The sequence below is a fragment of the Cupriavidus sp. FW305-F7 genome (genome assembly GCF_058782875.1).
Genome location: NZ_JBYSYC010000016.1, coordinates 56410 through 159945 on the forward strand (window position 1 = coordinate 56410; position 103536 = coordinate 159945).

The window sequence follows — 103536 nt, forward strand, 5'->3', positions numbered from 1 at the left end:
ACCTGCAGGGTCACGCCCGCGGCCACGTGGCGCCCGCGCAGCACGCGCGCGGCCATGCGCAGGTCTTCCAGTTTGGCGCCGGTGCAGGCACCCAGGTAGGCGATCTGCACGGGCTCGCCGGCGGCCTGGCCTACCGGCGCGCTGTTGGCCGGGGAGTGCGGCGCCGCCACCTGCGGCACCAGTGCCGCGGCGTCGAAGCGGTGGGTGGCCAGCACCGGCGCGTCGGGGTCGGTGCGCCAGTGGGCCAGGTCGATCGCGGCCAGCGTCTGCGCCGGCACGCCGGCCTCGGCCAGCCAGCCGAGCGTGACCGCATCGGGCGCCACCAGGCCGGTCTGCGCGCCGAGCTCGGCGCTCATATTGGCCAGCGTCATGCGCTCCTGCATCGGCAGCGCGGCGACGGCGCTGCCGGTGTACTCCAGCGCCTCGTAGCGGCCGCCGCCCATGCCGAGCGTGGCGCACAGGAACAGCATCATGTCCTTGGCGCAGACGCCCGGTGCAAGCTGGCCGTCCCATTGCAGCCGGATGGTATGGGGCACGCGCAGCCAGATCTCGCCGGTGGCCAGCACGCCGGCCATCTCGGTCGCGCCCACGCCGAACATATAGGCGCCGAAGGCGCCGCCGGTGGGGCTGTGGCTGTCGCCGCCAACAATCAGGCGGCCCGGCAGCACATGGCCGCGCTCGGGCAGCACCACATGGCAGATGCCTTCGGCGTCGATGAAGTGGGCGCCGGACTGGCGCGTCCAGTCGCGCGTGAAGCGCAGGATCGACTCGGCCTGGGCATCGCCGCCCGGCACGAAATGGTCGGTCACCACCACGTAGCGCGACGGGTCCCACACGCCGGTGCCAAGCTCCTGCAATAGCGGCGCCACGCGGCGCGGGCCGCTGGAGTCGTGCGACATCGCCAGGTCGACCCGGCAGATCACCACCGTGCCGATCTCTGCATGCGCCAGCCCGGCGGCGCGCGCCACCAGCTTCTGCGCCAGCGTGGCGGGGGTGTGGCTCATTCCGGCGAGGCTCCCGAGTACTTGACCACGGCGGCCCAGCGCTTGACGTCCTGCTTCACGAATGCGGCGAAGGCTTCGGGCGTCGTGCCCATCGGCTGCGCGCCGTCGTTCTCCAGGCGCTTGCGCACCGCAGGTGTTTCCAGCCCCTTGCGCGCGGCCTGGTACAGCGCCTGGGTGACGTCGTGTGGCATGCCGGCCGGACCGAACAGGCCGAACCATGCGCTCGACTCGAATCCCTTCACGGTGGCGCCGATCGGCGCCGCGCCCGGGAACTGCGGCAGCGGCGCGGGGCTGGTCACCCCCAGCACCTTGAGCTTGCCCGCGCGCACGTGCGGCAGCACGTTGATGGTGCTGGCGAACATCAGGTCGCACTGGCCCGCCAGCACGTCGGTGAGCGCGGGCGCGGTGCCCTTGTACGGAATATTGACGATGTAGGTGCCGGTCATCATCTTGAACATGTCGCCAGCCATGTGCAGCGACGAGCCCACCGAGCCGATGGCAAAGTTCAGCTTGCCCGGTTCGGAACGCGCCAGGCGGATCAGCTCGGGCACGTTGCTGGCCGCCAGCTTCGGCGTGGCCACCAGCACGCTCGGCACGGTGGCCACCAGCGTGATCGGGGTGAAGTCCTGCACCGGGTCGAACGGCAGCTTCTTGTACAGCGTGGCGTTGATGGTGTGGCTGGTGAAGCTCATCAGCAGTGTGCTGCCGTCCGGCGCGCTCTTGGCGACCAGGTCGGCGGCGATATTGCCGCCGGCGCCGGGGCGGTTCTCGACCACCACCGGCTGGCCCAGCTCCTGGGACATTTCCTGGGCGATGGTGCGCGCCAGCGTGTCGGTGGTGCCGCCGGCGGGCGCGCCCACCAGGATCCGGATCGGCTTGCCGCCTGCCACCTGAGGATGCCCCTGGGCGGCGGCGGACAGCGGCAGGGCCAGCGCGCACGCGGCCAGGCTGGCCATGGCCAGGCGCTGCACCGCGGCGCGGCGGGGGATCGAAGGCGAACGGGTCGGGCTGGACGGGACCAGGCGGAACACTGGCATGGCGACGGCTCCTCGCTTGATGTGATCAGAGATGCGCAGTATCGCCCGGAACGTTACGTGGCGCATCCCTGGCAGCGCCGCCCGCGGGAAATCGGCGGCGGTCCGCGGGGTCAGTCGCGCAGGCCCGGGCGGGTTTCGCTTTCCACCCAGACGTTGGCGCTGTCCACGCCGGCCGGCGACAACTCCATCCGGTATTCATAGCGGTCCGGGCGGTACTGGCCGAGCAGCAGCTGCACCGGGCGCCCGGCCGCGTCCTTGACCACGCGGCGCACCGCCAGCAGCGCGCCGCCTACCGGCACGTCCAGCAGCGGCGCCACCACCACGTCGGCCAGGCGCGCGGACAGCACCTGGGTGGCACGGCCCAGCTTCACGCCGCCGGCCTCCAGCAGGCGCAGCACCGGCCGCTCTTCCAGGGACTGGCGCGTGATCGGCCGGCCCAGGTCGGCGGGCAGGTAGACCGTGATGTGCGACAGCGGCCGGTTGCGGTAGTGGCGCACGCGCACGATCTTCACCACCGGATCGCCCGGCTCGATCTGCAGCGATTCGGCCACGTCGGGCGTGGCATGGACTTCGTCGATCGAGATCACCTTCACCGACGTCTTCTGGCCCATGTCGATGATGTTGTCGAGCAGGCTGGTGCCGCGTTCCTCGCCGGCCGCCGCCGCCGGGCGTACCGGATGCGGATTGACGAAGGTGCCAAGCCCGCGGTGGCGGCGCACCAGTCCCTCCTGCACCAGGCGGTCGAACACGCGCCGCATGGTCACGCGCGAGGCGTGGAACTGCTTGGCCAGGTCGATCTCGCCCGGCAAGGGGCCCTGGCCGAAGCGGCCTTCCACGATCTGCTGGCGCAATACGACGTAAATCTGGTGATACAGGGGAACGACGGCTTCACTCATGGTTTCCCTTGCGGAGAGATGACAAGTCTGTAATGCCTCTAATGTACTTTAAATCAGACATAGAGCCTAGCATGGATAGCCGCAGTGGCGCTTGCGGAACAACGTCGCCGGCGCAGTGTTGCGGTGACGCATCCCGTCTCCGCCAAGGCCCCTTGGCTGATTGCGCCAGTGCGGGTGAAGTCGGTTCGGCGCTGCTGCATGCGTTGCTGGGCGGACCAGGCCGGCGCGGCGGACCGGGCTTGTGCCGGGCGGCGAGGACATGACATCGGGGCTGCTGCTGCAATGTGGGATGCCTGACACGGGCGGCGGTGACGGCACCCTCGGCGTCGTGTTTCAGTCCCGATACGTACGGTCGCGCCTCGGGCAAATCCTGACTGCCTGCATAAGGCACTGAAAAATAAGGCGTTTTCTGACCACTCCGGCCCCCCCTCAGGTGGGCTGGGAGTGGCCGTGTCACAGCAGTGTGACATGTCGTCTGCCGTGCACAGCGACGAGGGCGCTAGCGATCGCGCAAGTCAGCGGAAAGTTCCCGTTAGAGTGCCGGGCAGGCCTTGTAATACAAGGAGTTGGCGCCGCAGGCGGCGCGGCTGGCACCGATTATGCGCAGGGGGAGTCTGGTTTGGCTGGGTGCCGGACCTGAACCTCCAGCCGTTGTTCCTCGCAAGAGCGCCGGCCGGAGGCTGAGCCGCTGTGACACTGTGCAATTCTCCTGGGAGCTTCGTATGAAAAAGACCTTACTGGCGTCGGCTATCGCCATGGCATTTGCGGGACAGGCCTGGGCAAATCCGACCAATAACAACGACGTGGTAAGAGGTGGCGGCGACAACACGCAAACCGCCACAGCGAACTCGACGCAGAGTGGCAGCGGTGCGGCGGCGAACGAAAATTCGACCGCGGTGCAGGCCAATGACAGCAGCACCAACACCAAGACCACCACGGTTGGCGTTAGCAAGACCAAGACCACGACCAACTCAAACAACAAGAGCAAGATCGACTTTGACCATGGCGTAGGCAACGCCGGCGCCAACGGCGGCAGCGCAACCTCCAGCGTCAGCAACGCCTTCAACACCAGCAAGGCACTGGCCATCAGCAAGCTGAATGGCACGGTTTCCGGCAACACGATCGGCCCGATTGGCAACTACGCCACCAACTCGGGTAACGCCAATGGTGCAGCCGGCGGTCGCGGCGGCTACGGCTATGGCGGTACCGGCGAAGGCGGGCACGGCGGCAATGGCGGCAACGGCGGTGCCGGCGGCAGCGGCGGCTCCGGTGGCAGCGCTGTCAACGGCAGCGCCACCAATGGCAACGCCACCAACGGTAGCGCCACGGCTGGTGATGGCGGCGCCGGCGGCAAGGCGATTGGCTGGGCCGGCGGTGGCGGTGACGGCAAGGCATATGGCGGCAGCGCGCTCTCCGCAGCGGGCAGCAAGGGCGGCGGCGGTGGCGATGCCTATGGCAAGGGCGGCGGCGCTCTGAGCGCATCGCTCGGCGCCGGCGGCCGCGGCGGCAGTGCCGGCGCGATCGGCGGTGGTGGCCTGGGTGCCAGCGGTGCCCTGGGCGGCTTGGCAGGTTCGGCCGGCGGCTCGGGTGGCAGCAGTGGCAATGCCAACGGTGCGGGTACTGACACCACGACTGGCGGCGCAGGCGGCGCAGGCGGTGCCGCGACCGGTACCAACACGGCTGGTGCGGGCTCCGGTTCGGGCGGCGCAGGTACCGCGACTGGCGGTACGGGCGGTGCCGGAACGGCGAGCGCAGGCGCAGCCGGCGGCAATGGCACCGGCACCGGCGGTGGCGGTGGCGCAGGCGGCGCGGCGACTTCGACGGCAACGGCGGGCGCGGCATCCGGCACTGGCGGAGCAGGCGGCACGCAAGCCAGCGTTGGCGGCGCGGGTGGCGCTGGCGGTTCGGCCACCAACGGCAGCGCATCGAGCTCGGCATCCAATGGCAGCTCCACGGCCGGCAACGGTGCTGTGGGTGCTACAGGCGGCGCCGGCGGCGCCGGCGGCGTCGGCAATGGCGGCACTGGCGGCACCGGCAACGGCGCAGTCGGCGGCGCGGGTGGTGCTGGCGGCTACAACTATGTCGACGCGGGCACCTTCAATATGTCCAACACCATGACCAGCGTTGGTCAGACGGCGGCGGGCATCATGATGGCCAACCAGAACAGCGGCGCTGCCTCGCTCGTGCAGCAAAGCGTGAACGTTCAGGCCAACCTGCAGGTCGGCGGCAACCGGTAAGGGCGCAGCCACGGTCCGGCCCGGGCCTTGTGCCCGGGCCGGACCGGCAGCTCGCACTCATGCCGGCAGGACCGGCGCCCGCATCCTGTGTGCGGGCGCGCGGGTCCTGTCATGCCCATGCAAGCCTGATTGCCTGGCGGCCGCCCGGATGGGGGCGGCCAGCAGGCAAGGGGAGACGACACCATGCAATCGGTCCGCTTCGCCGTCGGGGCATTCGCGACGGTCTTACTCGCCTGGCCAGTGCTGCAGGCGCACGCTGAGCCGCCAGGGCTGGACGCCACCATGGCAGCAGCGCGCGCTGCCTCTGGCACAGCGCCAGACACGGCGGCAACCACCACAGCGCAGCCGGCGGCCGCAACCTCTTTGTTCGGAGGGGTGGCGAAAGCTGTTCCCGTGTCTAAACTGGATGACATCCGTGGCGGCGCCGAAGTCACAGTCAACGATATGCGCCTGCACGGCACCGTGGCCGACAACGCCGCGGTCAATATTTTGTCCGGCACGAACAACATCACGGACGGAGCCTTCTCGAATGCGACGGGGATTCCCACCGCGATCCAGAACTCGGGCTCCAACGTACTGATCCAGAACGCCACGATCGTCAACGTTCAGTTCAAGCAATGAAGCCGCTGCGAAACCTGCTGGCATCGTTACCGTTCGTGCTGGCCGCGGGGGGCGTTCCGTGTGCCCAGGCTGCCGACACCGTGATTTACGGGCCGGTCGGCGAGCCCTACAACGTCCGGGTCACGAGCGTGCGCGAGGCGCGCTTCAAGTCCACGATCCGGCAGCAGTACGACTTCAGCTGCGGCTCGGCCGCGGTGGCCACGCTGCTGAGCTACCAGTACGGCCATCCGGTGAACGAGGCCACGGTCTTCCAGAACATGTACCTCAACGGCGACCAGCAGAAGATCCGCGCCGAGGGGTTCTCGCTGCTCGACATGAAGCGCTTCCTGGCTGCGCTCGGCTACGAGGCCGACGGCTATGAGCTGCCGCTGTCCAAGCTGGAAGAGACGCAGGTGCCAGCCATCGTGCTGATCGTGGAGAACGGCTACCACCATTTCGTGGTGGTCAAGGGCGTGAAGGGCGACCGCGTGCTGATCGGCGATCCCGCACGCGGCACGCGTGCGTTGTCACGCGAGCATTTCGAGCAGATCTGGGACAGCCAGCTGCTTTTCGTGATCCATAACCGCACCGAACGGGCGCGGTTCAACCTTGCAGCCGACTGGCGCGTGGCGCCCAGCGGCCCTTACTGGATGGGAGTCAACCGGGATAGCCTGTTCTTCACCGTCATGCCCAAGCATGGCGCGGGCGATTTTTGAGGAACGCATCATGTTGCAGACTTCCTTCCCGACCCCAGCAGCCCCTCGCAGCGCCGGTCATGCGGCCGCGGCGATGCTGCTCGGCGCCGGGTTGGCCTGTGCCGGCACGGCGCAGGCCACCATGCTGCCACAGCCCGACGCCCTCGACGCGTCGGCGCTTCCATCGCAGGAGATCATGCCTGCGAGCGACGGGCAGGACCAAAACCCTCTGGCTGCCGCACGCGGCAGCATGGCCGGCTGGAAACCGGTGGCACACGAAAAACTCGACGACATGCGGGGCGGCTTCGAAGTGCCGGGCTTGCAGGTTTCGTTCGGTATCGAACGCGCGGTGTACATCAACGGGGCCCTGGTGGTTGCCACCAGCATTAACATCCCCGATGTCAGCCGCATCACCGCCGACCAGGCTGCGCGGCTTGCCTCGACGCTGGGTCCGGCCATCGTTGCCAGCACCAATGCTGCGGTCGCCAACGCGCTGGCGGCCAATCCGGTGACGGCAGGCGCGGATGGCGCCAGCGGCAGCGCCACCTCGGCGGCGAATGGCGCATCGGCCAGCAGTACCGGCGCGTCCGGGGCCAGTTCGGGCGCCAGCGGTGCGGCCGGCTTGCCCGTGACGGTGGTGAATACGGCCACCGGCCAGGTCGTGAGCAACGGGCTGCTGAACGTGATCCAGAACGGCCCGGGCAATGCGGCCGCGGTCGGATCACTGGCGGGTACGCCCGCGACGGTGATCCAGAACACATTGAACAACCAGAGCATCCGGAGCCTGATGACAATCGACGCAAGCGTGAATACGCTGCAGGCATTCCGGTCTCAATTGGCCAACACCGCGCTTAACGGCGCGCTGATGCGGGCCGCAAGCATGAGGTAGTCGTAGCGAGGCATCGGGCAGTACAGGTCGCAGGCTCCTGCAAGAACAGTCTGCCGTCCCGGGGGAGGAAGACGTCATGAAGAAGCGGTCGATGCAGGGCATTCGCAATGCGGGATGCTCGACGTTACTGTTACTCGGCGGCCTGGCGCAGGCCCAGACGCCGCCGGACGCGGGACCACCCGCAGCCGGACTGGAAGCACTGCAGAAGGAGCTCGCCGAACAGGCCACCCAGCTCGACGCCATGAAGCGGGCGCTGGCCGAACAGGAGGCGGTGATCCGCGAACTGCGCAACGTGATCGGCACCGAGGTGCTGGCCAACAAGCGCGGCGGCCAGCGCGCGGGGCCCGGCGTGTCGCCGTCCGACAACGCCACCAACGCCGCCACCGCGGCGGCCGCTGCCAGCGCCACCCAGTCAGCGCCCAACGCGGTCAACAACCCGCAGCAGATCATTCTCCAGCCGCCGCAGGAGATGGCCCAGGGTCCGCAGGCGGGCGAGTCCGCCGACGGGAAGACCGTGGCCCTGGAAGAACCCGTGGGCCGCCCGCCGGAGGAAGACCGCCGTCCGCCCGAGATCGCGCCGATCATCGACCAGCCCGGCGTGCTGACCGCCCAGGGCAAGCTGGTGATCGAGCCCGGCTTCCAGTACGGCTATTCGTCCAATAACCGCGTCGCGCTGGTCGGCTACACGGTCATCCCGGCCATCCTGATCGGCCTGGTCGATGTGCGCGAGGTCAAGACCTCGACCTACATCCCGTCGGTCGCGTTCCGCTACGGCTTGACCAAGCGGCTGGAAATCGAAGCCAAGGTGCCTTACGTGCATTCATCGGGCCAGACCGTCAGCCGCGAGGTCTTCACCGGCACGGCCGTCGACAGGGTGTTCAATGCGAGCGGCAGCGGCATCGGCGACGTCGAGGCGACGGTGCGCTACCAGCTCAACTACGGCAACGAGAAGATACCGTACTTCGTCGGCTGGCTACGCTACAAGTCCAATACCGGCACGGACCCGTTCGAGGTCGTGACCGACTGCGTGACGCGCTGCGTGGGCAATGCCACCGGCACCGGCCTGCCGCTCGGGCTGCCCACCGGCACCGGCTTCCAGGCGATCCAGCCCGGCGTCACCTGGCTGCTGCCGACCGACCCGGCGGTGTTCTTCGGCACCTTCAGCTACCTGCACAACTTTGCGCGCGACAACGTGAGCCGCACCGTGCTGAACGGCGAGAAGGAGAATCTCGGCAAGATCGCCCCGGGCGACATCTTCGAGTTCAGCTTTGGCATGGGCCTGTCGCTCAATGAGAAGGCGTCGTTCAGCATCGGCTATGACCAGGCCATCATCTGGCCGACCAAGCAGAACGGCCAGACCGTGCCGGGCTCGGTGCGCGTGACCCAGGGCACCTTGCTGGTGGGCTATTCGTACCGCTTCAACAACCGCTACACGCTGAACCTTTCAGTGGGGGCGGGGCTGACGCGCGACACCCCCGACCTGCAGGTGAATCTGCGCCTGCCGATCACTTTCTGACGCGCCTTTCTGCGCATTTTCGTCTGACGTGACGCGTGCCCCGCATGTGCGGGGCTACGCGTGCGCATCACATCCGCGGCCAGGGTGCGCAGGTACGGAATCGCGCCTTGCGCTGGCCCCTTGAACGGCGTACAAAGAAATATCCCCGCGCCGCCAGCGGTACTTTCTTACCAGGTTCAAACTCACCGGTGGTGCGGCCTGAAAAAGGAGAGAGACATGCGCAAACGCATCTTCTGGTTGTTGCCCGACCTGGCGAGTGCCCGTCGCACCATGGACGACCTGCTACTTGCCCGCCTCGAGAACAGCCACATCCACTTCGTGGCGCGCGACGGCTCCGACATGACGGGCCTGCATGAAGCCAACCTGTTCCAGACCTCCGACATCGTGCATGCCGCCGAGATGGGCCTGATGGTGGGCGGCGGCGTGGGCGTCGTGGCCGGCGTGGTGGTGGCGATGTTCCCGATTGTCAGCGACACCCCGCAGTGGGGCCTCGTCGGCGTGCTGGCGGTGCTAGGCGCGGTATTTGGCGCATGGGCCTCGAGCATGATTGGCAGCTCGGCACCCAACAGCCGGCTGCGTGCATTCGAGAAGGACATCGAGGCCGGCAAGATCCTGCTGATGGTCGACGTTCCGCGCAGCCGTGTCGAGGAAATCGAAACCCTGCTCGCGAACGCGCATCCGGAAGCCAGCTTTGCGGGGTTGGACCCGGCTGTACCGGCTTTCCCCTGAGCCATCGGCTTATCGCCGCTGGTTGTTGTTCAGCGCTGTCGCATCTCTTTACGCGCGCCCTTGTGGCGCGCCCTGACGCGCATCCTTTCGCGCGCCCCGGCTCACACCGGAACTGCCTGCGCGGTTCCGGTGTGATGCTGCTGCAACACTCCGATCTTTCCCGGTTTGCCCCCATGAGACGCATGCGGTAACTTGCGTGACGGCACACGGCCGTGCATGCCGTGCCGCAATAAAACGATGAAGTCAGCCGGACAGGCGCAGGGGGTCGAGACAATGAAAGCGAAATGGATCGCGTGCGGCATGCTGGCCGCCACGCTGGGATGGGCCGCGCAGACGGCCCTGGCGGAAACGGGCGTGACCCGCAATACCATCCGCATCGGCCAGTCGGCCGGCATCACCGGTCCGGTGGCCGGTTCGGTCAAGGAGCAGATCGCCGGCGCGCAGGTGTACCTGCGCACCATCAACGCCAGCGGCGGCGTGGCCGGGCGGCGCATCGAGCTGGTGACCCACGATGACGGCTTCGATGCCAAGCGCACGCCCGACAATGTGCGCAAGCTGATCGACGAGGACAAGGTGTTCGCGCTCTTCATGGTGCGCGGCACGCCGCAGAACGAAAGCATCCTGCCCATCATCGCCGCGCAGAAGGTGCCGCTGGTGGCGCCGCTGACCGGCGCCATCACGCTGCACCGGCCGGTGAACCGCTACGTGTTCAACGTGCGCGCCAAGTACCAGGACGAGGTGGCGCGTGCGATCAACCACCTGGCCACATCGGGCATGAGCCGCATCGGCATCTTCTACGCCAACGACGGCTTTGGCCGGGACGTGCTGGAAGGCTACAGTGCCGCGCTGCAGGCGCGCGGCGTGCAGCCGGCGGCGACGGCAAGCTTTGCCCGGCCCATGGGCGATATCACCCAGAGCGTGGCCGCCATGAACAAGGCCAACCCGCAGGCGGTATTGGTGATCGGCTCGGGCTCGGAGGCGGCGCGCATCATCCGCGAGCTGCGCCGCGCCGGCAGCGAGGCACAGTTCGTCACGCTGTCCAACAACGCGGCCGATTCCTTTATCCGTGAACTGGGCGCCGATGCGCGCGGGCTGATCATCACGCAGGTGGTGCCGGGCACCAACTCCAGCCAGATGACGCTGGCCAGCGAATACCGCAGCCTGGCCAAGCAGCAGGGCGTGGAGCCGTCGAACGCCGGCATGGAGGGTTTCATGTCGGCCAAGGTGCTGGTCGAAGGGCTGCGCCGCGCCGGCCCCGACCTGACGCGCGAGCGCCTGGTCACGGCGCTGGAAGGCATGCGCGACTACGACCTTGGCGGCATCCTGATCAGCTACAGCGCCGAGCGCCATACCGGCTCGTCGTTCGTGGAAATGTCGATCGTCTCGTCCACCGGCAAGCTGATCCGCTGAATCCCGCGGGCAGGGGGCTGCGGTATAGTCCCCGCATGGCTACTCCTACCCCCTCCCCCGATTCTCGTACCCCGTTCTCGCTGCACGGCCGCGTGGCGCTGGTGACCGGCGGCGCGCAGGGCCTGGGCCTGGCGATTGCCGCCGGGCTGGCCGATGCCGGTGCCCATGTGCTGGTGGTGGCGCGCAATGCGCAGCGCGTGCAAGCGGCCGTCGCGGCGCTGGCCGCGCGCGGCGGCAGCGCCGAGGCGCTGGTGCTCGATATCACCGATGAAGCCGCCGTGGCGGCCGCGTTCGACCGCATCGACGCCGCCTATGGCCGGCTCGACATCCTCGTCAACAACGCCGGCGCGCGCAACCGCAGCACCATGGCGCAGCTCGATGCCGGCGACCTGCGCGCCATGCTCGAGACCAACCTGGTGGCGCCCTACGCGCTGTGCCGGCTCGCCGCGCAGCGCATGCGCCGTGGCGACTACGGGCGCATCGTCAATGTGAGCTCGATCGCGGGCCAGGTCGCGCGCGCCGGCGACGTGCTCTACCCTGCCACCAAGGGCGCCCTGGACGCGCTCACGCGCGCCATGGCGGCCGACCTGGGGCGGCACGGCGTCACCGTCAACGCGATCGCCCCGGGCTACTTCGCCACCGAGCCCAACCAGGCCATGGTCGAGGACGAGGGCGTGGCCGAGTGGCTGCGCCAGCGCACCTCGCTGGGCCGCTGGGGCCAGCCAGAGGAAGTGGCGGGGGCGGTGGTATTCCTGGCGTCGCCGGCCGCATCCTATGTCACCGGGCAGGTGCTGGCCGTCGACGGCGGCTATCTCGGGCACTTCTGAGGGCGCCGCCGGCAGCAAAGCGTACCCAATTCTGCGTGCCGCTTTTGCCGGGTTTTCAGCGCCGCGCGGGCGGCTTGCCGCCGCGGTAGAACGCCTGCAGGCAGTCGATCATCGCGGCTGCCGCGGCCGAGTCGCCGCGGTCCTTGAGCCGCACCAGGCAAATATCGCGCACCAGCGACGGCAGCTGCAGCGGCCGGATCGCCAGCCCCTCGCGCCGGAACTGAAACAGCGCCAGCGACGGCACCGCGCTCACGCCCAGCCCCGCCTGCACCAGCGCCGCCACCGTCGCCAGGTGCTCCACCTCCATCACGCTGGTCAGGCGCAACGGATGCAGCGCGGCGTCCAGGTGCTGGCGCACGCTGGTCGTGCGCGACAGCTGGATAAACGGCAGGCCCGCCAGCATCTCCGGCGTGATGCGGCGCTTGCGTGCCAGTGGGTGGTCCGCCGGGCACACCAGGTGGAAGGTGTCGCGCACCAGCGGCTCCACGCGCAGGTCGTCGTCCTGGGCCGGCGCCGGGGCCAGCGCAAAGTCGGCGCGGCCCTGGCGGACCAGTTCGATGCAGCCGTCGGCGAGCTGGTCGAACAGCTCCAGCAGGATGCCCGGATAAAGCGCGCGGAACTGCGCCAGCAACGGCGGCAAGTCGCCGGCGGCCAGCGACGGCAGCGCCGCGATCGACACGCGCCCCTTGCGCCGCTCGGCGTGCGCGCGCAGGTCCTCGAACGCGGTTTCGAAATCGGCCAGCAGCCGGCGCGCGGTCTGCTCGAAGCGCACGCCGTCGCTGCTCAGTTCCACGTGCCGCGTGGTGCGTTCGAACAGCCGGCTGCCGGCCTGTTCCTCCAGCGTCTGCACCAGCGCGCTGAAGGCCGACTGCGACAGGTGGCAGGCACGCGCCGCGCGCGTGAAATTGCGGTAGGTGGCCAGCGCCACGAAGGCGCGCAGGTGCTTGACCGAGAGGTTCATGGGGCCCTGGCGGATTTATCCAGCAAGTCGATAGATTAATCCAAATAATCCGTTTTTTGGCTGGACGTCCCCGCTCTAGAATGGGATCGAGTCCACCAACAACCTGCCCCCACCATGACTGCTCCCTTGCTGATCGGCTCCGGCGCCGGCTTCTCCGGCGACCGCACCGATGCCGCGCTGCCGGTGGTGCGCACGCTGATTGCCTGCGGCCAGCCGGCCGCGCTGATCTTCGAGACCCTGGCTGAACGCACGCTGGCGCTGGCGCAGCTGGCGCGGCGCAACGATCCCGCGCAGGGCTACGAGCCGCTGCTCGATGCGCTGCTGGTGCCGGTGCTGGGCCTGTGCCTGCAACACCGCATTCCCATCGTCGGCAATTTCGGAGCCGCCAACCCGCGCGCTGCGGCGCGGCGCGTGCTGCAGCTGGCGCAGGAACTGGGCCTGCCCGCGCCGCGCGTTGCAGTCGTTGAGGGCGATGACCTGTCCGACGATGCGGGGCGCGCGCGCTTGCACGGCATTCTTGGCGATGCCTTTGAGGCCGATCGCTTCGTCTGCGCCAATGCCTATATCGGCGCGCAAGGCATCGCCGAGGCGATCGCTGCCGATGCCCAGGTGGTGGTGTGCGGGCGGGTGGCCGATCCGGCGCTGGCCGTGGGGCCGGCGATGGCGCACTTCGGCTGGTCATGGGATGACTGGGACCGCCTGGCCGCCGCCACCATGGCCGGCCACCTGCTGGAATGCGGGGCGCAGGTCACCGGCGGCTACTTTGCCGATCCCGGCATGAAGGACGTACCCGATGTGCATGCACTGGGCTTCCCGATCGCGCAGCTCGATGCCGACGGCGGCATCGAGATCTTCAAGGCCGCCAATACCGGCGGCTGCGTGGACCTGCGCACGGTCAAGGAGCAGCTGCTGTATGAGGTCCACGACCCGGCCGCCTACCTGACGCCGGACGTGGTGGCCGACATAGGCGCCGTCACCGTGGCGCAGCTGGGTCCGGACCGGGTGGCGGTGCGCAATGTGCGCGGCCATCCCCGTCCGGCGCAGCTCAAGGCCAATGTGTTCAGCCACGGCGGCTGGCTGGCCGAGGGCGAGATCTCGTACGCCGGCCCCAATGCCGCCGCCCGCGCGCGGCTGGCCGCCGACATCCTGTGCCGGCGCATGCAGCTGCTGGGCCATGACGCGCCCATCCGCTTCGACCTGATCGGCGTGCTCAGCGTGCTGGCCGACGATGGCGGCGCGATGTTCGCCCAGCGCCAGCCGCATGAGCAAGCGGCGCAGGACGTGCGCCTGCGCGCTGCGCTGGCGCACGACGACCTGGCGGTGGCGCAGGCCCTGCAGCGCGAGGTCAATGCGCTCTATACCTGCGGCCCGGCCGGCGGCGGCGGCGTGCGCACCGCGCAGCGCGCGCGCCTGAATGCCGTGTCGTGCCTGGTGCCGCGCGAGGCCGTGACGGCCACGCATAGTTTCATCGCCTGAGGAGGTCCGACCATGACTGACACTGCTGCGCTCTACCAGTTCGCCCACGGCCGCACCGGCGACAAGGGCAACCGTTCCAACATCAGCGTGATCGCCTACGACGCGCGCAACTACGACCACCTGGTCACGCACGTGACCGAAGACGCCGTGCGCGCGCTGTTCCGCGAGCGCCGGCCCACGTCCGTCACGCGCTACCTGGTGCCATCGCTGCAGGCGATGAACTTCGTCCTCGACGGCGTGCTCGATGGCGGCGTCAACGACGCGCTCAACCTCGACACGCACGGCAAGGCACTGTCGTTCCGACTGCTGCAGCTTGAGATCCCTGTGCCGCCGCGGCTCGCGTCCGGCGCCGCGGATAGCCACTGATCCATCGCTTCACACCGACAACAAGTTCTACAGGAGACCACGATGTACCCATTTCTCAAGCCACTGGCCGTTGCCGCGCTGGCGCTGATCCTGCCCGCGGGGCTGGCCTGGGCCGAGTTCCCGGACAAGCCGATCCGCTTCGTGGTGCCGTTCGCGGCCGGCAGCGCCACCGACCAGCTGGCGCGCGCCATCGGCCAGGCCATCACCGTGGACAGCAAGGCCACCGTGGTGGTCGACAACAAGCCGGGCGCCAACGGCTTCATCGCCGCATCGGACGTGGCCAAGGCCGCGCCGGACGGCTACACCGTGCTGATCAGCACCAACACCACGCATGCGGCCAACGAGCACCTGTTCAAGAAGCTGCCCTACGACCCGGTCAAGGACTACGCGCCGATCACCACGCTGGGCCGCGGCGGCCAGATCATGGTGGTCAACCCGCAGGTGCCGGCCAAGACCGTGGGCGAGTTCATCGCGCTGGCAAAACAGCAGCCGGGCAAGCTCAGCTTCGGCAGCGGCAGCTCGTCGTCGCGCATTGCCGGCGAGCTGTTCCAGCAGATGGCGCATGTGGAGTTGCTGCACGTGCCGTACAAGAGCAACCCGCTGGCCATCACCGACCTGCTCGGCAACCAGATCCAGATGATGATCACCGACACGGCCACCGGCCTGCCGCAGGTCAAGAGCGGCAAGCTGCGCGCGCTGGGGGTGTCGGGCAAGACGCGCTCGCCGCTGGCGCCGGACGTGCCGACCATCGACGAAGCCGGCGTCAAGGGCTATGAGATGAGCTACTGGTTCGCGGCCTATGCGCCCGCCGGCACGCCGCAGCCGGTGGTGGCGAAGCTCAATGCGATGATGGTCAAGGCCGCGCGCGGCGATACCGCGGCCGGTTTCTACAAGTCGACCGGCACGGAGGTGTTCACCAGCACGCCCGCGGAGCTGGCGAAGTTCCAGTTGCAGGAGTCCGGCAAGTGGGGGCGCATCATCAAGGCGGCGAATATCCAGCCAGAGTGAACGCAGGGCAGCGCAAGCTCCCATGCATGGAAAACGGGGCCAAACGGCCCCGTTTTTTACGCAGAAGTAGGTACGCTTTGGTGCTTGCGGCCTTGATGGACAAGGGCCGGCTAAGATATGCCTGGCAGCGCGGCCTTGCCGCTCCGGCCTACTCCTCGACAACACCAACCAGAACAGGAACAGGATATGAAGCAGCAGTCCGTGGTGTGCCATGCAACCTTACGTCCGGGCCGTCGCCCGGTGCTGCGCCAGGCCGTATTGCGTGCCGCCATCGCCGTCACCATCGGGGCCGCCGTGCTTCCCGCCATTGCCACTGCGCAGACCACCACGCCGCCGGCCCAGCAGAAGACCCAGGTGCCGGGCTACTACCGCATGATGGTCGGCCAGCTCGAGGTCACGGCGCTCTATGACGGCTACATCGACCTGGACCCGAAGATCCTCAAGTACACCAGCGCGCGCGAGGTGCAGAGCCTGCTGGCGCGGATGTTCGTCGAATCGACGCCGGGCATGCAGACCGCGGTCAACGCCTACCTGATCCATACCGGCAGCCACCTGGTGCTGGTCGATACGGGCGCGGCAGCCTGCTTCGGGCCCACCCTCGGGCGCATCGGCGAAAACCTGCGCGCGGCGGGCTACGCGCCGGAACAGATCGACACCGTGCTGCTGACCCACCTGCACGGCGACCACGCCTGCGGCCTGGCCACGGACGGCAAGGCGGCGTTCCCGAACGCAACCGTCTATGTCGACAAGGCCGATGCCGACTACTGGCTCAGCGAAGCCAATGCCGCCGCCGCGCCGAAGGAGGCGCAGGGCCTGTTCGCCATGGCGCGCGCCGCGGTCGCGCCGTACCAGGCGGCGCAGCGCTTCCGCCCCTTCAGCGGCGGCGCCGGTGTCGAGCCCGTTCCCGGTGTGCGCGCGGTGCCGGCCAATGGCCATACTCCGGGCCACAGTGGCTACCTGTTCACCTCGGGCAAGGACAGCCTGCTGCTGTGGGGCGACATCGTGCACAGCCATGCGGTGCAGTTCCGCCGCCCGCAGGTGGCGATCGAGTTTGACGTGGACAGCCACCAGGCCGTGATCACGCGCCAGCGCATCCTGGCCGATGCCGCCAAGGGCCGGCTGTGGGTGGGGGGCGCGCATATGCCCTTCCCGGGCCTTGGTCATGTGCGCCGCGATGTGGCCGGATATGCGTGGGTGCCGGCGGAATTCGGGCCGATCCGCAACGACCGCTAGCCGACCACGCCGGGCCGTCGCTTTTTCGCCTAGAGTCATCCCAGCGGCCCGTATGACGTACGGGACGGATGGTCGTGTCCACTGCGGAGGATTTGCGATGAACGCCAGGGCATCCCGCTTCGATCCTGCCCGCCGCCGCTGGCTTGGCGCCGGCGCCGCGGCCCTGGTGCTGGCCGCGCCCCTGCCACGCGCCGCGTGCGCCCAGCCTGGCCCGGCGGCCGGCCGCGAGGCTGCCGCGCAGCGCATCGGCGTGATCGGCTCGGGCCGCATCGGCGGCACCGTGGGCGGGCTGTGGGTCAAGGCCGGACACCCGGTCCTGTTCTCGTCGCGGCACCCGGAGGCACTCAAGCCGCTGGTCGAAGAATTGGGTACGCTGGCGCGCGCCGGCACCGTGGCCGAAGCCATTGCGTTCTCTAACGTGCTGTTCCTGGCCACGCCCTACGGCGCGCTGCCGCAGCTCAGCCGCGACCATGCCGAGGCCTGGCGGGGCAAGATCGTGCTTGATGCCACCAACGCCTACGAGCACCGCGACGGCCCGATCACCGAGGAGGCCAGGCGTGACGGCATCGGCATCACCACCGCGCGCTACCTGCGCGGCGCGCGCGTGGTGCGGGCCTTCAACTTCATGGGGGCGGCGCAGTTTGCCAGCGAGCATCACCGGGCGGGCGGCCTGGTGGCGGTGCCCATCGCCGGCGACGACAAGGCCGCGCTCGACGTGGCCGCGCAACTGGTGCGCGATGCGGGATTTGAACCGGTGGTGGTGGGGCCGCTGGCCAGCGCGGATCGCTTCGCACCGGGCGGGCCGCTGTTCCGGCAGGTGGGTACGGCCGAGGAGTTCCGGCGCAAGATGGGCGCACGCTGACGCTGCGCCCGGGGGTGCTGGCGGATCAGGGCCGGCGCCGCTCCATTGCCACCATCGACGGCGTGAAGCCGAGCTGGCCGAAGAATGCGGCTTCGGAGGAACGCGCCGCGCGCAGCATCCAGGTGATGTCGGGGTCGTTGCCCACGATGTGCCGCACCAGGGCGCGGCCGATGCCGCGCCGGCGGTGGCTGGGCGCGACGGCAACCATCGACAGGAAGCCGTCGCAGACGTCGTCGCACAGCGCGCGGGCAAAACCGACGATCTCGCCGTGCTCCACCGCCACGACCACGCGTTGGGAGTTGGCCACCAGCCGTGCGAATTTCTCCGGGCCGCCCACCCGGTGGGCCCAGCCGTTGGCGATCAGTAGTTGTCTGGCTGCCTCGATGTCGTCGGGCAACAGGTTACGGATTTCCATCGGCGGCTCTCCCAGTAAAGCGTGTACGGCCCCTCGCCGCCCCTTGCCACGAGGGGCGCCGCGAGTCGAGAACAGCACGGGAACCCGTGCCGCGCAATTGGCGGAGTGTAGCGAGCGGGCGCGGGCGCGTCAATTTGGCTTCCGGCGGGGTCGGGTGCTGCTCACGCCAGCGCGCCGGCGCGGTATCATGGCCTCCATGAACGCCCCCGTCTTTTCCTCCGCACATCCGGCCGACCAGCTTGCCGAGTTCACCGACGCGGATGCGGCGATCGCGCGCATCCGCGACATCTACGAAGCTTCGGTGGGCGCCGTGCGCGCGCGCTTCGACGCCTTCGCCAGCGGCAAGCCGCTGCCCTCGGCCGCGCATGCGTGCTATCCGTACCTGGGCATCTCGGTCAACATCGAGACCATGGTCACCGACAGCCGGCCGTCATGGGGCACCGTGGCCTACCCGGGGGTGTATGGCACCACCGTGACCCGCCCCGACCTGCTGGCGGACTACTACCGCGACCAGATCGAGCGGCTGATGCGCTATCACCGCGTGCCGGTGGTGGTAGGGCTGAGCCGGCGCCCGATCCCGCTGCCGTTCGTGATCGAGGCTTCGACCACCGACATCAGCTACACCCAGGCGCGCGAGCTGGAGGCATCGTTCGTGCTGCCCGAGCTGAGCCGCATCGACGACGGCATCGCCAACGGCACCTATGAGCCGATCCCGGGCGAGGCCTGGCCGCTGTCGCTGTTCCCGGCCGAGCGCGTGGACCTGGCCCTGCAGCGGCTGTACCACTACACCGGCACGGCACCGCAGCATTTCCAGCGCTTCGTGCTGTTCACCAACTACCAGCGCTATGTCGACGAGTTTGTCGAGCTGGGCCGGGGCCTGATGGCCAGCAGCGACGGCGGCGGCTACACCCGCTTTGTCGAGCCCGGCGACGTGATGCAGGAACTGGGCGGCGCGGAACCCGACGACGCCTCACGCCCGCGCGCGCTGCCGCAGATGCCGGCCTATCACCTGGTGCGCGAAGACAAGCTGGGGGTGACGCTGGTCAATATCGGCGTGGGCCCGTCCAACGCCAAGACCATGACCGACCACCTAGCCGTGCTGCGCCCGCATTGCTGGCTGATGGTGGGCCACTGCGGCGGCCTGCGCCGCTCGCAGCAGCTGGGCGACTACGTGTTGGCGCACGCCTATGTGCGCGACGACCACGTGCTCGACCACGACCTGCCGCCGTGGGTGCCGGTGCCGCCGATCGCCGAGATCCAGGTGGCCCTGCAGGAGGCCGTGGCGCGCGTGACCGGGCTGTCCGGCAACGAGATGAAGACCCGCATGCGTACCGGCACGGTGGTCTCGACCGATGACCGCAACTGGGAACTGAAGTCCAAGTCGCTGTATGCGCGCTTCAACCAGTCGCGCGCGATTGCCATCGATATGGAAAGCGCGGCGGTGGCGGCCAATGGCTTCCGGCTGCGCGTGCCCTATGGCACGTTGCTATGCGTGTCGGACAAGCCGCTGCATGGCGAGCTCAAGCTGCGCGGCATGGCCAACGCCTTCTATCGCCAGCGCGTCAGCCAGCATATGACCATCGGGCTGGAGGCGATCCGCATCCTGCGTGAGAACGGGGTGGAGCAGCTGCATTCGCGCAAGCTGCGCAGCTTTGATGAGCCGGCGTTCCGGTAGGTCCGCATCCTCGCTCATCCGGAAAAGCAAAAGGCCGGCGCCTGATTGGCGCCGGCCTTTTGCATGGCACTGCAGGATCAGAAGCGATACCCCACACCCATGCTGAACAGCCACGGATCCAGGTTCACCTTGGACACCTTGACATCGCCGGCCTTCACATCGCTCGACAGCCAGATCTTCTTGATGTCGGCGTTCAGGAACCAGTTCTTGGTCAGCTTGTAGTCCATGCCGATCTGCAGCGCGGGACCGACGCTCCAGCTATCGAGCTGCAGCGCGTTGTTGGCAATGTTCTCGCCCCAGATGCGGGTGAAGTTCAGGCCCGCGCCGATATACGGGCGGAAGGTGCCGTTGGGAATGAAGTGGTACTGCACCAGCAGCGTCGGCGGCAGATGCTTGAAGGTGCCGACCTTGTTGCCGTCCAGGTAGACGTTCTGCTTCTGCGGCACGGTCAGCACCAGTTCGGCGGCGATGTTCGGCGTGAAGAAGTAGGTGACGTCGAACTCGGGAATCCACTTGTTGTTGACCGTAATGCGGTCCGACGGGCCGATGCCGCCGACGGGGTCGGAGCTCTTGGCCATGTCGAGATAGGTGCCGCGCAGGCGCACCATCCAGTTGCCCTGGGCATCGTCCGCGGCGGCGGCAGGGGTGGCAAAGGCGCCCAGCATGGCGCAGGCGGCGATGGCGGAACAGGTGACCCGGGTGCGAAGAGAGAGTGTTTTCATGAGGTTCTGCTTGGTCTGGTATCAAATCCGGATCCAGTTTGGCCGAGCAGGCCGGGCTGGGCTTTGACCCAAAACAAGTAGCGGGGAACGGGGCTGGCTGGGTCGCGCAGGCGCTACAGCGAGGAAGGCGCCACGGTGCCCAGTTGCGCCGACGCTTCTAAACACATGCGGAATTATTCGTGGCGCGGTGCGATGCTGCCCCTTACGCTGTGCGAAAGATCCGAGCACGCCAGCAGCGTGTGCGGATCGGCACCGAGCATGTCGTGGGCGTCCGCAAGGGCGTCTTTCCGGGTGTGCCCCGTGGGGGCGGGGCACACCGGTTTTCTTGCGGCGGCTTGCGGTGTTAGGCCTCGGCGGCCTCTGCTGACTGCGAGGCTTGCGCCACGCCAAAGCCGGCCTGCAGGTGCCGGTTCACGCCCGAGATCACCGCGCGCAGCGAGGCCGTGACCAGATTGGCGTCGATGCCGGCGCCGAACCCTGTCGGCGAATCGCCCACGCGCACTTCCACATAGCAGGCCGCGCGCGCATCGGCGCCGGCGGTCATTGCATGCTCGTGGTAGTCCATCACGCGTACCGGCAAGTCCAGCGCATTGACGAAGGCATCGATGGGCCCGTTGCCGGTGCCGCGCACGCTGCGCTGCTTGCCGTCGCGCACCATCTGCACTTCGATCTCCGTGGCGCCGCCGCTGTCAGACACCAGCTGGTGCGATACATAGCGCAGCGGTGTCTGCTGCGCGAGGTACTCGCGTTGGAACAAACCATAAAGATCATCGGCACTTGCCTCAAGCCCGGTGTCGTCGGTCATGGCCTGCACTGCGCGGCTGAATTCGATCTGCAGGCGGCGCGGCATGTAGATGCCATGCACCTGCTCCAGCAGGTAGGCCATGCCGCCCTTGCCGGACTGGCTGTTGACGCGGATCACTGCGTCATAGCTGCGGCCGAGATCGGCCGGGTCGATCGGCAGGTAGGGCACTTCCCAGATGCTGTCCGGCTGCTGCTGCGCAAAGCCCTTGCGGATCGCATCCTGGTGCGAGCCCGAGAACGCGGTGAACACCAGGTCGCCCACATACGGGTGGCGCGGATGCACCGGCAGCTGGTTGCAGTGCTCCACGCACTGGCGCACCGCGTCGATATCGGAGAAGTCCAGTCCGGGCGCCACGCCCTGCGTATAGAGGTTGAGCGCCAGCGTCACCAGGTCGACATTGCCGGTGCGCTCGCCGTTGCCGAACAGGCAGCCTTCGACGCGGTCCGCGCCTGCCATCAGCGCCAGTTCCGCGGCGGCCACCGCGGTGCCACGGTCGTTGTGCGGGTGCACTGACAGCGCGATGTGTTCGCGCCGTGCCAGGCGGCGGTGCATCCATTCGATCTGGTCGGCGAACACGTTGGGCGTGCTGCATTCGACTGTGGTCGGCAGGTTCAGGATCATCGGCCGGCCCGGGCCGGCCTGCCAGGCGGCAGAGACGGCGTCGCTGACTTCCAGCGAGAAGTCGAGCTCGGCCAGGCTGAAAGTCTCGGGTGAATACTCATAGGTCCATGCCGTCCCGGGCATGGCATCGGTCAGCGCCTTGATCAGGCGCGTGCCCGAGACCGCGACTTCCTTGATCTCTTCACGCGAGGCATTGAAGACAATGCGCCGCCAGGCCGGTGCGATCGGGTTGTACAGGTGCACCGTGGCCCGCGCTGCGCCGCGCACGGACTGGACGGTGCGGCGGATCAGGTCTTCGCGCGATTGCGTCAGCACCACGATGTTGACGTCGTCGGGGATGCGCTGCTCTTCGATCAGCATGCGCACGAAGTCGAAATCGGTCTGCGAGGCGGCGGGGAATGCGACTTCGATTTCCTTCAGGCCGATCTTCACCAGTTGCTCGAAGAAGCGCAGCTTGCGCGCCGGGTTCATCGGCTCGATCAGGGCCTGGTTGCCGTCGCGCAGGTCGGTGCTCATCCAGCGCGGTGCGCGCGTGATGGTGCGGCCGGGCCAGGTGCGGTCAGGGATGTCGACGGTAGCGGCGGGCTGGTACTTGGTGGCGGGATTGCTGAGCATACGGGGTCTCCTTCCTCGCTAAGGGAAGCAAAAAAAAGAAAAACGGGAAAAGGGTGGCGAAAGGCTGCCGAACTGCCACGGGGCACTAGGCCCGGCAACCGATCGATAGGCTTAGCAGTAGCGAGGAAGCGCGCAGGGCGCGGCCCGATGCCTGGGCAGCCAGCACGCGAGCGCGGGCAGCGATGCGGGACGCATCGGCAGCCTGGCTGAGTGTGCTGGTGTAACGGTTCATCGTGCCTGGAGGAGGAGGGCGGGGAGCCGCTCGTGGTTGGTGCGCATCCGGCAGGCGCCGGATGGCCTGCAAAGGTTAGTCGACAAGGCCGGCCCCGGTCAAGCGTGGGAGCGCGCCGGGTGCGGGCGTGGCCCGATCGGGGGACTGCCATGCGCGGGTTGCGCCAAACGGCTGGGTCCGGCTTGCGGGCGGAACCCTGCCGGTCTTATTTGCCTCGCCCGAATGGCGGTGCCGCTGCGCTGAAAGGATGAACCACGCGCATGCTCTGTGCGCCGCACCTCAGTCCTCTGGCCGGTATTGCGCTGGCACCTTTGTGCCTAGGCTGGTAGCGCGGGAAAAAACACACGACTGGGGGGAACATCATGAGACTGAGAACGTGGGCATCCTGGCTGGCAGGCGCTGCCATGACCTTGCTGCTGGCAGCGTGCGGCGGTGGCGGCGGCGGTTCGGGCACGCCCACCACGCCAAACGCAGGCGGCACCACGCCGCTGACCTATACGGTGAAGATGAGCGTGACCTCCGGCGAGGTCGGCGTCGGCCGCACGATCACCATCAGCGCGCTGGCGGTGGACAGCAACGGCATCGACGTGTCCGGCAACACCACCTTCAACTGGACCAGTACCGACAGCGGCATTGCCACCGTGGAGCCGAGTGCCACCACGCCGGGCAGCGCCGTGGTCAAGGGCATTGCAACCGGGACGACCACCGTCCAGGTGGTGGCGAGCGTCAAGGGCGCCGACAACACCACGGTGCAGCTGCCCGCGCAATCCGCCACCATCACCGTGGTGCCGGCCTCGGCGCTGAGCTACAGCCTGTCGATCCCGAACAGCAGCCTGTCGATGAGCGACGGGCAGACGCTGCCGGTCAAGGTATCGCTGGTCGACAGCAATGGCGCCGATGTGTCCGCCAGCGTCAACAGCTGGGCATGGTCCAGCAGCGGCACCGCGGTCCAGGTCACGGCCAGCCAGAACAGCGCCACGCTGAAGGCGAGCAACAGCTCACCCACCGCCGTGGCCACGGCCAGTGTCTCGGTGTCGGTGACCGCGCCGGACGGGCATGCCATTGCCGGGGTGATCGCGGTGACGGTGCAGAAGAACGGCGCTGCCGCCTATCGCGTGGTGACGACCAAGGGCGGCCGCGAGGTGAATGCGCTGCAGGTCTTCAGCAACCGTCCGGAAACCTTCACCTCGCGTGTGCTGCGCCACGATGGCCAGGACGTGACCGCGGACTTCGACGGCGCCTGGACCTACAATGCGACCTCGGCCACGCTGTCCGCATCGGAAGCGGCGGGTACGCATGACGCCACGGTGAGCACCAGCCTGGCCAGCGACAAGGGCCCGGTCCAGAGCAGCCTGACGGTGACCGCAGTCAGCACCAGGCTGGGCGAGCGCCGCAGCGCCACGCTGACGGTGACCGAGAACCCGGTCTGGGCGCTGGTTGGCGACAACCAGGATCCAATGACGCTGCTGCTGATGCCGCCGACGACGGTCGAGGTGACCGCACGCATGAAGCACCTGGGTGATGACGCGCAGTACACCGCGTGCAACAACTGGGCTTGGGACAAGACCGGTCCGGTGACACTGAGCCCAAGCATGGTCATGCTGCCGAACCAGGTGCGCGCCGCCGGCACCGCGGCTGGCGACTTCACCATTACCGCGACCTGCACTGCGGCCGCCGACAATACGCCGCTGAAGCTGGTCTTCTACGGTACGGTCAAGTAAGCAGCAGGTTCCCGCGCCTGACGAAACGCCCTCCATCCGGAGGGCGTTTCGTTTTGGGGCACACCAGCGGCCGTCGGGAGGGAAGCCGTCAAAGCGTACCCGTTTCTGCGTGACTGGCGCCGAGCGTTCCAGGCGCTGCCGGGGCCTGCCGACAAAGGCGTCCGGACAAGGCTGGGCCTGCCTTTGCGGGACGTGCCCGAGATGCGTGCCAGGCCAGCCAGTGCGCAAAGCGTACCCGTTTCTGCGTGCCCACGGCGCAAGCCTTTCCAGGCGGGTTCTCTCTCCGCCAGGCCGTCAACAGGCGAGCGCAAACCGCTGCTTCCGCGCCGGGCGGAAGCAGCGGGCGTACCCGTTTCTGCGTGGATATATAGAGGGGGAAAGCGCGCCGCTCAGCGCTTGCGCACGAAGCGAACCACCTGTTCGGCAGTCTGGCCCTGCGCGCCGGAGGTGGTGTTGGCGGTGTTGGATCCGCAGGTATTGCAGCCGCCGTCGTCGCAGCCGCTGGCACAGCCCGCGGCGGCCTGCGGGGCCAGCCAGCGCGCCAGCCGGGCGCGCCAGCCGGCGGCGGCGCTGCCGCCCAGGCGCGCGGCGAGTGCCGCCTTGACGCGCTCGCGCGTGCGCGGCGCGTAGCGCGCGATCACCTGCACCGCGCACGCCAGCACGATCAGCGGGACCAGCAGCGTTTCGATGGCGTGGTAGAGGGACATGGCGGCGTGGTGCCTCAGCTGAACATCAGCGCGACGCGGTAGGTCACGAAGGCCGCCAGGTAAGCCAGCCCGGTCAGGTAGGCCGCCGACAGCGCCATTACCTTCCACGAGTCGGTCTCGCGCCGGATCACTGCCAGCGTGGAGATGCACTGCGGTGCGAACACGTACCAGGCCAGCAGCGACAGCGCGGTGGCCAGCGACCATTGCGCGGAGATCATCGGCGCCAGCTGCGTGGCCACGGCCTCTTCGCTGCCCGACAGCGCATAGACGGTTGCCAGCGCACCCACGGCCACCTCGCGCGCGGCCAGGCCCGGCACGAGCGCGATGCAGATCTGCCAGTTGAAGCCCACCGGTGCGAACACCTTCTGCAGCGCATGGCCGATCATGCCGGCAAAGCTGTAGTCGATGGCCGGCGCGGTCGCGCCCACGGGCGCGGACGGGAAGGTCGACAGGAACCACAGCAGCACCGTCAGCGCCAGGATCACCTTGCCCACCCGCGACAGGAAGATGCGGGCACGCTCCCACAGGCCGATGGCCACGTCGCGCGGATTGGGGATGCGGTACGACGGCAGCTCCATCAGCAGCGGATGGTCGGTGCGGTCGCGGCGGAAGAACTTGAGCGCGTAGGCCACCACCAGCGCGCTGACGATGCCCGCCACGTACAGCGCGAACAGCACCAGCCCCTGCAGGTTGAACAGGCCCATCACGGTGCGTTCGGGGATGAAGGCGCCGATCAGCAGCGCATACACCGGCAGCCGTGCCGAGCAGGTCATCAGCGGCGCCACCAGGATGGTGGTGAGCCGGTCGCGCGGGTCCTGGATGGTGCGGGTGGCCATGATGCCGGGGATGGCGCAGGCAAAGCTGGACAGCAGCGGGATGAACGAGCGCCCCGACAGCCCCGCGCCCATCATCAGGCGGTCCAGCAGGAAGGCCGCGCGCGGCAGGTAGCCGGATTCCTCCAGCGTCAGGATGAACAGAAACAGGATCAGGATCTGCGGCAGGAACACCACTACGCTGCCCAGGCCAGCGATCAGGCCGTCGACCAGCAGGCTCTTGAGCATGCCGTCGGGCAGGTGGGCACCCAGCATCTCGCCGGCCCAGTGCACGCCGCCCTCGATGCCGTCCATCAATGGCTGGGCCCAGGAGAACACGGCCTGGAACATCAGGAACAGCAGCACCGCCAGCAGCAGCAGGCCGATCACCGGATGCAGCACGATGCGGTCGAGGCGGTCATCCAGCGCGGCGGTGCGCGCCGGCATGCTCACCGCGGCCGCCAGCAGGCGGTTGACCTCGGCATGCACGTCAATGTCGTTGGCGGGTTCCGGCGTGGCCGGCGGGGCCGGCGGCAGGGTGTCGTCGAGCAGGCTGACCAGCGCCGCGGCACCGTCGTGCTTCACCGCCACGGTGCTGACCACCGGTACGCCGAGCGCGGCCGACAGCTTGTCGCGGTCGATCCGGATGCCGCGCCGCGCGGCGGCGTCGCTCATATTGAGCACCACCACCATGGGCAGGCCCAGGCGGCGCAGTTCCAGCACGAAGCGCAGGTGCAGGCGCAGGTTGGTCGCATCGACCACCGACACCAGCAGGTCCGGGCGCTGCTCGCCGGCGCGCATGCCCAGGCAGACATCGCGCGTTATGGCTTCATCGAGGCTGGCCGCGTGCAGGCTGTAGGCGCCCGGCAGATCCAGGATGCGCACCTGGCGCCCGGCCGGCGACACGAAGTAGCCTTCCTTGCGCTCGACGGTCACGCCCGCATAGTTGGCCACCTTCTGGCGGCTGCCGGTCAGGCGGTTGAACAGTGCGGTCTTGCCGCAATTGGGATTGCCGACCAGCGCAATGCGCAGGGCAGAAGTGGAAGGAGCTGCAGACATAATCCGGGGGAAGGCTCAGGCAGTCCGTTTTGCGGACGGTTTGGCGGTCTGGTCGCCGCCCTGCGTGGCGGGGGCGATGCTGGTGACCGAGGCGCTGGCGACCTCTACGCCGATGCGCGACGCTTCCGAGCGGCGCAGCGCAAAGCGGGTGAAGCCTACCTGCGCCACCAGCGGGTCCATGCCGAAGGGGCCGTAGGCGATGATCTGCACGGCTTCACCGGGGACGAAGCCCAGTTCGCGCAGGCGGCGCGCGACCGGGTCTCCCGGGGTGGCGTCGTCCACCGATTGCACAACGGCGGGCGTGCGCCGTGGAAGTTCAGACAACCGCATCATGCTTCCAGTCCGTGGCGCGGTCTGCCGCCAAGCGGCCAGCGCGACCACGCCGGGGTGTGTAAATGAAAATCGTTTTCATTGTATCGCAAATTAGGCATGACGTTGCCCCCTCAAAGGGCGGGGCACGCCGGCCTGCTGCCGCGTCATTGCGCCGCAGGAGGCAAATGATAACCGCTCGGGATGGGGGTGACGGGGGGTGCGCGGGCGGGTAATGCTGCCCAGGTAACGTTTCTTTCGCCTACCGTCATCCCCGCGCGAGCGGGGCCGCGGGCGGCCCGGCTGAAGTGTAGAACGCCGCGCATGAATTCAACCCGATGCAGCGCAGTTCGGCTTTGCGAAGCCGAATGCAACCAGCTTCATGTAGCGCCGATCAATTACTACATTTGCGTTATTGGATGCCGTAAGCGGGCAGGGTTAAGCTCCAAGCACGCTGAACACCCCGTTCCACGCGTACTTCACAAGCCATCGGTCTATCGGCCGGTGGCTTTTTCTTTGTGGCTGCCCTGCGCGGCGGCTGTCATCTCCCGCACCATGCCGACAAAGTGATCGCGCGCAGGATGGTCCGGCGCCGTCTTCCACGCGCAGTAGACCTCCGAGCGCACCGCCGCGTCTGCCAGCGGCCGGAACGCGGCTCCGGCCATGCCGGAGCGCGCCAGCGCCGCGGGCACCACCGCCACGCCCATCCCCTGCGACACCAGCGACACCACCGACAGCCAGTGCCGGACTTCATGCCGGATCTGCGGATAGAAGCCCTGCGCCGCGCACATGTCGAAGATGCGGCTGTAGTAGTCCGGCGAGGCCTTGCGCGAGAACAGCACGAACGGCTCGCCGCGCAATGCCGCCAGCGGCAACTCCGGGAGCGCGGCCAGCGCATGGTCGGCCGGCAGGCAGCAGACAAACGGTTCGCTGTGCACCAGCGTCGCCTGCAGCGTGTCCGGCACGCGGCCGGTGTGGATAAAGGCGGCGTCGAGCTCGTCGTGCAGCAGCGCGTCGATCTGCTCCTGTGAGTTGAGCTCGGTCAGCGCCACCTGAATGCCGGGATAGGCCGCCTGGAACCCGCGCAGCGTCTGCGGCAGCCCGCGATACAGCATCGAGCCGACAAAGCCCACCCGCAGCCGCCCGACTGCGCCCGCTTCGATCTCGCGTGCCAGCACCCGCGCCGCCTCGGCCTGCGCCAGCAGCGCCATGGCCGATTCGCGGAAGGCCCGCCCGGCCGCGGTCAGTCGCACCCCGCGGCTGTCGCGGTCGAACAGCCGGGCCCCGACCGAGGCCTCCAGCTGCTGGATATTGAGCGACAGCGGCGGCTGGGAAATGGCAAGCCGGCGCGCGGCCCGGCCGAAGTGCAGTTCCTCGGCCAGCACGAGGAAGTAACGCAGGTGGCGGAATTCCATGGCGATACAGAAATTATATGGATCAAGCCAATTTTAGAATTAGACGCGAATCTTTGGGGTTCCAATAATGGAGGCCAAAGGGGCCGCAAGCCGGCACCAGCCAATTCCAGGAGACCAGCCATGCCGTCCAGCGCCGTGCGCGACACCACACTTCAAGCCCACTCCACCGCACCGGCCGCTGCCCACCCGGTACCCGACCGCCAGGGCGGCAGCCTGTTTGCCGCCGACCCGGACCTGCGCGCGCTGCTGCCGCTCTACCTGCCGCCCGACCTGTTCAACCACCTGCTGCCGCACCTGGAGCGCATGGGTGCGCTGGCCGGCGGCGTGCTCGACGAACTGGCCGGCGTGGCCGACCGCCATCCCCCCGAACTGACCTACCGCACCCGCGCGGGCGTCGATGCGCAGCGCATCGACAAGCATCCGGCCTATGTGGAGATGGAGCGCGTGGCCTTTGCCGAATTTGGCCTCGCGGCGGCGTCGCACCGCGGCGGCGTGCTGGGCTGGGACAAGCCCATGCCGCCAGCAGCTAAGTACGCACTCACATATCTGTTTGTGCAAGCCGAGTTCGGCCTGTGCTGCCCGCTGTCGATGACCGATTCGCTGACGCGCACGCTGCGCAAGTTCGGCGACCCGGCGCTGGTCGAGCGCTTCCTGCCCAACCTGACCACCCAGGTCTTTGACGATCTCTACCAGGGCGCGATGTTCATGACCGAGCAGGGTGCCGGCTCCGACGTCGCCGCCACCGCCACCCGCGCGGTGCGCGACGCTTCGGCCGAGGGCGGCTGGCGCCTGCAGGGCGACAAGTGGTTCTGCTCCAACCCCGATGCCACGCTGGCGATGGTGCTGGCCCGCGTGGAGGATGAGGCCGGCAACGCCGTGCCGGGCCACAAGGGCGTGTCGCTGTTCCTGCTGCCGCGCAAGCTGGCCGATGGCAGCGACAACCACTACCGCATCATCCGCCTGAAGGACAAGCTGGGCACGCGCTCGATGGCCAGCGGCGAGATCCGGCTGGAAGGCGCGCATGCCTGGCTGGTCGGCGAACCCGGCCGCGGCTTCGTGCAGATGGCTGACATGATCAATAACTCGCGCCTGTCCAACGGCGTGCGCGCCGCCGGCCTGATGCGCCGCGCGCTGACCGAGGGCCTGTTCATCGCGCGCGAGCGCCAGGCCTTCGGCAAGCGCCTGCAGGACATGCCGCTGATGCGCCGCCAGCTGCTCAAGCTGACCCTGCCCACCGAGCAGGCGCGCACCATGGTGTTCCAGACCGCCGAAGCACTGCGCCGCGCCGATGCCGGCGAGGCCGACGCCTACCCGCTGATGCGCATCCTGACGCCGCTGATCAAGTTCCGCGCCTGCCGCGACGCGCGCAAGGTCACCGGCGACGCCATGGAGATCCGCGGCGGCTGCGGCTATATCGAGGAATGGAGCGATCCGCGCCTGGTGCGCGATGCCCATCTCGGCTCGATCTGGGAAGGCACCAGCAATATCGTCGCGCTTGACGTGCTGCGCGCGGTCCGCCGTGAAGGCGCGCTGCCGGTGCTGCAGGCACACCTGGCCGGCCTGCTGGCCGATACGCCGATGCATGCGGCGGCGCGTGCCGTGTTCGAAGGCGCCATCGCCGCAGCGGCGAAGCTGGCCGCGCAAGCCGCTGAGGCCGGCGCCGACGGCGAACTGCTGGCGCGCCAGGCGGCTTCGGCGCTGTACCACGTCACCAGCGCGGTGGCGATGGCCTGGGAGGCCGGGCGTATCGGCTCGGTGCGCCGCATGCGGCTGGCGCAGCTGGTGCTGCGCCATCGCGTGCTGCCGCAGGATCCGCTTGCAGCGCAGGCCGAGCCCGAGTGGCTGGCCGAGACCGTCGCGCCGGCTGACGGCACCGTGCATGCCGCTGGCGCGGTCGACCAGGTCAACGTGTTCTGACCGGATCCACGTCCGGCAACCATTCCCCGCAACACCATCCCGCCACCAGCGGGAGACGTCCTATACCCAGGAGACAACGCCATGAAACTCTGGCACCGCGTAGCGGCCATCGCCGCCTGCTCGCTCTGTATCGCCCCCGCCTTCGCGCAGAAGGACTTTCCGTCCAAGCCGATCATGATGGTCGTCACCTACCCGCCGGGCGGCCCTACCGATGCCATGGCGCGCACGCTTGCCGCCGCGCTCAAGACCAGCCTGGGCCAGCCGGTGGTGGTGGAGAACCGCGCCGGCGCCGGCGGCAATATCGGCGCCGAGGTGGTGGCGCGCGCCGAGCCCGACGGCTACACGCTGATGTTCGGCACCTCCGCGCCGCTGGCGATCAATGTGAGCCTGTACCGCAAGATCAACTACGACCCGGTCAAGAGCTTCGCGCCGGTGATCCAGATCGGCCAGCTGCCCAATGTGCTGGTGGTCAACCCGTCCGTGCCGGCGAAGAACGTCACGGAGCTGATCGCCTATGGCAAGGCGCACCCGGGCAAGCTGACCTATGCCTCGTCCGGCAACGGCGCGTCGTCGCACTTGGCCGGGGTGCTGTTCAACAACGTCACCGGCACCGACTTCCAGCACGTCCCGTACAAGGGCACCGGCCCCGCACTGAACGACCTGCTGGGCGGGCAGGTCAGCATGACCTTCACCGACGTGCTCACCGCGATGCCCTTCATCAAGAGCGGCAAGGTGCGCGCGCTGGGCGTCACCACCAAGGCGCGCTCGCAGGCGCTGCCGGATGTGCCGACCGTGGCCGAGCAGGGCGTGCCAGGCTTCGATGTATCGGTGTTCTTCGGCGTGGTCGCACCCGCCGGCACGCCGCCCGAAGTGATCGGCAAGCTCAACCGTGCCTTTGCCGATGCGCTCAAGCAGCCCGAGGTGCGCAAGACCCTGCAGGCGCAGGGCCTGGAGTTCGCGCCGTCGACCACGCCCGAGCAGCTTGGCGGCTTCGTCAAGGCCGAGGTCGGCAAGTGGCGCGCCGTGGTGCAGAAGTCCGGCGCCCAGCTTGACTGAACCGCACAGGAAAACCAGCCATGACCCAAACCAGCCCCGGCGCGCTCGCCGGCATCCGCGTGGTCGACCTGTCGCGCATCCTGGGCGGCCCATACTGCGGCCAGATCCTGGGCGACCACGGCGCCGACGTGCTCAAGATCGAACCGCCGCAAGGCGACGACACCCGCACCTGGGGGCCGCCGTTCAAGGACGGCGTGGCGTCTTACTACTTCGGCCTGAACCGCAACAAGCGCGTGATGCGGCTGGACCTGACCGCCGAAGCGGATCGTGAGGTCCTGCTTGTGCTGCTGGCCGAGGCTGACGTGCTGGTCGAGAACTTCAAGACCGGCACCATGGAGAAGTGGGGGCTGGGCTACGACACGTTGTCCGCGCGCTTCCCTCGGCTGGTCCATTGCCGCGTATCCGGCTTCGGCGCCGATGGCCCGCTGGGCGGCCTGCCCGGCTACGACGCCGCCATCCAGGCCATGTCCGGCATCATGAGCATCAACGGCGAGGCCGATGGCGATCCGCTGCGCGTGGGTTTGCCGGTGGTGGACATGGTGACCGGCCTGAACGCCGTGATCGGCGTGCTGCTGGCACTGCAGGAGCGCGCGCACAGCGGGCGCGGCCAGTTCGTCGAGGCCGCGCTCTATGACTCCGGCCTGTCGCTGCTGCATCCGCATGCGGCCAACTGGTTCATGAGCGGCAAGACGCCGCAGCGCACCGGCAATGCGCATCCCAACATCTACCCGTACGACACGGTGGCGACCGCCACGGACCCGATCTTCCTGGCGGTGGGCAACGACCGGCAGTTCCGCATCCTGTGCGAGCACCTGCGGCTGCCTGCGCTGGCCGATGACGAGCGCTATGGCACGGCGGGCGCGCGCTCGGTGAACCGCGTGGCGCTGAAGGCGGAGCTGGAAGCCAGGCTGCGCGAGTTCGATGGCAAGGTGCTGGCCGACGAACTGGTGGCAGCAGGCGTGCCCTGCGCGCCGGTGCTGTCCGTGGCCGATGCCTTGCAGCATCCGCATACGCAGCACCGCGAGATGGTGGTGGAGATGGAAGGTGGCTACCAGGGGCTGGGTGCGCCGGTCAAGCTGAGCCGGACGCCGGCGACATACAGGTATGCGCCGCTCACCGAAGGGGACGAGTTCCTGGATTAGACGCGACGTTGCCGCGCGGCAAACGAGAAAGGCGGCCATATGGCCGCCTTTCTTCATGGATTCCGGCCCATCACCCCGGAATCATCCCCGGCAACAGGTAAGCCTGCACCACCGTCATGATGCCGATGATCACGGCAAACAGCAGGCTGTGCCTGACCGTGAAGCGGAACAGCTCCGACTCCTTGCCCACCAGCCCGGTCGCCGCGCAGGCCACGGCGATCGATTGCGGCGAGATCATCTTGGCCGTGACGCCGCCGGTGGTGTTGGCGGCGACCAGCAGCGTGTCCGACACGCCGATCTGATGCGCCGTGGTGTTCTGCAGCGCGCAGAACAGCGCGTTGGACGAAGTGTCAGAACCAGTCAGGAACACCCCCAGCCAGCCCAGGAACGGCGAGAAGAACGGGAACGCCGCGCCGGTGCCGGCCAGCAGCAGCGCCAGTGTCGACGACATGCCGGAGTAGTTGGCGACAAAGGCGAACGCCAGCACCAGGCCGATTGACAGCACCGGGCGCGCCAGTTCCACCAGGGTCTCGGCAAAGGTAGCCAGCAGCATGCGCGGCTTCATGCGCAGCAGCACCGCCGAGATCAGCGCGGTCAGCAGGATGGCGGTGCCGACGGCGGAGAGCAGGTCGAGCTTCAGCACCGCGTCATAGGCCTTGGGCGTGGCCACGATCGGCGCGGCCTTGATTACCATCTGGTCCAGCCCCGGGATCTTGAACTTCAGCACCGTGCCCGCCAGCGCGCCGTTGGCTGCGAACAGCGCCTTGAACGGCTGCAGGCTCCACACGGTGACGATGGCGGTCAGGATGCCGAACGGCGCCCACGCGCGCAGCGTCTGCGCCAGGGTGTAGGGCGACGCCTTGCGCCCGGACATCGCGCCGCCGAAGCCGCCGCCGAAGCCGGCCAGCGCGACGGTGCCGCCGCTGACATTGCCACCGGCGCGCTGCGACGCGCCGCGCGGCTGCCATACCTTCAGGAACGCGGCCAGCGACACCAGGCTGACCAGCGCCGAAGTGATGTCCGGCAGTTCGGGCCCGATATGGTTGGACGTGAAGTACTGCGTCACGGCAAAGCTGCCGCCGCACACCAGCGCCGCCGGCCACGTTTCGCGCACGCCTTTGGCGCCGTCCATCATGAACACCAGCCAGAACGGCACCAGCAGCGACAACAGCGGCAGCTGGCGGCCGGCCATCGCGCCGATATGGAAGGGATCGATGCCCGTCACCTGCCCGGCCACGATGATGGGGATCCCCATCGCGCCAAACGCCACCGGCGCGGTATTGGCGATCAGGCACAGGCCCGCCGCATACAGCGGGTTGAAGCCCAGGCCCACCAGCAGCGCCGCGGTGATCGCCACCGGCGCGCCGAAGCCCGCGGCGCCTTCCAGGAAGGCGCCGAAGGCAAAGCCGATCAGCAGCATCTGCAGGCGCTGGTCGTCGGTGATCGACAGCACCGAGGCGCGGATCACGTCGAACTGGCCGGTCTTGACCACGATCTTGTAGAGGAACACCGCGGTCACGATGATCCATGCAATCGGCCACAGCCCATAGGCAAAGCCGAAGCCGGCCGAGGCCAGCGCCTGCTGCGCGGGCATGCCGTAGGCGAAGATCGCCACGGCCAGCGCCAATAGCAGCGTCACGGCCGCGGCGACATGGCCCTTCATGCGCCAGACGGCCAGCGCAATGAAGAAGAACAGGATGGGAATGGCTGCCGCCAGCGACGACAGCCACAGGCTGCCCAGCGGCGTATAGAGTTGGGTCCAGGGTTGCACGGTTAGTCTCCTGCTTTGGTGGTGTTTCGGGAAATCTTTGTTTTGTTTGCAAGCACTGCGTGAAGGCCTACTCCGGCTGTCCCTTCTCCTTCAGCAAATCCGCCAGGCTCTTCGCCGCCGGCTTCAGCGGCGTGCGGTGCTGCGTCCAGCCCATCTGCTTCGACGGCGTCAGCGCGCGCAGCCGCGTGGCGGCCCAGCGGAACAGCCGGTACGTCGCCGGGTGCGAATACGCGCCGCTCCAGAAGCGCCACACCAGGTGCTCGCCGCGGCTGTACTTCGCGCCCTGGCCGCGCAGCGGGTTGGCGACCTGCTCTTCCGGATCGCGGTTGGCCTCGGTGCGCAGGCGCACCAGCAGTTGCGGGATCGGGATGCGTACCGGGCATACCTCGCCGCAGGCGCCGCACAGGCTCGACGCGGTGGCCAGGTCGGCGGTGGCGTCCAGCCCCAGCAGGTGTGGCGAGATGATCTTGCCGATGGGGCCGGGATAGGTCGTGCCGTAGGCGTGGCCGCCGATGCGCGTGTAGACCGGGCAGTGGTTCATGCACGCGCCGCAGCGGATGCATTGCAGCGTGGCGCGCAGCTGCGTGTCGGCATAGGCCTGGGTGCGGCCGTTGTCGAGCAGCACCAGGTGGACCTCGCGCGGGCCATCGCGCTCGCCCGCGCGGCGCGGCCCTGAGATCAGGTTGAAGTAGGTGGTGATGGCCTGCCCGGTGGCCGAGCGCGTCAGCAGCGTGGACAGCGGCACGATGTGCTCCAGCCGGGCCACGACCTTCTCCATGCCCATGATGGCGATATGCACGTCGGGCACGGTGGTGGAAAGCCGGCCATTGCCCTCGTTCTCCACCAGCCACAGCGTGCCGGTGTCGGCGGCGGCGAAGTTCACGCCGGACAGGCCGATATCCGCTTCGACAAAGGCTTGGCGCAGCGCACGGCGGCCGGTCTGGATCAGCGCGTCGACATCCTCGGTATAGGGCGTGTCGGGGATATGCGCCTGGAATAGCTGCGCGATATCGCCCTTGGTCTTGTGGATCGCCGGCATCACGATATGCGAGGGCTTCTCGCCGGCCAGCTGGACGATGTACTCGCCCATGTCCGACTCGATGCAGTCCACGCCGCGCTCGGCCAGGTAATGGTTCAGCTCGATTTCCTCGCTGGCCATCGACTTGCCCTTGATCACGCGCTGCGCCTGCTTCGATGCCGCGATGCGGTGGATGATCGCGTTGGCTTCGTCGGCGTTCTCGGCCCAGTGCACCTGCACGCCGGCGGCGGTGAGCTTTGCCTCCAGCTGCACCAGCAGGTCCGGCAGGTTGGCCAGCGCGTGCTGGCGCACCGCCTCGCCCAGGTCGCGCAGGCGTTCCAGCTCATCCGCGTCGGGGAACTGCGCCAGGCGCTTGCCCTGCAGGAAGTCCATCGCGCCGCGGAAGCTCTGGCGCAGCTTGGGATCGTCCAGCGCCTCGCGGGCGCGTGCCTTGAAGTCCTGCGGCGGAACAAAATTGAGTGTGTGCTGGCTCATTGCCCGGCCTCCGCAGTGTCGGTCTCGATGATGACCCACAGCCGGCGCGGACCATGCGCGCCGTAGGCCAGCGTCTGCTGGATGTCGGAGGTCTTGGACGGGCCGGAGATCAGCACCAGGTTGGTCGGCATACCGTCGGACCAGCGTTCGGTGCGCGCGGCCATATGCAGGTCGGTGTGCAGCGTCGAGGCGCGCACCAGCGCGACATGCAGCGGCGGCACCAGCGACACCGTGCGTGGCGAGCCCGCATCGGGCGCGACCACCAGCGTGCCGGTGGCGGCAATGCCGGAGCGCGCCACGGTGAAGCCGGCATCGATGGTGTCGAACAGCTCCGCCTTCCAGGCTTCGATCGGGCGGTCGTAGCCGATGGCTTCGATATGGGCCGGCAGGGCGGCCGCCAGCGCGGCACCGGCCTGGCTGGCGGGATCAAGCAGCAGGCGCTTCACGCCGGCATTGGCCAGCTCGGTGGCCAGCAATGCCGGCCAGGCCGCCTCGCTGGCGCACCAGACCTCGGCATGCAGGCCTTGCAGTGCCGCCAGCATCGCGCCGGTCAGTTCGCCAATGGCGGGCGCGCCGTGGCGGCGTGCCTCGAAATGGCCGTCGATGCGGCGGTCGAGTTCCGCGGTGCCTGGGGAAGGTGCAGGCGCGGCAGCGCGCAGCCGGCCGAGCATGCGTTCGCGGGCGCCGGGCGTGCTCATGCGGCACCTCCGGTACGGCGCCACAGGAAGGTGGCCAGGTGCTCCACCTGCAGCGGGGCGTGGTCATGCGCCGCGGTATGGCCGATATTGAGCAGGCAGCCGCAGTCGGCCGAGACCAGCCGGTCGCAGCCGGTGGCGCAGGCCGAGGCCACCTTGTCGCGCACCATGGCGCCGGAGATATCGGGATGCTTGAGCGAGAAGGTGCCGCCAAAGCCGCAGCATTCTGATTCGCGTTCATGCTCCACGCGGGTCACGCCCGGCAGCGCGTCGACCAGGGCCACGCCGTGCTGGCGCGTACCCATTTCTCGACGGGCGCCGCACGAGGTATGCAGCACGATGCGCTCCTGCGGCTGGCCCGCCGGTGCGGCATCGCCAAAATCCAGCTTCAGCACATGGAGCAGGAACTCGCCCAGTTCATAGATGCGTCCGGCCAGTTCCAGTGCCTTGGGGCCGGCCACCGGATCGTCGGCAAAGAGCTGCGGCCAGTGGTGGCGCATCATGCCCGCGCACGAGCCCGACGGCACGATCACCGGCCAGGGCTGGCTGAACAGGTCGAGCTGGGCGCGCGCCACCGCACGGGCCGCGTCGGGGTTGCCGCTGCTGTAGGCGGGCTGGCCGCAGCAACTCTGGCCGCGCGGGAAGTGCACGGTGAGCCCTTCGCGTTCAAGCAGCCGCACGGCGTCGAGGCCGGCCTGCGGCACGAACATGTCGACCAGGCAGGTGGCAAACAGGTAGGCCTGCGCGGGGGCAGGGCCGGTGGGGTACTGACGATCCTTCATGTCTCGCTCCGGACGTGCTGGGGTCGCACGTTTCGGCGCATAATTCCCGCTTCTGCGCGGCGGTACAAATTGGTTGGACCAATCTGCCCGGCGACCCGCGCAAGCTCAGGAGCGAGGACATACGGAATGACGGCAGCGGCAGCAAGGCACGGGCGCACCCGCGGACGCGTGGAGTCGGTCATGCGCCGGATCGAGACCGCGCTGCTCGACGGCACCTGGCCGCCCGGCACGCGGCTGCCGGCCGAGCGGGTGCTGGCCGGGCAATACGAGGTGGCGCGCAACACCGTGCGCGAGGCGATCCAGCGCCTGGCCGCGCGCGGCCTGCTGCAGAGCCGGCGCGGTGCCGGGGTCTACGCCACCGACCAGCTGCGCGCCGGCATTGCCTCGCCCTGGGGCCAACTGGTGGCCGACCACCCCGCGCTGCGCGACGACATCCTGGAGTTCCGCCGCGTGCTGGAGGGCGCGACCGCGTATTTTGCGGCGCTGCGCGCGGATGCCGCTGACGTGAAACGGATCCGCGCCCTGATGGCCAAGCTGGAACGCGCGCGTGCCGCCGACGACAAGCAGGCAGAGGCCGATGCCGATGCGCAGTTGCATGACGCCATCGCCCAGGCCTCGCACAACACCATGTTCCTGCACCTGCATACCAGCGTGATCGGCATGCTGCGCGAGCACATCACCATCAACGGCACCGGCCTGCGCGAACAGGACGACGGCGCCTCAGACCTTCTGTTGCTGCAGCACCGCACGCTGTGCGATGCGATTTGCGCGCGCCGCCCGGAAGAGGCGCGCACCGCCATGCAGACCCATATCGACTTCGTGCGCAGCCGGGTGGAGCAGGACGGCGCCTGAATCAGGTATTGGTCCTACCAACGCTGCGGCATGCCGGCCGCGGCACTCAGATCAGCCCGGCGCCGGCAAGCTCCCGCTTCAGGTAGGCGTAGAAGATCGGTCCGGCGATCACGCCCGGGATGCCGAACAGCGTTTCCATCAGCAGCATCACCGTCAGCAGTTCCCACGCCGCGGCCTGGATGCGCGCACCGATGATGCGTGCGTTCAGGAAGTACTCCAGCTTGTGGATCACCACCAGGAACACCAGCGACGCCACCGCGATCGGCAACGACACCGACAGCGAGGCCACCACGATGGCGGTGTTGGAAATCAGGTTGCCCAGCACCGGCAGCAGCCCGGCCACGAAAGTGATCACCAGCAGCGTCTTGGTCAGCGGCAGGTGCACGCCAAAGAGCGGCAGCACCAGCAGCAGGTAGATCGCCGTCAGCACGGTGTTGATGGTCGAGATCTGGATCTGCGCGAAGATGAACTGCGAGAACGCCTGCTGCAGCGTGCGTGCGCGCGCCACCAGCGCCGCGGCCAGCGGCCGGCGGTTGGGCCGCACCACCGCGCGGTACAGCGCCACCATCGCGCCGATCACCAGCCCGATCAGGATATGCACCAGCGTGCGCAGCACCTCGGCACCCAGCTTCTGCGCCATCGCGGCATGCTCGCGCAGCGTCTCGATCAGCGTGTTGGCCAGCTCGTCCACGCCGTTGGGCAGCGCATCGCTGAGCCACGGCGGCATCTGCCCACGCGAGCGGTCGATGATGTCGGCCACATGGTTGAGCAGCCCGTCCAGGGTATTGCCCTCGCCACTGACAAAGCGCACCAGCAGCCAGCCCGCCAGCGTCAGCGCCAGCAGGATCAGCGCCGACAGGATGGCCACGGCCAGGGCGTCGTGGCGCTGGTTCAGGCGCTTCAGGCGCGGCGCCAGCACGTCCACCAGCGAGTACAGCAGCAGCCCGGACAGCAATGCCGCCACCAGGTTGGCGTGGAGCACGGTCCAGAGCGCCAGGGCGGTCAGCAGGTAAGCGACGGTGCCGACGCTGTACCACGCGGCCGGCAGCAGGCGCGGGGTGGTGGTCGGGTCGGGGTCTTTCATCGGGGTCTCCGGCATGCAATTTGCTCAAATTTATTCTGAATTCTCGCCGATCCAGATGTTGTTCCTGAGTCAGGCCGTGTGCGCTGAGGCGATGTTGGCATCACGGCACACGCAAAGGCTGTCTATATTAGGGGGAATCGTGCCCGGCAAGGCGCCTGGCGCACCGCTGTCATCGTTTTCCCCAGAGCCCAGGAACGGAGCGCATGGCCTACACGCACACCATCGGCACCCACCGCCACGTCTTTGCCGACCTGCGCACGCTGCTGGCCCGGGCCAGCCCTGCGCGCTCCGGCGACGCGCTGGCGGGCGTTGCCGCGGCCAGCGAGCAGGAGCGGATGGCCGCGCGGCTGGCGCTGGCAGAGGTGCCGCTCAAGCAGTTCCTGACCGAGGCGCTGGTGCCGTATGAGGACGACGAGGTCACGCGCCTGATCCTGGACCGGCACGATGGCGCGGCCTTTGCCGCCATCGGCGCCACCACCGTGGGCGACCTGCGCAACTGGCTGCTGCTGCATGAGACCGACAGCGCCACGCTGGCGCGGGTGGCGCCGGGGATCACCCCGGAGATGGCCGCCGCGGTCAGCAAGCTGATGCGCAACCAGGACCTGGTGGCGGTGGCGCGCAAGTGCCAGGTGGTGACGCGATTTCGCAGCACGGTGGGGCTGCCGGGCCGGCTCTCGGTGCGGCTGCAGCCCAACCACCCGACTGACGATCCCAAGGGCATTGCCGCGTCGATCATCGACGGGCTGCTCTATGGCTGCGGCGATGCCACCATCGGCGTCAACCCGGCTTCGGACAACCTGGGCGCCATCGTCTCGCTGCTGCGCATGATCGATGAGCTGCGCAGCCGCTTCGACATCCCCACGCAATCCTGCGTGCTGACCCATGTCACCAACACGCTGCGCGCGATCGGGCAGGGCGCGCCGGTGGACCTGGTGTTCCAGTCGGTGGCCGGCAGCGAGCGCGCCAATGCGGCCTTTGGCATCAGCCTGTCGCTGCTGGCCGAGGCGCACGATGCCGCGCAGGCGCTCGCGCGCGGCACCGTTGGCGACAACCTGATGTACTTTGAGACCGGGCAGGGCAGCGCGCTGTCGGCCAATGCGCACCACGGCGTCGACCAGCAGACCATGGAGGCGCGCGCCTACGCGGTGGCGCGCGCGTTCTCGCCGCTGCTGGTCAATACGGTGGTGGGCTTTATCGGTCCCGAATACCTGTACGATGGCAAGCAGATCATCCGCGCCGGGCTGGAAGACCACTTCTGCGGCAAGTTGATGGGGGTGCCGATGGGCTGCGACGTCTGCTACACCAACCATGCCGAGGCCGACCAGGACGACATGGACACGCTGCTGACGCTGTTCGGCGTGGCCGGCATCAATTTCATCATGGGCGTGCCCGGCGCCGACGACATCATGCTGAACTACCAGAGCACCTCGTTCCACGATGCGCTGTACCTGCGCGAGGTGCTGGGGCTGCGCCCCGCGCCGGAGTTCGAGGCCTGGCTGCAGCGCATGGGCATTGCCGATGCCAGCGGCAGGCTGCTCGAGCCCGCCGCGCGCCAGCCGCTGCTGCAGATGGCCCACAGCCTGTAAGGTGCAGCCGATGACGGCCAGACGCCCGCCTCCCGCCGCTCCTGCCAACGCCGATGCCGATGCCGACCCGTGGCAACGCCTGCGCCAGTTCACGCGCGCGCGCGTAGCGCTGGGCCGTACCGGCCACAGCCAGACCACCGATGCGGTGCTGGCCTTCGGGCTGGCCCATGCGCAGGCGCGCGATGCGGTGCACCTGCCGCTGGACGTGGGCGCGGTCACCGCGGCGCTGGATGCGGCGGGGGTACAGAACCTCGCCGTGCACAGCGCGGCGCCGGACCGCGCGCACTACCTGCGGCGCCCCGACCTGGGCCGGCGCCTGGACGATGCCAGCCGCGCGCGGCTGGCCGCGGCACGGCCGGGCGACGCGCCCGATGTGGTGTTCGTGGTTGCCGACGGCCTGTCCGCGCTGGCCACGCAGACGCACGCGCTGCCGTTGCTCGATGCCACCCGCGCGCGCTTGCCGCAGACATGGCGCATCGGCCCGGTGGTGGTGGCCGAGCAGTCGCGCGTGGCGCTGGGCGACGAGATCGGCGAGCTGCTTGGCGCGCGCCAGGTGGTGATGCTGATCGGCGAACGGCCCGGCCTGAGCTCGCCCGACAGCCTTGGCATCTACCTGACCCATGCGCCGCGCACGGGCCGCACCGATGCCGAGCGCAACTGCATCTCCAACGTGCGCCCCGAAGGCCTGCCGTATGCGCAGGCCGCCGACCGGCTCGCCTTCCTGCTGCGCGGCGCGGCGGCATTGGGCCGCTCGGGCGTGGACCTGAAGGACGACAGCGTGCCGGCGTTGCCTGAAGGCTGAAGCGTCTGCATCCCCCACCCGCCAGCATGCAAAACGGCCACCGCGCGGGTTCGCAACCCGCGTGGTGGCCGTTCAGTGGCCAATAAAAAGCGCCGCTTACATCATGCGGCGCGAAAACTGCCCGTGCCCAGCGTCCGACATCAGCCGCGAGAACTGTTCGCCGCTCATGTGCACCAGTTCCTGGTGGTCGCCGCCTTCGAAATACACGTCGGGCTGCGCCATCAGGCTGTCGTCCACATAGGTCTGCATGCCGTAGGCCATCGCGACCGGCGGGATCGCGCCGAGGTCGCAATCCTTGAAGATCTCGCGGATCTCGTCCTCATGCGCCAGTACCAGGTTGCGCCCGGTCTGTTCGCAGATGGCGGCCATGTGCAGATGGTGGCTTGAAGGAATCACGGCGGCGACATAGCCGCGGTCATCCTCCAGCAACAGCGTCTTGGCCAACCGGTCCCCGGGAACATGCGCGGCCTCGGCAGTGGCCATGCTGCTGAGGGTGTAGGGGTGGCGGATGATGTCGTACTGGGTGTTCTTGCTGCTCAGGCAGCTTGCAAGCGTGCTAGCCAGGGCCATGGTAGCTCCTCAGGTGCGGATGCGCCGACGGTTATCCTTGTGCTCCTACTATAGTCCGTGGCGCCGCTGCCGAAGGCGACGCGCCCAGGGTCTGTTCCATATGGGAACAGACCCTTCTATGAGGGCGAGGATGTCAAGCTCCTCCGGGATTGAATTTCCATAGACATGACTGGCACGATGCTTTCTCCTTGCAAGCCTCGAATCTTCGTGGGCTGACACGGCGTGAAACCGAGATCGGGGTTACTTAAGGCCGGGACCCAGCCCCGGTCTACCTTCTATCCGTGCCCGGCGCAAGGCCGGGTCACCACATACCGCATGCGCGAGGCGCTGGAACACCCCTGTTACCTGCGCGCGCCCCATCTAGAAGAACGGCTACCCGCTGGGGGCAGCCCGAGTCTGTTACGGGCGCGCTGACCTGCGATCGTTACCGCTTAGCCTTCCATACTCAGGCGGCATCACGTTGCGACTGGTTTGAAGCTGGCCTCGACTGGAATCTCGCCGTACTCGAGATAGCGCCACAGGCCAATAGCCAATCGCCGTGCCAGTGCCACAATACCGATGCGCCGCATGCGCTTGCCACCTGGCGCAAAGCGCTCATTGAACCATTGGGTGAGCTGACTTGCAGGCTGGTAGCGTAACCAGCTCCACGCCAGTTCAATCATCAGCCAGCGGGCTCGTTTGTTGCCAGCCTTGCTGATGCCTTGCTCGACCTGGCTTTCGCCGCTGCTGTAGGGCGTCGGCGCCAAGCCCAGGGAGCTGGCGACTTCGCGTCGGTTGTGAAAGTTCCGCCAGCCAAACAGTTCCTTGACCAGGATCCAGGCACTGCCGACGCCAATCCCGCGCAGCCGCGCGAGCAGGGCGATCGCCGGCTGCGCGCCGGTCTTTACGGTCGCGTGCTGCTGGGCTTCGATCGTCCTGATCTGCGTAACCGCCAGTGACAGTCGCGCGACACTGCGCTCGATCTCGGCGCGCAGCCCCACAGGCAGTTGCGCGCCATGATCGTTCCACCAGTGCGCCCAGGAACGGCCACCGACGTGGGCGACCCGCAGGTTGTGCAATACCAGCAGCGAGCGAATTCGGTTGCTGAGGGCGGTGCGTTCCTGCCTGAGTCGCCCCAGTTCCCGGTGCAACTGCCGCTCGTCTTCTTGCTCCGGGGTGGGAACCCGCGCGACGCCCCACACGCGTCGCTCCCCCGCGTGATAACGCAGCAGCATCGAGAGCAACTTGTCGCCGTCGAGCCGGTCGGTCTTGGCACGTCGTGCACGCCGGTTGACTTCGATACTGGACGAGTCCACCACCAGGTTATCAATGCCTTGTTCGGTCAGCCAGCGGTGCAGCCAGAAGCCATCGCGGCCAGCCTCGTAACAACTGCGGACCGGCACCTGCGATGTCAGTCCGCAGCGTGCTTTGGCCTTGGCAATCGCTCGCAGGACCGCGTCCTTGTCACCGGCCGCCACCGTATACCGGCTCGGCCCGCGTACGCCGTCGCCAAGCGACAGCTTCCAACTCTTCTCGCCCAGTTCGAAGGCCATATACAGTCGACCAATAACTGCCCTATCCTGTCCTTGAAGGGCTGTGTCAGGCGCATTCATTTGCAGGCTCCTTTCGTAAAACGGGTTCGTGAAGCTTCGTTTTACTCCAGGGGGCTTATCTGTCCAGCCCTTCCATAGAATCTAGCGGTGCAGGCGCGGCCACACTGCCTGCAGCTCGGTCTTCAGGAAGTTCAGCAGATAGCGCGTGGCCAGCGTCTGGTAGCGGTTGGGCATGGTCAGCATATAGAGCTTGCTGCCGAACACGCTGATGCGGTAGTCACAGAGCAGCGGCACCAGCGCGCCGCTGTCCAGTTCGGCGCCGATCGCATAGATCGGGAGAATGCCGATCCCCAGGCCTGCCAGCACCGACTCCTTCAGGAAAGCAAAGTTTTCCGAGGTCAGCGTCGGTTCGAGCACCACCTGCTCGCGGGTTTCGTTCGCGTCATGGCCTTCATCGGCATCCAGCCGCGTGCCCGATGCCTTGAGTTTCTGGCCCACCGGCGACGCGCACACCATCGCATGTCCTTGCAGCCCGGTGAGTGTTTTCGGCGCAGGATGCGCGGCGAGATACCCCGGCGACGCGCACACGATCCAGTCGACTTCGCCAATCTCCGTGGCGACCACCGAATCGGGCGGGGTGGAGATAATGCGCAGCGCCACGTCCACGTCCTCGGACACCAGGTTGTGCACGCGGTTGTCGAACATGACGTCAAGCGTGATGTCGGGATAGCGCTGCTTGAACAGCACCAGCAGCGGCGACAGTAGCGTATGCCCCAGCCCTGTGGGCACCGAGAGCCGCACATGGCCCTGCAGGCTCTTGCCCATATTGCTGATCAGCGCATTGGCGGCCGCTACTTCGCCCAGGATGTTGCGGCCGTGCTCGTACAGGCCGGCGCCGACCGGGGTCGGCTCGACATGGCGCGTGGTCCGGCGCAGCAGCTGCACGCCCAGCTCTTCTTCGAGCGCCTTGAGCCGGTAGCTCACATTGGCGCGCGTCATCTTGAGCTTGCGCGCGGCCGCGCTCAGGTTGCCCGCATCGACGATGTCGACGAACAGGCGCAGGGCGTTCAGGTCCATGGGGTGATCAATGAAAGACGGGGGCAATTGCGGCCCCCGTATATTGCCATGCTCGTGGCGGCGTCCCGCGGCATTGCACCGCGGGGTGCGCATCAATGCTCGTGATGCAGGTATTTGGCCTGGCGCGGCAGGCGCAGGCTGACGAAGAAGGCAATCACCATCATCGCCGTCACATACCAGTAGAACGCGGTCTCGTGGCCGAGCGTCTTCATGCCCAGCGCCACGTATTCGGCGGAGCCGCCGAAGATCGCGTTGGCGATGGCATAGGCCAGGCCCACGCCCAGCGCGCGCACCTCGGGCGGGAACATCTCGGCCTTCACGATGCCGCTGATCGAGGTGTAGAAGCTGACGATGGCCAGCGCCACGGCGATCAGCACAAAGGCAAGCTCGGGGCTGCTGACCGTGCCCAGTGCGGTCAGGATCGGCACCGTGCAGAGCGCACCCAGCGCGCCGAACAGCAGCATGTTGGTGCGCCGGCCGATGCGGTCGGACAGCGCGCCGAACACCGGCTGCATGCACATGTACAGGAACAGGCATCCCGTCATCACATAGCTGGCGGTCTTGATCGACATGCCGGCGGTGTTGACCAGGTACTTCTGCATATACGTGGTGAAGGTGTAGAAGATCAGCGAGCCGCCCGCGGTATAGCCGAGCACCGTGAAGAAGGCGGCCTTGTGGTTGCGGAGCAGCGCGGCCACGCTGCCGGCTTCCTTGCTGCCGCGGGTGGCTGCCGACGAGGTCTCGTGCAGCGTGCGGCGCAGGAACAGCGCCACCACCGCGGTGACCGCGCCGACCACGAACGGGATGCGCCAGCCCCAGGCCTTCAGTTCGGCCTCGTCCAGCAGTTGCTGCAGGATCACCACCACCAGCACCGCCAGCAACTGGCCGCCGATCAGCGTCACATACTGGAACGACGAGAAGAAGCCGCGCCGGCCGCGCAGCGCCACCTCGCTCATATAGGTGGCGGTGGTGCCGTATTCGCCGCCGACCGACAGGCCCTGGATCAGGCGCGCGAGCAGCAGCAGCGCCGGCGCCCAGTTGCCGATGCTGGCATAGGTGGGCAGGCAGGCGATCAGCAGCGAGCCGGCGCACATCATGATCACCGAGATCAGCATCGAGTTCTTGCGGCCGTGGCGGTCGGCGATGGTGCCGAACAGCCAGCCGCCGATGGGCCGCATCAGGAAGCCGGCGGCAAACACGCCGGCGGTGTTCAGCAGTTGCGCGGTGGGATCGGACTTGGGGAAGAATGACGGCGCAAAGTAGATCGCGCAGAAGGCGTAGACGTAGAAGTCGAACCATTCGACCAGGTTGCCCGACGAGGCGGCGACGATGGCGTAGATGCGCTTGCGCACCTCTTCGCGGCTCGGGGCGGCCGTCTGGGCTAGGGTAGCGGGGAGATCGGTCATGTTGTTGTCTTGCAGTCAGGGCGGCGCAGGGCAGCCGCGGGTCAGGTCGCGCTGCGCAGTGCTGGCGGCAGATGCCGGAAACATGGCGGCCGCAGGCCACCGGAACGGTGGGCGGCAAGGGGGAACACGGGGAAGGCCGGGCGGGAGCCCGTCGGTCTGGGGCGTGAACTGGCGCGCACTGCGGCGCATTTGCCATCGAAGCGTAGCCCGATCCGCCGGACCTGCACACCCCTTGGGTGTGCTGCGGTGCAGCATAGGCCTGCCGGTCGACGCAGCCATCAGGGTTTGCGGGCGATTGTCCACGTGGCTGGACACTGAATCCGGCTGCGGCCCGTCTGGCGCCCGGCCGCAACAGGGTGTTGCGTGCGCTGCGGCTTGCACTGTGCGCGGGTCTGGGCAATGATGCGAGCCGGACCCTCAACTGGCCTACTGCGCCCCCCGTTTGCCATGCACCGCTCGTTGCGTCGATGGCTGTGCCTGCCGTTGCTCTTTGCCGCCGCCAGCGCCCCTGCCCAGGACCTGGTCGAATGCAAGCGGATCGAGCACGACCAACTGATCACAGCCTCGCAGGAAACGCTGCTGTTCCTGCGCTGCCGCGCGCGCCGGGTCGCGTATGAAGCGCCGCGCCTGAAGGGCGTTTCGCAGCGCGTAAAGGACGACCTGGTCTTCGCCTGCCTGGACCAGGCCGACGCCGTGGAGCACCAGCTGCGCGTGCGCCACGGCTACTCGCGCGAGGCGCTGGCGCGCCTGCGCTGCGAACTGTGAGGGCCGACGCCGGGGGGCTGAATTCCGGCCGGCGCGGACGGTCTGCTCAGGCAAAGCCGCCATTGACGCGCACCACCTGAGCATTGACCCACGCCCCATCCGGCCCGGCCAGGAACGACACCGCCGCGGCAATGTCCTCGGGCGTGCCCAGCCGCTCCAGTGGCGCCACTTTGGACAGCTGCGCCACCTGCGCTTCCGATTTGCCATCGAGGAACAGTTCGGTCGCGACCGGCCCCGGCGCTACCGCATTGACGGTGATGCCGCGCCCGCGCAGTTCGCTGGCCAGGACCCGCACCAGCCCTTCCACGCCTGCCTTGGCGGCGATATAGGGACCATATCCGGGGAAGGAGCGCGCAATCACGCTGGTCGACAGCGCAATGATGCGTCCGCCTTCGCCCAGCCGCGCGGCGGCTTCGCCCAGCACCAGGAAAGCGCCGCGCAGGTTGGTGGCGATGGTCTGGTCGAAGGCGTCCAGGCTGGCCGGCGCAACCGGCGCCATCTGCATGATGCCGGCGCTGTTGACGACCACGTCGAGCCGGCCGAACGCCTGCTGCGCGGCATCGAACAGCCGTGCCACGTCTGACGCCTGCGCCACATCGCCCTGGATAGCGATGGCATTCACGCCGCTCTCGCGCGCCGCCGCCACCGTCGCTTCGGCCCGGGCGGCGTTGCCGGCGTAGCCAATGGCTACGTCGAAGCCGTCGGCGGCCAGCCGCAACGCGATGGCGCGGCCGATGCCGCGGGAGGCGCCGGTGACGAGCGCGGCGCGGCGGGAGATGGCTGGGGTGGAGGTCATGGCAGTTTCCTTGGGAGCGAATGGAAGATGACCTCATGATGGATGTTGGCTGTCTTTGGATAAATTCGCGAAAAGTAGTTTGATTAGCCAGAATTTCTTAACAATATCGGGCGTGCCGCATGCGCCGCACCGCATTGCACATCCCGGAAATCCCGCGCTGGCGTTGCAGGCTCCGCCTGCGCCGCCCCCAGGCATGCGTTAAGATTCTTCCTTTCCAGCCGTCTTTGGCGCTGCATCCTGCCGCTGTATCCCGCGTTTCGCCATGAGCAACCTGAACCAGCAATCCATCCTCTCCGTCCATCACTGGACCGACACCCTTTTCAGCTTCACCTGCACGCGCGACCCTGGTTTTCGCTTTGAGAATGGCCAGTTCGCCATGGTCGGGCTGGAAGTGAACGGCCGCCCGCTGCTGCGCGCCTACAGCATCGCCAGCGCCAACTATGAGGAAACGCTGGAATTCTTCAGCATCAAGGTGCCCGATGGCCCGCTGACCTCGCGCCTGCAGCACCTGCGCGAGGGCGACCAGATCTTCGTCGGCAAGAAGCCGACCGGCACGCTGCTGGTGGACAACCTGCTGCCCGGCAAGACGCTGTGGCTGCTGGCCACCGGCACCGGCCTGGCGCCGTTCCTGTCGATCATCCGCGATCCGGAGGTCTACGAGCGCTACGACAAGGTCGTGCTGACCCACACCTGCCGCTTCGTTGAAGAGCTGGCCTATCGCGAGCTGATCCAGGAACACCTGCCGCAGCACGAGCACCTGGGCGATCTGGTGCGCGAAAAGCTGGTGTACTTCCCGACCGTGACGCGCGAAGAGTTCGACAACCGCGGCCGCATCACCGACCTGATCGCCTCGGGCGAGCTGTTCGAGCGACTGGGCGTGGAGCCGTTCTCGCTGGAGAACGACCGCATCATGCTGTGCGGCAGCCCGGACATGCTCAAGGACGTCCGCGGCATCCTGGAAGCGCGCGGATTCGCCGAAGGCAATATGAGCCATCCCGGCCATTTCGTGCTGGAAAAGGCCTTCGTCGGCTAAGGCCGGCCTGCCCCGGCGCGGCTCGTTCCGTGCCGGGGCGCACCCTTGCTGTACCCCCCGGCTATACCTCCCGCGTCATCCCCTTCAGGTCGATCCACTCGGCAAACTGCGCCTCGGTGACATGCCCCGACGCGATCGCCGCCTCGCGCAGCGACAGGTTGCGCTTGACCGCCAGCTTGGCGATCTCTGCGGCCTTGTCGTAGCCGATATGCGGATTGAGCGCCGTCACCGGCATCAGCGAACGCTCCAGCAGTTCGGCGATGCGCTCGCGGTCGGCCTCGACGCCTTCGACCATATGCTCGGCAAAGCTCGACGCGGCCCCCGCCAGCAGGCTCACCGACTGCAGCAGGCTGTAGATGATCACCGGCTTGTAGGCGTTCAGCTCCAGCGTGCCCAGCCCGTTGGCCAGCGTCACCGTGGTGTGGTTGCCGATCACGCGGCAGCACACCATCGCCAGCGCCTCGGCCTGGGTCGGGTTGACCTTGCCCGGCATGATCGATGAGCCCGGCTCGTTGGCCGGCAGCACCAGCTCGGCAAAGCCGGCACGCGGGCCTGAGCCCAGCAGCATGAAGTCGCGCGCGATCTTCAGGAACGACGAGGCCGTGGTGCTGAGCGCGCCGGACAGATCGGCCAGCGCATCGTGCGAGGCCTGCAGCGCATAGCGGTTGGGCGCGGGCTCGAACGGCAGGCCGGTGTAGTCGGCCAGCGCCCGCGCGAAGGCCGCGGCGAAGCCGTGCGGGGCGTTCAGGCCGGTGCCCACCGCGGTGCCGCCCTGTGCCACCGGCATCGCGCGCAGCATGGCCTGCTGCAGGCGCGACTGCGCATCGGCCACTTGCGTCATGTAGCCCGAGAACTCCTGCCCCAGCGTCAGCGGCACAGCATCCTGCAGGTGGGTGCGGCCGACCTTGACGATATCGGCAAAGGCTTCCACCTTGCGCGCGAAGGTCTGCTGCAGCTGCTCCAGTGCCGGCAGCAGTTCCTGCTGGATCGCGCGCGTGGCGGCGATATGCATCGCGGTGGGGAAGCTGTCATTGGAAGACTGGCTGGCGTTGACGTGGTCGTTGGGGTGCACCGGCGTCTTGCTGCCGACCTTGCCGCCCAGCAACTGAATCGCGCGGTTCGCGATGACCTCGTTCAGGTTCATGTTGGTCTGCGTACCGGACCCGGTCTGCCAGACCGACAGCGGGAACTCATCGGGCCAGCGGCCTTCGATGACTTCGGTCGCGGCCTGTTCGATCGCGTGCGCCAGTTCGGGCTTGAGCACGCCAAGCTCGCCGTTGGCGCGCGCCGCGCAAAGTTTCAGGATGGCGAAGGCCTCAATCAGTGCCGGCGGCATCTTCTCGTTGCCGATGCGGAAGTTCTGGCGCGAGCGCTCGGTCTGCGCCCCCCACAGGTGATCGGCGGGCACGGGCACGTCGCCCAGGCTGTCTTTCTCGATGCGGGTGGCGGAGGTGGACGGGGCAGACATGGGCAGACTCCTATGCAAGGCAGCGGACGGTTGGGCCGGGTGGCCTGGTGCAGTCCATTAGAATACCGCTTCACCGCGGCCGGCGCCCAAGCGCCCGCCGCCTTGCCTTGCCCTTAGCGACATCCCTCGGCCGCATGCTCATCGCCCAGCTCAAGTCCTTCTTCATGGTGGCCCGCATCGGCAGCGTCACGCAGGCCGCCAAGCGCCTGGGCCTGTCGCAGCCCACCATCACCGCGCAGATCCGCGCGCTGGAAGAAGCCTACGGGGTCGAGCTGTTCCACCGCGGCGGGCGCCGCCTGGCGCTGTCAGACGCGGGGCTGGCATTGCTGCCGCGCGTCGAGGCGCTGGTGCAGCAGGAAACCGAGATCGATTTCTTCCTGCGCCATTCGGGCGACCTGCGCACCGGCAGCCTGCGCGTGGGTGCGACCGCGCCCTACTATGTGCTGGAGCTGATCCGCAGCTTCAGCGAGCGCTTTCCCGCCATCGATGTCAGCGTGGTGACCGGCAATTCGCAGGAAGTGCTGGAAGCGCTGCAGGAATACCGCGTCGATATCGCCACCTCGTCGCAGCGGGTGGACGATGCGCGCCTGTCGCGCGTGCTGCTGGGCGTGGATCCGCTGATGCTGGTGGTGCACCGCACCCATGCGCTGGCCGGGCACACCGAAGTGGCCGTCAGTGCGCTGGCAGGCTGCCGCCTGCTGATGCGCGAACTCGGGTCGACCACGCGCATCGCCACCGAAGACATGCTGGCGCAGGCGCGCGTGAGCCCCGCGGCGCAGATGGAGATCGGCAGCCGGGAGTCGATCCGCGAGGCGGTGATACGCAACCTGGGCGTATCGGTGATTGCCCGGCACGAGGTGCCGAGCCATCCGGACCTGCGCGTGCTGGGCTTCACCGATGCCTCGCCCTGCCTGCACGAGTATCTCTATTGCCTGCGCGAGCGGCGTGGCGCCAGGCTGATCGATGCCTTCGTCGCGCTGGCCGAACCGCCGCAGGGGCAGCAGGAATCGGGCTGGGACCGCTAAGCCGTCATCTTCAGGCACTGCTCCATGCAGGCTGCGCAGGCGCGGGCGCAATCCTGGCAGTGCTCGTTGTCATGGTGCTCGCATTCCTCCTTGCACCACTTGCAGACTTCGGCGCAGTCTTCACACACCAGCGGCGCGAACTCGCTGTTGCGCAGCATGTAGGACGCGGCCAGCTGGGCGATGCCGGCGCAATCCATGTCCAGCGCGATGCAGCGCGCCATCTTGCGCACGTCCTGTTCTTCCAGGCAGGCCGCGGCGCACTTGAGTGCGGCAGCGGCTGCGGCATTGCAGGCGGCAATGCAGTCGGCGTAGCGGGCGGCGTTTTCCTGCACGGTGGGTCGGATCATGGAACGTCCTCCTTCGGGGGTAGGTGGATGGGACCAGCATGCCCACGGTGCCGGAAGCGGCGCATCCGCACGCGCACGGGGCATCGTTATCCACAATAGCAGGCGCTGGCGGTTCCTGTCGGCCCGGTATTTGCTGCGTCGCGCTGGTTACAATGCCATCTGAGCGCAGCAGATCGGCGACGGCGCGCACGCAACGCGGCCGTCACCTGCGACAATGGCCGGGCACCACCAGCACGCATTGCGCATCTAACAGGCACGGTCCCGCCGCACTGGCGGGGCCGATGCAAACACACACCGGCAGCACGGGGAAGGAAGGCACATCATGGGCGAGGCAAAACGGCGGGGTACCCCCGAGGAGCGTGCGGCACAGGCACGCGCAAAGATTGAGGCCTTGCGCCCCGCCCAGCTGGTCTGCGGGCACTGCAAGACCGCGTTCGCGCAATTCGACGCGCTCGACGTGCCGGGCCTGCCCGGCATCGATGCCGTGTTCGGCGGCGAATGCCCCGGCTGCGGCAACGACGTGGTGGTGTTCAAGGGCGCGCCCGATGCGGTGGCCCAGGCCATGATCGCGTGGGAGAAGATGCTGGGCGCCGATGCGCAGCTGGGCTACCAGTCCAGCGACGGCCGCCACGTACCGTTCGAGCCCGAGGGGGCCGGCGGCGCGGCGTCGGACAAGCCCGGCGGCACCATCCACTGAGCCCTCGGCCGGGGCTGCCTACTGCGCGCTGAGCTCGCCCGCCAGTTCCGGCGGGCCGATCTCATAGCGCCCGCGGCCCGCGCCCTTGGCGCGGTATAGCAGCACGTCCGCCAGGCGCATCAGTTCGCGGTCCTGCGCCGGACCGCCGTTGTAGAGCGCCACGCCGATGCTGACGTCCACGTCGGCGGACACGCCCTCGAAGTCGAAGGGCTCGTCCGTTGCCTGCAGGATGGACTGCGCCACGCGGCGTGCCGCGGCGGGCCGGGTCATGTCTTCGAGCACCACCGCGAACTCGTCGCCACCCAGCCGGGCGACGGTGTCGCGCTCGCGCACGCAGCGGCGCACGCGCTGGGCAAAGGTCTGCAGCAGCTGGTCGCCGGCGGCGTGGCCGTGAATATCGTTGACGGCCTTGAAGCGGTCCATGTCCAGGTACAGCAGGGCCATCAGCGTGCCATGCTCGCGGCTGCGCACCATCGCCGCGTGCAGCTGGCCCTCGAAAGCGCTGCGGTTCATCAGCTGCGTCAGGTGGTCGGTGCGCGACATGCGCGCCAGGCGCTGCGTCTCCAGCTTGCGCTGCGTGATGTCCTGCACGTGGATATGCACGCCCACCACCTCGCTGCCGTCGGCGCTCCATTCCGGGCGCAGGCTGCTCTCCATGCAGTGGTATTCGGGGTCGCTGTCTTCGGTTTCGAAGGTCACCGCAGTGCCCGCCAGCGCGCGCTGCATGAATGGCTGCACGCGCGCGTAGCGGGCCTCGCCCAGGATCTCGCGCACGTGCCTGCCGCGCAGTTCCTCCGGCTTCAGGCCGAAGACACGCTCGTAGGCCTGGTTGTTGAACACATAGCGCTCATCGGTGTCGATAAAGGCCAGCAGCGACGGCAGCGTGTCGGTCACCGCGCGCAGGCGCCGTTCGCTGCGGTCCAGCGCCTGGCGGCGCTCGCGCACGTCGCGCATCAGCTTGATGAAGGCGCGCGTCACGTCGCCGATCTCGTCGCGCTGCTGCCGTGTCGGCAGCCGCTCGAACGCGGACAGGTCGTTGGCGCTGGCCTGCACCACCTTGTGCAGGCGCGCCAGCGGCGCCAGCTGGCGCCGCACAGCCAGCCAGATCAGCAGGGCCACCGCCGCCATGGCCACCCCGGCCATGCTCAGGAAGCGCTGCTGCATCTGGTGCAGCGGTGCGTAGGCCTCGCGCGCGGGCAGCAGCGCCACCAGTTCCCAGCCGGTGCTCGACATCAGGTAGCGTGCGATCACCGGCCGCGCCGGCGTGAGGAATTCCAGCGGCGCGGGGCTGTCATCCTCGCCGCAGGTATCGGCCACGGCCTGCGCCGGCTGGCGCGCCTGCGCGGGATCGGGATGGCGGATGTAGACCGGCTCGGGGCCGGCCGACACCAGGCAGTAGTAGCCGGTGGTGCCGAGGCGGTTGTGCAGGATCTCGACCAGGAAGTTGGCGCTGGACAGGTCCAGCCAGCCGCCCACCAGGCCGACGAAGGCCTGGTTCGGCGCCAGCACCGGCACCGCCACCATCACCCCCATCTGGCCGTTGGTGCGCGAGCGGATGGGCGGCGACACCACGGGCGCGAGCGAGCGGGCGGCCTCGCGGAAATAGCTGCGGTCGCCAATGTCCGCCCCGCTGCCGCGGTTACTGACGATGTTGCCCTGCATGTCGGCGACCAGCAGCGCGTTGAACGCGGCCGGCACCGGGATCGCTGCGGACAGCGCATCCAGCGCCCGCTCGCGCACCGCGGCGGCTTGCGCGCCATGCGCCTGCGCCAGCAGGCCGCTGAGTTGCGCAGCCTGGTGCGAGAGCAGCACGATGCGGTCGCTCATGGCGGTGTCGAGCTGGCTGGCGGTCAGCTTGACGACGGAGTCCTGCTGGACTTGCAGCGCATCGTGCAGGTCGCGGTGGGCATCGTACAGGGCGGTCAGTACGATGCCGGTGCCGAACACCGCGGCCAGCACGGTGGTGATGATCGCAATGCGCGCTTTCAGCGTGGGTGTGTAGACGGGCATGTAGGGCGCAGTTGGGGCGTTAGTGTCCTGTTCCGCAGATACCTTGCCATGAAATCGCCCAGTTGCCCGCCATGCGTCGTTGCTCGTCGTTGCCATAGCTACTGCTATGGCGCCTCCTCGCGCCTAGCCTGACAGTCAACTGGACGATTACATTTTGGCAAGTTATCTACGGAACAGGACACTAGTGGCGCGGACTGTCGCGTACTTGGAGGGGGCATCTCCGGTGGAACCCTACCATACCCCGCCGTGGTGGGGCATGCGGTCTTTCCCCCGAACGGGTTCATCCCCGGCGGGGGTGTGCGGGCTGCCTGTGCCACGGTATAGTCCCCCGTTAATGCGAAGGCAAGTCCACGCAGACGGCATGCCCCTGCTGCATGCCGGAACCGATCGACCATGAGACTGACTTCGCTTTCCCCTGCCTTGTTGTCATTGCTGGTCGCGGCCAGCGGCGCGCTGTTGACGGCAGGGGCATGGCTGCAGGCGGAGCGGCTCGAGCGCCGCGAGGCGCAGCAGCATTTCGACGCACTGCTGGGACAGGCCGGCAGCGTGCTGCGCGAGCGCATGCTGGAGAACGAACGCCTGCTGCGCGGCGTGGCCGCCGTGCTGAGCGCCAACTCGGACACCTCGCGCGCGCAGTGGCGCGACTATCTCTATACCGCCCAGCTCGACGACCTGCCCGCCGGCACCCAGTCGATCGGCTACGCGCCGCTCACGCCGTTGCAGCGGGTGCCGCGGCTGGTGCAGGCCGCCCGTGCCGACGGCCTTGCCGACTACGACATTCATCCCGGCGGCACGCGCGACCTGTACGCACCCATCTTCTATATCGAACCGCTGGACGGGCGCAACACGCGCGCCGCCGGCTTTGACATGCTGTCCGAGCCGACGCGCCGGGCGACGCTGGAAGCCGCCCGCGACAGCGGCGAACCGCGGCTCACGCCCGGCCTGGCACTGGTCCGCGAAGCCGAGGCGGCGCAGCGCCAGCACGGCGCGCTGATATTCCTGCCGGTCTACGCCGGGGAGGCGGCGGTCAGCACGGTGGCGCAGCGGCGCCACGCGGTGCTCGGCTATGTCTACGTGTCGCTGCGCCTGGGCGACCTGATGCGCGCGGTCGGAGCCCCGGCCGCGGCGGAACTGGAACTGTCGCTGTATGAGGGCTCCCCGGCCGCTCCCGGGCCGATGCTGTCCGGCGGGCCGACCGAGGGCGAGCGCCGTGAGGACGGCAGTGCCGCGCTGCTGCAGGGCGAGCGCCAGCTCCAGTATGGCGGCGTCACCTGGACGCTGCGCGGCGCCACGCGCCCCGCCTTCGAAGCCGCACATGGCCCGCGGCAGGCGTACCTGGTGCTGGCCGCGGGCACGCTGGCCACGCTGCTGCTGGCGTGGCTCGCCCATGCACTGGCATGCCGGGGCCGCGCCGCGCGCCAGCGCGAAGCGCAGGCCGTCCATGCCTGGGAAGATGACAACGCCATGCTGCAGGCGTGCATGGCACAGTCGGCCGACGGCTTCCTGCTGGCCGATGCCCAGGGCGTGGTGGTGCGCGCGAGCGAGCGGGCGGGGCAACTGTTCGGCGCCGATCCGGCGGCACTGGCCGGGCGCAGCCTGGACACCCTGGTACCCGGCGCCACCGGCGTAGTCCCCAGCGGCGCTGCGGCCGGGGTCGAGGCCCACCGTGAACTGGCGGGCGTGCGCGCAGACGGCAGCCGCTTCGCGCTGCGCGCCGGCGCCGCGCGCCTGCCTGTGGCCGACGGCGGCACCGCGCACTGGCTGTGGGCGGTCACGGACCTGGAGCCGGAACGGCGCGCCCAGCAGGCCGCCGCGGTGCAGGCCGCGCGCTATGCCGGGCTGCTCGACCATGCCGCCTTCTGCGTGATCACCTTCGATGAGGACGGGCTGATCACCGGCATCAACGCGGCTGGCCAGCGCATGCTCTGGTACAACACCGCGGAGCTGGTCGGGCACATGCACATGACCGGCCTGCATATTGCCGACGAACTGGCCGACCATGCTCGCATGCTCAGTGGCGAACTGGGCGAGCCGGTGCCGCCGGGGCTGCCCGCCCTGGTGGCCAAGGCACGGCTTGGCCTGACCGACGAGCGCGAATGGACCTGGGTGCGCAAGGGCGGCTCGCGCATGCCGGTGCAACTGGCGGTGTTCGCCTTGCCGGCGCCCATCGAGGCTGCGGCCGCCGACGCCGCGCCAGCCGGTCCCGCCGATGGTGCCGAGCCCCGGTCCGCGCCGTCGCCTGGCTACCAGGCCATCGGCTACGATCTGACCGAGCGCCTGCGCGTCGACGAGTACATCCGCCACCTGGCGCTGCACGACCCGCTGACCGGCCTGCCCAACCGCGCCGAGCTGAGCGAGCGCGCGCAGGCGTTGCTGCTGCACGCGCGCAGCCACGGCGAGCGCGTGGCCCTGCTGCTGCTCGACCTGGACCATTTCAAGCACATCAACGACTCGCTCGGCCACCCGGTTGGCGACGACGTGCTGCGCACCATGGCCGACCGCCTCAAGGGCACGGTACGACAGGGCGACCTGGTGGCGCGCATGGGCGGCGATGAATTCGGCGTGGTGCTGGGCGGCCTGCGCCACGACAGCGAAGCCGAGCTGATTGCCGCCAAGATCCAGGTGCGCGTCAATGAAGAACTGCAGGCCGGCGGCCAGCGCCTGCGCGTGACGCCGTCAATCGGCATGGCGATCTTCCCGGACGATGGCGATAGCCTGACCGAGCTGCTCAAGGCTGCCGACTCGGCCGTCTACGCGGCCAAGCACGACGGCCGCGCGCAGTTGCGCCGCTTTGCCAGCGCCATGGCCGAGGCCTCGTTGGCGCGCTTCACCATCGAAGGGCTGCTGCGGCGCGCGCTCGCCCGCGATGAGTTCCGGCTGCGCTACCAGCCGATCGTCGATGCCGCGACGCTGGCCATCACCGGCGTCGAGGCGCTGATTACCTGGAACACCCCGGAACGCGGCGCCATGCAGCCGGCCGAGTTCATCCCCATCGCCGAGCAGAGCGGCCTGGTGGCGCCGCTGGGCGAATGGACCCTGGCCACCGCCTGCCGCGAAATCCAGGCGCTGCGCCAGGCGCTGGGCAGCGAGATCGAGGTCGCGGTCAATATCTCGCCGCTGCAGCTGCGCCAGGCCAACTTCCCCGATACCGTGGCGCACTGCCTGCAGCAGGCCGGCCTGCCGCCGCAGGGGCTGGTGATCGAGGTCACCGAAGGCATCCTGGTCGACGGCGGCGAGACCACCATCGAGACCTTCCGCCGGTTGCGCGAGCTGGGTGTGGGGCTGTCGATCGACGACTTCGGCACCGGCTACTCCGGGCTCAATTACCTGACCCGGCTGCCGATCAGCCGCCTCAAGATCGACAAGTCCTTTGTCGACGACGTGGCCACGCCCGGCCACGACCAGGCGGTGGCCGCGGCGATCATCGCACTGGGTCACCAGCTGCACCTCAAGGTGATTGCCGAAGGGGTGGAGACGGCGGCGCAGTTCGAGTTCCTGCGGGCGCAGGGGTGCGACGGGCTGCAGGGGTTCCTGTTCAGCCAGGCGGTACCGCACGAGGTGCTGCGGGAGATCCTGGAAAAGGGGATTCGGGCGCCGACCCCCACGTCTGCGGGCGCCACTGCGCTGCGCGAGTCATAATCGCCCAGGGGCACCATTCCTAACTTGCCGGCGGGCCCCCCGGTGCCGCTGCCCCATCTCAAATCCCCCGATACTTCCATCGAAATACTTTGCCGATCTGCCACACGGCTGGCATCTGCGCTGCCTATGATGGCGACCGATTCCATTGAGATTGCGGAGATTCGGTCATGCAGGCAGGCAAGTCCGGGGAGGGCCGGGCGTTCCTGGCGGTGGAGCAGGTCAGCAAGCGCTTTGGCAGCTTCATGGCGCTGGACGGCGTGTCGCTGTCGGTCGGGCAGGGCGAGCTGCTGTGCCTGCTGGGCCCGTCCGGCTGCGGCAAGACCACGCTGCTGCGCATCATCGCGGGACTTGAGCGCGAGGACGCAGGACGCATCCATGCCGGCGCGCGTGAACTGACCGGGTTGCCGCCGCAGGCACGCGACTACGGCATCCTGTTCCAGTCCTATGCGCTGTTTCCCAACCTGACCGTGGCGCAGAACGTGGCCTATGGCCTGCACGGGCGCGGCATGGGACGCACGCACCGCGACGCGCGCGTGGCCGAGATGCTCGGCCTGGTCGGCCTGGCCGGCAGCGAGCGCAAGTTTCCGGGCCAGCTCTCCGGTGGTCAGCAGCAGCGCGTGGCGATGGCCCGTGCGCTGGCGCCGGCGCCTTCGCTGCTGTTGCTGGATGAGCCGATGTCGGCGCTCGACGCGCGCGTGCGCGAACACCTGCGGCTGGAGCTGCGCCAGCTGCAGCGCCGCCTGAACATCACCACCGTGATGGTCACCCACGACCAGGAAGAGGCCATGACCATGGCCGACCGCATTGCCGTGATGGACGGCGGGCGCATCGTGCAGGCCGGCACCCCCGCCGAGATCTATGAGCAGCCGGCGTCGGCCTTTGTCGCCGGCTTTGTCGGGCAGGCCAACTGGCTGCCGGGGCGCAGCGCGCAGGCCGGGCGCTTCACCGTTGGCGAGGGCAGCCAGGCCGTCGATTTCCTGGTCGACACGCCGCAGCCTGCGGCATCCGCCGGCCGGCTGTGCTGCCGCCCGGAAGCGGTGCGGCTGGACCCGGATCCCGCCGAGTCCAACCGGCTGCTGGCGCGCGTGGTCGACCAGACCTACCTTGGCAACCGCTACCGGCTGGCGCTGGAAGCGGACCGACTGCCAGGGCTGACCCTGTTTGCCGACGTGGCGCGCGAGGCGCGGCACCGGCTGCCCGACGCCGGCGGCCACAAGTTCTGGATTGCGCTGCCCGCGCAGGCGTTGCGGGTGTTTGCATGATGCGCGCCGCAGCCACGGTCGAGTCGCACCCGGGCACGCAGGCCGCCTCCTCGCGCGGCACCGGCCTGGCCTCCCGGCTGGCGCACGGTGCCCCGGCCGCGATGAAGTGGATCTGGCTGGCCGGGCTGGCCGTCGGCTTGCTGCTGCCGTTGCTGGCGCTGTTCCGCCAGGCCTGGTTCGATGCGGCGGGCCAATGGGCGCTGGGCGCGCGCATGGCGGCGCTGGTGACCAGCCCCAACTTCCTGCCGATGCTCGGCCGCAGCGTGGCGGTGTCGCTGGCGGTGGTGGCGCTGGTGGTGCCGCTGGCATTTGGCTTTGCCTATGCGCTGCAGCGTTCCTGCATCGCACTGCGGCCGCTGTGGCGCGGCATTGCGCTGCTGCCGCTGTTTGCGCCGTCGCTGCTGCCGGCGATCGCGCTGGTCTACCTGTTCGGCAACCAGGGCATTTTTCGCGGCGCCTTCGGGCAGGGCGGCATCTATGGCTTCTGGGGCATCGTGCTGGGCGAGGCCTTCTACACCTTCCCGCATGCGCTGATGGTGCTGGTGGCGACGCTGTCGCTGGCCGATGCGCGCCTCTATGAAGCGGCGCGCGCGATGGGCGCCAGCCCGTGGCGCACCTTCTGCACGGTCACGCTACCGGGCGCGCGCCAGGGCCTGTTCGCCGCCGCCTGCCTGGTGCTGACGCTCGTGATCACGGACTTTGGCGTACCCAAGGTGGTGGGCGGCGGTTACCCGGTGCTGGCGCTGGAAGCATACAAGTCCGTGGTCGGGCAGCAGCAGTTTGACCGTGGCGCGCTCATCGGCATGCTGCTGCTGGCGCCCGCGCTGCTGACCTTTGCGGTGGACATGGCAATGCAGCAGCGCCAGCGCACGCAGATGGGCAGCCGCGCGCAGGTGTATGTGCCGGCGCCCGAGCGCGGCCGCGACGGCGCGTGCCTGCTGCTGGTGGCGCTGGTCAGTGCCGCGCTGCTGGCAGTGATCGCCACCGCGGTGGGCGCGTCGCTGGTCAAGCTGTGGCCGTACAACCTGGGCCTGACGCTGGCGCATTACGACTTCGACAACATGGACGGCGGCGGCTGGCTGGCCTACCGCAACAGCCTGAAGCTGTCGGCGCTGACCGCGCTGGCGGGCACGGCGGCGATCTTCCTGGGCGCCTGGCTGACGCTGCGCACGCGCGGCCCGGCCTGGCTGCACGGGGTGCTGCGCGCGAGTTTCCTGTTGCCGATGGCGGTGCCGGGGCTGGTGCTGGGCCTGGGCTATGTGTTCTTCTTCAACGCGCCCGGCAATCCGCTGCACGCGCTGTACGGCACCATGGCGCTGCTGGTGCTGTGCAACGTGGCGCACTGCTACACCACCGGCCACCTGACCGCGGCCGCGGCGCTGCGCCAGCTCGATAACGAGTTCGAGGCCGCGGCGCTGTCGCTCGGGGTGGCGCCGCTGGTGACATGCTGGCGCGTGACCGTGCCGGTGTGCCTGCCGGCACTGCTTGATATCTTCCGCTACCTCTTCGTGTCGTCGATGACCACGGTCTCGGCGGTGATCTTCCTGTACAGCCCCGACACCGTGCTGGCCGCGATCTCGGTGCTGAACATGGACGATGCCGGCGACACCGCGCCCGCTGCCGCGATGTCGACGCTGATCCTGCTGACCTCGGTGCTGGCGGCCTTGCTGCTGCACGCGGTCTCGGCCGGCTGGCTGCGCCGCGCGCAACGCTGGCGCGCCGGCTGACCCTTGCCCGATTCGCCGTACCCCTGCATTCCGGAACACTCACCGAACCCAAGGAGAAACCATGTCCCGCATCACCAACCTTGTCACGGCGCTTGCCGCCGCGGCCGCCCTGCCGATGCTGGCGGGCAACGCCAGCGCCGCCACCGTGCTGACGGTCTATACCGCGCTCGAAGCCGACCAGATCGCCGCCTACAAGGCCGCGTTCGAGAAGGTGCATCCCGATATCGAAATCAAGTGGGTGCGCGACTCCACCGGCATCGTCACCGCCAAGCTGCTCGCGGAAAAAGCCGCGCCGCGCGCCGACGCGGTGTGGGGCCTGGCCGGCTCCAGCCTGGCCATCCTGGACAAGGAAGGCATGCTCGACCCGTATGCGCCGAAGAACCTGGCCGCAATCGATGCCAAGTACCGCAGCCCGGCCAACCCGCCGGCATGGGTCGGCATGGACGTGTGGGGCGCGGCGATCTGCTTCAACACCGTGGAGGCGCAGAAGCAGGGCCTGCCCAAGCCGACCTCGTGGGCCGACCTGACCAAGCCGATCTACGCGGGCAAGGTGGTGATGCCGCACCCGGCCTCGTCGGGCACGGGCTTCCTCGATGTCAGCGCCTGGCTGCAGATGATGGGCGAGCAGAAGGGCTGGCAGTACATGGATGGCCTGCACAAGAACATCGGCCTGTACACGCACTCGGGCTCCAAGCCGTGCAAGATGGCCGCGCAGGGCGAGTTCCCGATCGGCATTGCGTTCGAGTACCGTGCCATGAAGTCGAAGAAGGAAGGCGCGCCGATCGATATCGTGCTGCCGAGCGAAGGCCTGGGCTGGGACATCGAGGCCACCGCCATCGTCAAGGGCAGCAAGAACCTGGACGCCGCGCGCAAGCTGGCTGACTTCTCGGCCTCGCGCGAAGCGATGGCGCTGTATGAGAAAAACTTTGCCGTGCTGGCCGTGCCCGGCATTGCCAAGCCCGACGCGCTGCTGCCCGCCGACTACGAGAAGCGCCTGATCAAGAACGACTTCCGCTGGGCGAGCGACAACCGCGACCGCATCCTGGCTGAATGGAGCAAGCGCTACGAAGGGAAGGCGGAGAAGAAGTAAGGCACAAGGCGCGCCTGGCGGCGAGGGGATGGCCCGCAGAAACGGGTACGCCCCCCGCGCCGCGGCGGCCGCCCTGGCCGGATCAGGCCAGGCGCGGCACTTCGTCGGTGGCCGGCTGGCCGGCGTGCAGGCGGCGGTAGAGATCGTCGATGCGCTTGCGGCTGGCCTGCAGTTCTTCGCGGCCGCGCTCGGTCAGCAGGTAGACCCGGCCGATGCCGTCGCGCAGCACGCTTTCCAGATAGCCTTCCATTTGCAGGGCGCGCAGCAACGGGCGCACTGAGCCGATATCGACCTGGAAGCCGTATTCCAGCAACATGTCGGCAAGCATGGCCACCGTAGCCGGGACTTCGAGCGCAAATTGCAGGACGTAGACGCGGGCCAGCAGGCCCAGGAACTGTCGTTTCATGTGGACTGGCAACGCGGCAGACGCCGCGCCGGTTGACGCAGGCGCCGTCCGGAACCCGGGGTTTGCAGGCGTTGTGACGCCGGCGGCGCGGCAGCCTGCCATTCTGTTGGACTGACAGTGCGCGATGCGCCGGGCAAGGCGCATTTTACCCGTTCGGGCAAAAAAGAAGCCGCCAGGAGCCCTGGCGGCTTGTCGGGAATGCGTCGGAGGGGTCAATTAACTCTGGCGCAGACCAGAGTTTAATTTAATCGAAGGCGGCTTGTCACGCGTCGGTAACAGCGCCCCCTCCAGCGTGGGGTGATGATGAAAGGCTTTGATAAGAAAAGTGACGAGTTCGCGCGACATTGTGCCGAGAACGGCGCTCAAACATGTCGTAGATTCGTCAACATCACTTAAATTCCTAGGCAGAAAGCGGGTCGCCATCGTGGCAACGGCGGGCACAGGTCCGAATCCGGCTTGCGGTATGCGCTGCACAGGCGTCCAATCGCGGCAACCCTCAACCTGCGTCGGCTTGCACGGCGCCTCCTGGTTCCCCCGATGAAACCCGCCGATCTCGCCCGCTTGCTTGCCCTGGCCGCCATCTGGGGCGCCAGTTTCCTGTTTATCCGCATCGGCGCGCCGGTGCTGGGACCGATGCCGACCGCCTTCGCCCGGGTGCTGATCGGCGCGCTCACGCTGGCGGCATGCCTGCCGCTGCTGAAGCTGCGCTGGGATATGCAGGGCAAATGGCCGGCGGTGCTGGCGCTGGGCGTGGTCAATTCCGGTATCCCGTTTGTCATGTACGCCGTCGCCGCGCTGTGGCTGCCGGCCGGCTATTCGGCCGTGTTCAATGCCATGACCCCGCTGATGGGCGTGCTGATCGGCGCGCTGGCGTTTTCCGAACGGCTCACGCGCGCCAAGGCCGCGGGCGTGCTGCTGGGCGTGGCGGGCGTCGCGGTGCTGACCCGCACCGGACCGGTGGCGTTCTCGGCGGACGTGCTGCTGGGCGCGCTGGCCTGCCTGCTGGCCACCGCCTGCTACGGCCTGTCCGGCTTTCTCGCGCGGCGCTGGATCACGCAGCGCGGCGGGCTGGACAGCCGGCTGGTCGCCGCCGGCAGCATGGTCGGCGCCACCGTGTTCCTGCTGCCCTTCTGCCTCGCCGCGCTGTGGCGCCACAATACGCTGCCCGCTGCCGGCACCGGCGTGTGGGCGGCCATGCTGGGGCTGGGCGTGTTGTGCACGGCGCTGGCCTACATCCTGTATTACCGCCTGATTGCCGACCTGGGCCCGGTGCGCTCGCTGAGCGTCACCTTCCTGATCCCGCCGTTCGGCATCATCTGGGGCGCGCTGTTCCTGGGCGAGGCACTATCGTGGGCGCACGCGGCGGGTGGCGCGCTGATCGGGGTGGCGGTGTGGCTGGTGTTGCGGCCGGTGGCGGGGGTGGAGACGCCCGTGCAGGCGCGGCCGGTGGCAGGACGTTGAGGTCGTAACGCTCCGAAACTTGGGCCCGGTAACGGTGCCCGTGGCGTATAGTCATCCTCGTCGGGATATAGTCGGGCCCATGAAGATCCAGACAATCTTCGGCGCGGATGGCCAACCTGCATTCGTCGTGATCCCTTACGCCGACTATCTCTCGCAACATGCGCGCGCAAGCGAGCTGATTCCATATCCGGTCGTGCGCCGCGTGCTGGCCGATGACGTGCCGCCACTGCGCGCCTGGCGCGAGCATCTTGGCCTGACCCAGGCAGACGTCGCAGTGCGCCTCGGCATTTCACAGCCCGCCTATGCGCAGCAGGAGAACAGCACCCGCCTGCGCAAGACCTCGCGTGAGCGCATTGCCGCCGCACTCGGCATCACTGCCGCGCAACTCGATATCTGAGCCAGGACGCCAGGCCGCGGGTTCAGGCCTGTGCCGTCGTGCCCGCCGCCACGTTGTACTGCTCGCGCACCATCACCACCACGCGGCGTGCCTGGCGCAGGTGACGCACGGCGTCGGCTTCGCTGCGTTCGGGGAAGTCGACTTCGGCGCTCCAGTTGCAGCCGGTGTGGTCGGGCCGGTGCACGCAGACCGCGCGCAGCTGGCAGTCGTGGCAGCCGGGCTCCTGCCGCAGGCACAGGTTGATCAGGCGTTTGAGTTCGGACAGGGGCTTCTTCAGGCGCTCCATGGATGGCTCCGTCAGGTGCGCGGCGCGCTTACGCCCGGGCGGGCAGCCCCGGCGTGGGTTCGGCCTCGGTGGCGCCGGCCCGGCATTGCGGGCAGACACCGTACAGCACCAGCATGTGCTCGCGCAAAACAAAGGCGTTGTCGGCGGCTACCTGGCGCTGGCGCTGCTCGATGCTTTCGTCGCGGAATTCCTCCACGCGGCCGCAGGCAACGCAGATCAGGTGGTCATGATGGCCGCCTTCGTTGAGTTCGAACACGGCGTGGTCGGACTCGAAGCTGTGCCGCAGCAGGATGTCGGCCTGCACCAGCTGGTTGAGCACACGATACACCGTGGACAGTCCCGCGTCCTCGTCCTGCGTCAGCAGGATGCGGTAGACGTCTTCGGCGCTCAGGTGGCGCCGGGCGCTGGTGCGGAACACTTCAAGGATCCGCATGCGCGGCGACGTGGCCTTCAGGCCGGCGCGCTTGAGATGGATCGGCTTTCTGCTCTCGAATGACATGGCGGAAGGCATTGGCATGCGGCTGGCGCCCCGCGGGCAGGGCGGCGCCCGGCCCGGCGCCGCGCACGGGCGGCGTCGATGGCTTGGCGGGATTTCAGGCTGAAGCGCCAGGGACGGACCAGCGCTGGTGCTCCCGGCCCTGGCGGCGCGCCGTGCCTGCACGACGCGCGGAATAAAAAGGTGGCCTGGCTTGTCACCGGAAGACGCGATCGGGAAAGCGGGGTCTGGTTGCTTTCCCGATCTTCCGAAGACTGGCTACTGCCAAACGCTCCGCGTGACGGAGCGGTCCCCACAAAAGTCGGTGTCGAATGCCGCCGCAGCGGCATCCGGAAATCCTGTTCCTGCCAGCTTCGGTTGCTGCCGCGTGCCGCGGCGCGCCGGACCTGGCCGGTCTGCCTGTCGGGCGGTGCGCCGTGCGTCAGGCAGTGATCGAATGGTAAATGGGAATCGATCTCATTACAAGAGAAATTTTACCGGGCAGCCTCTTTTTTTGAGGGTGGTCTGGTGGCTGCAGGGGGCGATCCGGCGGCGGTAGCTGGCTTCGACCTGATGACGCTGGCGCTGGCCTGGTCGCTCCATGTTGCTGCCGACGGCGGGCCACTGGGAACGGTGTCGTGGCTTGGCACGCTGACCGCCAGCGCGTTTGCCGTGGCGCTGGGCCGTTCCTATGCGCCACGCGCGGTGCAGCGCCTGCTGCCCGGCGTGGCGGGTATCGGCCTGGCCGCGCTGGTTGCTCGCAACCTGGGTGTAGCCCCTGCGTAGCCTTACAGCGGCGGGGACACCCAGTACGGGTCGCGGCCGTAGTACTCGTGCAGCGACTTGCCCCACTGGGGATCGGCCATGCTCGGCCAGCTGTCCTTGTTGAAGCCCGGTGCGGATTTGAGCCGGTCTGCCGTCACGGCAATCCGGAAGCATTTCTCGTCGGTGTCCATGACCAGTGCATTCCATGGGATGGCGTGCAGTGTGTCGCCGATGCCGAGAAAGCCGCCGGTGGTCAGCACCGCGTAGGCGATGCGGCCGTGCGGTACATCCAGCATGATCTCGGAAATCTTGCCGACGTGTTCGCCGTCGGATGAATAGGCCTTGGTGCCGTCAAGGCTCGATGCCGCCATCACTTCAGGGCCCGGGCCTTCGCCCACGCCTGAACCGATGATGGCCGCGCCTTCACGGGTGGGAGGTTGGTTCGGCATGCTGTGCTCCTTGTCGCAAGACGTTGGAATGCATGGCCTGCGCAATGACCATGCCTGCGCCGTTTGTGGCGCCGTGCGCATGGAGCTGAAGTCGCCAGCTGCCGCCGTGGTAATTCTTTCGTGTGGCATGGAAAAAAGGCGCGTCAGCGTGGCGCTGCGCGCCTTCCTGCAGCGGTTCCCGGCGGAGCCTAGAAGCGATGCCGCATGCCAAGCATGACGCCCACGCGCGTGGTGCTGTCCACGCCCGCGGCGGGCGGCGCGCCCTGCTGGAACATCAGCCCGCCCCCCAGCGTGGTGCCGCGCGCCAGGCTGCCAGGCTGCTCGCCGGCGGTCTTCATGTAGACCACGCTGTTGTTAATCCGGTAGTCCTGGAAGAAGAAGTCACCACCGATATACAGCGGCTCGGACCAGGCGCTGGTTTACCTGCATTGCGCAAACGCCCCCGGAAAGTGCGTCATCGACCGCAGCGAGGTGGCGCGATCAGTTGCCCGCAGCCGTGGCCGGCGCATCGCGCGACAGGCCCAGGATCCAGTTGCGGAAGGCCGCCAGCGCTTCGGATTCGGGCCGGCCCTCCGGATAGGCAAAGTAGTAGCCCTGCTGCTCGTCCAGCATGCCCGCCAGCGGGATCACCAGCTGGCCGGTCTGCAGCTCGCGCTCGATCAGCAGGCGCGGCGCCAGGCCGATGCCGAGCCCGGCCGCGGCGGCGGCCGTCATCATCGTGAACAGTTCATAGCGCGGCCCGCGCGAGGCGGCCAGGTCATAGGCCCAGCCCTGTGCCGCGTACCAGTCGCGCCAGGCGTTGGCGCGCGTGCTCAGGTGCAGGTGTCGGCAGCGCGCCAGGCTGGCGGCGCCGGTCACGGGGTGCCCGGCCAGGAAGGCGGGACTGCACACCGGCACCATGCCCCCTTCGCGGAAGATCACGCCGCCGCGCGTGCCGGGCCAGAACTGGTCGCCGAAGTAGATCGCCGCGTCATAGGCGCATTCCTGGAACGAAAACGGCTGCGAGCGCGCCGACAGGTTGACCGTCACATTGGGATGGCGCCGCGCAAAGTCCGGCAGGCGCGGGATCAGCCATTGGGTGGCAAAGGTGGGCACCACCGCCAGCTCCAGCGTGTAGCCCATGGACCGGCCGGTGGTGATTTCCAGCGTGTCGCGCTGCAGGTGGTCCAGGTGCCGGCGGATGCGCGCGGCGTATTCGCGCCCGGTATTGGTCAGCTCCAGGCGCCGGCGCACGCGCGTGAACAGCGCCACGCCCAGGCGCTGCTCCAGCTGCGCCACCTGCCGCCCCACCGCGCTGTGCGTCAGCGCCAGCTCTGCCGCGGCGCGGGTAAAGCTGCCTAGCCGTGCCGAAGCCTCGAAGGCCTGCAGCGCGCCCAGGTTGGGGATGTCGTTTCTCATGGGACTGCGAGGGAAGGAAGGCTGACAGTATAAACAGCGGCGCCAGGCCGCACCGCTACCGCGGTCGTGCGCCGCACGCACAACGTTGTGCGCAATGCGCGCTTGTGCGCGCCATGGGGGCGCCCCTATCCTGCCTCGCGGATCGTCGCCAGCCCGGCTGCCATCCAGTGCTCACCTGTTTGCGCCCATGACCTCCAAACTCTCCACGCTCCTTACCGCCAACGTCGGCGCCGCCCGCGCCGCGCAACTGCTCGCGCTGGTCACCTTGCCCGCGGATCTGCCGCAGGCCCCGCAGGGCCGTGCCAGCCGCGCGGAAATCGCCCAGGCCCTGAACATGGTGCTGTTCGGCGGCATCCTCGAGCGCGTGCCGAGCGGCCGCGCCTACACCGACGATGTCGCCGCTGCCGGCGGCAAGGTCACCTTCGACCATGGCGCGCTGCGCACGGTCAAGTGGCGCGACAACGGCGCGCTGCCCGAAGGCGAGGCCGCCTTCACCCGCATCCTGCGCCCGCTCGGCTACGTGCTCAACGGCACCTATCCGCTGGACCGCATCGGCATGACCGGCCGCTCATACGCGCATGCCGACGCGCCCGAGGACATCGCCCAGTTCTTCCTCAGCGAATTCCATCCGGAACGCTTCAGCGAAGCCTTCCGCGCCGCCGTCAGCCGCGTCACCGGCACCTCCGCAGACCCGCTCACGCCGCGCGCGCAGACCCTGCTGTGGCAGCTGGAGCGCGACGGCGCGCTGGACCTGGCCGACGGCGCCGAGCTGGTCGGCCTGCTGGTGCCATGCTTCGAGCGCCAGCACGCCACGCCGAGCCTGGCCGACTATGAAACCCTGCTGAGTGAATCGGCGGAGATGGCCTGGGTCGCCACCGAAGGCAACGCCTTCAACCATGCCACCGACCGCGTCGACGACGTGTTCGCGCTGGCCGAGCAGCAGAAGCAGCTGGGCCGGCCGATGAAGGACAAGGTGGAAGTCTCGCGCAGCGGGCGCGTCAAACAGACCGCGTTCCGCGCGGATACGGTGCGCCGCAACTTCGTCGGCGCGCAGGGCGAGACGGTGGAGCGGGACGTGCCGGGGTCGTTCTACGAGTTCATCACGCGAGACCGCTTTGCCGAAGAAGCGGCCGCGCCGCAGCGTTATGACCTGGGGTTTGATGCGGGCAATGCGCAGGGGATCTTCAAGATGACGGCGGCGGCCTGCTGAGGTGATGAGGGGGGAGGGCGCGGGCGCGTGGATGCGCCGGCCCTCTCCCCCGGCCCCTCTCCCGCAAGCGGGCGAGGGGAGCACACCCTTGTTACCCCGCCCGCTTCGTCGAAATCACCGCCTCAGCCACATTGGCCGGCGCCTCGGCATAGTGCTTGAACTCCATCGTGTACGTCGCGCGTCCCTGCGTCAGCGAGCGCAGCGTGGTGGAGTAACCGAACATGGTTGCCAGAGGCACCTCGGCGCGCACGATCTTGCCGCCGCCACCGGCGATGTCTTCCATACCGTGCACCATGCCGCGGCGTGACGACAAATCGCCCATCACGTTGCCAGTGAATTCCTCAGGCGTTTCCACCTCGACGGCCATCATCGGCTCCAGCAGGATGGGCCTGGCCCGGCGCATGCCTTCCTTGAACGCCATCGAGCCGGCCATGCGGAATGCGTTCTCGTTCGAGTCGACGTCGTGGTAGGAGCCGAACACCAGCGTGGCCTTGATGTCGACTACCGGGTAGCCGGCCAGCACGCCTGACTGCAGGGTCTCGCGGATGCCCTTGTCCACCGCGGGGATGAACTCGCGCGGGACCACGCCGCCCTTGATGGCATCGACGAACTCATAGCCGCCGCCGTGCGGCATCGGCTCGAGGTTGAGCACCACGTGGCCGTACTGGCCGCGTCCGCCCGATTGCTTGATGAACTTGCCTTCCACGTCCTTGACCGGCTGGCGGATGGTCTCGCGGTAGGCCACCTGGGGCTTGCCGACCGAGGCCTCCACGCCGAACTCGCGCCGCATGCGGTCGACCAGGATTTCCAGGTGCAACTCGCCCATGCCGGAGATGATGGTCTGGCCAGATTCCTCGTCCGTAGTCACGCGGAAGGACGGGTCTTCCTGCGCAAGGCGGTTCAGCGCAATGCCCATCTTTTCCTGGTCGGCCTTGGTCCTCGGCTCGACGGCCTGCGAGATCACCGGTTCCGGGAAGCTCATGCGCTCCAGGATGATGACCTTGTCGGGGTCGCACAGGGTGTCGCCGGTGGTCGCTTCCTTCAGGCCGACGGCCGCGGCGATGTCGCCGGCGCGCACTTCCTTGATCTCCTGGCGCACGTTGGCGTGCATCTGCAGGATGCGGCCCAGGCGCTCGCGCTTGGCCTTGACCGGGTTGTAGACGGTGTCGCCGGATTTGACCACGCCGGAATAGACGCGGAAGAAGATCAGCTGGCCGACAAAGGGGTCGGTCATGATCTTGAACGCCAGCGCTGCAAACGGCTCGTCGTCGCTGGGATGGCGCTCGGCCTCGCGGTCGTCTTCGGTGTGGCCCAGGATGGCCGGCACGTCGGCGGGCGAGGGCAGGTAGTCGATGACGGCGTCCAGCATGCTCTGCACGCCCTTGTTCTTGAAGGCGCTGCCGCACAGCATCGGCACGATCTCGTTGGCGATGGTGCGCTTGCGCAGGCCGCGCTTGATCTGCTCCTCGGTCAGCGGCTCGCCCGACAGGTACTGGTGGAGCAGCGTCTCGTCGGCCTCGGCGGCGGCTTCGACCATCTTGTCGCGCCATTCCTGCGCGGTGGCCAGCAGGTCCGCCGGAATGTCCTGGTATTCGAAGCGCACGCCCTGGCTGGCATCGTCCCAGACGATGGCCTTCATCTTGACCAGGTCGACCACGCCCTGGAAATGGTCCTCGGCGCCCAGCGGGATCTGGATCGGCACGGCGCGGCCCTTGAGGCGGTCGGCGATCTGCGTCTGCACGCGGAAGAAGTCGGCACCGACGCGGTCCATCTTGTTGACGAAGGCAATGCGCGGCACCGCGTACTTGTTGGCCTGGCGCCAGACCGTCTCGGACTGCGGCTGCACGCCGCCGACAGCGTCATAGACCATGCAGGCGCCGTCGAGCACGCGCATGGAACGCTCGACTTCGATGGTGAAGTCGACGTGTCCCGGCGTATCGATGATGTTGATGCGGTGTTCGGGGTAGTTGCCGGCCATGCCCTTCCAGAAGGCAGTGGTGGCGGCCGACGTGATGGTGATGCCGCGCTCCTGCTCCTGCTCCATCCAGTCCATGGTGGCAGCGCCATCGTGCACTTCGCCCAGCTTGTGGTTGACGCCCGTGTAGAACAGGATCCGTTCGGTCGTCGTGGTCTTGCCGGCGTCGATATGCGCGCTGATGCCGATATTGCGGTAGCGCTCGATGGGGGTCTTGCGAGGCACAGTGTTCTCCATGGATGAAACACGCTGGAATAGAGTAGCACCACTGGCCGTTTGCCGTTGTCCCTGCCGTGCGCAGGGGCACACCGCCGCAGCCCGGTGCTCCGGCATGAGCGTGTGTCTGAGGCGGGCCTAGGATTCGGCTTCATGCGAAACCGATTTCTCCCATCCTGCCAGCGTCCGCGGCTCCCTATACTGGCGCAGCATCGCGCCCCGCGTGTTCATCGCCCTGCCATCCCATGGCCGGTCAGGATGCGCCCGGTTGCCGATGCATTCCCGGACTACGAAGCCACGCATGACAACCATCCTGATCGTTGACGACCATCCGGCGATGCGGCTGGTGCTCAGGCACCACCTGTTGCAGCTGCTTGGCGTAGACGAGGTGATCGAAGCAGACAACGGACAGTGCGCCATCGAGTTGGTGCGCGCGCGCATGCCGGACCTCGTGCTGCTCGACCTGGACATCCCGCGCTCCAGCGGGCTGGATGTGGCGCCACGCCTGCGCGCGATCCATCCGCAGGTGCGCATTCTGGTGGTGACGGCGCTGGACCCGGCGGTGTTCATCAGTCGGTCATGGCAGGCCGGTGCGCAGGGCTTCGTCAGCAAGACCCAGGACATCAAGGAAATCCTGCGTGCGGTCGAGGCGGTGCTGGCGGGCTATACCGTGTTCCCGGTGCTCAACCGCGGCGGCGCGCCGCGCCAGGCCATGTCGGCGGACGAGGAGATCCTGCGGCGCCTCTCCGACAAGGAACTGGTGGTGCTGCAGATGCTGGCGCGCGGCATGTCCTACAAGGCCATCAGCGCCAGCCTCTTCATCAGCAACAAGACCGTCAGCAGCTACAAGGCACGCATCATGGGCAAGCTGCAGGTCTCGTCCCTGGTGGAGCTGGTGGATTTTGCGCGGCGCTGCCGGCTGACGCCCTGAGCCCGGTCATTCTCATTAGACATCGTATGACTTGGCGGGGCGACACCCACCCAGGTGCGTGCGCGCCGGTCAGCCTTGGGCGGCGGCCGTCCCTGAGGCCTTGCGCAGCCGTTCGCGGCTGTTGGTCAGGTGCATGCGCATGGCGGCCTTGGCCCCGTCGGGGTCGCGGCGCTCGATCGCGTCGTAGATGTTCTCGTGCTCGATGCTGACGCGCTCCAGGTACTGCTCGCGCTCGGGCGTGCTGACCTGCAGGCGGCTGCGCGGGATCACCATGGTGCCCAGGTGGCCCATGATGTCCGTGAAGTAGCGGTTGCCGGTGGCGCGCGCGATCGCCAGGTGGAAGGCAAAGTCGCTCTCCACGGCGTCGTTGCCGGCGCCGGCGCTGCGCTTGAGCTCATCCAGCGCCTGGCGCATGGCGGCCAGCTGCGCGTCGGTGCGGCGCGATGCGGCCAGGCCCGCGGCCTCGGCTTCAAGGCTGACGCGGAATTCCAGCATCGCCATCACATCCATGGCCGTGCCCAGCGCGTCCGGCCCGATGCGGAAGGGCGAAGGCGCCTCGGCCGCGCGCGCCAGCACGAAGGTGCCGATGCCGTGGCGGGTCTCCACTAGGCCGCTGGCCTGCAGCCGCGACAGTGCCTCGCGCACCACGGTGCGGCTGACCCCCATCGACGCCATGATCTCCGACTCGGTCGGCAGCTTGTTGCCGGGCTTGAGCTGGCCCTGGCGGATCTCTTCGCCAAGGGCCTGCACCACTTCCTCGGCAAGCGTGCGGCCGCGGCGGCGCAGCGGCGCTTGCGGCGCTTGCGGCGCAGGAACGGGCGGAACGGACTGGGCGGGGGTGGAGTTCGGCATGGTGGATACGGGCGGGGTTTCCCGGACTTGACCGGTTCGAGATGGCCTCATTATACTGGGTTATCAGTCATACGATGACAGATAACATACGCGACACGATGGTCGGGGTGAACGATACTGCGCCCGCCATCAGAAATGCCGGAGACAACCCAGAGATGACCCCAACCGCCGCCCCCATGGCGTCCGCCCACACCCCGGTCGTAACCGAACTGACCGTGGTGCCCGTGGCCGGGCATGACAGCATGCTGATGAACCTGTCCGGCGCCCATGGCCCGTACTTCACGCGCAATATCGTGATCGTGCGCGACAGCGCCGGCCAAACCGGCGTGGGCGAGGTCCCGGGCGGCGAGGGCATCCGCCAGACGCTGGAAGACGCGCGGCCGCTGCTGGTGGGCCAGCCCATCGGCCAGTACCAGGCCATCCTGAACCGCGTGCGCGCGGCATTCGCCAGCCGCGATGCCGGCGGCCGCGGCCTGCAGACCTTTGACCTGCGCATCACCATCCATGCGGTGACGGCACTGGAGGCGGCCCTGCTCGACCTGCTCGGCCAGCACCTGGAGGTGCCCGTGGCCGCGCTGCTCGGCGAAGGCCAGCAGCGCGACGCGGTGGAGATGCTGGGTTACCTCTTCTATATCGGCGACCGCCAGCGCACCACGCTGGACTACCGCACCGAGCCCGATGCCGACAACGCGTGGTTCCGCCTGCGCAATGAAGTGGCGATGACCCCCGCGGGCGTGGTGCGCCTGGCCGAAGCCGCTTATGAGCGCTACGGCTTCAACGACTTCAAGCTCAAGGGCGGCGTGCTGAGCGGCGACGAAGAGATGGAAGCGATCCTGGCGCTGGCCGAACGCTTCCCGAAGGCGCGCATCACGCTGGACCCAAACGGCGCCTGGTCGCTGGCAGAAGCCGTGCGCCTGTGCCGCGACAAGCGCGGCGTGCTGGCCTATGCCGAAGACCCGTGCGGTGCCGAAGACGGCTACTCCGGGCGCGAGATCATGGCCGAGTTCCGCACTGCCACCGGCCTGCCCACCGCCACCAACATGATCGCCACTGACTGGCGCCAGATGGGGCATGCGGTGCGGCTGCAGTCGGTCGACATCCCGCTGGCCGACCCGCACTTCTGGACCATGCAGGGCTCGGTGCGCGTGGCGCAGATGTGCGCGGAGTGGGGCCTGACCTGGGGCTCGCACTCGAACAACCACTTCGATATCTCGCTGGCGATGTTCACCCACGTGGCCGCCGCCGCACCGGGGCGCGTCACCGCCATCGACACGCACTGGATCTGGCAGGACGGCGAGAACCTGACCCGCAACCCGCTGCAGATCGAAGGCGGCCTGGTTCAGGTGCCCAAGACGCCGGGCCTGGGCGTGGAGCTCGACATGGATGCCCTGGCGCGCGCGCACGCGCTGTACCAGCGCAAGGGCCTGGGCGCACGCGACGATGCCGCGGCGATGCAGTTCCTGATCCCGGGCTGGAAGTTCAACAACAAGGCGCCCTGCATGGTGCGCTGACGCGGTACCGGCAATGACGCCAACCGGCCGTTGCCGTTATCGGGACGGCCGGGCTCATCTGATAAAGACACACTGCAGGAGACAACGATGTACACGTTCCAACGCCAGCCCGCCCTGCGCCTGCACCACTGGCTGCGCGCCTTTGCGCTCGGCTCTGTCGTCACGGTGGCGGCCCTGACCGTCAGCGCCGCCGCCTACGCCGCGCCACAGGACTGGCCGCAACGCCCGGTATCGGTCGTGGTGCCGTTCCCGCCGGGCGGCTCCAGCGACGCCATCGCGCGCATGCTGACCGTGCCGCTCAATGAAAAGCTGGGCCAGCCCTTCGTCATCGACAACCGCCCCGGCGCGACCGGCGCCATCGGCGCCACCTTCGTCAAGCGCGCGCCGGCGGACGGCTACACCATGATGGTGGCGTCGATCGGCGTGTATGCGGTGAACCCGTTCCTGCAGAAGAACCTGGCCTATGACCCGGCCAGGGATTTCGACCTGCTGACGGTGGCGGTGCGCGCGCCCAACGTGCTGGTGGCCAATCCGCAGTTCCCGGCCAACACGCTGCAGGAACTGGTGGCCTACATGAAGAAGAACCCGGGCAAGGTCAGCTTTGCCTCGTCCGGCGCGGGCTCGTCCGATCACCTGACCGCGGCGCTGTTCTGGCAGAAGAGCGCCACCGACGGCCTGCACGTGCCCTACAAGGGCGGCGGCCCGGCCATCTCCGACCTGCTTGCCGGCCAGGTCGACGTGTCGTTCCAGAACGTCAACGCCGTGCTGCAGCACATCCGCACCGGCAAGCTCAAGGCCATGGCGGTGACCTCCGACAAGCGCTCGCCGGTGCTGCCCAATGTGCCGACCATGGCCGAGGCCGGCGTGAAGGATGTGGAGGTGTACTCCTGGCAGGGCGTGGCCGCGCCGCGCGGCCTGCCGCCCGAGGTGAAGAGCCGCCTGCACGGCGCGCTGGTGTCGTCGCTGAACGACCCGAAGATGCGCCAGAAGCTGTCCGAGAACGGCTTCGAGGTGGTGGCCAACACGCCTGAGCAGTTCAGCCAGTTCGAGGCGCAGGAGCTGCAGCGCTGGAAGACCGTGATCGAGAAGGGCAAGATCGCGCTGGACTGAAGCCATCCCACTGAACCCGGACACTGCAGCACCGACCGCGCCGGCCATGCACGCATAGCGTGCCGCGCCGGCGCGCGCGTCATCGACAGGAGACAACAGCATGACCCAGGGACGCCGCACCTTCCTCAAGCAATCCTCCGCACTGGCCGCCGGCCTGGCCGCCGGCCCGCTCGCGGGCCTGTCATCGGCGGCGCACGCCGCGCAAGACTGGCCCACCCGCCCGATCCGCCTGGTGGTGCCATACACCGCCGGCGGCTCGTCGGACATCATCGCGCGCCTGATTAGCAAGCAGCTGGGCGAAGCGCTGGGCCAGTCAGTGGTGGTGGACAACCGCCCCGGCGCCAACGGCAACGTCGGCGCGGCACTGGTCGCGCAGGCCACCGACAACCACACGCTGATGCTGTGCGATATCGGCGCGCTGGCGATCAGCCCGTCGGTCTATACCAAGCTGACCTTCAATATCGCCAAGGACCTCAAGCCGGTGTCGATGCTGGCCTACTCGCCGCACCTGCTGGTGGTGCATCCGTCGGTGCAGGCGGCCAGCGTGAAGGAACTGGTGGCGCTGTCGCAGCGCAGCCAGCTCAACTTCGCCGTGACCGCCATCGGCAGCGCGCCGCACCTGGCCGGCGTGGCGGTGGAGCAGGCCACCGGCGCCAAGTGGCAATACGTACCCTACAAAGGCGGCTCGCAGGCCATTGCCGATACCGTGGGCGGCAGCGCCCAGGTGCTGATGAACGGCATGCTGGCCACGCTGCCGCACGTGCAGTCGGGCAAGCTAAAGCTGATCGCCCAGTCCAAGCGCACGCGCATGCCGCTGCTGCAGAACGTGCCGACCATCGCCGAGCAGGGCGTGCCGAATTTCGAATCCGGAACGTGGCAGGGGGTGATGGTCCCGGCCAGCATGTCCGATGCGATGGTGGCGCGCATCAGCGGCGAGTTGATCCGCATCATCCGCGCGCCGGATCTGCGCGCGCAGCTGGTGGCCCAGGGGGCGGAGGTGGTGACGATGACGCCGGGGGAGACTGGGAAGTTCTTTGTTGCCGAGCAGACGCGATGGGCGGGGGTGGTGAAGCAGGCGGGGATCAAGCTGGAGGCTTGAGTGGGAGCTAGCGGACCGCAGCAGGTTCTTCACAGATTTGCGGGTGTGGCTGGTTTTGGCTTGGTGCCATGCGCTCGGGTGTCGCTCTTGACTAGCGTGGGCTGTTTCGCCGGCGTAGCCGGCGAGTCACTTTTTGTCCGAGCGACAAAAAGTAACCAAAAAACGCGTCGCCTATGCGGCTGGCAATCAATTCCACGGCGTTGGTGGTTCGCACGGTGGTGCTTGCCGTTTGGGCGTGGTTGCTCGTTCGACCCTGCTACGCCATGTGAGTCAGGGATAGTGCCTGCGTTAGCCCACTATTGAACGATCCCCATGCGGGGCGTAGGCCGCCTGCTGCAAACGGCATCGCGGGGACGCCTACGGCTGCTGCGCGGGCTCAAAATGCGCTGACGGTCATCGGGCGCTTGCGCGAAGCGCAGCCCACGCCCGCCAAGAACAACACCCGACCGCATGGCGGCCAATCCAAAGCAGCCCCGTTCGCCAAGGGCTCCCCTAATCTAGCGAAGTCCCCAATAAGAAAAGGCCCCGCGTACTGCGGGGCCTGCGGGATTAACCCTTCACCGCTTCCGGCAACAACGCCTGCGGCAAGTTCTGATAACAAACCGGCCGCAAGAACCGGTCAATCGCCGTCGCCCCCACTGAAGTCGAACGCGCATCCGAAGTCGCCGGGAACGGCCCGCCATGCACCATCGCATAGGCAACCTCAACCCCAGTCGGATAGCCATTGCACAGCACCCGCCCGGCTTTGCGTTCCAGCACCGGCAGCAGGCGCCGCGCGGCCGCGTGGTCGGCATCGTCGAGCTGCATCGTCGCCGTCAGCTGGCCCTCAAGCTGCCGCGCCACCGTCAGCATCTCGTCGAGATCGCGGCACACCACCAGCACCGTCGACGGCCCGAACACCTCGGCCTGCATCCGGTGATCCGCCATGAACTGCGCCGCGGTGGTCTCGAACATCACCGGCCGCGCCTGGTTGGCCCCGTTGCCGTCGACGCCGTCGCCAATGCGTTGCAGACCGTCGAGCGACGACAGCTGCGCCACGCCTTGCTCAAAGGCGGCATGGATGCCGGGCGTCAGCATGGTCGCTGCCGGCTTGCCTTGCAGCGCGCCGAGCGCCGCTGCGCGGAACTTGTCGAGCGCGGGGCCTTCAATGCCGATCACCAGCCCGGGGTTGGTACAGAACTGGCCGACGCCCATCACCAGCGAATCCACCAGCTGGCGGCCGATTTCCTCGCCGCGTGCATCGAGTGCCGCCGGCAGCAGGAACACCGGATTGATGCTGCTCATCTCCGCATACACCGGAATCGGCTGCGGGCGGCGCTGGGCAGCCTGCATCAGCGCCAGGCCGCCGGCGCGCGAGCCGGTGAAGCCCACCGCCTGGATTGCCGGATGCGAGACCAGTGCCGTGCCGATGGCATTGCCCGCCCCGACCAGCAGCGAGAACACGCCTTCGGGCAGGCCCGCGTCCTGCACGGCCTTCTGGATCACGCGTCCCACCAGTTCCGACGTGCCCAGGTGCGCCGGGTGTGCCTTGACCACGACCGGGCAGCCCGCGGCCAGTGCCGAGGCGGTGTCGCCGCCGGCCACGGAGAAGGCCAGCGGGAAGTTGCTGGCGCCGAACACCGCCACCGGGCCGATGGCGATGCACTGCATGCGCAGGTCCGGGCGCGGCGGGTTGCGCTCGGGCAGCGCGGCGTCGAAGGTGGCCTGCTGCCAGCGGCCTTCGCGCAGCACGGTGGCGAACAGGCGCAGCTGGCCGGCGGTGCGGCCGCGCTCGCCCTGCAGGCGCGCGATCGGCAGCGCGCTTTCCAGGTGGGCGCGTTCGGTCAGCGTGTCGCCCAGCGCTTCGATGCCGGTGGCGATGGCTTCGAGCAAGGCCGCGCGCTGCTCTGGCGTGGTGTTGCGGTAGGTGTCGAAAGCGGCTTCAGCCAGCGCACAGGCGCGCTCGACCTCGGCCTGGCCGCCGCCATGGAAGTCAGGGCCCAGGGCTTCGCCGGTGGTGGGATTGATGGCCTGCAGCAGGGCTTCGGTGCCGCGCACGGCTTGCGCGCCGATCAGCATGTCGCCGGTGATGTGCATGGAAGGATTCCTTGTCAGCGTTTGAATGGGAAAGCCGGCCGGAGGGCATATGCCCCGCGGCCGGCCTGTCGCTATGCAGTGCGAGGACGGGCTTACGTTGGCGATTACTGCGGGCCGAGCTTGTTGACCAGCGTGCCCAGCATCTCCATCTCCTCGCCGGTCAGGTCGGTCAGCGGCGCGCGTACCGGGCCGCCGTCGCGGCCGACCAGGCGGGCGCCGGCCTTGACGATGCTCACGGCATAGCCGGCCTTGCGGTTGCGGATGGCCAGGTAGGGCAGGAAGAAGTTGTCGAGCAGGCGGCCCACGGTGTCGTGGTCATCCGCGGCGATGGCGCGGTAGAAGTCCATCGCGGTCTTGGGGATGAAGTTGAACACGGCCGACGAATACACCGGCACGCCCAGCGCCTTGTAGGCCGCGGCATAGACCTCGGCCGTGGGCAGACCGCCGAGGTAAGAGAAGCGGTCGCCCAGCTTGCGGCGGATGCTGACCATGGCCTCGATGTCGCCCACGCCGTCCTTGAAGCCGACCAGGTTGGGGCAGCGCTCGGCCAGGCGTGCCAGCTGCGTCGCATCCAGCTTCGAGTTGGCGCGGTTGTAGACGATCACGCCGATGTCCACCGACTTGCAGACCTGCTCCACGTGCGCGGCAATGCCGTCCTGGCTGGCTTCAGTCAGGTAGTGCGGCAGCAGCAGCACGCCGGCCGCGCCCAGGCGCTGGGCTTCCTGCGCGTAGGCGATGGCGGTGCGGGTCGGGCCGCCGGCGCCGGCCAGGATCGGCACCATGCCGGCGCAGGTGCGCACAGCCGTGTCGACCACGGCCGAGTAGTCCTGCGGCGTCAGCGAGAAGAACTCGCCGGTGCCGCCCGCAGCGAACAGCGCGGTGGCGCCGTAAGGGGCCAGCCACTCCAGCCGCGCGGCGTAGGCGTGCGGCGCGAAGTCGCCCTGGGCGTCGAAGTCGGTGATGGGGAAGGACAGCAGGCCTTCAGAGACGATTTTCTTGAGTTCGTTGGGTGCGAGCATCGCGGCAATCCTGAGCGGGCCAGTGGCCCCGGGTGGCAGTGGCGGCTGACTGCGACGGCGCAGGTCATCCGAGTTATCAGTCATCGTACGACAAGGTTTTAGCGAAGGCAATAGAGCAGGCGATCATTCGGGGTTAACCGGGATGGGGCCGGCGTTTCCGCTGGAGAGCCTTGCGGGCGCCAAAAAAACGACAGGAACGCGCAGTCAGGGGCACTTCATGCCTGCGATGGCGGCGGTCGTACTGTGGTGAGGCCCGGTGAGGCTGGAATGTGATGTTGTAGGACAACGTAGGTCAGGCGGCTCCCTGCCGGCGCGCCGTCCACTCAGGAAATTTGAAACACCGATGCAAAGCTGCCGGTGCACGGGTCCCCGGCGACTGGCACACTGGCAACCTGGACTGACGGGGAGAACATGGTGGGAGAGTTACAGGCCTTGCTGGAGAATCACGGGCTGATGCTGGTGTTCCTGAACGTGCTGGTCGAGCAGGCCGGGCTGCCGGTGCCCGCGTACCCGATGCTGTTCGTCGCCGGCGCGCTGGGCGTGCAGGACACCGGGCCGTCGATCGGCGCGGTGCTGGCGGCGGTGATCTTTGCCTGCCTGATTGCCGATACCGGCTGGTACTTCGCCGGACGCCGGCTGGGGCAGCCGATGCTGCGCACGATCTGCCGGGTATCGATTTCGCAGGACTCGTGCATCCGCCAGACCCAATCGCTCTATCTGCGCGTGGGGCCGCGCTCGCTGGTGATTGCCAAGCTGCTGCCCGGTGCCGGGGCCTTGTCCACCGCGATGGCGGGCATGACGGGCACGCCGTTGCCGGTGTTCCTCTTCTATGACGCCATCGGCGCGCTGGTCTGGGCTGGCAGCGCCTTGCTGATCGGCGTGGTGTTCAGTGATTTCATCGATGCCATCCTGGAGGCGTTCAGCGCCTACGGGCATATGGCCGTGGTGGGGCTGTTGGTGGCGTTCGCGCTGTTCCTGGCGTGGCGCTGGTGGCGCCGCCTCCGGCTGCTGCGCCGCACGCGGCGCGTGCCGCGCATGACGGTGGATGAGCTGGAAGCGCGCCGGCTCGCCGGCAGCCTGCCGGTGGTGATCGACGTGCGCGCCCACGGCGACACGCCGATGGAGCGCATCCCCGGCTCGGTGGTGCTCGACATGCAGGGCGCGCTGGACAGCCTGGACGCGCTGGGCGTGCCGCACGCCGGGGCCGACATCGTGGTCTATTGCGCCTGCCCCAATGAACTGTCCGCCGCGCTGCTGGCCGAGCGCCTGCGCGTGGCCGGCTACCCGAAGACCTGGGCCCTGGCCGGCGGCTTCGACGAATGGAAGCGGCGCCACGGCGGCACCGCGCCGACCGAGGCGGCCAACCAGCCAGGGCCGGCCGAAGCCGCCTGAACCTGCCAGGCCGTCGGCGCTGCGCTCAGCGCTTGCCCGCGGTCTGGAAGACCGACAGGTCCGGGTAGACCGCGCGGATCTTCTCCCACTCGGCGGCATTGAAGAACTGGCACTTGCCGGCGCCGAAGCGCTTGGACACCTCCACGCAGAAGCGCACGGCTTCAGCGATGTCGATTTCATGGTTGGCCGAGGTCGCGCTGCCCGACACCACCGACTGCGCCGTCACCGCCACGCCGACCACCGGCGCCTGGGTGGCCACGTGCGGCTGCATGATGCTGTTGAAGTGGTACAGGCCGTTGTGGTACGGCGTGATGTCCTGCTGCGAGATCGGGAAGGTCACCGCCGGGCAGCCGGTGGTGGACTCCATGGTCGCCACCAGGTCTGGCGCCACGCGCAGGATGTAGCCCTGCATCGCCGTCGGCGAAATCGCAAAGCCGCGGTGCTTGATGATGCTGTTGCCCTTGGAGGCATCGATCGACAGGATCGCGTCCATCTCGGGCAGCACCTGGTAGTCGTTCATGGTGTCGGACGAGACCGGCATGCCCATGAACGGCACCGGGTCGTGCGGCTGCATCGAGACATTGGTCGACAGGTGCGTGGTCACGATCACGTCGCCCACCAAGTGGTCGCCGCGCGCCTTCATCTGCGCCAGCTTGAGCGCCACCGCCAGGCAGCCGATCGGACCGTCGGCGTCAGACACCAGCCCCACCAGTTCCGGGCGCGCGCCGATCGCGCCGTTGCGGCCGATCACGCCCAGCGTCGGCGCACTGCCGCCGCTACGCTTGCCCGTGGCGCCGGGGATCACGATGGTGATGAAGTCGGTGGTGTTGGCAGTGTTCTCGGGCGGGGCGTTGTGGACCGTGGTCACTTCCACGCTCACGCCGGCGCCGGCATAGGGCACGAACAGTTCGCTGACGACCGCACCGTTGGCGTGCGGGCTGTCCAGGGCTTCATGAATGACCAGCGTCTGCTGCAGGGCCATGGCTTTCTCCAAATGATGTGCCCTGCCCGCGCGGCGCGGGCAGGGCGTCTACAAAAAGTCAGAACTGGTGGCGCAGGCCGACCATCATCGTGGTCTGGCTGTCGCGCCCGTCCAGCGGCTTGCCGCTGCCGCCGGTCCAGCTGGTGGTGTTGTTGCCGAACAGGCCCGACCAGTCACCGTGCACACGGTCGTAGGCCAGCGCCAGGTAGGCATCGGTGCGCTTGCTGAAGGCGTAGTCGGCGACTGCGTAGGCAGTGGTGCGGTTGCCGCTGAAGCCGTCGGCGCGGGTGCGGTTGTGCATCACGCTGCCGATCAGCGTGACGTTGCCGGTGACCGGGTAGCTCGCGCCCAGCGTGAAGAAGTCGTCGTGGCGGCTGCCGCCGAAGACCGAGCTGATGGCGGCGCGGTTGGTCGGCGTGGCGGCGGTGGACATGCTGGTGATCGTGGCCGTGTCGGTGCCGCCCTTGGAAGAATCGAAGCCCGCGTCGCGGTCGCTGTGGATGTAGTTGGCGAACAGGCTGGCGCGGCCCACCGCGGCCTTCAGGCCGGCCAGGTAGATGCTCGCGGCGCGGCTCTGGCTGTCGCGGGTCTGCTGGAAGTCGCCCACTGCGGCGATGGGGCCGGCGGCGTACCTCACGCCGAACGACATCGACGAGGTCGCGCGGGTGTTGCCCGCGGTTTCGCCCAGCGCGTATTCGGCGATCACCGAAACCGGGCCGAAGTTGCCGGTGTAGCTGACGGCGTTGTCGTAGCGCTGGCCGGTCAGGTAGACCATCCACGCATTGGACGGCGCCGCGCCCACGCCGAGCGGGTCGACGTAGTACAGCATGGTGTTGGCGGTGGTGTACTGCCGGCCCAGCGCCAGCTCGCCCCACTGGTTGCCGATCTTCACATACGCCTGGCGCCCGAACAGCTGCCCCTGCTGGTCCAGCTTGCCGGTGTCGGCCAGCAGGCCGTTTTCCAGCACGAAGCCGGCCTTCAGGCCGCCGCCCAGGTCTTCAATGCCGCGCAGGCCGAAGCGGCTGCCCGACAGGAAACCTTCGCCACCTTGCTGCAGCCCGATCTGGGCATCGCCCGCCGGGTTCGAATGGGACTGGTAGGTCAGCGCGGTGTCAATCACGCCGTACAGCGTCACCCCGGACTGGGCCATCGCGGCGGCCGGTAGGCCCAGCAGCAACGGCAGTGCCAGGCGGCCCGCGTGGCGAGTGGTGTGGCTCATCTTGTTTTCTCCTCCAGAAGGCAAAGGGGGGCCCGCGCGGGCGGCACGGCGCGGCCCGCGAGGCGGCTTTCTCTTTGTTGTGCCCGGGACCGGCCCGGGTCAGTGCGTCAGCGGATCAGGGCAGTGCCGCCGGCTCAGGCAGCAAAGCCCGGCCAGTCCGGCATCCCGGCCGGACCGGTGATCTGCGACAGCGGGAACGTCTCGCCTTCGCGAATCGTTTCGGCCTTGCCTTCGGCCGGGAACCACAGCGCATGGCGCTCGCCCAGCACAGTGCCGCGCGTGCCGTCCGAGAACAGTGCCGAACCCTCCGGCAGCGCAAACACCTGCTCCGGCGCGTTGATGTGCAGGAACTCGGCCAGGCGCTCTTCGCGGCTTTCGCCGTTGTGGCCGGCGGGCTTGCCGCTGATGAAGTGCGGGTTGATCTGGAACGGCACCAGCCCCAGCGCGCGCAGCGACGGCGGCTGCACGATGGGCATGTCGTTGGTGGTGCGGATGGTCGGGCAGGCGGCGTTGCTGCCGGCGCTCCAGCCGACGTACGGCATGCCCGCGCGCACCCTGGCGCGGATCGCGTCGACGATGCCGGCGTCGTACATGCGCTTGAGCAGCGCAAAGGTGTTGCCGCCGCCGACCGCGATGGCCTCGGCCTGCTCTACGGCGCGCAGCGGATCGGCGCTGTGGTGGATCGATTCCAGCGCGTAGCCCAGCGTCTCGAACACCGGCTTGACCATGCCTTCATAGGTGTCGAAGCTGAACGTCACGCCGGCGAACGGAACGAACAGCACCTTGCGCGGCTCGCGCCTGAGCAGCGTGTGGATCTGCTCGCCGGCGTGCTCGAGGTAGCCGTGGTTGTCCTTGCGCGAGCTGCTCATCAGGAGGATGCGTTGGGTCATGTCTTGGTTTCCGTCAGGAGAGTCTGGTGAAGTTCAATGCGGGATCAGGCGATCGCGGCGCGGATCAGCGCGGCCACGCGGTCGATCTCTTCATGCGTGTTGAAGTAATGCAGCGAGACGCGGGCCATGGTGGACACGCCGTAGCGCGCCAGGATGGCGTCGGCCATGAAGTTGCCGGCTTCGATGATGCATTGCTGCGCTTCCAGCGCTGCGACGATGCGTGCCGGGTCCACGCCGCGCACATTGAACGGCACGATGCCGATGCGGTTGGCCAAGTCGGCCGGACCGTACAGCTCGAAGCCCGGGATCGACGCGAACTTTGCCACCGCATACCCGGTCAGGTCGCGCACGCGCGCTTCGATGGCGTCGATGCCGATGGCGGCGGCGTAGTCGATGGCGGTGCCTATGCCGAGGATCGCCGGCACGATCGGGCAGCCAGCCTCGAAGCGCCTGGCACCAGCCACCAGCGACAGCGCGCCGGTGGCGCGGTCATAGGCGCCGTTCCACCAGCCCACCAGGGCGGGCTCGACCTGCTCGATCAGCGCGCGGCGCACATACAGGAAGCCCGAGCCCTCGGTCGCGCGCAGCGCCTTGCGGCCGCAGCCAGCCAGGAAATCGCAGCCCAGCTCGGCCACATCCGAGCGCAGCATGCCCACGCTCTGCGCCGCATTGACCAGCGACAGCACGCCGTGGCGGCGCGCCACCGCGCAGATCTGCTTGGCCGGCTGCACCGCACCCGTCGAATTGGGCAGGTGCGAGAAGGTGAGCAGGCGCGTGCGCGGGGTCACGGCGCCCTCGAACGCCTCGGGCGAAAGCAGCCCTTCGGCATTGGCCGCGACCATCTTCACGACGATGCCGTGCGATTGCTCCAGCCGGCGCCAGGGCAGCAGGTTGCTCAGCATCTCGGTGTCGGCCACCAGCACTTCGTCACCGGCCTCCCAGGCGATGCCGCGCGCGACGATCGAGATGCTCTCCGTGGCGTTCTTGGTGAAGGCGACTTCGTCGGCGGCGCAGTTGAGCAGCCCGGCCAGCTTGCCGCGCACCGCTTCCACGCGCGTATAGGTCTCTTTGCGGAAGGCTGGCAGGTAGATGCCGACATGGCCGGTATCGAGCAGGTAGCTGCGCACGGTATCGAGCACCGCGTCGGGCGGCAACGAGGCCGCGGCGGTGTCGAGATAGATGGTGGAGGCCGTCAGCGGGGTGTCGGCGCGGATGGCCTGGATGGCTTGGATATCCATGGAACGTCTCGGGTAATGACAGGCGGGACGCGGCGGCCGCGCCCCGAGGTAAGACTCAGTTGCGCACTTACTTGCGCAGCTTGGTGACGGAGCCGAAGAAGCTGAACAGCGCGTCGCCGGCAATCACGCCGCCGGCGAAGGCGCTCATCTCGGCCACGTGCTTGTCGCCGCGCAGGCGCTGCAGCACGAAGCGGATCGCCAGGCCGGCCAGCACGGCCCAGCCGGCCAGCGGCGAGGCAATCAGCATGCCGGTGGAGAGCAGGATGCCAAGCTGGCGCCTGGAGCCGCCGATCAGCTGCAGCAGCGCGCCGGGGATGGCCCAGATCACCAGGTTGCGGGCAATTTCCGCCGACGAGCCCGCCTTGATCGAAGCCGCGTAGACGCGGTCCACCGGCGGGATCATGTTCTGCGCGAAGAAGGTGCGGTGGAACACCAGCACCACCACCGCGGCCACGGCAAAGCCGATCATCGCGGCCAGGAACTGCTGCTTGCGCCCGGCCAACTCGGCCTCCATGTCGCGGCCTTCGCCACGCAGCAGGTAGCCGGTCTTGAGGTCGTAGCCCATGTCGGCAAAGGCCGGGCCGGTGGCGGCGGAGAAGCCCACCAGCACCGCCAGCGCCGTCGGCGGGAAGCCGATCAGGATGCCGATGGTCAGCGTGATCAGCGCCACCGCGAAGGCCGGGAACCAGCCCGAATGCATTGCCGCGATGCCGACGATCAGCTCATGCACATAGGCGGCAAAGGCGGCATACAGCACGAACACCACCAGCATGCCCAGCGACATGTCAGAGACATGGCCGGCCAGCACCGAGATCAGCAGCGCAATCGCCAGGTAGATCAGGAAGCCGCCCGACAGGATGCGGCTCGCGCGCGAGGCCGGGACTTCGATGGTGCGTGCGTCAGCGGCCGGGGCGTAGCGCGCGCGGCGGATTTCATTGGCGACCTGGAACAGCGCGACGATGCCGGCGCCGATCATCAGGCCGTGCGGGATATAGGCCTTGGCGATGTCGATGCCGGTCAGCGCCACCGAATAGCCACGCACCAGCAGGCCGATGCCGAACATGGTCAGTGCCGCCAGGTTGCCCAGGAAGGCCGCGCCGAACGCGGACATCGGCACGCCCAGCCAGGCGCCGCCCACACCCACGGCAATGCCCAGGCCCAGGAACGCGGCCTTGCGTCCGCCGCGGTCGCCGGCCCAGATGGCCTCTGCCGTGGCGATGCCGGCCGGCCAAGTGCCGGTGGCGGGGAAGATCCTGCTGCCGAACAGGAAGTACAGCATCGCGCCGTCGACGAACATGGCGATCACCGCGCCGATCAGCATCGGCGTGGCCAGCTCCGGCATGCCCATCGCGTATGGCACGCCGATCGGGATCATCAGCGAGTTGGCGGCGCCGAAGGTGGCCGACGAGATTGCCGTCTGCACCAGGTTCTGCCGCTCCAGCACGCGGAAGCGCCGCGTGATCTCCAGCGGGATGCGCGAGAACACGATCGCGATCAGCGCGCCGATGATCGAGGTGTTGGCCGAGATCCCCAGCGACACGATCAGCTGCATCCCGATCATGGCGCCGAATACCGACAGCCCCACGGAGACCAGCAGCAGCAAGGGCTCCATGAAGCGTGTCCGTGTTGCAGGCTGCGCCGCCATCGGCGCGTTCAGTTGTGTTGGCATGGTCATGTTGTCCACCGCTCCCCGTAGTGTTGTCTGGTTTTGTCTGTTGTGTGTGATGCCTTGCGTGCGCTCAGCGCATGAAACCCGCCACCGGTCCGATGGTGTTGCGCGTGGTGCGCAGCGCCTCCAGCAAGCGCGGCACCGCCTCAGGCGTCAGGCGCTGCAGCGGGCCGGCGATGGCCAGCGATCCCACCACCGCCTGGGTGTCGCGGTGGCGCAGCGGCAGCGCCAGCCCGGCCACCGTGGCGGCGGATTCCTCGCAGGTGTAGGCCCAGCCGTCGGCGCGGATCTGATCCAGCCGTGCTTCCAGTTCTGGCGCGTCGCCCGCTACCTGGCGCCGGAACGCTTCCGGCTGGAATGCCAGGATGGCCTTGGCGTGCGCGCCCGCGTCCAGCGCGAAGCGCTGGCCCACTTCGATCGAAAAGCGCAGCTGGTGCTGGCTCTGGGCGATATCCGTGCACAAGCCCTCGCCACCGTCCAGCCACGACAGGAACACGGTCTCGCCGCATTCGCGCGCCAGCGCTTCCAGCGCGGGCTGCACCACCTCGGCCGGCGAAAGTGTCTTGCGAATCACTTGTCCCAGCTCGAACCAGCGCAACCCTAGGCCGTAGCGGCCAAGCGCGTCCTGCACCAGGAAGCCATTGCCGGCAAAGGTCGCCAGCACGCGATGCACCACGGCGTGGTGCACGCCGCTGTGGCGCGCCAGTTCGCGCACGCCCCAGCTGGGCTGGCGGGCGGTGAAATGGGTCAACAGCGCCAGGGCGCCGTCCAGGGTCTTGAGCATGGTGAGTGGTTGCGTCAACTGCTTGTGTCTCTATATAAGAGACGCCGTCTCTGATACAGAGAAATGCTAGGCTTCGGCCAGGCTCTCAACAATCAGGGTTAACGCGGGGCCGGCTGGCCGCGCCGGGCGAATGCCGGCGCCGGCAACGGCGGAGCGCCGCCGCCTATACTTGGCGCAGACCGACTGCTACCGGGAGGGCGCGCATGGCCGCGGAACACCACGGAACCGGCGGATCTGGCGACGAGGCCACCCGCATCGCCCAGCGCCGCCGCCAGCTCGGCATTGCGCCGCGCGCCGACGATGGCCAGCGCAACTGGGCCCTGGCGCTGTCCGGCGGCGGCATCCGCAGCGCCACCTTCTGCCTGGGCGTGATGCAGGCAATGGCGGGCACCGCGATGCCCGCCAAGGCGGCAGCGCCGGCCCCCGCGCCGGAGGCCGCGACGCCGGCGGCCGCCACCGCCGCCGCGGCGCAGACCGTGCCGGGCCTGGCCTCGCTGCTGGCGCAGTTCGACTACCTGTCCACCGTCAGCGGCGGCGGCTACCTCGGCGCCTTCTTCGTCAGCCTGTTCGTGCCCGGCCGCCTGCACCGCGGCGCAGGCCCGGTCCAGGCCGCCACCGACGCCTATCACACGCTGCAATGCGAGCCGCCGGGGCGCATCCATACCTCGGTGTCCTACGCCGCCGACCCCGGCCGCGGCGCGGTCGCATGGCTGCGCGAGAACGGCCGCTACCTGTCGCCCACCGGCGCCGGCGACAACCTCTATGCCGCCGCGCTGGTGGTGCGCAACTGGCTGGCCATGCATTTCGTGATCGGCAGCGCGCTGCTGGTGCTGCTGGCTGCGCTGGCGCTCGGGCAACACATTGCGGTGGGGGTTTCCTACGGGTTGGGGCGCCATGAGATGGACCTGCTGCACGACGCGCGGCAGGCCTACAACCAGGGCGAATGCGCGATCTGGTGGAGCACGCTGCTGTGGCTGCCGCTGGCCACCGCGCTGGCTGGCGCGGTGCCGCCCGGGCTGGCCTACTGGCTGATCTACCCGCGCGCCAACGATCCGCAGGCGACGGCCCGCTTCCTGAGCCCCGCGCCGCTGCTTGCCACGCTGCTGGGCCTGATGCTGCTGGCCGCGGCGCGCTGGTCGGAATGGCTCGGTTCGGGGCTGGTCATCGGCAAGCTCTTTGCCGCGCTGGGCGTGCTGACGTTGCTGGGCGTGCTGTGGTGCCTGGCGCTGCTGCAGGGCGAGCCGCGCACCGTGGCCGCCTACCGCGTGCGTGCCACGCGCGCACTGCGTGGCGCGCTGACGCTGACCCTGTGGCTGGCGGCGCTGGGCATTGCCGACACCATCGCACGCACCGATTACCTGTTTGCCCACCAGGCCCACCACCAGTGGGGCGCGGCGCTGCCCGCAACCGTGCTGGGCGTGCTGGTCTGGCTCGTGCGCTACGGTTCGCGCTGGCGCGATGCCGGCCGCCAGGGCAGCACCGACACGCCATGGCGCGCGCTGTGTGCCCGGCTGCCGGTATCGCTGCTGGCGGGCGCGGTGGCGGCCGTGCTGGCCCTGCTGTTGTTCGTGCTGTGGTCGTGGCTGGTGCTGTGGGTGCGCTGGGACGGGCGCGAGCCGGTCGACTGGCTGGTGTTCGGCAACGCCTATACCGGCCCGGCGCTGGCCATGCTGACCGTGGTGAGCCTGGCGCTGGCGCTGGTGGTGGGGCGCTTCGCGGGCTTCCTGAACCTGTCGACGCTGCAGCCGTTCTATGCGGCGCGGCTCACCCGCGCGTACCTGGGGGCGTCCAACGGTGAGCGCTTTGCGCCGCCCGATCCGACGACCGACCAGGACGGCAGCCAGGGCGCCCGCTTCAGCGTGGCCGAGCCCGTGCCCGGCGACCAGCTCAGCCTGAACACCTACTACGATCCGCGCGTGCTGGCGCCGCTGCACCTGATCAACGTCACGCTGAATCTCACCGTCGACCCGGCCGAGCAACTGGTGCAGCGCGACCGCAAGGGCAAGCCGCTGTGCCTGGCGCCCGGCCCCTGCGTGGCGCAGTCCGGCGTGGCGGCGGCGATCCCGCCGGACGCCTACGCGCGCTTTACCATCGACGGCCGGGGTTGCTGCCCCGACGTTTCATGGCCGTCGTCGGGCAAACTGGCCGAATCGCGCACGGTGGGAGATTGGATGGCGATCTCCGGCGCGGCCGTCTCCACCAGGCTGGGGCGCGCGACCACGCTGGGCACATCCATGCTGCTTGGCCTGGCGAACCTGCGGCTGGGCATATGGTGGCCGTCGTATCCGGCCAGCCACGCACGCGAAGGCGGGCGCCGGGGCCGCGCCAGGCGCCATCCGGAACGCGCCACGCATCCGTGGCTGGCCGCGGGCATCGCGCTGTTCCGCACGCAGTACTACCTGGGTTGCGAACTGAGCGCGCGCTTCCATGGCACGCGGCGCGGCTGGCAATTTCTGTCCGATGGCGGGCATTTCGACAACACCGGCGTGTACGAGTTGCTGCGCCCGGGCCGCGATGTCTCGCTGATCGTGCTGTGTGATTGCGGGGGCGACCCCGACTACCGCTTCGGCGACCTGGCCAACCTGATCCGGCTGGCGCGCATCGACCATGGGCTGGAGATCGTGGTCGATACCGAGGCTGCCACCACGCACCCGGTGCTGAGCCGGGTCTTCGGCGTACCGGATGATTTCATGCCGGGCGCGCCGACCGGCGACAAATGCGCGGTGCTGCTCAACGTCTTTCGCACCGGCCCGGAGTGCGGGGCGCCACGCGCACGCACCTGCCGCATCGTGCTGCTCAAGCCGCGGCTGGTGTCATGGGCGCCGGCCGACGTGCGCCACTACGGCGCGACCCATCCCGCGTTTCCGCAGGAGGCCACCGGCGACCAGTTCTTCGATGAGGCGCAATGGGAGAGCTATCGCGCGCTGGGCCATGCGATCGGCCAGCGCGTGCTGGGCGGGGCCGTGGGCAAGGCCCTGCTGGTGTGAGGAGACTGCGCGTCAGCGCACGAAGCCGATGACGTCTTCCAGCCGGCCGCTGGCATCGCGCAGCGCCTCCAGCAGGCGCGGTACCGCGGCTTCGTCCAGCCGCTGCTGCGGCCCGGCGATGGCGACCGAGCCCACCACCGCACTGCGGTCGCGCGACCACAGCGGCAACGCTAGGCCGGCCACGCTGGCGGCGGCTTCCTCGCGCGTATGGGCCCAGCCGCGCTCGCGCACCTCGGCCAGCTGCTGCTCGATGCGCTCGCGGTCCAGCGTCGTGTGGGGGGCCATTCGCGCCAGCCCCTGGCGGTAGACCTCATCGCGAAAGGCATCGTCCTGGAAGGCCAGCATGGCCTTGGCATGCGCGCCCGCATAGAGCGGGAAGCGCTCGCCCAGCTCGATCGAAAAGCGCAGCTGGTGCTGGCTCTGCACCAGTCCCACGCACAGGCCCTCATGGCCATCGAGCCAGGACAGGAACACGGTCTCGCCGCTTTGCGCGGCGAGCTTTTCCAGCACCGGGCGCACGATCTCGTCGGCCGAGAAGCTCTTGCGCACCACCTGTCCCAGCTCGAACAACCGCAGTCCCAGCGAATACTTGCCGGTGGCCGCGTCCTGCACCAGGAAGCCGTTGGCGGCAAACGTGGCCAGCACGCGGTGTACCACCGCGTAGTGCACGCCGCTGTGCTTGGCCAGCTCGCGCACGCCCCAGGTCGGCTGGCGCACGGTGAAGTGGGTCAGCAGCGCCAGCGCACCGTCCAGTGTCTTGAGTGTCATCGCTTGTTCCTTCGCATCGGGCTGCATGGTACGGGCAAGCGCGGCGCGACTCAATCTTTCGTGCCCCGACTATACCCACGCCGCCCGAAGGGCCGCGATCAGGCCCCCAGCACGATCGCGCCGGGGTCACTAAGATAGCGAGCCATATGCATTGCCCGCGTGCGGCACCAGCCGCCCGCCATCCACCACATGAATCACGACTCTATCCCCAACGGCGCAGGCGTCGCCTGGTCCGTGCTGGACCTGGCCCCCATCCCTGAAGGCAGCGATGCCGGCCAGGCCATGCGCAACTCGCTCGACCTGGCCCGCCATGCGGAGCAGTTGGGCTACCACCGCTACTGGCTGGCCGAGCATCACAATATGCCCGGCATTGCCAGTGCCGCCACCGCCGTGCTGATCGGCTATGTCGCCAACGGCACCAGGACCATCCGCGTGGGTTCGGGCGGCGTGATGCTGCCCAACCATTCGCCGCTGGTGATCGCCGAGCAGTTCGGCACGCTGGCCTCGCTCTACCCGGGCCGCATCGACCTGGGCCTGGGCCGCGCGCCCGGCACCGACCAGGCCACCGCGCGCGCCTTGCGCCGCCACCTGTCGGCCGACAGCGCCGATACCTTCCCGCAGGATGTGGAAGAACTGCAGGCCTATTTCGAAGACGTGCGCCCCGGCCAGCGCCTGCGCGCGGTGCCCGGCGCCGGGCTCAAGGTGCCGATCTGGTTGTTGGGTTCGAGCCTGTTCAGCGCGCAGCTGGCCGCGGCGATGGGCCTGCCGTTCGCCTTTGCCTCGCACTTTGCGCCGGGCTTCATGCGCCAGGCGGTGGACCTGTACCGACGCACCTTCCGGCCCTCCGAAGCGCTGGACCGGCCTTATGTGATGCTGGGCCTGAACGTGTTTGCGGCCGAGACCGGCGACCAGGCGCGCCGCCTGTTCAGCTCGCTGCAGCAGCAGTTCCTGGCGCTGGTGCGCGGCACTCCGGGGCAGCTGCGCGCGCCGGTGGATGATATCGAATCACTGTGGACCGAGAGCGAGGCCGACCATATCCGCCGCTCGCTGGCGTGCTCCGTGGTGGGCGATCCCGACGCCGTGCGTGCCGGCATGCAGCGTTTTGTCGATGACCTGCGCCCGGACGAGCTGATGCTGGCCGGGCAGATCCATGACCACCAGGCGCGCCTGCGCTCGTTCGCCATCGCCGCCGATGCGGCGCGCAGCCTGAAGACCTCATCAGCGCTCTGAGCGCCTGCGATGCTCCGGTATGGCGTGCGCCGCACTTGCGGCGTGCGCCCGTGAGCGCGTCTCCCCTAATCCTGTTTGCGCACCGCCGATCCGCTCGGATACATTAGAAGGTCCGAGACACAGAGAGGCACGGCTCCCGCAGCACGCGCCCGACAGTCCGCCCGATCCACCACCCCATTCATCACCCATGGGGCCGACGGCAGCGACGACAGGAGACAACGATGGACCTGCGGCAACGCGAGCACATCGAGACGGTGGTCCAGGCCACCACATACCTTGCCCCGCCGGCCGTGCTTGCGGACCGGATCGCGCACGACGCCATCATCCAGAACTCATGGCGCCGCTGCGTGCACCAGTACGGCCTGGATCCGTCGCGCATGCAGGAGGCGCGCATCCTGCCGCAGCCGCGCCTGCGCGAACACCAGGAACGTATCGACGACTTCGCGCGCATCGCGCGCCACGGCCTGCAAAGCCTGTATGGGCAGGTGGCGGGCCTGGGCTATGTGGTGCTGCTGACCGATGCGCAGGGCGTGACCGTCGACTATATCGGCGAGGCCCGCAGCGATGCCGCGCTGCGCCACGCGGGCCTGTACCTGGGCGCCGAGTGGAGCGAGAGCGGCGCCGGCACCTGCGCGGTCGGCACCGCCCTGGCCACGGGCCAGGCGCTGACGGTGCACCAGGCCGACCATTTCGACGCCACCCATATCCCGCTGACCTGCACCGCCGCGCCGCTGTTCGACACGCACGGCAACCTGCATGCCATCCTCGACATCTCCGCGCTGACCTCGCCGCAGGCCAAGGACAGCCAGGGGCTGGCGCTGCAGATGGTGCGCATCTACGCCGCGCATATCGAGAACGCCAACTTCCTGCGCGCGCACCGCCGCGACTGGATCCTGAAGCTGAACGTGGCGCCGGAGTTCGTCGACGTCAATCCCGAATACCTGCTGGCGCTGGACGAGGCGGGCCGCATCGTCGGCCACAACCACCGCGCCAGGCTGATGCTGGAAGGCGAGCTGGGTGGTGCACCGGGCGCCACCGTGCTGGGCCAGCGGTTCGAGACGCTGTTCGACGCGCGCCTGGAAGACCTGGGCCATTACGTCTATTCGCGCCCGAGCGAGCAGCGCCTGGTGGCGCTGACCCGCAGCGGCGGCCTGCTGTACCTGAGCGTGCTGCCGCCCGCGCTGCGCTGGCAGGCGCCGCCCGCCGAAACGCAGGTGGAGATGCCGGATGCGCTGGCAGCACTGACCGGCGGCGATGCCGCGCTGCAGCAGCAGTTGCAGCGCGCGGCGCGCCTGGTCGATTCGCCCATCAACCTGCTGATCCACGGCGAGACCGGCAGCGGCAAGGAGTTCCTGGCCAAGGCGCTGCATCTTGCCAGCGCGCGCCGCGGCGGGCCGTTCGTAGCGGTGAACTGCGCGGCGATCCCTGAAACCTTGATTGAAAGCGAATTGTTCGGCCACCTGCCCAACAGCTTCTCCGGCGCAGGCCCGCGCGGCAAGCGCGGCCTGATCCAGGAGGCCGACGGCGGCACGCTGTTCCTGGACGAGATCGGCGACATGCCGCGCGAGCTGCAGTCGCGGCTGCTGCGCGTGCTGGCCGAGGGCGAAGTGCTGCCTGTCGGCGCCGCGCGGCCGGTGCCGGTGCGGCTGCGGGTCATCTCCGCCACGCACCACAGCCTGGAGCAACTGGTGGCCGACGGGCGCTTCCGCGAGGACCTGTACTACCGCCTCAACGGCGCGCGCTTTACGCTGCCGCCGCTGCGTGCGCGCACCGACCTGGACTGGCTGGTCCGCAAGCTGCTGCAGGAAGGGGGCGCAGAAGGCGGCGAGATCACGCTGTCGCCCGCGGCACGCGAGCGGCTGCACCGCCACCGCTGGCCCGGCAACCTGCGCGAACTGCGCAACGTGCTGGAGTACGCGCGCGCGGTCTGCGCCGACGGCTATATCGATGTGCCGGACCTGCCTGACAGCCTGGCGGGACCCGCTCCGTCCGCCGCCCTGCCGCAGCCAGGGCCCGCCCAGTCACCCGCTGCCGCGCCGTTCGATCCGCACCAGTTGCCGCCGGAAGGCATGCTGCTGATGCAATACCTGCGCGCCTCCGGCTGGAACCTGAGCGCGGTCGCGCGTCAGATCGGCGTCAGCCGCATGACGCTGTACCGCCGCATGGAGCGCTACGGCATCCAGTCGCCCAACCGGCGCGACGGCGGCCCAGAGCCCACCGACGCATAAGCCGGCAGGCAGCACGGCGCACGCGCGCCATCCCTGCGATACGGTTGTCCATCCCCTGTACACCTGCGCTGTGACACCTGTCACAGCGCAGCGTCGCTTTTGCCCTTCCGCCTCGGGGTAATCCCTCGGATCCGACCCCGCTGATACCCCTGTTTCCCCGGTTTTCACTGCCTGCGCGCACTGGCACGGCCATTGCAAATACGCTTGGCAAGACAACGACAACAGGAGACGGGCAATGGGGCACGCAGCAGGCGCCAGCGCGCAGATCGCGCCAGTGGTCGGCATCATCGCCAACCCGATTTCCGCGCGCGACATCCGCCGCGTGATCGCCAACGCCAACAGCCTGCAGCTGGCCGACCGCGTCAATATCGTGCTGCGCCTGCTGGCCGCGCTGGCGTCCTGCGGCGTGGAGCGCGTGCTGATGATGCCCGACCGCGAAGGCCTGCGCGTCATGCTGGCGCGGCACCTGGCACGCCGGCAGGGGCCGGACTCGGGGCTGCCCGCGGTCGACTACCTTGACATGCCGGTCACCGCGCGCGTTGACGACACCCTGCGCGCCGCGCGCTGCATGGCCGATGCGGGCGTGGCCGCCATCATCGTGCTGGGCGGCGACGGCACCCACCGCGCGGTGGTGCGCGAGTGCGGCGCGGTGCCGATCGCGGGCCTGTCGACCGGCACCAACAATGCCTACCCCGAAATGCGCGAACCCACCATCATCGGGCTGGCCACCGGCCTCTATGCCACGGGCCGCATTCCCCCTGCGCAGGCGCTGGCGTCGAACAAGCGGCTCGACATCGTCATCCGCGACGGCAACGGCGGCTTTCGCCGCGATATTGCGCTGGTGGATGCGGTGATCTCGCACGAGCACTTCATCGGCGCGCGCGCCTTGTGGAAGACCGACACGCTTGCCGCCGTCTACGTGTCCTTTGCCGACCCCGAGGCCATCGGCCTGTCATCCATCGCCGGGCTGCTGGAGCCGGTGGGCCGGCGCGAAGAGGGCGGCCTCGCGATCGAGCTGGCCGCCCCCGGCGAAGGCGAATTCGACCTGTGCGCGCCGATCGCACCCGGCCTGATGTGCACCGTGCCGGTGGCCGGCTGGCAGCGGCTCGAACACGGCCGGCCCCATCGCGTGCGCCAGCGCAGCGGCATTGTCGCGCTGGACGGCGAGCGCGAACTGGCCTTCGGGCCGGACGACGAAGTCACCGTCACCCTGCATGACCACGCCTTTCGCAGCATCGACGTCGCGGCCTGCATGCGCCATGCCGCGCGCCACCACCTGATGCGCCGCCTGCCGCGGCACGCCGCGGCGGGATGACGCGCGGGCACCGCGTCCGCCCGCTTTTCCCCTTTCTTGAAGTGCAACACCTGAAAACGAAGGAGACAGACATGACAGCCAGAGCTTCTCAAGATTCCGCCGCGCTGCCGCTCGATAAGGAGACGTTGCTGACGGTGTACCGGAAGATGCGCACCATCCGCGATTTTGAAGAACGCCTGCACGTGGACTTCGGGCGCGGCGACATCCCGGGCTTCGTCCACCTGTACGCGGGCGAGGAAGCCGCGGGCGTCGGCATCCTGCACCACCTGAACGATGGCGACCGCATCGCCAGCACGCACCGCGGCCACGGCCACTGCATCGCCAAGGGCGTCGATCCGGTGGCGATGATGAAGGAGATCTACGGCAAGAAGGGCGGCTCGTGCAATGGCAAGGGCGGCTCGATGCATATCGCCGACCTGTCCAAGGGCATGATGGGCGCCAACGGCATCCTGGGCGCGGGCGCGCCGCTGATCTGCGGCGCCGCGCTGGCTGCCAAGTTCCGCGGCAAGGGCGAGGTCGGCATCACCTTCTGCGGCGACGGCGCCTCCAACCAGGGCACCTTCCTGGAGAGCCTGAACCTGGCCGCGGTGTGGAACCTGCCGGTGATCTTCGTGATCGAGAACAACGGCTATGCCGAATCGACCTCGCGCGATTACGGCACCGCGGTGGACAGCTACGTGGACCGCGCCGCCGGCTTCGGCATCCCGGGCGTGACGGTGGACGGCACCGATTTCTTCGCCGTCCATGAAGCGGCCGGCGAAGTGATCCGGCGCGCGCGCGAAGGCGGTGGGCCGTCGCTGCTCGAATGCAAGATGGTCCGCTTCTACGGCCACTTCGAGGGCGATGCGCAAACCTACCGCGCCGCAGGCGAACTCGACGATATCCGCGCCAACAAGGATTGCCTGAAGCTGTTTGGCCGCGCCGTGACCCAGGCCGGCGTGGTCGCGCGCGAAGAACTCGACGCCATCGACCGCGAGGTCGCCGCGCTGATCGAGCATGCCGTGCAGGAGGCCAAGGCCGCACCGCAGCCCGGGCCCGAAGACCTGCTCACCGACGTCTACGTCAGCTACTGATCCGCCACGCGCTAACTCAATATCAGGAGACAAACCATGGCTCGCAAACTGAGCATCAAGCTGGCGATCAACGAGGCGATCGACCAGGAAATGACCCGCGACCCCAGCGTCATCATGCTGGGCGAAGACATTGTCGGCGGCGCCGGCGCGGACGGCGAGAAGGACGCCTGGGGCGGCGTGCTGGGCGTGACCAAGGGCCTGTACGCCAAGCACGGCGACCGGCTGCTGGACACGCCGCTGTCTGAATCCGCTTACGTGGGCGCCGCCATCGGCGCCGCGGCCTGCGGCATGCGCCCGATCGCCGAGCTGATGTTTATCGACTTCATGGGCGTTTGCTTCGACCAGATCTTCAACCAGGCGGCCAAGTTCCGCTACATGTTCGGCGGCAAGGCCGAGACCCCGGTGGTGATCCGCGCGATGGTCGGCGCGGGCTTTCGCGCGGCCGCGCAGCACAGCCAGATGCTGACGCCGCTGTTCACTCATATCCCCGGACTGAAGGTGGTGTGCCCGTCCACGCCGTACGACACCAAGGGCCTGCTGATCCAGGCGATCCGCGACAACGACCCGGTGATCTTCTGCGAGCACAAGAACCTATACGGCCTGGAGGGCGAGGTGCCCGAAGGCGCCTACGCGATTCCGTTCGGCGAGGCCAATATCGTGCGCGACGGCAAGGATGTGTCGATTGTCACCTACGGGATGATGGTGCATCGCTCGCTCGAAGCGGCCGCCACGCTGGCCAAGGAGGGCATCGAGGCGGAAGTGATCGACCTGCGCACGCTCTCGCCGCTGGACATGGACACCGTGCTGGAATCGGTCGAGAACACCGGCCGCCTGGTGGTCGTGGACGAGGCCAGCCCGCGCTGCAATATCGCCACCGATATCTCCGCGCAGGTCGCGCAGCAGGCCTTCGGCGCGCTCAAGGCCGGCATCGAGATGGTGTGCCCGCCGCATACGCCGGTGCCGTTCTCGCCGACGCTGGAGGACCTGTACATCCCCAGCGCCGCGCAGATCGTGGCCGCCGCGCGCAAGACCATGAAGGGAGGCAAGCACTGATGGCAACCGCAATTTCCCCCACGATTATCCCGATCGTGATGCCCAAGTGGGGCCTGTCGATGAAAGAAGGCACGGTCAATGCGTGGCTGGTCGACGAAGGCACCGAGATTACCGTGGGCCTGCCGATCCTCGACGTGGAAACCGACAAGATCGCCAATGCGGTGGAGGCGCCCGACGCGGGAACGCTGCGCCGCAAGGTGGCGCAGGCCGGCGACGTGCTGCCGGTGAAGGCGCTGCTGGGCGTGCTGGCACCTGCGGAGGTGAGCGATGCGCAAATCGATGACTATGTCGCGGCTTATGAAACGCCGGCGGACGATGCTGGCGAAGAAGAAGCCGCTGCCGCGTACCAGTTTGCCGACGTCGACGGCATCCGGGTCCGCTATGCCCGCAAGGGTGGCGGCGCCGAAACCGTGCTCTTCATCCACGGATTTGGCGGAGACCTGGACAACTGGCTGTTCAACCTCGATCCCCTGGCCGACGCGTACACCGTGGTGGCGCTCGACCTGCCCGGCCACGGACAGTCGTCGCCGCGGCTCGCGGGCACGACGCTGGCGCAGATGGCCGGCTTTGTAGCGCGCTTCATGGACGAGACCGGGATCGAGGCGGCGCATGTGGTCGGCCATTCGATGGGCGGCGGCGTGGCGGCGCAACTGGCTGTGGATGCACCGCAGCGGGTGCTGTCGGTGGCGCTGGTGTCGCCGGTGGGCTTTGGCGACGCCGTCAACAGCGGCTATACCGAGGGCTTCGTCAGTGCTCAGTCCCGGCGTGAGCTCAAGCCCGTGGTCGAGCTGCTGTTCGCCGACGCGGGGCTGGTCAGCCGCCAGATGCTGGACGACCTGTTGCGCTACAAGCGGCTGGACGGCGTCACCGAGGCGCTGACGGCGCTGGGGCAGGGGCTCTTCGGCGGCGGCCGCCAGAGCGAGCAGCCTGGCCAGCGGCTGGCCGGCAGCGGCAAGCGCGTGCTGGTGGTGTGGGGCGGTCAGGACCAGATCATCCCGGCCGCGCACGCTGAAGCCGCGCCGGCGGGAGCAACCGTCAAGGTCTTTGCCGATGCTGGCCACATGAGCCAGATGGAGAAGGCCAATGACTTCAACGCGCTGCTGAAAAAGCATCTGGCCGGCTGATGCCGCGCGCGGATGGCGCCGCCCCAGGGCGCCATCCGCTCGGCCAGTTCGCCTTGTTCGAATTCAAGACAGGACACCTCATGACCACAGACCTGAAGACCCGCCTGACCGAGATCAACAAGCAATTCGGTGCGCTCGGCCAGGCCCAGCCCGCCGCCATGAGCGCCTTCCAGGGCGTGATGAAGGCCGCCACGCAGGACGGCAGCCTGCCGGCCGCCGTCAAGGAACTGATTGCCGTCGCACTGGCGGTGCAGAAGGGCTGCGACGACTGCGTGCTGTTCCACACCAGTCAGGCGCTGCGCCATCGCGCCACGCGCGAGCAGCTGGCCGAAGTGCTGGCCATCAATATCGAGATGGGCGGCGGACCCGGCGCCATGTATGCGTCGAAGGCGCTGGCGTACTTCGATGCGCTCAACGTCTAGCCTTGCTAGACTCGGCACGTTGCCATCCGGAGGCTGGTGCCATCCCATGCCGTTTGAATTTGTCGATGCGGCCCATGCCGGGCAGGCGGGCAGCGACCCGCTGCAGGATGAGCTGGCCTTGCTGGATCTCGCGGCACAGGGCCGGCAGGTGGCGCAGCTGTGGGAGGCGCCGCTGTCGCTGGTGGTGCCGCGCACCTACCTGCGCCATGCCGCGCTGGAAACCGCGCGCGCCGACTTCGCGCAGCAAGGGTGCCCGGTGTTCCTGCGCATGTCGGGCGGCGGGCTGGTGCCGCAGGGCCCCGGCATCCTCAACCTGAGCCTGGCCTACGCAGTGGGACAGCCGCCGGGTGCGCGCAGCGACGCGGTCTACCTGCACTTGTGCGAGGTCATCGGCGATGCGCTGCAAGCGCTGGGCGTCGACACGCACTGGCAGGCCGTGGCCGGCTCCTTCTGCGACGGCCGCTTCAACCTGGCCTGGGGCCCGCCCGAAGCCGCGCGCAAGATCGCCGGCACGGCGCAGTACTGGCGGCGCGCACCCGCGGCCATGCAAGCGCCCGACGGGCAGCGCCACCTGGTGCTGGCCCATGCGGTGCTGCTGGTCAGCGCCGACCCTGTGCAGATCAACGCGCGCGCCAACGCGTTCGAAGCGGCCATCGACAGCGGCCGGCGCTATGACGCGGGAAAGGTCGTCAGCGTGCGCGAGGCATTGTTGGCCGGCGGCCGCGCGGTCGATGACGACGGCGCGCTGATGGCGCAGGTATCGGATGCGCTGCGGCGAAGCGTCGGGCAGACGCCGCCGCCGGCGTAGCCACTTGAAGCGGGAGACGCCAATTGGCGACCCCAAAAAAATCGCGGCCCACGCGGGGCCGCTAAAAATCGGGAATGCGAGGCGTGTCAGATGCCTCAGGAGACGTTATCGACACAGTGTGGACCACCGAGACCCCACTTCGGTGGGGTCTATCGAGTACAATCATGGAGGCGAGTGACCGCTTACGCGATCAGGTAGGCGGAGTGCGGGTCCGGCCGGATGGCAGTGCGCAGCTTGCGCACGCTGGCTTCCAGTTCGGCATGGGCGGCATCGAGCCAGGCGACGCGATGGCGCACCGGGTCCTTGGCCGACAGATCGCTGGCGGCGATCTCGCGCAGGAAGTAGCGCACCATGCTGCCGGCGCGCGCCGGCACTGGCATCATCCCCAGCAGTTGAGACTTCGCCAGCAGCCGGCGGCTGACTGCATGCCGCAGTCCTGCCCAGGCGGTACGGCCCAGCGCGATGTACAGCGCATCCGTGCGCATCTGCCGCACGGCGCCCAGGAACTGCGCTTCGAATACCTCGCGCAGCATCGGTGTCTCCAGCAGTTCTTCCAGTGGCCCGTCGAACGCCAGACCGCGCCGCGTGGTGGCATGCGGCAGCAAGGCAAGCGGTTGCAGGCGCTCGAACCCGTCATTCCACAATGCCGCGGCGTGCGGCAGGCCGACCAGTTCGGGCACCCGGAAGTGGTCGAGCATGCGGATCAGGTTGGGCCGCACCAGCTTGCCGCCCAGCTCGACGCGCCGCTTGTTCTCGCGCTGAATCACGCGGCCGGGTGCATGGGCGCGCATCAGTTCCTCGGTGACGGCGGCGGCCAGCCGCACATGGGCGTGGCCGGGCGTGGTGCTGACCAGCACCAGGGGTGCCTGGGTGTTCAGGTATTCGCAGGGCACGTAGTGCATGGCGTAGGTGCTGTCCTGTGCCACCACAACCGGTTTGGCGATCACGCCGACTGCGCCCGCAAGCCGAACCTGCGCGCAATACGCTTCGATGAAGTTGGTCAAGGAATCCCCCCGCTCGCTTCGATGTATCGGCGCTTTCTATTGGCGCCTTCTACTTGTTCTGCTTTCCGTTCATGGTAAGCCTGCGGTGCAGGGCAGATAAAGCGCGCGGCGCCGGTTTGACCGGAATCCGACGAAACCTTGGTGGGCCAGCCAACATACCGGAGCAGGATGCCCCTCGAACGGGTGGGGCACGCGCGTGGTTCACGGCAGGTACGGTATCGCACCGCGTGCGTCAGGACGATGACATCAGACGGGAGGGAATCAGCCGGAACGGGACGGCCGCGGGCGGCGGGTCGCCGGAAAGAAAAGACCGGACACGTGCGTGTCCGGTGAACCCATTTGCTGACTCAGGTAGTGTCACAGCCCGAGAGCTACAAATGATAACGATTATCATTTGAGCTGACAATAGCAAAGGGCGCGATCTTGCCGGTGGGGTCAGGCAATCGAAGTCTGGATGGAAAACTGTCCCGACAAGGTTTTGTGCACCGGGCAGCGGTTCGCCACGCGGAGTAGGTCATCCAGGATCTGGGGCGTGAGCTCACCGCTGACCTTGACCTCGCGGTTCATGGTGTAGGTCCCGTTGGCCTCTTCATGAGCGACCGATACATGGATTCCGGTGATCGCGTAGCCCTTGCGTTTGGCGTACAGCTGCAAAGTCAGCGTGGTGCAGGCGGCCAGGGCCGAATCCAGCAGGTCATGCGGGTTCGGGTATTGGGTGTCGCCGCCGGCAGATGCATCCAGGTCGGCCCGCCACTCGGCAGTCCCGTTGGTCAGGTGGCAGATGCTGTTGCCCTGGCTTGGTTGCCAGGTCGCTTGGATAGTCATCAAACGTCCCCATCTATAAGAGAGCGGCCCGGTGGGCCGGAACAGCCATTCTATAAGCAGCGCCGGGCGAGGGCTGAAGTGGCTTGAAATGCCTTTTTTGGGCGAGTTGGCTTTTTTTCAAAGAACCTCTTGCCAACCCCGCTGCGGTCACTTAATATTCGCCCCCTCGCAACACAACGCAGCGCTGCAAAGCAGACGCAGCAAGGGTTTGCGGGGTCGACCGGGTAGGTTGGCGCAGCGAAGTTAGCGCGCCGGCCGCAGCGAAAAAAGTTGCTGAAACGGTTGACGAAACGAAGAAAGCTCTGCATAATCTCGTTTCTCTGCTGCAGACAACGCAGCAGCGCTGAACGGCAAAGCCGGCAGCGAAGTTCTTTAACAACCAAACAACCGA

The 103536-nt window shown here is 68.3% G+C and carries 90 protein-coding genes and 1 pseudogene (1 of these 91 only partly in view); 47 read left to right on the forward strand and 44 right to left on the reverse strand.

The features are described 5' to 3' along the window. From AC3WL8_RS16815 to AC3WL8_RS16825, 3 genes are all read right to left on the reverse strand, one after another. On the reverse strand, window positions 1-1004 hold the 5' portion of the coding sequence (locus AC3WL8_RS16815; protein ID WP_013951770.1) for a 3-isopropylmalate dehydratase large subunit. Its footprint begins 283 nt before the window's first position; 1004 of the gene's 1287 nt are visible here — the first part of the coding sequence; it begins with the start codon at window positions 1002-1004; its stop codon lies off the left edge, out of view. Then, window positions 1001-2041 carry a tripartite tricarboxylate transporter substrate binding protein gene (locus tag AC3WL8_RS16820; RefSeq protein ID WP_013951771.1) on the reverse strand — a complete coding sequence of 347 codons (1041 nt, stop codon included), beginning with the start codon at window positions 2039-2041 and terminating at the stop codon, window positions 1001-1003. Before AC3WL8_RS16820 ends, AC3WL8_RS16815 begins: the two co-directional genes overlap by 4 nt. Window positions 2042-2151: 110 nt before the next feature. Next, on the reverse strand, window positions 2152-2937 hold the full coding sequence (locus AC3WL8_RS16825; protein WP_013951772.1) for a GntR family transcriptional regulator: 786 nt from the start codon (window positions 2935-2937) through the stop codon (window positions 2152-2154). A 722-nt stretch (window positions 2938-3659) separates the two neighbouring features. Here AC3WL8_RS16825 and AC3WL8_RS16830 point away from each other — a divergent pair. The 8 genes from AC3WL8_RS16830 to AC3WL8_RS16865 all read left to right on the forward strand — a co-directional run bounded on the left by AC3WL8_RS16830 (window position 3660) and on the right by AC3WL8_RS16865 (window position 11840). Then, window positions 3660-5174, forward strand: a complete 1515-nt coding sequence (locus AC3WL8_RS16830; RefSeq protein WP_492378465.1) for a hypothetical protein — start codon at window positions 3660-3662, stop codon at window positions 5172-5174. Window positions 5175-5357: 183 nt separating this feature from the next. Beyond that, window positions 5358-5795 carry a hypothetical protein gene (locus AC3WL8_RS16835; RefSeq protein ID WP_492378466.1) on the forward strand — a complete coding sequence of 146 codons (438 nt, stop codon included), beginning with the start codon at window positions 5358-5360 and terminating at the stop codon, window positions 5793-5795. After that, complete coding sequence (locus AC3WL8_RS16840; RefSeq protein ID WP_492378467.1) at window positions 5792-6490, forward strand: C39 family peptidase; 699 nt, start codon at window positions 5792-5794, stop codon at window positions 6488-6490. Before AC3WL8_RS16835 ends, AC3WL8_RS16840 begins: the two co-directional genes overlap by 4 nt. Before the next feature lie 10 nt (window positions 6491-6500). After that, entirely contained in the window at window positions 6501-7358 is an 858-nt protein-coding gene (locus AC3WL8_RS16845; protein WP_492378468.1) for a flagellin, read from the forward strand. A gap of 76 nt (window positions 7359-7434) precedes the next feature. Further along, window positions 7435-8874 (forward strand): acetate kinase, encoded by a 1440-nt coding sequence (locus AC3WL8_RS16850; protein WP_492378469.1) that lies wholly within the window; start codon window positions 7435-7437, stop codon window positions 8872-8874. A 216-nt stretch (window positions 8875-9090) separates the two neighbouring features. Beyond that, window positions 9091-9603 (forward strand): hypothetical protein, encoded by a 513-nt coding sequence (locus tag AC3WL8_RS16855; RefSeq protein ID WP_013951778.1) that lies wholly within the window; start codon window positions 9091-9093, stop codon window positions 9601-9603. 273 nt (window positions 9604-9876) lie between these two features. Next, complete coding sequence (locus AC3WL8_RS16860) at window positions 9877-11013, forward strand: ABC transporter substrate-binding protein (RefSeq protein WP_013951779.1); 1137 nt, start codon at window positions 9877-9879, stop codon at window positions 11011-11013. 35 nt (window positions 11014-11048) lie between these two features. Continuing rightward, window positions 11049-11840: an SDR family oxidoreductase gene (locus tag AC3WL8_RS16865; protein ID WP_492378470.1), complete on the forward strand. Its 792-nt coding sequence runs from the start codon at window positions 11049-11051 to the stop codon at window positions 11838-11840. 55 nt (window positions 11841-11895) lie between these two features. Here AC3WL8_RS16865 and AC3WL8_RS16870 read toward each other — a convergent pair whose 3' ends face one another. After that, window positions 11896-12801, reverse strand: coding sequence for a LysR family transcriptional regulator (locus tag AC3WL8_RS16870; protein ID WP_492378471.1), 906 nt, complete (start codon window positions 12799-12801; stop codon window positions 11896-11898). A gap of 114 nt (window positions 12802-12915) precedes the next feature. Between AC3WL8_RS16870 and AC3WL8_RS16875 the strand changes: the two genes are divergently transcribed. The 5 genes from AC3WL8_RS16875 (at window position 12916) to AC3WL8_RS16895 (ending at window position 17746) form a co-directional block, all read left to right on the forward strand. Continuing rightward, window positions 12916-14277 carry an acyclic terpene utilization AtuA family protein gene (locus AC3WL8_RS16875; RefSeq protein ID WP_013951782.1) on the forward strand — a complete coding sequence of 454 codons (1362 nt, stop codon included), beginning with the start codon at window positions 12916-12918 and terminating at the stop codon, window positions 14275-14277. 12 nt (window positions 14278-14289) lie between these two features. Continuing rightward, window positions 14290-14643: an AtuA-related protein gene (locus tag AC3WL8_RS16880; protein ID WP_013951783.1), complete on the forward strand. Its 354-nt coding sequence runs from the start codon at window positions 14290-14292 to the stop codon at window positions 14641-14643. Window positions 14644-14685: 42 nt separating this feature from the next. Further along, complete coding sequence (locus tag AC3WL8_RS16885) at window positions 14686-15651, forward strand: Bug family tripartite tricarboxylate transporter substrate binding protein (protein ID WP_153954329.1); 966 nt, start codon at window positions 14686-14688, stop codon at window positions 15649-15651. A 186-nt stretch (window positions 15652-15837) separates the two neighbouring features. After that, entirely contained in the window at window positions 15838-16884 is a 1047-nt protein-coding gene (locus AC3WL8_RS16890; protein WP_041228502.1) for an MBL fold metallo-hydrolase, read from the forward strand. Window positions 16885-16981: 97 nt separating this feature from the next. Then, window positions 16982-17746 carry an NADPH-dependent F420 reductase gene (locus tag AC3WL8_RS16895; RefSeq protein WP_013951786.1) on the forward strand — a complete coding sequence of 255 codons (765 nt, stop codon included), beginning with the start codon at window positions 16982-16984 and terminating at the stop codon, window positions 17744-17746. 25 nt (window positions 17747-17771) lie between these two features. On the opposite strand, the gene AC3WL8_RS16900 is transcribed toward AC3WL8_RS16895, so the two are convergent. After that, complete coding sequence (locus tag AC3WL8_RS16900) at window positions 17772-18161, reverse strand: GNAT family N-acetyltransferase (RefSeq protein WP_010814084.1); 390 nt, start codon at window positions 18159-18161, stop codon at window positions 17772-17774. Window positions 18162-18348: 187 nt separating this feature from the next. Here AC3WL8_RS16900 and AC3WL8_RS16905 point away from each other — a divergent pair, with 187 nt between their 5' ends. Then, window positions 18349-19836, forward strand: a complete 1488-nt coding sequence (locus AC3WL8_RS16905; RefSeq protein WP_011616336.1) for an AMP nucleosidase — start codon at window positions 18349-18351, stop codon at window positions 19834-19836. Window positions 19837-19913: 77 nt separating this feature from the next. Here the strand turns inward: AC3WL8_RS16905 and AC3WL8_RS16910 are convergent, their stop codons facing one another. Together AC3WL8_RS16910 and leuA are read right to left on the reverse strand one after the other, a co-directional pair. After that, on the reverse strand, window positions 19914-20558 hold the full coding sequence (locus AC3WL8_RS16910; RefSeq protein ID WP_492378472.1) for an OmpW/AlkL family protein: 645 nt from the start codon (window positions 20556-20558) through the stop codon (window positions 19914-19916). 343 nt (window positions 20559-20901) lie between these two features. Beyond that, window positions 20902-22599: a 2-isopropylmalate synthase gene (gene leuA / locus AC3WL8_RS16915; RefSeq protein ID WP_013951788.1), complete on the reverse strand. Its 1698-nt coding sequence runs from the start codon at window positions 22597-22599 to the stop codon at window positions 20902-20904. 594 nt (window positions 22600-23193) lie between these two features. Between leuA and AC3WL8_RS16920 the strand changes: the two genes are divergently transcribed. Continuing rightward, on the forward strand, window positions 23194-24552 hold the full coding sequence (locus AC3WL8_RS16920; RefSeq protein WP_492378473.1) for a hypothetical protein: 1359 nt from the start codon (window positions 23194-23196) through the stop codon (window positions 24550-24552). Window positions 24553-24941: 389 nt separating this feature from the next. Here AC3WL8_RS16920 and AC3WL8_RS16925 read toward each other — a convergent pair whose 3' ends face one another. The 4 genes from AC3WL8_RS16925 to AC3WL8_RS16940 all read right to left on the reverse strand — a co-directional run bounded on the left by AC3WL8_RS16925 (window position 24942) and on the right by AC3WL8_RS16940 (window position 28854). Beyond that, a complete protein-coding gene (locus AC3WL8_RS16925) occupies window positions 24942-25259 on the reverse strand; it encodes a DUF6587 family protein (protein ID WP_013951790.1) in 318 nt (105 codons plus the stop codon). 14 nt (window positions 25260-25273) lie between these two features. Beyond that, window positions 25274-27130 carry a ferrous iron transport protein B gene (gene feoB, locus AC3WL8_RS16930; RefSeq protein WP_013951791.1) on the reverse strand — a complete coding sequence of 619 codons (1857 nt, stop codon included), beginning with the start codon at window positions 27128-27130 and terminating at the stop codon, window positions 25274-25276. Between the two features lie 15 nt (window positions 27131-27145). Continuing rightward, window positions 27146-27460 carry a FeoA family protein gene (locus tag AC3WL8_RS16935; RefSeq protein WP_041228503.1) on the reverse strand — a complete coding sequence of 105 codons (315 nt, stop codon included), beginning with the start codon at window positions 27458-27460 and terminating at the stop codon, window positions 27146-27148. A gap of 473 nt (window positions 27461-27933) precedes the next feature. Then, a complete protein-coding gene (locus AC3WL8_RS16940; RefSeq protein WP_013951793.1) occupies window positions 27934-28854 on the reverse strand; it encodes a LysR family transcriptional regulator in 921 nt (306 codons plus the stop codon). Window positions 28855-28974: 120 nt separating this feature from the next. Between AC3WL8_RS16940 and AC3WL8_RS16945 the strand changes: the two genes are divergently transcribed. The 3 genes from AC3WL8_RS16945 to AC3WL8_RS16955 all read left to right on the forward strand — a co-directional run bounded on the left by AC3WL8_RS16945 (window position 28975) and on the right by AC3WL8_RS16955 (window position 32969). Then, window positions 28975-30771: an acyl-CoA dehydrogenase family protein gene (locus tag AC3WL8_RS16945; RefSeq protein ID WP_153954333.1), complete on the forward strand. Its 1797-nt coding sequence runs from the start codon at window positions 28975-28977 to the stop codon at window positions 30769-30771. 81 nt (window positions 30772-30852) lie between these two features. Then, a complete protein-coding gene (locus AC3WL8_RS16950) occupies window positions 30853-31827 on the forward strand; it encodes a Bug family tripartite tricarboxylate transporter substrate binding protein (protein ID WP_492378474.1) in 975 nt (324 codons plus the stop codon). A 20-nt stretch (window positions 31828-31847) separates the two neighbouring features. After that, entirely contained in the window at window positions 31848-32969 is a 1122-nt protein-coding gene (locus AC3WL8_RS16955; RefSeq protein ID WP_153954334.1) for a CaiB/BaiF CoA transferase family protein, read from the forward strand. 70 nt (window positions 32970-33039) lie between these two features. On the opposite strand, the gene AC3WL8_RS16960 is transcribed toward AC3WL8_RS16955, so the two are convergent. The 4 genes from AC3WL8_RS16960 to AC3WL8_RS16975 all read right to left on the reverse strand — a co-directional run bounded on the left by AC3WL8_RS16960 (window position 33040) and on the right by AC3WL8_RS16975 (window position 37730). After that, window positions 33040-34740 (reverse strand): lactate permease LctP family transporter, encoded by a 1701-nt coding sequence (locus AC3WL8_RS16960; protein WP_211979525.1) that lies wholly within the window; start codon window positions 34738-34740, stop codon window positions 33040-33042. A 67-nt stretch (window positions 34741-34807) separates the two neighbouring features. Next, entirely contained in the window at window positions 34808-36253 is a 1446-nt protein-coding gene (locus AC3WL8_RS16965) for a LutB/LldF family L-lactate oxidation iron-sulfur protein (RefSeq protein WP_013951798.1), read from the reverse strand. Further along, window positions 36250-36951, reverse strand: coding sequence for a LutC/YkgG family protein (locus tag AC3WL8_RS16970; RefSeq protein WP_153954335.1), 702 nt, complete (start codon window positions 36949-36951; stop codon window positions 36250-36252). The genes AC3WL8_RS16965 and AC3WL8_RS16970 overlap by 4 nt, the downstream gene beginning before the upstream one ends. Beyond that, window positions 36948-37730: a (Fe-S)-binding protein gene (locus AC3WL8_RS16975; protein WP_153954336.1), complete on the reverse strand. Its 783-nt coding sequence runs from the start codon at window positions 37728-37730 to the stop codon at window positions 36948-36950. The genes AC3WL8_RS16970 and AC3WL8_RS16975 overlap by 4 nt, the downstream gene beginning before the upstream one ends. Before the next feature lie 180 nt (window positions 37731-37910). On the opposite strand from AC3WL8_RS16975, the gene AC3WL8_RS16980 reads away from it, so the two are divergent. After that, complete coding sequence (locus tag AC3WL8_RS16980) at window positions 37911-38582, forward strand: FadR/GntR family transcriptional regulator (RefSeq protein WP_492378475.1); 672 nt, start codon at window positions 37911-37913, stop codon at window positions 38580-38582. A gap of 46 nt (window positions 38583-38628) precedes the next feature. Here the strand turns inward: AC3WL8_RS16980 and AC3WL8_RS16985 are convergent, their stop codons facing one another. After that, the gene (locus AC3WL8_RS16985) at window positions 38629-39666 is read right to left on the reverse strand and encodes an AI-2E family transporter (RefSeq protein WP_013951802.1); all 1038 of its coding nucleotides are present in this window, start codon (window positions 39664-39666) and stop codon (window positions 38629-38631) included. Window positions 39667-39869: 203 nt separating this feature from the next. Between AC3WL8_RS16985 and AC3WL8_RS16990 the strand changes: the two genes are divergently transcribed. Together AC3WL8_RS16990 and eutC are read left to right on the forward strand one after the other, a co-directional pair. Then, window positions 39870-41252, forward strand: a complete 1383-nt coding sequence (locus AC3WL8_RS16990) for an ethanolamine ammonia-lyase subunit EutB (protein ID WP_013951803.1) — start codon at window positions 39870-39872, stop codon at window positions 41250-41252. Between the two features lie 10 nt (window positions 41253-41262). After that, window positions 41263-42054: an ethanolamine ammonia-lyase subunit EutC gene (eutC, locus tag AC3WL8_RS16995; protein ID WP_153954338.1), complete on the forward strand. Its 792-nt coding sequence runs from the start codon at window positions 41263-41265 to the stop codon at window positions 42052-42054. 96 nt (window positions 42055-42150) lie between these two features. On the opposite strand, the gene AC3WL8_RS17000 is transcribed toward eutC, so the two are convergent. The 4 genes from AC3WL8_RS17000 to AC3WL8_RS17015 all read right to left on the reverse strand — a co-directional run bounded on the left by AC3WL8_RS17000 (window position 42151) and on the right by AC3WL8_RS17015 (window position 46639). Further along, window positions 42151-42624 (reverse strand): aminoacyl-tRNA deacylase, encoded by a 474-nt coding sequence (locus tag AC3WL8_RS17000; RefSeq protein ID WP_013951805.1) that lies wholly within the window; start codon window positions 42622-42624, stop codon window positions 42151-42153. 455 nt (window positions 42625-43079) lie between these two features. After that, window positions 43080-44216 carry an IS110 family RNA-guided transposase gene (locus tag AC3WL8_RS17005; protein WP_492378476.1) on the reverse strand — a complete coding sequence of 379 codons (1137 nt, stop codon included), beginning with the start codon at window positions 44214-44216 and terminating at the stop codon, window positions 43080-43082. Window positions 44217-44297: 81 nt separating this feature from the next. Continuing rightward, window positions 44298-45233 (reverse strand): LysR family transcriptional regulator, encoded by a 936-nt coding sequence (locus tag AC3WL8_RS17010; protein ID WP_013951807.1) that lies wholly within the window; start codon window positions 45231-45233, stop codon window positions 44298-44300. Window positions 45234-45325: 92 nt separating this feature from the next. Next, entirely contained in the window at window positions 45326-46639 is a 1314-nt protein-coding gene (locus tag AC3WL8_RS17015) for an MFS family transporter (RefSeq protein WP_153956638.1), read from the reverse strand. 447 nt (window positions 46640-47086) lie between these two features. On the opposite strand from AC3WL8_RS17015, the gene AC3WL8_RS17020 reads away from it, so the two are divergent. Next, window positions 47087-47404: a hypothetical protein gene (locus tag AC3WL8_RS17020; protein ID WP_228772747.1), complete on the forward strand. Its 318-nt coding sequence runs from the start codon at window positions 47087-47089 to the stop codon at window positions 47402-47404. A 46-nt stretch (window positions 47405-47450) separates the two neighbouring features. Here the strand turns inward: AC3WL8_RS17020 and AC3WL8_RS17025 are convergent, their stop codons facing one another. Beyond that, window positions 47451-48200 carry an SDR family oxidoreductase gene (locus AC3WL8_RS17025; RefSeq protein WP_013951810.1) on the reverse strand — a complete coding sequence of 250 codons (750 nt, stop codon included), beginning with the start codon at window positions 48198-48200 and terminating at the stop codon, window positions 47451-47453. 262 nt (window positions 48201-48462) lie between these two features. Here AC3WL8_RS17025 and AC3WL8_RS17030 point away from each other — a divergent pair, with 262 nt between their 5' ends. Continuing rightward, window positions 48463-49233: a ferredoxin--NADP reductase gene (locus AC3WL8_RS17030; RefSeq protein WP_013951811.1), complete on the forward strand. Its 771-nt coding sequence runs from the start codon at window positions 48463-48465 to the stop codon at window positions 49231-49233. Window positions 49234-49294: 61 nt separating this feature from the next. Here the strand turns inward: AC3WL8_RS17030 and fumC are convergent, their stop codons facing one another. Further along, on the reverse strand, window positions 49295-50701 hold the full coding sequence (gene fumC / locus AC3WL8_RS17035) for a class II fumarate hydratase (protein WP_013951812.1): 1407 nt from the start codon (window positions 50699-50701) through the stop codon (window positions 49295-49297). Window positions 50702-50835: 134 nt separating this feature from the next. On the opposite strand from fumC, the gene AC3WL8_RS17040 reads away from it, so the two are divergent. Then, window positions 50836-51726: a LysR family transcriptional regulator gene (locus AC3WL8_RS17040; RefSeq protein ID WP_041228504.1), complete on the forward strand. Its 891-nt coding sequence runs from the start codon at window positions 50836-50838 to the stop codon at window positions 51724-51726. Here the strand turns inward: AC3WL8_RS17040 and AC3WL8_RS17045 are convergent. After that, window positions 51723-52073: a four-helix bundle copper-binding protein gene (locus tag AC3WL8_RS17045; RefSeq protein ID WP_013951814.1), complete on the reverse strand. Its 351-nt coding sequence runs from the start codon at window positions 52071-52073 to the stop codon at window positions 51723-51725. The genes AC3WL8_RS17040 and AC3WL8_RS17045 overlap by 4 nt on opposite strands. 322 nt (window positions 52074-52395) lie before the next feature. Here AC3WL8_RS17045 and AC3WL8_RS17050 point away from each other — a divergent pair, with 322 nt between their 5' ends. Next, a complete protein-coding gene (locus AC3WL8_RS17050) occupies window positions 52396-52770 on the forward strand; it encodes a hypothetical protein (RefSeq protein WP_010814047.1) in 375 nt (124 codons plus the stop codon). Between the two features lie 18 nt (window positions 52771-52788). Here AC3WL8_RS17050 and AC3WL8_RS17055 read toward each other — a convergent pair whose 3' ends face one another. Next, window positions 52789-54780, reverse strand: coding sequence for a sensor domain-containing diguanylate cyclase (locus AC3WL8_RS17055; protein WP_492378477.1), 1992 nt, complete (start codon window positions 54778-54780; stop codon window positions 52789-52791). Window positions 54781-55173: 393 nt separating this feature from the next. Here AC3WL8_RS17055 and AC3WL8_RS17060 point away from each other — a divergent pair, with 393 nt between their 5' ends. The 4 genes from AC3WL8_RS17060 (at window position 55174) to AC3WL8_RS17075 (ending at window position 62498) form a co-directional block, all read left to right on the forward strand. Further along, a complete protein-coding gene (locus tag AC3WL8_RS17060; RefSeq protein ID WP_492378478.1) occupies window positions 55174-58419 on the forward strand; it encodes a bifunctional diguanylate cyclase/phosphodiesterase in 3246 nt (1081 codons plus the stop codon). A 167-nt stretch (window positions 58420-58586) separates the two neighbouring features. Further along, a complete protein-coding gene (locus tag AC3WL8_RS17065; protein WP_013951817.1) occupies window positions 58587-59681 on the forward strand; it encodes a putative 2-aminoethylphosphonate ABC transporter ATP-binding protein in 1095 nt (364 codons plus the stop codon). Next, the gene (locus AC3WL8_RS17070) at window positions 59678-61408 is read left to right on the forward strand and encodes a putative 2-aminoethylphosphonate ABC transporter permease subunit (protein WP_013951818.1); all 1731 of its coding nucleotides are present in this window, start codon (window positions 59678-59680) and stop codon (window positions 61406-61408) included. Before AC3WL8_RS17065 ends, AC3WL8_RS17070 begins: the two co-directional genes overlap by 4 nt. Window positions 61409-61469: 61 nt before the next feature. Then, a complete protein-coding gene (locus tag AC3WL8_RS17075) occupies window positions 61470-62498 on the forward strand; it encodes a putative 2-aminoethylphosphonate ABC transporter substrate-binding protein (RefSeq protein ID WP_013951819.1) in 1029 nt (342 codons plus the stop codon). Window positions 62499-62580: 82 nt separating this feature from the next. Here AC3WL8_RS17075 and AC3WL8_RS17080 read toward each other — a convergent pair whose 3' ends face one another. Continuing rightward, window positions 62581-62904 carry a PadR family transcriptional regulator gene (locus AC3WL8_RS17080; protein ID WP_041228506.1) on the reverse strand — a complete coding sequence of 108 codons (324 nt, stop codon included), beginning with the start codon at window positions 62902-62904 and terminating at the stop codon, window positions 62581-62583. 537 nt (window positions 62905-63441) lie between these two features. Between AC3WL8_RS17080 and AC3WL8_RS17085 the strand changes: the two genes are divergently transcribed. Beyond that, window positions 63442-64365 (forward strand): DMT family transporter, encoded by a 924-nt coding sequence (locus tag AC3WL8_RS17085; protein ID WP_013951821.1) that lies wholly within the window; start codon window positions 63442-63444, stop codon window positions 64363-64365. 79 nt (window positions 64366-64444) lie between these two features. Further along, window positions 64445-64762 carry a helix-turn-helix domain-containing protein gene (locus AC3WL8_RS17090; RefSeq protein ID WP_013951822.1) on the forward strand — a complete coding sequence of 106 codons (318 nt, stop codon included), beginning with the start codon at window positions 64445-64447 and terminating at the stop codon, window positions 64760-64762. 22 nt (window positions 64763-64784) lie between these two features. On the opposite strand, the gene AC3WL8_RS17095 is transcribed toward AC3WL8_RS17090, so the two are convergent. Together AC3WL8_RS17095 and fur are read right to left on the reverse strand one after the other, a co-directional pair. Next, window positions 64785-65048, reverse strand: a complete 264-nt coding sequence (locus tag AC3WL8_RS17095; RefSeq protein WP_153956634.1) for a hypothetical protein — start codon at window positions 65046-65048, stop codon at window positions 64785-64787. 28 nt (window positions 65049-65076) lie between these two features. After that, window positions 65077-65565, reverse strand: a complete 489-nt coding sequence (gene fur, locus AC3WL8_RS17100; protein WP_013951823.1) for a ferric iron uptake transcriptional regulator — start codon at window positions 65563-65565, stop codon at window positions 65077-65079. A 486-nt stretch (window positions 65566-66051) separates the two neighbouring features. Here fur and AC3WL8_RS17105 point away from each other — a divergent pair, with 486 nt between their 5' ends. After that, the gene (locus tag AC3WL8_RS17105) at window positions 66052-66309 is read left to right on the forward strand and encodes a DUF3325 family protein (RefSeq protein ID WP_249679140.1); all 258 of its coding nucleotides are present in this window, start codon (window positions 66052-66054) and stop codon (window positions 66307-66309) included. 2 nt (window positions 66310-66311) lie between these two features. Here AC3WL8_RS17105 and AC3WL8_RS17110 read toward each other — a convergent pair whose 3' ends face one another. The 3 genes and pseudogenes from AC3WL8_RS17110 to AC3WL8_RS17120 all read right to left on the reverse strand — a co-directional run bounded on the left by AC3WL8_RS17110 (window position 66312) and on the right by AC3WL8_RS17120 (window position 68135). Continuing rightward, complete coding sequence (locus AC3WL8_RS17110; RefSeq protein ID WP_013951825.1) at window positions 66312-66737, reverse strand: PRC-barrel domain-containing protein; 426 nt, start codon at window positions 66735-66737, stop codon at window positions 66312-66314. Window positions 66738-66976: 239 nt separating this feature from the next. Beyond that, window positions 66977-67147: pseudogene (locus tag AC3WL8_RS17115) on the reverse strand (porin); the annotation flags it as partial. Window positions 67148-67217: 70 nt separating this feature from the next. Beyond that, window positions 67218-68135, reverse strand: coding sequence for a LysR substrate-binding domain-containing protein (locus AC3WL8_RS17120; protein ID WP_492378479.1), 918 nt, complete (start codon window positions 68133-68135; stop codon window positions 67218-67220). A gap of 187 nt (window positions 68136-68322) precedes the next feature. Here AC3WL8_RS17120 and AC3WL8_RS17125 point away from each other — a divergent pair, with 187 nt between their 5' ends. Further along, window positions 68323-69345: a DUF1338 domain-containing protein gene (locus AC3WL8_RS17125; protein WP_041228507.1), complete on the forward strand. Its 1023-nt coding sequence runs from the start codon at window positions 68323-68325 to the stop codon at window positions 69343-69345. A 91-nt stretch (window positions 69346-69436) separates the two neighbouring features. Here the strand turns inward: AC3WL8_RS17125 and fusA are convergent, their stop codons facing one another. Next, a complete protein-coding gene (gene fusA, locus AC3WL8_RS17130) occupies window positions 69437-71545 on the reverse strand; it encodes an elongation factor G (protein ID WP_041228508.1) in 2109 nt (702 codons plus the stop codon). A 292-nt stretch (window positions 71546-71837) separates the two neighbouring features. Here fusA and AC3WL8_RS17135 point away from each other — a divergent pair, with 292 nt between their 5' ends. Continuing rightward, entirely contained in the window at window positions 71838-72467 is a 630-nt protein-coding gene (locus AC3WL8_RS17135) for a response regulator transcription factor (RefSeq protein ID WP_211979527.1), read from the forward strand. Between the two features lie 69 nt (window positions 72468-72536). Here the strand turns inward: AC3WL8_RS17135 and AC3WL8_RS17140 are convergent, their stop codons facing one another. Then, window positions 72537-73319, reverse strand: a complete 783-nt coding sequence (locus AC3WL8_RS17140; RefSeq protein WP_492378480.1) for a FadR/GntR family transcriptional regulator — start codon at window positions 73317-73319, stop codon at window positions 72537-72539. A 155-nt stretch (window positions 73320-73474) separates the two neighbouring features. On the opposite strand from AC3WL8_RS17140, the gene gudD reads away from it, so the two are divergent. From gudD to AC3WL8_RS17155, 3 genes are all read left to right on the forward strand, one after another. After that, entirely contained in the window at window positions 73475-74830 is a 1356-nt protein-coding gene (gudD, locus tag AC3WL8_RS17145; protein WP_211979528.1) for a glucarate dehydratase, read from the forward strand. Window positions 74831-74917: 87 nt separating this feature from the next. Next, a complete protein-coding gene (locus AC3WL8_RS17150) occupies window positions 74918-75940 on the forward strand; it encodes a Bug family tripartite tricarboxylate transporter substrate binding protein (RefSeq protein WP_013951833.1) in 1023 nt (340 codons plus the stop codon). A gap of 100 nt (window positions 75941-76040) precedes the next feature. Further along, window positions 76041-77039 (forward strand): Bug family tripartite tricarboxylate transporter substrate binding protein, encoded by a 999-nt coding sequence (locus AC3WL8_RS17155; RefSeq protein ID WP_492378481.1) that lies wholly within the window; start codon window positions 76041-76043, stop codon window positions 77037-77039. Between the two features lie 549 nt (window positions 77040-77588). On the opposite strand, the gene AC3WL8_RS17160 is transcribed toward AC3WL8_RS17155, so the two are convergent. Both AC3WL8_RS17160 and kdgD read right to left on the reverse strand, forming a co-directional pair. Next, window positions 77589-79115: an aldehyde dehydrogenase (NADP(+)) gene (locus tag AC3WL8_RS17160; protein WP_153956454.1), complete on the reverse strand. Its 1527-nt coding sequence runs from the start codon at window positions 79113-79115 to the stop codon at window positions 77589-77591. A 104-nt stretch (window positions 79116-79219) separates the two neighbouring features. Further along, window positions 79220-80134, reverse strand: a complete 915-nt coding sequence (kdgD, locus tag AC3WL8_RS17165) for a 5-dehydro-4-deoxyglucarate dehydratase (RefSeq protein ID WP_492378482.1) — start codon at window positions 80132-80134, stop codon at window positions 79220-79222. Window positions 80135-80545: 411 nt separating this feature from the next. Here kdgD and AC3WL8_RS17170 point away from each other — a divergent pair, with 411 nt between their 5' ends. Continuing rightward, window positions 80546-81526: a DedA family protein/thiosulfate sulfurtransferase GlpE gene (locus AC3WL8_RS17170; RefSeq protein WP_013951837.1), complete on the forward strand. Its 981-nt coding sequence runs from the start codon at window positions 80546-80548 to the stop codon at window positions 81524-81526. 25 nt (window positions 81527-81551) lie between these two features. Here the strand turns inward: AC3WL8_RS17170 and AC3WL8_RS17175 are convergent, their stop codons facing one another. The 6 genes from AC3WL8_RS17175 to AC3WL8_RS17200 form a co-directional block, all read right to left on the reverse strand. Then, on the reverse strand, window positions 81552-82508 hold the full coding sequence (locus AC3WL8_RS17175; protein WP_153956453.1) for a DUF1177 domain-containing protein: 957 nt from the start codon (window positions 82506-82508) through the stop codon (window positions 81552-81554). Window positions 82509-82566: 58 nt separating this feature from the next. Further along, window positions 82567-83727 carry a porin gene (locus tag AC3WL8_RS17180; RefSeq protein ID WP_153956452.1) on the reverse strand — a complete coding sequence of 387 codons (1161 nt, stop codon included), beginning with the start codon at window positions 83725-83727 and terminating at the stop codon, window positions 82567-82569. Between the two features lie 134 nt (window positions 83728-83861). Further along, complete coding sequence (pepE, locus tag AC3WL8_RS17185) at window positions 83862-84617, reverse strand: dipeptidase PepE (protein ID WP_013951840.1); 756 nt, start codon at window positions 84615-84617, stop codon at window positions 83862-83864. 44 nt (window positions 84618-84661) lie between these two features. Beyond that, window positions 84662-85855, reverse strand: coding sequence for an aminotransferase class V-fold PLP-dependent enzyme (locus AC3WL8_RS17190; RefSeq protein ID WP_492378483.1), 1194 nt, complete (start codon window positions 85853-85855; stop codon window positions 84662-84664). Between the two features lie 67 nt (window positions 85856-85922). Then, complete coding sequence (locus AC3WL8_RS17195; protein WP_153956450.1) at window positions 85923-87530, reverse strand: OPT/YSL family transporter; 1608 nt, start codon at window positions 87528-87530, stop codon at window positions 85923-85925. 64 nt (window positions 87531-87594) lie between these two features. Beyond that, on the reverse strand, window positions 87595-88308 hold the full coding sequence (locus AC3WL8_RS17200; protein WP_211982233.1) for an IclR family transcriptional regulator: 714 nt from the start codon (window positions 88306-88308) through the stop codon (window positions 87595-87597). A gap of 203 nt (window positions 88309-88511) precedes the next feature. Between AC3WL8_RS17200 and AC3WL8_RS17205 the strand changes: the two genes are divergently transcribed. Next, the gene (locus AC3WL8_RS17205) at window positions 88512-91295 is read left to right on the forward strand and encodes a hypothetical protein (RefSeq protein ID WP_492378484.1); all 2784 of its coding nucleotides are present in this window, start codon (window positions 88512-88514) and stop codon (window positions 91293-91295) included. 12 nt (window positions 91296-91307) lie between these two features. On the opposite strand, the gene AC3WL8_RS17210 is transcribed toward AC3WL8_RS17205, so the two are convergent. Next, window positions 91308-92063 (reverse strand): IclR family transcriptional regulator, encoded by a 756-nt coding sequence (locus AC3WL8_RS17210; RefSeq protein ID WP_492378485.1) that lies wholly within the window; start codon window positions 92061-92063, stop codon window positions 91308-91310. A 189-nt stretch (window positions 92064-92252) separates the two neighbouring features. Between AC3WL8_RS17210 and AC3WL8_RS17215 the strand changes: the two genes are divergently transcribed. The 8 genes from AC3WL8_RS17215 to AC3WL8_RS17250 all read left to right on the forward strand — a co-directional run bounded on the left by AC3WL8_RS17215 (window position 92253) and on the right by AC3WL8_RS17250 (window position 101316). After that, window positions 92253-93293, forward strand: coding sequence for an LLM class flavin-dependent oxidoreductase (locus tag AC3WL8_RS17215; protein ID WP_013951846.1), 1041 nt, complete (start codon window positions 92253-92255; stop codon window positions 93291-93293). Window positions 93294-93514: 221 nt separating this feature from the next. Next, window positions 93515-95521 carry a sigma-54-dependent Fis family transcriptional regulator gene (locus AC3WL8_RS17220; protein WP_492378486.1) on the forward strand — a complete coding sequence of 669 codons (2007 nt, stop codon included), beginning with the start codon at window positions 93515-93517 and terminating at the stop codon, window positions 95519-95521. 235 nt (window positions 95522-95756) lie between these two features. Next, window positions 95757-96836 (forward strand): ATP-NAD kinase family protein, encoded by a 1080-nt coding sequence (locus tag AC3WL8_RS17225; RefSeq protein WP_013951848.1) that lies wholly within the window; start codon window positions 95757-95759, stop codon window positions 96834-96836. A 71-nt stretch (window positions 96837-96907) separates the two neighbouring features. After that, window positions 96908-97909, forward strand: coding sequence for a thiamine pyrophosphate-dependent dehydrogenase E1 component subunit alpha (locus AC3WL8_RS17230; protein WP_035824681.1), 1002 nt, complete (start codon window positions 96908-96910; stop codon window positions 97907-97909). A 36-nt stretch (window positions 97910-97945) separates the two neighbouring features. Further along, window positions 97946-98962, forward strand: a complete 1017-nt coding sequence (locus AC3WL8_RS17235) for an alpha-ketoacid dehydrogenase subunit beta (protein WP_013951850.1) — start codon at window positions 97946-97948, stop codon at window positions 98960-98962. Beyond that, window positions 98962-100086, forward strand: a complete 1125-nt coding sequence (locus tag AC3WL8_RS17240) for an acetoin dehydrogenase dihydrolipoyllysine-residue acetyltransferase subunit (RefSeq protein ID WP_013951851.1) — start codon at window positions 98962-98964, stop codon at window positions 100084-100086. The genes AC3WL8_RS17235 and AC3WL8_RS17240 overlap by 1 nt, the downstream gene beginning before the upstream one ends. A gap of 80 nt (window positions 100087-100166) precedes the next feature. Then, window positions 100167-100508 (forward strand): carboxymuconolactone decarboxylase family protein, encoded by a 342-nt coding sequence (locus AC3WL8_RS17245; RefSeq protein WP_013951852.1) that lies wholly within the window; start codon window positions 100167-100169, stop codon window positions 100506-100508. A gap of 46 nt (window positions 100509-100554) precedes the next feature. Beyond that, window positions 100555-101316, forward strand: coding sequence for a lipoyl protein ligase domain-containing protein (locus tag AC3WL8_RS17250; RefSeq protein WP_013951853.1), 762 nt, complete (start codon window positions 100555-100557; stop codon window positions 101314-101316). 182 nt (window positions 101317-101498) lie between these two features. On the opposite strand, the gene AC3WL8_RS17255 is transcribed toward AC3WL8_RS17250, so the two are convergent. The 3 genes from AC3WL8_RS17255 to AC3WL8_RS17265 all read right to left on the reverse strand — a co-directional run. Continuing rightward, window positions 101499-102320, reverse strand: a complete 822-nt coding sequence (locus AC3WL8_RS17255) for a hypothetical protein (RefSeq protein WP_211979536.1) — start codon at window positions 102318-102320, stop codon at window positions 101499-101501. A gap of 435 nt (window positions 102321-102755) precedes the next feature. Beyond that, entirely contained in the window at window positions 102756-103145 is a 390-nt protein-coding gene (locus AC3WL8_RS17260) for an OsmC family protein (protein ID WP_492378487.1), read from the reverse strand. A 50-nt stretch (window positions 103146-103195) separates the two neighbouring features. Further along, window positions 103196-103536 (reverse strand): hypothetical protein (locus AC3WL8_RS17265; protein ID WP_492378488.1); only part of this gene is annotated, 341 nt, incomplete at its 5' end.

Coding starts and splice junctions, on each gene's coding strand:
- AC3WL8_RS16820 (WP_013951771.1), bottom strand. CDS start 2,041: ATGCCAGTGTTCCGCCTGGTCCCGTCCAGCCCGACCCGTTCGCCTTCG.
- AC3WL8_RS16825 (WP_013951772.1), bottom strand. CDS start 2,937: ATGAGTGAAGCCGTCGTTCCCCTGTATCACCAGATTTACGTCGTATTG.
- AC3WL8_RS16830 (WP_492378465.1), top strand. CDS start 3,660: ATGAAAAAGACCTTACTGGCGTCGGCTATCGCCATGGCATTTGCGGGA.
- AC3WL8_RS16835 (WP_492378466.1), top strand. CDS start 5,358: ATGCAATCGGTCCGCTTCGCCGTCGGGGCATTCGCGACGGTCTTACTC.
- AC3WL8_RS16840 (WP_492378467.1), top strand. CDS start 5,792: ATGAAGCCGCTGCGAAACCTGCTGGCATCGTTACCGTTCGTGCTGGCC.
- AC3WL8_RS16845 (WP_492378468.1), top strand. CDS start 6,501: ATGTTGCAGACTTCCTTCCCGACCCCAGCAGCCCCTCGCAGCGCCGGT.
- AC3WL8_RS16850 (WP_492378469.1), top strand. CDS start 7,435: ATGAAGAAGCGGTCGATGCAGGGCATTCGCAATGCGGGATGCTCGACG.
- AC3WL8_RS16855 (WP_013951778.1), top strand. CDS start 9,091: ATGCGCAAACGCATCTTCTGGTTGTTGCCCGACCTGGCGAGTGCCCGT.
- AC3WL8_RS16860 (WP_013951779.1), top strand. CDS start 9,877: ATGAAAGCGAAATGGATCGCGTGCGGCATGCTGGCCGCCACGCTGGGA.
- AC3WL8_RS16865 (WP_492378470.1), top strand. CDS start 11,049: ATGGCTACTCCTACCCCCTCCCCCGATTCTCGTACCCCGTTCTCGCTG.
- AC3WL8_RS16870 (WP_492378471.1), bottom strand. CDS start 12,801: ATGAACCTCTCGGTCAAGCACCTGCGCGCCTTCGTGGCGCTGGCCACC.
- AC3WL8_RS16875 (WP_013951782.1), top strand. CDS start 12,916: ATGACTGCTCCCTTGCTGATCGGCTCCGGCGCCGGCTTCTCCGGCGAC.
- AC3WL8_RS16880 (WP_013951783.1), top strand. CDS start 14,290: ATGACTGACACTGCTGCGCTCTACCAGTTCGCCCACGGCCGCACCGGC.
- AC3WL8_RS16885 (WP_153954329.1), top strand. CDS start 14,686: ATGTACCCATTTCTCAAGCCACTGGCCGTTGCCGCGCTGGCGCTGATC.
- AC3WL8_RS16890 (WP_041228502.1), top strand. CDS start 15,838: ATGAAGCAGCAGTCCGTGGTGTGCCATGCAACCTTACGTCCGGGCCGT.
- AC3WL8_RS16895 (WP_013951786.1), top strand. CDS start 16,982: ATGAACGCCAGGGCATCCCGCTTCGATCCTGCCCGCCGCCGCTGGCTT.
- AC3WL8_RS16900 (WP_010814084.1), bottom strand. CDS start 18,161: ATGGAAATCCGTAACCTGTTGCCCGACGACATCGAGGCAGCCAGACAA.
- AC3WL8_RS16905 (WP_011616336.1), top strand. CDS start 18,349: ATGGCCTCCATGAACGCCCCCGTCTTTTCCTCCGCACATCCGGCCGAC.
- AC3WL8_RS16910 (WP_492378472.1), bottom strand. CDS start 20,558: ATGAAAACACTCTCTCTTCGCACCCGGGTCACCTGTTCCGCCATCGCC.
- leuA (WP_013951788.1), bottom strand. CDS start 22,599: ATGCTCAGCAATCCCGCCACCAAGTACCAGCCCGCCGCTACCGTCGAC.
- AC3WL8_RS16920 (WP_492378473.1), top strand. CDS start 23,194: ATGAGACTGAGAACGTGGGCATCCTGGCTGGCAGGCGCTGCCATGACC.
- AC3WL8_RS16925 (WP_013951790.1), bottom strand. CDS start 25,259: ATGTCCCTCTACCACGCCATCGAAACGCTGCTGGTCCCGCTGATCGTG.
- feoB (WP_013951791.1), bottom strand. CDS start 27,130: ATGTCTGCAGCTCCTTCCACTTCTGCCCTGCGCATTGCGCTGGTCGGC.
- AC3WL8_RS16935 (WP_041228503.1), bottom strand. CDS start 27,460: ATGCGGTTGTCTGAACTTCCACGGCGCACGCCCGCCGTTGTGCAATCG.
- AC3WL8_RS16940 (WP_013951793.1), bottom strand. CDS start 28,854: ATGGAATTCCGCCACCTGCGTTACTTCCTCGTGCTGGCCGAGGAACTG.
- AC3WL8_RS16945 (WP_153954333.1), top strand. CDS start 28,975: ATGCCGTCCAGCGCCGTGCGCGACACCACACTTCAAGCCCACTCCACC.
- AC3WL8_RS16950 (WP_492378474.1), top strand. CDS start 30,853: ATGAAACTCTGGCACCGCGTAGCGGCCATCGCCGCCTGCTCGCTCTGT.
- AC3WL8_RS16955 (WP_153954334.1), top strand. CDS start 31,848: ATGACCCAAACCAGCCCCGGCGCGCTCGCCGGCATCCGCGTGGTCGAC.
- AC3WL8_RS16965 (WP_013951798.1), bottom strand. CDS start 36,253: ATGAGCCAGCACACACTCAATTTTGTTCCGCCGCAGGACTTCAAGGCA.
- AC3WL8_RS16970 (WP_153954335.1), bottom strand. CDS start 36,951: ATGAGCACGCCCGGCGCCCGCGAACGCATGCTCGGCCGGCTGCGCGCT.
- AC3WL8_RS16975 (WP_153954336.1), bottom strand. CDS start 37,730: ATGAAGGATCGTCAGTACCCCACCGGCCCTGCCCCCGCGCAGGCCTAC.
- AC3WL8_RS16980 (WP_492378475.1), top strand. CDS start 37,911: ATGCGCCGGATCGAGACCGCGCTGCTCGACGGCACCTGGCCGCCCGGC.
- AC3WL8_RS16985 (WP_013951802.1), bottom strand. CDS start 39,666: ATGAAAGACCCCGACCCGACCACCACCCCGCGCCTGCTGCCGGCCGCG.
- AC3WL8_RS16990 (WP_013951803.1), top strand. CDS start 39,870: ATGGCCTACACGCACACCATCGGCACCCACCGCCACGTCTTTGCCGAC.
- eutC (WP_153954338.1), top strand. CDS start 41,263: ATGACGGCCAGACGCCCGCCTCCCGCCGCTCCTGCCAACGCCGATGCC.
- AC3WL8_RS17000 (WP_013951805.1), bottom strand. CDS start 42,624: ATGGCCCTGGCTAGCACGCTTGCAAGCTGCCTGAGCAGCAAGAACACC.
- AC3WL8_RS17005 (WP_492378476.1), bottom strand. CDS start 44,216: ATGAATGCGCCTGACACAGCCCTTCAAGGACAGGATAGGGCAGTTATT.
- AC3WL8_RS17010 (WP_013951807.1), bottom strand. CDS start 45,233: ATGGACCTGAACGCCCTGCGCCTGTTCGTCGACATCGTCGATGCGGGC.
- AC3WL8_RS17015 (WP_153956638.1), bottom strand. CDS start 46,639: ATGACCGATCTCCCCGCTACCCTAGCCCAGACGGCCGCCCCGAGCCGC.
- AC3WL8_RS17020 (WP_228772747.1), top strand. CDS start 47,087: ATGCACCGCTCGTTGCGTCGATGGCTGTGCCTGCCGTTGCTCTTTGCC.
- AC3WL8_RS17025 (WP_013951810.1), bottom strand. CDS start 48,200: ATGACCTCCACCCCAGCCATCTCCCGCCGCGCCGCGCTCGTCACCGGC.
- AC3WL8_RS17030 (WP_013951811.1), top strand. CDS start 48,463: ATGAGCAACCTGAACCAGCAATCCATCCTCTCCGTCCATCACTGGACC.
- fumC (WP_013951812.1), bottom strand. CDS start 50,701: ATGTCTGCCCCGTCCACCTCCGCCACCCGCATCGAGAAAGACAGCCTG.
- AC3WL8_RS17040 (WP_041228504.1), top strand. CDS start 50,836: ATGCTCATCGCCCAGCTCAAGTCCTTCTTCATGGTGGCCCGCATCGGC.
- AC3WL8_RS17045 (WP_013951814.1), bottom strand. CDS start 52,073: ATGATCCGACCCACCGTGCAGGAAAACGCCGCCCGCTACGCCGACTGC.
- AC3WL8_RS17050 (WP_010814047.1), top strand. CDS start 52,396: ATGGGCGAGGCAAAACGGCGGGGTACCCCCGAGGAGCGTGCGGCACAG.
- AC3WL8_RS17055 (WP_492378477.1), bottom strand. CDS start 54,780: ATGCCCGTCTACACACCCACGCTGAAAGCGCGCATTGCGATCATCACC.
- AC3WL8_RS17060 (WP_492378478.1), top strand. CDS start 55,174: ATGAGACTGACTTCGCTTTCCCCTGCCTTGTTGTCATTGCTGGTCGCG.
- AC3WL8_RS17065 (WP_013951817.1), top strand. CDS start 58,587: ATGCAGGCAGGCAAGTCCGGGGAGGGCCGGGCGTTCCTGGCGGTGGAG.
- AC3WL8_RS17070 (WP_013951818.1), top strand. CDS start 59,678: ATGATGCGCGCCGCAGCCACGGTCGAGTCGCACCCGGGCACGCAGGCC.
- AC3WL8_RS17075 (WP_013951819.1), top strand. CDS start 61,470: ATGTCCCGCATCACCAACCTTGTCACGGCGCTTGCCGCCGCGGCCGCC.
- AC3WL8_RS17080 (WP_041228506.1), bottom strand. CDS start 62,904: ATGAAACGACAGTTCCTGGGCCTGCTGGCCCGCGTCTACGTCCTGCAA.
- AC3WL8_RS17085 (WP_013951821.1), top strand. CDS start 63,442: ATGAAACCCGCCGATCTCGCCCGCTTGCTTGCCCTGGCCGCCATCTGG.
- AC3WL8_RS17090 (WP_013951822.1), top strand. CDS start 64,445: ATGAAGATCCAGACAATCTTCGGCGCGGATGGCCAACCTGCATTCGTC.
- AC3WL8_RS17095 (WP_153956634.1), bottom strand. CDS start 65,048: ATGGAGCGCCTGAAGAAGCCCCTGTCCGAACTCAAACGCCTGATCAAC.
- fur (WP_013951823.1), bottom strand. CDS start 65,565: ATGCCAATGCCTTCCGCCATGTCATTCGAGAGCAGAAAGCCGATCCAT.
- AC3WL8_RS17110 (WP_013951825.1), bottom strand. CDS start 66,737: ATGCCGAACCAACCTCCCACCCGTGAAGGCGCGGCCATCATCGGTTCA.
- AC3WL8_RS17120 (WP_492378479.1), bottom strand. CDS start 68,135: ATGAGAAACGACATCCCCAACCTGGGCGCGCTGCAGGCCTTCGAGGCT.
- AC3WL8_RS17125 (WP_041228507.1), top strand. CDS start 68,323: ATGACCTCCAAACTCTCCACGCTCCTTACCGCCAACGTCGGCGCCGCC.
- AC3WL8_RS17135 (WP_211979527.1), top strand. CDS start 71,838: ATGACAACCATCCTGATCGTTGACGACCATCCGGCGATGCGGCTGGTG.
- AC3WL8_RS17140 (WP_492378480.1), bottom strand. CDS start 73,319: ATGCCGAACTCCACCCCCGCCCAGTCCGTTCCGCCCGTTCCTGCGCCG.
- gudD (WP_211979528.1), top strand. CDS start 73,475: ATGACCCCAACCGCCGCCCCCATGGCGTCCGCCCACACCCCGGTCGTA.
- AC3WL8_RS17150 (WP_013951833.1), top strand. CDS start 74,918: ATGTACACGTTCCAACGCCAGCCCGCCCTGCGCCTGCACCACTGGCTG.
- AC3WL8_RS17155 (WP_492378481.1), top strand. CDS start 76,041: ATGACCCAGGGACGCCGCACCTTCCTCAAGCAATCCTCCGCACTGGCC.
- AC3WL8_RS17160 (WP_153956454.1), bottom strand. CDS start 79,115: ATGCACATCACCGGCGACATGCTGATCGGCGCGCAAGCCGTGCGCGGC.
- kdgD (WP_492378482.1), bottom strand. CDS start 80,134: ATGCTCGCACCCAACGAACTCAAGAAAATCGTCTCTGAAGGCCTGCTG.
- AC3WL8_RS17170 (WP_013951837.1), top strand. CDS start 80,546: ATGGTGGGAGAGTTACAGGCCTTGCTGGAGAATCACGGGCTGATGCTG.
- AC3WL8_RS17175 (WP_153956453.1), bottom strand. CDS start 82,508: ATGGCCCTGCAGCAGACGCTGGTCATTCATGAAGCCCTGGACAGCCCG.
- AC3WL8_RS17180 (WP_153956452.1), bottom strand. CDS start 83,727: ATGAGCCACACCACTCGCCACGCGGGCCGCCTGGCACTGCCGTTGCTG.
- pepE (WP_013951840.1), bottom strand. CDS start 84,617: ATGACCCAACGCATCCTCCTGATGAGCAGCTCGCGCAAGGACAACCAC.
- AC3WL8_RS17190 (WP_492378483.1), bottom strand. CDS start 85,855: ATGGATATCCAAGCCATCCAGGCCATCCGCGCCGACACCCCGCTGACG.
- AC3WL8_RS17195 (WP_153956450.1), bottom strand. CDS start 87,530: ATGACCATGCCAACACAACTGAACGCGCCGATGGCGGCGCAGCCTGCA.
- AC3WL8_RS17200 (WP_211982233.1), bottom strand. CDS start 88,308: ATGCTCAAGACCCTGGACGGCGCCCTGGCGCTGTTGACCCATTTCACC.
- AC3WL8_RS17205 (WP_492378484.1), top strand. CDS start 88,512: ATGGCCGCGGAACACCACGGAACCGGCGGATCTGGCGACGAGGCCACC.
- AC3WL8_RS17210 (WP_492378485.1), bottom strand. CDS start 92,063: ATGACACTCAAGACACTGGACGGTGCGCTGGCGCTGCTGACCCACTTC.
- AC3WL8_RS17215 (WP_013951846.1), top strand. CDS start 92,253: ATGAATCACGACTCTATCCCCAACGGCGCAGGCGTCGCCTGGTCCGTG.
- AC3WL8_RS17220 (WP_492378486.1), top strand. CDS start 93,515: ATGGACCTGCGGCAACGCGAGCACATCGAGACGGTGGTCCAGGCCACC.
- AC3WL8_RS17225 (WP_013951848.1), top strand. CDS start 95,757: ATGGGGCACGCAGCAGGCGCCAGCGCGCAGATCGCGCCAGTGGTCGGC.
- AC3WL8_RS17230 (WP_035824681.1), top strand. CDS start 96,908: ATGACAGCCAGAGCTTCTCAAGATTCCGCCGCGCTGCCGCTCGATAAG.
- AC3WL8_RS17235 (WP_013951850.1), top strand. CDS start 97,946: ATGGCTCGCAAACTGAGCATCAAGCTGGCGATCAACGAGGCGATCGAC.
- AC3WL8_RS17240 (WP_013951851.1), top strand. CDS start 98,962: ATGGCAACCGCAATTTCCCCCACGATTATCCCGATCGTGATGCCCAAG.
- AC3WL8_RS17245 (WP_013951852.1), top strand. CDS start 100,167: ATGACCACAGACCTGAAGACCCGCCTGACCGAGATCAACAAGCAATTC.
- AC3WL8_RS17250 (WP_013951853.1), top strand. CDS start 100,555: ATGCCGTTTGAATTTGTCGATGCGGCCCATGCCGGGCAGGCGGGCAGC.
- AC3WL8_RS17260 (WP_492378487.1), bottom strand. CDS start 103,145: ATGACTATCCAAGCGACCTGGCAACCAAGCCAGGGCAACAGCATCTGC.